The organism is Aliidiomarina maris (assembly GCF_003987335.1).
Taxonomy (GTDB): Bacteria; Pseudomonadota; Gammaproteobacteria; order Enterobacterales; family Alteromonadaceae; genus Aliidiomarina; species Aliidiomarina maris.
In genome coordinates this window covers 228,498-339,371 of the sequence record NZ_PIPK01000002.1, presented here as the reverse complement: position 1 = coordinate 339,371, position 110,874 = coordinate 228,498, and the positions used below count along the sequence as shown (strand labels likewise).

Here is a 110,874-nt window from a genome sequence, read left to right as displayed (position 1 = left end):
GAGCCTCGTTGTTTAAGGGCTTTGTTGTATTCAGACCAGTTTTTAACTCGGTATTTTGCTTTGCTCATTGCGGTGTCTAGTATCAGCGTGGTTTGGCGATCTGATCAACGCTAACTGAGAAAGTTCCGCTATTTATTCAACAAGGCCTCTTTAATAAAGTACCGGTCCACTTTTACAAAGTCAGGGCGAATTTCAGCCCAAAGCTTAAAGCTCGAGTGTCCGGCGCCTAAATCGTCAATCGCGAATCGATAGCCAATAGTGCGCAACTTTAATATCTGTTGTTTTAATGCATTGGTGTCGGCAACGGGGTGATGCTCAGAAAGCTCTAATACGATGGGCGCCTTGGCTTCAGCTTTAAGCGCTTCAAAAGTCCCGAATGTCGAAGGCAATGCCAAAATATTAGGGTCAATGTTAATAAATAATAAGCCAGCAAAATGACGCGTGTCGAAAGCGGTGAGTGCGCTTTGGGCACAGTGAAGCTCAAGGTTATGGCGTAGATCCGGTGACGCTGCGGCTGCAAATAATGCGTCAGGGCGCTCTAGTTCGTGTCCCTTAGGCCCGCGAATGAGTCCCTCATAACCAATCAGAGCCGAGCGATACGTATCAACAATGGGTTGTAACGCGCTCTTAAGTTGGCGTGTTTGAATAAGCTGCTGCAACGACATCACGATGAACCCCAAAAATTTGGTCGTAGTGTATACCGATTTGATGACACTTTTTTGAATAGCGAGGCTTCGGGGCGCACGACAAAGTGCCATAAAAACTTCATAAAAGTGTCACAGGCCTGAATGCCCGCGGCGGCTACATTAGTCGCTGATAAAGCGGGAGGTACCATGAAGTTTTTTCCCAAAGAATTAAGCTGGCTGGCATTCAATCAGCGAGTGTTACAAGAAGCTGGCGATAAAAATGTGCCCGTGGTCGAGCGCATGCGTTTTCTTGGTATTTTTTCCAATAACATGGATGAGTTTTTTCGTGTCCGCGTAGCCGATGTGCGGCGCCGCATATTCTTTGCCCAAACTACTGCCGAGCATTCTGAGGCAGAGCAATTGATGGCCGCGATTCAGCAGCAAGTGATTAGCCTTCAAGCGCAGTTTGAGCAGATTTATTTAGACGTATTAAAAGCGTTATTGCGCAAAAATATTCGTGTTATTGATGAGCAGCAGGCGAGCGCCGAAGAGAAACGTTGGCTGACGACCTTCTTTGAGGAAAAAATTAAGCGTTATATAGTGCCGTTGTTAATTGGTCAGTCGACCAACTTAATCAAAGCGATTAATGAGGACGCGACTTATTTGTGCGTCGAGATAGTGTATCAAGGCGAACTTACTTACGCGGCGATCGAAGTACCCACCGAAGAACTTCCTCGCTTTATCAAGTTACCGTTTAAAAGTTCCAATCGTAATAAACGCATTATCTTACTCGATAACGTGATTTGCTTGTGTCTGGAAACCTTATTCCGTGGCATTGTGCCATTTGACAACCTGCAAGCATTCTCGTTTAAATTAACCCGTGATGCGGATTACAGGCTGCCCCATGACATCGACCAAAGCTTGTTGGAGCAAATGGAAGAAGGCATTCGCCAGCGCTTCGACGCTGAGCCTGTACGCTTAGTGTATGACCGCAGTATGCCGCGGCGGATGCTGTATTTTCTGCACGATAAACTGCATCTCACCAGTCATGACTCTTTGGTTGCAGGCGGGCGTTACCGCAATACGCGTGATTTCGTGACCTTCGAAAACTGGGGGCATCGGTCAATGGTAAACCCGAAGCTGACGCCTTTAGATCTGCCAACTTTAGTCCAACAAGCCAGTATGTTTGAGGCCTTACAACGCAACGATGCTTTGTTGTATTTTCCTTACCACAAGTTTGCTCACATCACTGAGTTGGTGCGCCAAGCCTCGTATGACCCGCAGGTACAGAGCATTCAGATGTGTATCTACCGTGTTGCACCGCATTCGCGCATCGTGCATTCACTGATTGAAGCGGTCAATAATGGCAAAAAAGTGACGGTCATGGTGGAGTTGCAGGCGCGCTTTGACGAAGAAGCCAACATTGAGTGGGCCAAGCGTATGACTCAGGAAGGTATTCGCGTGATTTTCGGTATCAAAGGGCTGAAAGTACATGCCAAGCTGATCCTAATTAAGCGCAAAGAAGGCGACTTGGTGCGCCAGTACGCGCATATTGGCACTGGTAACCTAAATGAAAAAACCGCGCAGATATACACAGACTTTAGCTTATTGACCGCGGATGAAGATATTTGTAGCGATGTAGATAAGGTATTTCAGTACCTCGAAGCCCCTTACCGCCGATTTAATTTCTCCCATATTTGGCTGTCACCGGTCACCACGCGTAGTAAATTTAATCGCTTACTCGCCCACGAAATCCGAACTGCACGTGAGGGACAGCCAGCCCGGGTGCTGCTGAAGGTCAATAATTTGGTCGACGAACCACTTATTGAACATTTATATAAAGCGTCTCAGGCCGGGGTGCACATACGCATTATTGTGCGCGGCATGTGCCAACTGCGTGCTGGCGTCACCGGCATGAGCGATAATATTGAAGTGATCAGTATTGTGGACCGATTCTTGGAACATCCCAGAGTGTTTTGTTTCCACAACGGTGGCGCGAATGACGTGTATATTTCATCGGCCGATTTAATGACTCGTAATTTAGACGAGCGGGTCGAGCTCACTTGCCCAATTTTAGGCCCTGAGTTGAAGCAACAGGTGATTGATATTCTTGAGTTACAATGGCGGGATAATACCAAGGCGCGGGTTATCGATAGTGAACAGAGAAACCTGTATCGCAAGCGCGGAAACAAGAAGAAATTTCGCGCACAAACTGCGATTTATGATTATTTGAAGGCTGAGCATACCAAAGCGAAGCAGCGAATGCAGCAGCACTTGGAGAGCCAAGGGGACAGCGATGAAAAGTGAACAATTTGCAGCCTTGGACTTAGGTTCCAATAGTTTTCATCTTGTGACTGCGCGGGTGATTGACAGCCACCTGCAGCCGCTCTTAAGGTTTAAACAGCAGGTGCAGTTAGGCAAAGGCCTGAATCGTAAACGCAACCTGACCAAAGATGCGATGCAGCGAGGCTTAGATGCCTTGGCGCAATGTGCGCAGCGCCTCGAGGGCTTCTTGCCTGAGCATGTCTATGTGGTGGCGACGCACACCTTGCGGGAGGCTCAGAATGCGGACGTGTTTTTAACCCGTGCTGCAGCGGTATTACCCTTCCCAATCAATATCATTTCTGGACACGAAGAAGCGCGATTAATTTATAAAGGTGTCGCCCAAACCAGCCCTTTCAATGGACCGCGCTTGGTTTTTGATATTGGTGGCGGCTCTACCGAGGTCATCACGGGGCACGAATTTGAGCCAGCGTCACTCAGCTCCTTGTCGATGGGGTCGGTGAGCTTTACCGAGCGCTTTTTTCACGACGGAAAGGTAACCGAGAAGCGCTTTCAACGTGCCTTGGTCGAAGCAAGAAGCCAACTCGAACCGATTGCTAAGCGTGTGCGTAAGTTTTCAGCGACCCAAGTGATTGGCACGTCAGGTATGGTCAAATCGATTGTGAAATGGGTGTCTCAGCGCGATCAAACACCTGCTGGCCAGCTCAGTTTAGAGCAAGCCCTGCAATGTAAGGCTGAACTGTTACAATTTGAGCAGCTAAGTGATTTCCATGCGGATGGTATTGAGGATGAGCGTAAACCGATTTTGCCTGCAGGTTTGGCGATTGTGATTGCGCTCATGCAGGAATTTGGCATTCAAACCCTAGAAACCCATGATTCAGCCCTGCGTGAAGGTGTGCTTTATGAGCTTACGGAGCGAGTAATTGAGCATCAGGATGTGCGCCAGCGCACTGTTGACGCGATGGCGGCTCGTTATCGAATCGATAATGAACACGCACAGTTAGTCGCGGACACGGGTCACCACATGCTGCGTGATCTGCAAAATGCGTGGGGACTACAAGACAATGCTTGGGCTCAGCGCTTGCAATGGGCAGCAACCTTGCATGAAGTGGGTCTGCATATCAATTCAAGCGGCGTACATCGCCATTCCCATTATATTCTGCAACATGCTGACATGCCGGGTTTTAGCGACGAGGAGCAGCAGGTTTTGGCTAGTGTTGTAGGTCAATGCCGTAAGAAAGTGAAACTTGAACGTCTACCTGCATTGCATTTGTTTAAAACAGTTGACGTGCAACATCTGATAGCAATTTTGCGCTTAGCCGTGTTGTTTAATACCGACAGGCAGCCTTCTCAATTATTGCAAAGCGTGCGTGCGCAGGGTGACTTCGTATTACTTATTTTAACTCAAGCGGGATGGGATAACCCGATGCTAGTCAGCGACCTTGAAAAAGAAATCAAGCAGCAACAACGGCTTGGGATTCAATTGCGATTGGCGCCTATGAGTGAGAATTTGTCAGGAAGTTAAGCGGAAAGCCCAAGGCTGTGACAGGTAGCTATAGCAATAAACTTTTAATTATATCAGAGCTGAAAAATAAAAATTTTGACTATAATCAAACGAATGTTAATATAAAGGAGGGGGTGTTTTCGGTAAGGGCTTAATAAATGACAATTTTAAAACGCGTGGGCATTTGGCTATGTGGCTCAATTGCTGCACTGGCGGTTATCGGTATTGCCTTTACAACACTGCAAGTAAGACAAGACATACACCGAGTAGTAGACGAAGAAGTTAAGCGTACACATGCTACTGTGCGGGACATGCTTAATATTACCGACCGATTAATGCGGGACCAAGTTGAGCGCAGCTTAGCCACATTAAATCACCTTATTGATAGCCAGGGTGGGTTATCTGTTGGGTCTATGGTAAACGTTGGTCAACACCAGTTGAGTGACCTTGTTTTAGCCGGCCGAGGCCTCGCCAATAGCACTGCACTTGTCGACACACATGCGCAGCTTCAAGAGGGTACAGCAACCGTATTTTCGCGCCATGGTGACCAATTTACTCGAATAACAAGCAATGTTGTGAATGCACAAGGCCAGCGGGCCATCGGCACCCAGCTAGATGCGTCGACATCGGCATACCAAAGCGTAATGCGTGGTGAAACCTACGTAGGCCAAGTCAATATTCTAGGGCGTTCCTTTATTACCGCGTATGAGCCTATCTTAGAAGGTGGCGAGGTGATTGGTATTCTTTATGTCGGATACCCTGCTGATTTCGACGAGCTAGCCGCTTACATCTCACAAGCACGAATTTTTGAAAACGGCTTTGTTGCATTACGAGATGACCGCGGTGTGGTGCGTATGCGATCTGGCCACACCGACAGCCAAACAGTAGAAAACTTACTAGCTGATCCAGACGGCTGGGATATTACAAGCACACCTTTCAGTCGTTGGAACTACACAATTCTATCTGGGGTGAATCAGCAAGATATTGCTCGCATGATTGGCGCAGAAGCAATCAAAAGCGGTCTGACGATACTCGGTTTGGGTGTCCTGATAGCTGCCCTAGTACTTTGGTTAATGCAGCGGGTTGTTATGACGCGGGTACACACCATGAACGCGATGATTAGAGCCATTGTTGAGGAAGAAGGTGATTTGACCCAACGGGTTGAAGTGCAAAATAATGATGAGCTGGGGTCGATGGGGCGGCAGTTTAATCTTTTACTTGAACGCGTGCGATTAACGATTGCCGCGGTGGCTGATTTAAGCCAGCGCTCAAGCCAGGAGTCCGAGCGATTAAAGCAAATTGCCCAGTTATCTGACTCGCTGGCTGGTGAGCAAGCGGAAGAAGTTGAAAGTATTGCGGCCGCAGTGCATCAAATGGCAGCCACGGCACGGAGCGTGGCAGACAGTACAAGTGCTGCAGAGTCATCCGCATTAGAAATAAGCCAACAGGTCGATGCAATGCAGACGATGATTGAACGCTTACAGACGCAGCAACAAGGCTTTATGGCCGCTTCGGAACGTGCCCACGACGAGCTAAATACATTGACCAAGGCATCTGACGACATCGCGAAAGTGATGGAAGTGATTCACGCAGTAGCGGAGCAAACGAACCTGCTAGCACTAAACGCTGCTATTGAAGCGGCACGCGCAGGTGAAGCTGGACGCGGATTTGCCGTGGTCGCTGACGAGGTACGTTCACTTGCCTCACGCACACAGCAATCGACTCAAGACATTGCAGCGCTGCTACAGCGCTTACAAGATGGTGTCGAAGCGGTTGGGCGTGTCATTATTGAACAGGCTGAACAATCTAAGAAAAGCCATGATGCGGTTGAACAGGTGTCAGGCATGGGTGATAAAGTGAGTCAGGCAGTGCAAAATATCACGAGCCAAAATGCTCAAGTGCGAGTGCCGCTGAGGAGCAGCACGCTGTTTCTGGTGACGTCAGTGAACGTTTAGAGAGCTTGAAAGGGCAGAGTGGCCAAGTCGCCGAGCAGGCCGAGCAAACAGCTGATGCGAGCGCCGTGTTAAACGAACTGACCCAGCAAGTTGACCATCAGGTTCAGCAGTATAAGGTGTAAGCTAAACGGCTGTTAAGCGCTCTCACGACGGGCGGCAAAGGTGGAATGGCGCTGCACCAATTTAGGTTGAAACGACGAGACTAACGGTTCGCCCGGCTTTTGGTATACGTGAGCAAGCACCCAGCGCGCGGCCATGGCGCCGATCTCGGCAATTGGGTAATCGATAGTGGTGAGTTTTGGGAAAGTGTAGTGCGAAAAGTTGGTGTTATCGAAGCCTACAATCGATAACTGTTCAGGCACTGAAATGCCTAGATCATGTGCGGCGGTTAATGCGCCGGCAGCCATTTCATCGTTGGCACACACTAATGCGCTAATAGGGATACGTTGCTCGATAAAATACTGTAACCCTGCAACGCCGCTGGTTTCTTGGAAGTCCCCTTCAAAAAATGCGTGTTGGTTTTCTTTGACGCCGAAGTCCATCAAGGCCTGTTGGTGACCTGCGTAGCGTTCCTTAGCATCTTGTTTCCACATGGGGCCCGAAATATAGCCAATATTGCGATGCCCTAACGCCAGTAAATGCTCACTCGCAAGGAAGCCTCCTAAACGGTTATCCAGCGTAATGCAGCGCTCGCTAATCGCCGCGACACGACGGTTAATCAGTGCAAATTGACATTCACTTTCGGCCAACGCCACTAGGTAATCGTCGGATACCGACTCAACGTGCAATATCAACGCATCGCAGTGACGGCTTTGCAGGAACTCGATGCTATCGCGCTCCAACTCGGCGTCACTATGGCCCGCTGCGATAATCACGTGCTTACCTGCGGCACGAAATAAGCTTTCAATTCGGCTCAGGAGTGCGCCGTAAAACGGACCGATTAATTCAGGCACTAAGATGCCGACGCTATTACTACGGTTACTGGCAAGTGACTGCGCAATGGTGTTCGGGCGATAGCCCAACTCGCGCATGGCCGCCTCAACCTTGTCTTTGGTTGACTGGCGAACTTTGGCCGTACCATTGACGACTCGTGACACCGTGGCGAGTGAAACGCCGGCAAGCTCTGAAACTTCGTAAATGGTGGCCATGTCGCGGTGCAATTCTCCAATGCGCGTCATTATAGGCAGGCCAATTCATTTGGCCTACGGGTTATAGTTTAAAATAATAACTGGTTAGGAGCCGCGCTCTGCCAATTCGGTGGAAATAGTTTCCACTTTGTCTTGGGTCAGGGTATAGCGACGCATTAACCAAGCTACCATGACTGAGCATAGCGCGGGTAGCAAGGTAAATGCGACCAAAATACCGAATTGGGTATGTTCTGTTTGATTGACGTCAGGCACATAGTTAAACCATGCCAGCCACCAACCGGCGATAGCGCCACCAATGGCAATGCCTATCTTGATGAAAAACACCACGGACGAGTACACCAAACCGGTGGTGCGAATACCGGATTGCTGCTGACCATAATCCACCACATCGGCAATTTTAGCCCATAGCATTGGCGTTGCCATTTGCAAAAAGAAGCACCAGCCGAAGTAAACCACTGTGGCAAGTAACCACTGCTCAGGGGCAATAAAAAAGGCCACCGCTGACAATGCCGCGGCAATCAGTTGTAACGCTCGGTACGCCACGACTTTATCAAGCTTACGGGTAGCCCAAGTCGCGCAGGCGCAGCCTAGAATATTGCCAATCATACCGATAGAAATAAATTGCGTGACTAAGTCAGCGCGCTCTAAATAGTAAGTGACATAGTAGATAGTCAGCATGTTCTTAATTGTCATACCGGCGACTAACACGACTGCGACTTTGGCTAAGGTACGCATGGCTTGGTTAGCCCAAAGGATTTTCAAACCTTGATGTATTGCGACGCCTTGCTCGGGTGGCGGTACACGTTCTTTGGTGCCAGCGAAACATAGTAAAAACAGGATAACCCCGAGCACGCTCATGGCGGCGATGGTGAGCTGGTAACCCAACTGGGGGTTGCCGTCACCCAGTATTCGCACCAAGGGCAATGTGGTTAAAGTGACGATTAAGCCACCTAACATACCAAAAACAAAGCGATACCCTTGAATCGATACACGTTCACGCGGGTTGCTGGTTAGCGCTGCGCCAAGTGCTGAATAAGGGATATTAATCGCGGTGTAAGCGAGCATCAGAAGGGTGTATGTGACGTAGGCATAAATAACTTTGCCGCGTTCGGACAAATCTGGAGTGGTAAACGCTAACACGCTACACACTGCGAAGGGTATCACCAGCCAAATTAAGTAGGGGCGGAACTGGCCAAATCGGGTGCGGGTTTTATCGGCCAGCAAGCCCATGAGCGGGTCAGTAATGGCATCAAGTAAGCGCACCAATAAAAACATAGTGCCGACGGCCGCGGCAGAGATACCGAAAATATTGGTGTAATAGAACGCCAAAAACAGCATCACGGTTTGGAAGATTAAATTACTCGCAGTGTCGCCCAAACCGTAGGCTATTTTTTCTCGCCGCGAAATCATAGTGCGTCGACGGCCTCGAGTTGTTCGGCACGCTGCAACCAAAAGTCACGCAGCGCTTTCGCGCTGTCTTTCAAAACCCGCTGTTGGGTGGTGTAATCCACATGCACAATACCAAAACGTTTAGTATAGCCTTCCGCCCATTCGAAATTATCGAGTAAACTCCAAGCAAAGTAGCCCTGCATATCGACGCCTGCCTCGATGCATTGATGTACGGCCATTAGATGGCCTTGATAATACGCAATTCGCTCAGCATCGTGAACCTTTCCTTGTTGCAAGGTATCGACAAACGCAGCGCCATTTTCAGAAATAGTGATAGGCGGAAGGTTGTCGAAGGTCTGATTCAAGTCGGTAAGAATTTCGACTAAGCCTTGGGGGTATATTTCCCAACCCATGGTGGTTAATGGTTGTTGGGTGGGTGGCACGTCGGAAAACCAGCCATTTTTGGCCTTAAATACGGTACGGGTGTAATAGTTTACCCCAAGAAAATCAATCGGGCGTGCAATGATGTCCATATCGCCTGGCTGCACCACCGGCATGTCAGCGGGTGCTAAAGGCGTCACCAGTTGTGGATAACTACCTTGTAGTAACGGCTGCAAATACCACAAATTATGGTATTGGTGCGCCAGCAACGCAGCTTGCTGGTCTTCCGGCGCATCGCTGGCTGCATGGCATGGGCTAAAATTAAGGACGATGCCATGCTTGGCATGTGGTGCTAATGCACGCATGCGGGGTAATGCACTACCGTGCGCCAGTAGTAAATGGTGTGCAGCTTGTCGACCTTGCGAACGGTTGCGATGACCTGGCGCGTGAATGCCTGCTTCGTAGCTCAAATATGCGCTGCAAAATGGTTCATTTAAGGTCGCGTAGCTGGTGACTTTGTCGCCTAGCGCGCCGACCACAACTTCCGCATAACGCACGAAGTGGTCAACGATATCACGTGATAACCAGCCACCGAGATCATCTAAGTATTGGGGTAAGTCCCAGTGGTAGAGGGTGACATGGGCTTCGATATTGTTTGCCCGCAGGGCATCGACTAAATCCACATAAAATTGCAGACCAGCTTTGTTGACACTGCCATCACGGTTGATCACCCGCCCCCAGGCAATAGAAAAGCGGTAGGCATCGACGCCCAAGTGGCTAATTAAGTCCACATCCTGACGCCAAAGTTTGACATGTTCGCAAGCGTTTAACCCGTTCGAACCGTCTTTAATCTTGCCTTCAGTGGCACAAAAGGTGTCCCAAATGCTGGCTTCCCGGCTGTCTGCCGCACCTTCAATTTGGAACGATGAGGTCGCGACACCAAAGGTAAACTCGCGGGTGAGGAGTTTGGAACTAGATGGAATCGCAATTTTAGCCATTTGATATCTCACGTTAAGCCGGTTTTATGCCAATTGCCGCCTACAGCCAAGTTCATAATTAAATGAAACTTTTGGTCGAAAGGCGCGGCGCTATACACGACTTCTTGTTCGCCAGTGACTTGATTAAATAGTTCAGCGAACCAGCCACGGTGGCGTAAGCCAACGACTTCGCCACGGCTATTCGTGCGTACGCGTGATTGCTGCTGAGTTTGGTACAGGAAGTCGTTTACATACCAGCGAATTTCACCTTCTTGCCATTCAATAGCGTAGGTATTGAATTCATCCGCTGGGTTGACACCGTTCGGTAAGGTATAGCTTTTGCCCGACTCAGAGTTGTCAGGCCATACGCGACCGTAATGCAAGGTGCCAAATACGCGTGTTTCTGGGTTGCCTTCTTCGTCTAACGTACCTAAATTAACCGCTTCAACAATATCGATTTCACCTGAGCGCGGCCAGCCGCCATACACTGAATCAGTCGGCATCATCCAAACCGCAGGCCAAGCACCTTGACCGGCAGGTAACTTGGCACGTACTTCAATACGACCATAGCGAAAATCGGCTTTGTTTTTAGAATTCAGCCGTGCAGACGTGTAAGGCTGGCGTGCATCGTCTTCGGCAGGAAGGGCGACAATGTGTAGCATATTGTCTTCGACAAATGCGTTGTCCGGGCTGTCGGTATAACACTGTTGCTCGTTATTCCCACCGCCTAAACAATCAACTTCGAACGTCCATTTATTCGGGTCGATATAGCCGTTATCAAACTCATCGCTCCAGACTAAACGCCAGTCACTCACCGGTTGCGTTGGGTCGACAGCGGAAAAATCTGAGTTGGTTTTTACGTCATCACTGTTACAGCCTGTGAGTCCGAGCGCCAATAGGAGCCCAGCAATGGGGCTCCATTTTAATCGTCTGTTATACATAGCTGAGTTCCTAGTTGTTATTTGTACTTGTTACTTTTATGTCAATGTAAGCGCTTTCATTAACAAGAACAAGTATTTTTTAACAAACCAGACCTCAGCTGACCCTAAGTCTATGTATTATTTGATTTACAAACTGGCCAAGTAGCGCGCATTGTCGAGCATGCGGTGGCTGAAGCCCCACTCATTATCATACCAGGCCATGACTTTAACTAATTTGCCGTTAACACGAGTCTGACTGCTATCAAAAATGGCGGAATGAGGATTGTGATTAAAATCAATCGACACCAGTGGCAGCGTGTTCACACTTAATACACCCTGCAATTCAGCACTTTGTGCAGCATCTGCAATCAACTGGTTGATCTCTTCAACACTGGTGTCGCGTTTGGCAATAAACGACAAATCCACCAAAGACACATTCTGTGTTGGTACGCGCACAGCCAAGCCATCGAAGCGCCCTTGTAAGGCGGGAATCACTTGCCCGACGGCAGCTGCAGCACCGGTTTTAGAGGGAATCATAGAGCTTGCCGCCGCACGCGCGCGGCGAGGGTCGCTATGGTAAGCATCCAGCAAGTTTTGATCGTTGGTGTAGGCGTGTACTGTGGTCATCAGGCCTGACTCAATGCCAACCTGGTCTTCGAGTACCGCCGCAATAGGCGCTAAACAATTTGTCGTGCACGATGCATTTGAGATAATTTGCATCTCACTGTTCAGAATTTGGTGGTTTACACCGTACACCACGGTTGCACAGGCGTTCACGGCTGGCGCTGAAATTAAAACTTGCTTAGCACCTGCTTCAATATGCGCAATTGCTTTACTGCTATGGGTAAATAGCCCAGTGCATTCAAATACTAAATCAACTTGTAAGTCTGTCCATGGCAGCTTCGCTGGGTCACGTTCAGCAAGCAAAGCTATTTGAGTGTCATCAACATGTAACTGACCGTCTTTATAACTGACGTCTGCATCGAAGGTGCCGTGGACGGAGTCATACTTGAGTAAATGCGCGTGAATCGCGCCTTCACCTAAGTCGTTGATAGCGACAATTTCGATGTCGCCACTAAGCTGGCGCTCGTGCCAAGCGCGAAGAATGTTTTTACCGATACGACCGAAGCCGTTAATTGCTACTCGAATTGCCATGTTGATCACCTTGTTAGTGCTTTTATTCATTCATAACTTATGAAATAAAATTACACCGGAAGGCAATTAGATCAAGATTTTTCGTAAATTTTGTAATTTAGCAACAAAAGTTATTGGCTGTCGGGTTCGAAGCGAGAATCTCGTAAGCTGGCTTTTATCGCGCGTAATTTTTCTTGGATTTGTGGGCCGCGCTGCAATGTGTAACCCGTAATCAAAAGGTCAATCAGTACAAGTTGCGCAATGCGTGACGCCATTGGCATGTACACGTCTGTGTCTTCAGGCACATGGGTGGCGAGTACAATGTCACAGGTTGCAGCAAGCGGACTGCCGGCAGCGGTGATACCAATCACCAACGCACCTTCGCTGCGAGCCAGCGCAGCCACTTCGCAAAGCGCTTTAGTGCGGCCGGTATGGCTAAAGCAAACAATAACATCGTTGGTGTTGGCGTTCAGCGCTATCATTCGTTGCATCAGGATGTCGTCTGACAACATCACTGGCGTGTCGAAGCGGAGAAATTTGTTATGGGCGTCGTGGGCCACCGATGCCGAAGCGCCAAGTCCAAAGAAAGACACCTTATGCGCACTGAGTAGCGCTTCAGTGGCGGCTGCCAGCTGAGTGTAATCGAGTTGCTCACGGCTGGTGTTCAGTGCGGCCATGGTCGAATCGAAAATTTTACTACTGTAATCTTGAATACTATCGTTTTGATCAACGTGCCGGTTCACGTAGGGTGCGCCGGTAACCAGGCTTTGCGCGAGTAATAGTTTGAAGTCGGGGTAGCCCTTGGCACCTAAGCGACGGGAAAAACGATTCACTGTAGGTTCACTGACATCGGCTTGCTGAGCGAGTTGAGCGATACTGCGATGAATGGCTTGTTCAGGCGCATGCAAAATAACATCCGCAACTTTACGCTCCGATTTACTGAGCTTTGCGTAACTATGTTGAATATCGGCGAGCAGGTTCATCGGCAAGGTTCCTAAAGAATTTTATGTAATTTAATTACATTTGTTGGATTTATCCAGTGTTCGCTGATAGGATTCTAAACGATTTGTTGTAAAATTACATAATCACGAGGCATTTGATGAATACAGCGGCAGTTTGTAGTGACCTAATATTATTTGGAACCGCGGGCGATTTAGCTCGGCGCAAACTGATCCCTGCGCTTTATCAGCTTGAAAAAGCGGGTCTTTTACATAAAGGAACGCGAATTATCGGCGTCGCTCGTGAGTCCAAAACGGCTCAGGAATATACGGATTGGGTGTACGCCCAGCTAGAAAAGTTTGTAACAAAAGAACAAATTGACGCCGATGTATGGCAGCGGTTTGCAAATAAATTACACTATTGCGCTATGGACCTCGGTGACTGCGATAGTTATCAGCAACTACGCCAAGTTATCGACAGCGACGCAGATGACGCTGAGCGTGCCACGATTAGCTATTTTGCCACTCCGCCTGCGCTGTTTGCTGCCATTTGCGAAGGCTTAGCGTCAGTTGCGCTGAATCATGAGAGCGCGCGCGTGGTGCTTGAAAAACCCCTTGGTCACGACCTAGCGTCATCGCAGGCCATCAACCAAAAAGTCGCAGAGTACTTCAGTGAATCCCAGATCTATCGAATTGACCACTACCTCGGTAAGGAAACGGTACTCAACTTATTAGCGCTGCGTTTTGCCAATTCGCTTTTTACCGACCAATGGTCACATGACCGTATTGATAACATTCAAATTACCGCAGCTGAGCAAGTTGGCGTAGAAGGACGCTGGGGTTACTACGATGACGCTGGACAATTGCGTGACATGGTCCAAAACCATTTGCTGCAGGTGTTAGCCTTGATTGCGATGGAGCCGCCGACGCGTTTAGATGCGCAGAGTATTCGTGACGAAAAGCTCAAAGTACTGCGCTCTTTACGCCCGATTGACGCCGACAACGTGGCGGATGACTCGGTACGCGGCCAATACACCGACGGCTTTAGCGGTGACACCAAAGTCCCAGGTTATTTAAAAGAAGAGGGCGCTGCGGCCCAAAGCACTACGGAAACCTTTGTGGCGCTCAAAGCGCACATTGATAACTGGCGTTGGTCAGGCGTGCCGTTCTATCTGCGTACAGGCAAGCGAATGCCGCAAAAGCGCACCGAAGTTGTGATTACCTTCAAGCCCCAACCACACAACATATTTCACGAAACTATCGGTCAGTTACCCCCGAACCGGCTGATTATCCGCTTGCAGCCTGACGAAGGGGTGGAAATTGAAATGATGAATAAGGTGCCGGGTTTAGGTCAGCGCATGCAGCTACAACCAGCCACTTTGAATCTTAGTTTCTTTAAGGCATTTGAGAACAAACGCATTGCCGATGCTTACGAGCGTCTGTTGCTCGAGGCCATTCAAGGCAATCAGTACCTATTTGTTCATCGCGACGAAGTGGAATGCGCATGGCGATGGATTGACGGCATTCGTGAAGCTTGGGAAAACAGTGGCGAGGCGCCACGTGGGTATCAGGCAGGCACTTGGGGGCCAGCGGCATCGGTCACTATGTTGGCACAAGACGGTAGAGAATGGGACGACGAGATATGAGCGCTGAAGTCATTCATTTCGACGACGAAGAGCGCCTGGTTGCGCAATTTAGTCAGCAAATAGAGCAGCAACTAGAAGCCGCGATCCGTGCACGCGGGCAGGCGTACTTGGTGGTGTCTGGTGGCCGTACGCCGCTTAAGCTATTTGACCGCCTAAGCCAAAGCACGCTGGCGTGGGATAAAGTGACCGTGTTACTCGCTGATGAGCGCTGGGTTAGTGCCGATCATGCGGACAGTAATGAGGCGATGGTGCGACAACACTTATTGGTCGCTAATGCACGCCAAGCGTCGTTTATCAGTATGCTAGGCGATATGCAGAATATCAGCGATGATGTCGACTCGTTCAATGCAAAAGCAGCCAATTTACCGACGTTTGATGTGGTGATTCTAGGTATGGGCGACGATGCCCACACCGCATCCTTGTTTCCTTGTAGTACGCAATTGACGGACGGCTTGCAAAGTTCGCTGCCTGCATTGGCGGTCACGCCCAACACAGCACCGCATCAGCGCATCAGTTTAACCCGCGCACGACTCCTGAATAGTCGCCAATTGTATCTGCAGTTAAAAGGCAATGCTAAGCGCCAAGTGCTGCAACATGTGCTTGAGCAAGGTCCGCGCGATAGCTTGCCGATTAGTTATTTCATTCATCAGTCTGACGTACCTATGCAGGTGCTGTTGGCTGACGCATAAAGGTTTGGAGTTGTCCATGCACCCTGTCATTGAACGCGTAACTCAGCGCATTGAAAGCTGCAGCCAAGCATTACGCGCGGCGTACTTACAACAAGTGGAGACTGCGCGCCAAGCAGGCCCTCACCGCGGTGCCTTGTCATGTGGCAACCTAGCTCATGGCTTTGCTGCCTGCGGTAGCAGCGACAAGCAACAGTTGCGCAGTTTGACCCAAGCCAACGTCGGTGTCGTCACAGCATATAACGACATGTTGTCGGCCCATCAGCCATACCATGACTATCCGCAAAAAATTAAACAGTGGGTACGTGAAGTGGGGAGCACGGCGCAGGTAGCCGGCGGTGTACCCGCGATGTGTGACGGCGTGACCCAAGGTCAACCGGGCATGGAATTGAGCCTATTCAGTCGTGACGTGATAGCGATGGCGACTGCAGTGAGCTTGTCGCACAACATGTTTGATAGCACGCTGATGCTGGGTATTTGCGACAAAATTGTACCTGGCTTACTGGTAGGCGCGCTAAGTTTCGGCCATTTGCCTTGTATTTTCGTGCCTGCAGGGCCGATGCCTTCCGGCATTACCAACAAAGAAAAAGCGCGAGTGCGCGAGCTGTATGCCGAAGGCAAAGTCAGTCAAACAGAATTATTAGACGCCGAAGCGGCGTCGTATCATAGCCCTGGCACCTGTACCTTTTACGGTACAGCTAATTCCAATCAATTGGTGCTGGAGCTAATGGGGTTGCAGTTGCCTGGTGCGTCATTTGTCAATCCGAGCTCACCTCTGCGGGATGAGTTAACTCGGGTTGCGGCGCAACAGGCAACTCGCATCACTGATTTAGGCACGGACTATACGCCGATTAGCAAAATCGTAGATGCGAAGAGTATTGTGAACGGTATCGTTGGTTTAATTGCCACGGGTGGGTCGACCAACCACACCATGCATCTTATTGCGGTCGCACGCGCGGCGGGCTTTATCGTCGATTGGGACGACTTTGCTGAACTATCCAGCGTGACGCCGCTGGTAGCACGTGTGTACCCGAATGGCGAAGCCGACATTAACCACTTCCAGCGCGCTGGTGGCATGGCATTCTTAACCTATACCCTACTTGAGGCAGGCTTAGTACATGAAGACGTGCACACCGTTGCTGGCTTTGGCTTATCGCGGTATACCAAGCGCCCTGAACTGATCGACGGCAAAGTGAGTTGGCAACAAGGCCCACAAGCGTCTCATGACGAGACGGTATTACGTAGTGCCAGTGCGCCATTTAGCCCACACGGTGGGTTATCGGTATTGAGCGGTAACTTAGGTCGAGCGGTGATGAAAACATCAGCGATACCAGAAGGTGTTGAAGACATTACGGCACCGGCGATTGTATTTTCAAGCCAGCACCAACTTGATGCTGCGTTTAAAGCCGGCGAGCTTGACCGCGATTGCGTGGTAGTCGTGCGATTCCAGGGGCCACAAGCGATTGGTATGCCAGAGCTGCATAAATTGACGCCACCGTTGAGTATTTTACAAAAGCGTGGCTTTAAGGTCGCGTTGGTCACAGACGGGCGTATGTCGGGTGCCTCAGGCGCTGTCCCCGCTGCTATTCACGTCACCCCTGAAGCGGTTGACGGCGGCTTGCTTAGCAAAGTGGAGCCAGGCGATTTAATTCGGGTCGGCGTACACAGCGGCGAGCTATCGCTGTTAGTAGATGAAGCAACTTTAGCTCAGCGCCAAGGGGCGCAAGCCGACCTAGCTAGTAGTCATGTAGGCATGGGGCGTGAGCTATTTGGTGGCATGCGCTCACAAGCAAGTGGTGCCGAACAAGGTGCCTGCGTGTTGTTCCCCGCATTGTCGCCGGAGGTGACCCGTGGTCAATAGTACACCATCCGAATCGTCCACGATGACACTCGAAGGTTTTGCGGTGGTGGCTGACATTGGCGGCACCAATGCACGTTTTTGCCGGATTAACTTAGCCACCTTCGAATTAGACCGCATTCAGGTGTTTGCCTGCGCCGATTATCCCACCCTGTCGGCAGTGATGGAGGCGTACCGTGATGAGCAAGACGTTGCCCTTGAGCACGTTGCCATTGCGATTGCATGCCCGGTGGAATCTGATGATGTGGATATGACCAATCACCATTGGCGGTTCTCTATTCGCGGTTTGCGTAAAGCGATGGGGCTGAAAACCTTTATTGTGCTCAATGATTTTGCCGCAGCGGCGATGTCGTTAGTGACATTAGAGCCCCATGAGATGAAGCAAATTGGTGGCGGCAAAGCTAAAACTCATGGGCCGAAAGCCGTGGTTGGCGCTGGCACTGGTTTGGGCGTGGGGCATTTAATTACTTTACCCGATGGCAGTGTAATGCCATTGCCAGGCGAGGGCGGCCACGTTGATTGGGCGCCGACCAACGAAAAAGAATGGGCTGTATTTCGCTTTATGGCTAACCGCTTTGGTCGCGTCTCGGCAGAGCGGGTGCTGTCTGGGCCTGGTCTGGAAACTTTATACCTCGCTTTAGCTGATTATCACGGACGCAATGTCGCACCGATCACAGCGGCACAAATCGGTCAACGTGCGTTGGCCGGTATCGACACGTTAGCGGTTGAAACTGTGAACCAATTCTTCGCAAGTTTAGGCAGCTTCGCTGGCAACCTTGCACTCACCGCAAATACCACCGGCGGTGTGTACATTGCTGGTGGGGTTGTGCCGAAATTAATGGGCTTGATGGCGACCTCGAATTTTCGTGCTCGATTTGAGCACAAAGGCCGCTTTTGCAAAGTATGTGAGGCGATTCCATGCTTTGTGATTACCGCTGAGCACGCGGGTTTACGTGGCGTTGGTCAATACTTAAAACAAACCTTGGCACAATCAGAGCAGCGGATTGCTGACAACGATTAACCATAGTCAATAAGGAGATCTTGATGCGTCAAGGTGTAGATATTTTAGCATTAGGGCCCGTAGTGCCAGTCATTGTGATTGATGACCTTGAGCAAGCATTGCCTTTGGCGCGTGCGTTGTTAGCCGCTGATGTAAAGGTCTTAGAAGTTACACTAAGAACGCCCGTTGCATTGGATGCTATTCGACTATTAGCCCAAGAATTACCAGACGCTGTTGTCGGCGCTGGCACGGTGGCGAACGCGGAGCAACTGCAGCAGGTCATTGATGCTGGCGCGCAGTTTGCGATTAGTCCAGGCATCACCGCCGACCTATTGCGAGCCGGTCAACAGGCTCCTCTCCCTTTAATACCCGGAGTTGGCAGTGTGTCGGAATTGATGCAAGCATTAGAAGCTGGTTATAGCGCATTGAAGTTCTTCCCAGCAGAGGCGGCTGGTGGTATCCCTATGCTTAAAGCCATGGCCGGACCTTTTCCACAGGTGAAGTTTTGTCCAACAGGTGGCATTGGCGCGCACAACTATCACGACTATCTTGCGCTTACTAACGTGAGTTGCGTTGGCGGGTCCTGGATAGTGCCAACGGCGGCAGTTAACGCCAATGACTGGGGCGCAGTGACCGAAGTTGCCCGCCAAGCGGTCGCCAACGCCAAGCGCTAAACACATAAAGAGATTGCGGCGTCACCAGAAAAGCCTTATTGTTATACTATAACACTTTAGCTTTGGAGTGACGCATGCCGACTTCACAACTTCCTGTAACTGTTTTATCTGGCTTTTTGGGCGCGGGTAAAACTACCTTACTCAAGCATTTACTGACTAATCGTGACAACCTCAAGATTGCCCTCATCGTCAATGATATGAGCGAGCTGAACATTGACGCCGACAGCTTAAAACAAGATGTCGAGCTGCGCCGCGCCGATGAAAAGTTGATAGAGCTCAGCAACGGCTGTATCTGCTGCACCTTGCGTGAAGACCTGCTGACTGAAGTATCCGAATTAGCCAATAGCGGTCGCTACGACTATTTAATTATCGAAAGTACCGGTATTTCTGAACCACTACCGGTGGCAGAAACCTTCACATTTGAGGACGAACAAGGCCAAAGTTTGTCGCATGTGGCGCGCTTAGACACCATGGTGACTCTAGTGGATGTGGCAAATTTCTTACACGACTTTGAGCAAGCGGATGCTTTGCAGGATCGCGGTGAGCACTTAGGTGAGGATGATCAGCGCAGTGTGTCTGATTTACTGGTCGATCAAATTGAATTTGCCGATGTAATTGTAATCACCAAAGCTGACTTAGTCGCACCCGCCCACTTGCAACGTGTTAAAGGCGTGGTGCAAAGCTTGAACCCTAGGGCTATAATTCATACCAGCGAACATGGCAAGCTAAACCCCCAGCACATTATTAATACTGGGTTGTTTAACTTTGAGCGCGCCGCCCAAGCGCCGGGTTGGTTACGTGAACTGCGCGGCGAGCACACCCCAGAAACCGAAGAATATGGCATTAGCAGCTTTGTCTATCGCGCTCGACGCCCCTTTAACCCTGAAAAATTTTATCAATTTCTGCATCAAGAATGGCCGTCAGGTCGCCTGATTCGTTCAAAGGGCTTTTTCTGGTTAGCCAGCAGGCCGCACCATGCCCACGAATGGCACCAGGCTGGCGGTATCGCGCGCTATGGCTTAGCCGGCTACTTCTGGCAAGCGATACCAGCGAAAGACTGGCCGAAAGACGAGGAAAGTCTGCAGTATATTCATGAAAAGTGGCAAGAGCCCTTTGGTGATATGCGCCAAGAGCTGGTGTTTATTGGTCAGGGTATCGACCAAGCTGATATCTGCGCCCAACTCGACGCGTGTCTGTTAACTGATGAGCAACTGGCCGCAGGCGTTCCCTACTGGGTGACAATGGCTAACCCATTTACAGATGCGTACGCCCAAGACGCTTAAATTTTGCGTATACTAAGCCTTTTTTCGCGCCGGAAACCTGAATTCCGACGTAAGAATTGAATACATTTGCAGTGAGATACCATGCAGTTAAGTGCGATTACCCTGACCATTTTGTTAAACCAAGCAGCTATCCAACAAGCTGCTATTGAGCAAACACCTGATGCATCGAATCAAACGGTAGAACGCATTGAAGTGCGTGCCTCGGGCTTAGGCCGCGACGTGATTGAAATGGCGGGGCCAGTCACCGTGCTCAGTGGCGACGAACTGACCCTGCGGGGCGAATCCAGCATCGGCGAAACGCTAAAATTTGAGCCTGGCGTACATGGCAATTATTTTGGACCCGTAGCATCAAGCCCGGTGATACGGGGTTTGGACGGTGCGCGTGTGCAGGTGGTGCATAACGGTATGGGTACGGGAGACGTTTCACGTGAAGGCCCTGACCATACGATTACCGCAGACGCACTCACAGCACAACAAATCGAAATCTTACGCGGACCAGCGACCTTACTGTACGGCAGTGGTGCCATTGGTGGTGTGATAAATGTAGTCGACAACCGGATTCCTCGCAGTGTCCAAGCTTGGCCCGAAACCGTGGTTCAAGCGCGCTATAACACCGCAGCAGGTGAGCGCGCGCTGAGCTTTGCTCACGACAGTAGTATGAATTCATGGGCGGTACATGCTGATGGCTACCTGCGCGATAGTAATGATTACCGCGTGCCAAACTATACCAACGAAGAAGGTGCGAGTAGCTCACGCTTAAATAACTCATGGTCAGAGCATACCAATTTTAATCTCGGCACTAGTTACGTGGCCGAGCGCGGTTTTGTTGGGGTAAGTTATGGGTATATTGCCAGTGAATATGGCTTACCTGAAGGGCCAGCTCTTGAACCTGACGACGACGGCGAGTTTATCAACCTGAACCAGCGTCGCGTCGCACTTGCTGCAGAATACCGCCCAATCTTGCCAATATGGGAGCGGGTCAACGCGGATATTGCATACACCGATTATGACCATGCTGAGATTGATGATGGCGTCCCCGAAACCGAGTTTACCAGCCGGGCCATTGAGTTACGCACCAGTGGTACGTACGTGCTGCCACAAGGCTGGCGCGGTATTATTGGGTATCACGGCTTTAGCCGCGATTACCAAGCCCTTGGCGAAGAAGCGTTTACCCCAAACACAGACACTGATAGTCACGCAGTTTTCTGGTTACAAGAGCGCCAGTTCGGTGCGGTGAAAGGTGAAATTGGTGCGCGATATGAGCGTTTAACCCAACGCGCTGAGGCAGTGACCGATGCGCTGGGCGTGCGCGACATTGATGACCCGTTTAACTTATTCAGTTGGTCGTTAGGAGCGGTGTACCAGTTAAGTCCTAGCCACCAGTTGACCGCATCGTTCAGTCGCGCCGAGCGTGCGCCTGCAGCGAACGAACTGTATGCCAATGGTGTCCACATTGGCACCCGCTCGTATGAAATTGGCACTGCCTATCGAGTGAATAGTGACGGTCAGATTATTAGTGATGCGAGCCTATCTAAGATTGAGCGCGCGAATAACCTCGACCTAGGTGTACGTGGTCAGTACGCTGATTTTAGCTACCAAGTGAATCTTTTTTATAATCAAATCGAGGATTTTGCTTATTTGCGTAACCTTGGCTTCGAATTGCAGGGCTTACCCGCATATCAGTATACCCAGCAAGATGTCACCTTACATGGCGCTGAAGCCTCGTTAACTTGGCGGTTCAGCGCTAATCAGCAAGTGCAGTTGATGGGGGACGTAATTCGGGCGCGTATTGACCGAGTCGACAGCGGCGAGCGCAATTTGCCGCGTATTCCTCCGCATCGCTTGGGTGCGGAATATCGCTACACTGCACAGCAGTGGGTAGCGACTCTCGGTGTGCACCAATTTGCAAGCCAACAGCGAGTGGCCGAGAATGAAACCCCAACCAGCAGCTATCATTTAGTTGAAGCCAGTGTACAGTATGATTTCCAATGGCTTGGTAGCGACATGATGTGGTTTGCAAAGCTGCATAATGCCAGCAACCAACTGGCCTTCGTACATAGCTCATTTATTAAAGAAGACGCACCTTTGCCGGGTCGGAACTTGACCTTAGGTATTCAGGCACGCTTTTAGTCGGTTGTAGGTAGGTTTAATGACACTTTCAATCTTACGTCACCCACAGGCGGATATGGCGTCCGAATTACGCCATTTGGCCCGCGACGCTGAGCGCTATGGTGACAATAAGGACTATTATGGCCAAGGTGGCTTAATTACCGACTTCGAACGTGATATCGCGACCATGTTTGGTAAGCCCGCGGCCCTGATGTTGCCAAGCGGCACCGTGGCTCAGCCGATGGCGCTTAAAATTTATAGTCAGCAGCGACAAGGGCAGGCAGTGCTGTTGCACCCAAGCTCACACTTGTTGTTGCACGAAGCTATGGGCTTTGAGGCGTTATGGGGGCTAACAGGTATTCACGTGGGTGACGCCGAGCGTGTGCTTACCAGCGCTGATCTCAAAGCCGTTGAGCCGCAACAATTGCAGCATGCGGTTGCGCTGGTGATTGAATTACCTATGCGTGAGATTGGTGGTCAGCTGCCCAGTTGGCAAGATTTACAAGCCCAGGTAGCGTGGGCACGGCAGCATGGTCTGGCCGTGCATATCGACGGTGCGCGCTTATGGCAATGTCCAAGTTATTACCAGCGTGACCTTGCGCAAATTGCTGCGCTCGCTGATTCGGTGTACGTCAGTTTATATAAAGATATAGGCGGTATCGCTGGAGCGGTGCTATTAGGTGAGAATGACTTTATCGCGCAGGCAAAGTTATGGAGTCGCCGGGCGGGCGCTAATTTAATTAGTTTGTACCCCTATATTCTTGCCGCACAGCGCGGCTTAAAGGATAACTTACCGTATCTGCCGGCAGCGGTAGCATACGCCCGCGAACTCGCTAACGCGCTGGCAACCATTGATGGTGTAAAGATCAATCCAAACCAAGTCCAATGCACCATGTTTCACCTTCACATTGCTGCCACGGTGCAGCAGGTGGAAAGCGTTCGCGAGTGTTATATAGCAAGCCAAGATATTGAAGTCTTACCTCGTCCTAGGGCTACAGTGAACGGGCATAGCGTGTGCGAAATAACCGTCGGGCGCAACGCACTGAGCAAACCAGTTGAGTTTTGGCTCGCGCACATGCGCGCATGTTTGGCACGCCTTGGTTAAGAAACAGTTGTTAGCTCGGTTGACTTGTCTTTTATTTTTTCACGGCTACTATAACCGTCTAAATTCGAGCCAGCACTTTGCCGTGCCACGGCGGTTTAAACGATTGCAATGGACGACCTTATGAGCACACAACCAGATATTATTTTATCGTCCTACGATGTCGCCAACATCGAGAAATGGATAGAAAAATCATCGCTACCCGTAGCGATTACCGACGGCCTTGAAACTGAATTAGCACGCGCAACCATCGTGAAGCACATTGACTTGCCACATGACCGCGTTGCCATGGGCAGTCAGGTGACGTTTAATTTGGAAGAGGCAAACAAAACCTTTACCAAAACCTTGTGCTTCCCTGACGAACAGGCGAAGTACGATGACGCGATTTCAATTTTTGCGCCAGTCGGCAGTGCTTTAATCGGTTTAGCCGTAGGGCAAACCATTGAGTGGCCGGGTCAGCGGGGTCCGCAGCATGTAACCATTACTGATGTGCGCCACCGCCAGTATGCGTCAGCTTAAGCTGACGCATGTTTACTAGTTAATATTTGGCAGCAGTACAGAAAATTCAGTTCCTTTGGCGCTACTCGTAAATTCAATTGAACCACCCATGCGCTCTGTAATTTCTTTACAGATAGCTAAGCCTAAGCCGCTGCCTCCTTGCTCTCGTGTATTACCCGCGCTGGCCTGAGCAAATTTCTCGAATACTCGTGGCTGAAATTCAATAGGAATGCCTGAGCCTTGGTCTGTTACCCGAATACGCACGCAGGAGCCCTCTAGGCTTGCATGAATAGTTACGTCTGCTGACTTGGGTGAAAACTTCACCGCATTGGAGAGTAGATTCGTCATTACTTGCTCGAAGCGCTGCGTGTCGATGCGTACTTGCAAGGAATCTTGGCATTCAGCCAGCACCAAGCCAACACCATGGCGCTGCGCAAAGGGCTTTTTCAGGTAACTGCCCAGCAGCGCCGCCAAGCAATAACTCTAATGAGCCTTTAATCGACGTAATCGGCGTTCGTAGTTCATGGCTCACCGTAGAAACGAACTGGTTTTTTAACTCGTCGTTGTGCTTGCGCTCGGATATGTCTTCAATAATCGACCAAATCAATTTACGGCCGTTGTTATCAAGTACAGTGACACCCTGCATCAGTACTGGGTAGTTAGAGCCATCGACGCGCTTAAATTGATGCTCGAAGGGGCCATATCTGTCGGTAGCTTTGCGTAAATAGCTGCTGTCCGACGGTCGTTTTGTCTTCGTTGATTAAATCTAGCAAACCCATTGCCATAAATGTGTCGCGTGAATAGCCCGTGGGCGTTAATAACGCAGGGTTAAAGTCAATGAATGCACCAGTTTCAAAGTCACTTAGCGCGATGCCTACGGGGGCTAACTCAAAGAGACCCCGCAATCTACTCTCGCTTCGTTCCAACGTATCGTGTTGCGCCTTCAATTCTAACGTGGTGGCGACCCACTTCGCCAACAGGCGGATAAATTGCTTTTCGGTTTCCTTAAACGGCTCTTCCTGGGGCTGCTGGGCACTAAAACATAGGGTTCCGAATATCCCTCCGTTAACCCGAATAGGGACACCGATATAGGTTGGCGGGCAGAATGTTAACTGACTTGACTGTTGCCCATATGGTGACTTTGATAGGTCGTGCACTGCAACTAAACCTTGTTGTTCAAGTGCTTGGGCACAGAGCGTGAGATGGGTATTAATCAAGGAACCTGCAGCAAGCTTATTGTGTGGCACACCATGTACGCTTACTACGGGGTAATGGTCGCCGCTCACTTGGCTAACTAGTCCTTGCTCAAGGCTCAAATAATCAACGGCGGTCGCCAAGGCGGCCTTGATTCGATCCGTCGGGCTTACTTGAGAAATGGCGGAAATATTATTCAGCGCGCGAAACGCCGAGAGCTGGCGCTCGAGCTCAAGCTTATTGTTTTATCCTCGCTGACTCTTGGCTATTGCGATATAGGCGATGCATGAGCACAAGCGCGTTCAGAATCACCCCTAGGACAATAATAGTGAACGTTACCAGCACAATACCCCACACCAGCTGATTGGTGTCTCGACCGACCACCACTGCAGAGAAGACCCCCGTATCCACAAAGACGGAGGCGTGCATGGCAATGTAATGCATGCCGCTAATCGCAACACCCATGACACAGGCAGCGATCATCGCGGCCATACCGATGTAGTGCATGGCACCAATACCGGCACCGACCAACACGCCGCCAATCAATAGGCGCGGCTTGGTGATACTGGGTCTGGCCAACAAGTTAAGCGCGCAGTAAGCAGCCAGTAAACTTGGCAGCATAGATAGAGCGGTTAACCCCAAATGGTAATACACCGGGATAGGTAGCTGAAATGCCAGCATACCGATAAAGTGCATCGCCCAAAGCGCCCGAGCCAAGTACTTAACGGTAGGTGATGATGCCCATGAAGAAGCGTGAGCTCAGTGACGTCGTATACAAAAAATTGCTGAAAGATTTTATCCATGTTGCTACCTGCAAACTATCCCTAAGTGTACGACTATCCATTGCGGCACAGCAAAATTCGCAGTGGTGGAAGGGCCTTTTTATTATTACTATCGTCTACTTTTTGCACATTCTAAGCAATAGTAAAGCGCTTATTTAAACCGCGGTCAAGCATGCAAAATGCTAGGTAAAAAATATTTAAACTCATGCATTTTTGAGTTCGCTATGGTTACAATATGCGCACGCATTTAAAACACAGGGTTTGTGAATATGAAAGTCGCGATGAAGTCATTGCTAGCGGGTATCGTCGTTTTGGTAATTATAGTTTTAATTGTTACTAATCAATCACCTAATCGACCAAGCACAAATGCATCGCAGGTTTCATTAGAGGCCCCAGGAGGGAGCAGTATGCAGCAGCTATTCGAACAGCAACAGGCCACTTACGAGAGTCGCCAACAGGCTTTAGCCGAACTTAGTGATGCCAAATTACGTGACCTGTTATTGAACGAGGTACGCAACGCCTACTTTTCTACTATCAACACCTTTCATTTATATGGCCAGCCTGGTGATATGGAGTTTAGTTTGCCACGCGTGTACAGACTATCCGATTACCCAGACGTAGCATCCATGCAGCAGGCATTTGTTAACAGTATTCAGGCTTTTAACACCCATGTTAACCCTCTATGTACGCGTCGTACTGGTAACCAGGGCATGCAGATCCAGCAGGGGTTTCGCCTGCCAATACGTCACCGCGTTGATTATAAAAGTATAGAACTTGCGAACGGTGAAGTACTCACCTTGCCGAATACGAATCGTCGTGAAACCGAAGCTGAACGCGTGGTTTTGGCTGGCGATACCTATTGTTTCCTCGCCCAGGATGAAGACGCTGCGCCGCGGGCCGTGCGCTTACAGGGTGAATTCAAAGCCCTGTTGCCCGATGACGTTATCACCTTCCAATTTACTGCCGATGATGTTGGTAAAACCTTCGAGCAGGACGGCGTGCAAGTCGTATTAGAGGCGTTTAGCGCCACCTCATTCGCGTTGAAAATTGAAACCGACGAAGGCAGCACGATTGAATGGCTTGACCAGGATATCGTCACCGATGCCCAAGACAGCCAAGGTCATTATTTAGCCCATGTGCAAAGCGAGCGCGAACCACTTTATGTGTATGAACGCATCAATACGTTGTTAGATGATTTATTTCAACGCATAGCCAACAACGATTTGGATTATGACACCGCGCTAGCTGAGCTAGAAGCGCTCGATAGCGAGCTTGCGGCCACACGCGGCGATGCGCATTTCGTTGCCAGTAGCTTTAACGGCCCCGTTGCGCAGGGGCAAGTGACGCTATTTGTCTACCATGAAGATAGCCATATCGTTGAGCAAACGTTAGATATTCCAGTGCATAATATGCCGACCGCACGCCGGGCCGATGCCGGTTTAGCACAGCTGCCCGAGATTGAACCCACTGCGCCAGTCTATTCAGGGCAGCTTGCGGTGCGCGCTGATCGCACCGAACTTGAAGTGGATGAATTAGCCGACGCGGTGCAAGTGGCACGTTATTTAATGCCAAGTGACGATACCGACGCCGAGCTTGATTACCCAGGACAGGTTGCTTGGTATTACCCGCCGGTGCAAAGTGATGTGCTGATTGACCGTCGCAACCGTATGTGGCTACCGACCATGGCGTTTTTCGAGTTTTTCGATGCAGACGGCAATTTAGTTAGAGATCGTGAGCATGGTAACTTGCACGCTGAAAAAATAGCCTTTGATCTGAACCCGAAATCGGTGCAGTCGATTCATATGGTGGGGCGTTTAAACTATGACCCCGAGCGCTTTACCGGCGTGCCTGTCAGAATGACAGCGAAGGTTCATATGGCTGTGGCCGGTAATATGACCAAACAAGCTTATGCCATAGACGAATTACCCGCAGGCATGCGCTTTGAGGGCAACCGATTGATCATAGATTACTCGGAGTTTGAACCCGTGGAATCGAACTCGTCGCCTAACTTGCGCCGCAATCATGTCTTTGCGCGTGACGAGCAAGGGTATCTTGCAGAGATGACATTCTACAGTTTGCAGGGCCCCGGGCAATCCAGTGTCGACGTGTATTATTTTTACGGCCAGCCTTCGAATATCGAAATCTGGTACCTAGGTGAGTTGGAAATGCCAGCAACTTACCCGATTGATGTGCGCCTTGATTAACTGTACCTCTTAACTGTACTTATGCGAGCGCTTTAAAACGCTGAATTAAAGCCTGATTAAGGCTGTCCTTGCGGCTCACCATGTACCATTGGCCGGGCAGGGGAAAGTCTTTCACATCCAGCACACATAGTGGGTCACTGCCGTGATCTACTATGTGCTCAGACACCACCGCGATACCCAGGCCGGTGGCGACACTGAGGCGAATGGCCTCGTTGCTTTCTATCTGTACGCGGTGTTCGAGTTGAATACCACGGCCAGCTAACCAGCTGTCAAATACCATACGCGTTGCAGAGCCTTGCTCGCGCAATAAAAAGCGTTCTTGGCGCAAGCGGTTGAAGTCGACCTGACGCTGTTTGCATGCCCAATGGTCGGGAGGTGCAATCAGCACAAGCTGGTTGCGCATAAACGCTTGCGCGTCGGCCTCAGAGTCCGTTGGCGGGTGGCTAAAAATATACACATCATGCTTATTCTGGCGATAGCGCTGCAAGGTAGCTTCACGATTACCAATGCTTAGGTCCACTTCAACGTCGGGGTAATGCTGGTTAAAACGCGCGACTATCTGCGGCAATACATATTGTGCAGTGTTAACCAATGCAATTTTCAATACCCCACTGGTGCCTGCTTTAACCCCGGATATTTGCTGCTGCAAACCAAGCATACGCGCGTTGACGTCCATTGCAGCTTGATACAGATACTCGCCAGCAGGGGTGGGTAGCATGTAGCGGCCTTCCTGAATCAGCAAGGTGACCCCAAAAAGCGCTTCGAGCTTGCGGATTTGCGCGGATACTGTGGGTTGGGTTAGGTGCAATTGACGCGCTGCGGCCGAAATACTCTTATGCTCGACCACGTTAATAAAGACTTGTAACAAGCGGAAATTAAGGTGGCGCAACATACGTTAACCCATAGATAAATGTCTATATGTATAGCTACAAATATTGATTTTTAACTAAGTTGTCAAGCCCGCATAATGGCGCACCTGAACGCTAACCCAACCAAACAAGGTTCTGTATGCCAGATATCGTCGTCGCATTTTTTGTTCTAGGTCTGATTGCCGGTATTGTGAAATCTGATTTAAAAGTGCCCGGCCAAATATACGAAACCCTGACTATCTTACTGATGCTAAGTATCGGTATTAAAGGTGGCTTAGCACTCTATGCTGAAGCCGATTCGGTGATTTGGTCGCACTTATTCAGCATTATGTTGCTAGGCTTACTAATACCGATTGCGTTGCTACCGCTCCTGCAATATGTGGTGGGCTTGAAGCAAGTCGACGCCATCAGCTTGGCTGCGCATTATGGGTCGGTGAGTGCAGGGACCTTTGCGGTCGCTTGGGCGTTAGCCAATAGCTTCCAGTTACCGATTGCCGCTGATGCGACATTGTACTTAGTCATTCTCGAACTCCCTGCGATTATTCTGATGCTAGCGTATTATCACTGGCGCAATGGTAAAAACGGCAGCGGCGCACGTATGTCGGCAATTTGGCACGAGGCATTTACCAGCCGCGGGGTTATTTTGCTGATGGGTGGGGTGGTGATCGGCTGGATATATGGACCACAAGGGCTAGGCTCAATTGAAACCTTGGTCAGTAATGGGTTCACGATTTTGCTGGCGCTATTTTTACTCGAAATGGGCCTAACGACCGCACGTATTTGTCGGCCATTTCCATGGGCGCAATGGAAATTAATTGTGTTCGCTGCGGCTATCCCGATGTTACTGATTTGGCCTGGACTATTATTAGGCTTTTACCTAGGCTTACCAGTTGGCAGTATTCTAATTTTGGCTGCCTTAAGTGGAAGCGCGTCTTATATTGCAGCCCCCGCTGCCATTCGCGCAGCAATTCCTGACGCGGACATTGCCAAAGCGATGTTAGCGGCATTAGGGGTAACCTTCCCACTGAACGTGATTGTGTATATTCCGCTACTGGCGAGCCAATTGGCACAGGTTTAAACTTATGGGTAAGGGGTGGGCAGTATGTTAGAGCGAGCTTTTAATAGCAGTCGATTTTTGGTGTTTATTATCGTCGCCATGTCGATGCTGTCGGCTCTTATGCTGTATTTAAGTACGGTGGTCGTGGTGTGGAATCTAGTGTTGGATCTTTTCACGCGCCCAATTGGTAGTGCTGATGAGGGTAAGCGGTTGGCAGTGGGCTTACTTAAAGTGCTCGATATCTTACTGATTGCATTAACATTTCAAATTATCGCCATTTCTCTATTCAGACTATTTATCAAGCGTGATAACATACCGAAATCGAACTTTATTAAAGTACTGCGAATTAATGACTTTCATGATCTTAAAGTGACCCTGCTCCATGTCACCATCGTGATTCTTGCCATCTTATTTCTCGAGCATGCGGTTGAAGTTGGCGCCTCTCTTGATACGTTATATTTTGGTTTAGCTATCGCCGTAGTCATTGCGGCTATCGTATATGCAACTAAGCAGATGCACGATAAATGATAAAGTGTCCTGCACGCGGATAGAGGAGGAAGACGAATTGAGCGACACGCAAAAACAAGCGGTGGTATACCGCATGAAGATGGCCAAACATCAGTGCCCGTTTGGCCTAAAAACAGTGGACATTCTGAAACGTCACGGTTACCAAGTTGAAGATCAGCCTTTAACCACGCGTGAGCAAGTGGACGCATTTAAGGCTGAACATCACGTGAACACCACGCCACAGACTTTTATTAATGGTCAGCGCATTGGTGGCTACGAAGCCGTGCGCCAGTACATTGGCCGGCCATTGCGCGACCCAAATACCACGACGTACCGGCCGGTGGCGGTATTGTTTAGCCTAACCGCGCTGAGTGCTATCGCGCTTAGCCTGGGTTTCTATGGTAGCGCAGGTTTATCAATCCAAACTGTGGAGTGGTTCATTGCACTGTCCATGGTTGTGCTGGCGCTATTAAAGCTGCAGGACGTCGAGAGTTTCTCCAATATGTTCGTCAATTATGACGTATTGGCGCGTCGCTGGGTGCCTTACAGCTACGTGTACCCCTACGCTGAGGGTTTGGCCGGTATTTTGATGCTCGGCGGGTTACTCAACTGGGTTTCAATTCCGATTGCGCTATTTATCGGCACAATTGGCGCATTTTCGGTATTCAAAGCTGTGTATATCGACAAACGTGAACTTAAATGTGCGTGTGTCGGGGGCTCTAGTAAAGTTCCGCTAGGCTTTGTGTCATTGACCGAAAACCTGATGATGATGGCGATGGCCGTGTGGATGTGGGCCGCACATGGTTGGTGGTGACCACAGGCCAAAAAATGGATATGCTGCGGTTTAAGATAATGAAAACAGGAAGGCCATGATGCCTTTTAAACAACTTAATCGCGCACTTAAACGTCGTAAAGCGGCTTACAAACGCCATGTCTACGCATTACCACAACGCGGATATCGCGCACGTTTAGCCCGAATTCCTTGGGGCGTGCGACTAGCTGTACTGCTGGGTTTGTTCGCTGCGGCAGGGAGCTTGGGTTGGATGCCTGCGCACTTCATCGCGTCCACCGGTTTTCTGTGGGCCGCGTTGGTGTTCCCAGATCACCTTTTTATCGCCCAAGAGCAGACTGACAAAGTACGTAATATGCCAGCGATGCTGCACATTGAAATGCGTCAAGGTACGCGCGTCTTGCGAGTTGGTATGGAAGAAGCGCCCATTGCTAAGCTCGGCCGAATCGCCGTTGGCCAACGTGACGACAACTGGGCATACCTTCACTTTATTGATACCCATCGCATTGTCAGCCCGCTTCTATTCCCAGTCGAGCAAATCCCTTCAGTACGCCAGTGGTTAGCGGAGCATATGCCCGAAATTCTTCAGGTTGAGTAACCCATAATGATGCATTGCGTGCGTTGCTCTGGAGCTTGGTGTGCAGGTACACTGGTTGCAAAGCGAGCTAAAGATATAGCAAGAGGAAAAGATACATGGATCCAGTAGCGCACGCGTTCAGCGGCTCAGCCATAGCGGCAGCGGGCTTACGCCGAGTGACACCATTGGCGACCGCAGCCTTGGTGATTGGCGCTGTGATACCCGATATCGACGGTGTCATTATGCTGGATGAATACGCGGCGCTTGCACATCGCCGCGGTTTGACCCATGGCATCGCCGCTGTATTCGTCTTTCCATTGTTGGTGACATGCTTATTATTACTCTGGGATAAGTGGGTGCGACGGCCCCGAAATCCTGCAGCTGAACCCGCTCAAGCTGTTCAGTTGTTTTTGTTCACTGCACTTGGGGTTGTATTACACCTCTTTTTTGATTGGCTGAATAACTATGGTGTAAGGCTACTGATGCCTTTCGACGACCGTTGGTTTTACGGCGACGCTATGTTCATCATTGACCCATGGCTGTGGCTGATGCTCGGCGGTGTTACATTCGTCACTTGGTCTGCACGGCGGCTGACGCTGGTGGCTTGGACGGTGCTGGCTATCTTGCTGTCGTTACCTATGTTTCTGAGCGAATTGGTCGCCCCCACCGCACGCGTGTTATGGCTGCTTGTGCTCTTCACACTGGTATTGATACGTTGGCGTTGGCCTTTGCAGCAAATGAGCGCACGACGCACTGCCACTGTTTCGCGCGTGGTACTCATTGTCACTGCCGCCTACATCGGTTTGAATATTGCCAGCTCCGCAGCAGCACGCATGCAAGTCCATGCTATCGCCACGGCGCAAGGTATTGCGGTAACCGACGTCATGGTTGGCCCGGTGGCAGTGAACCCTCTGCGCGGCACGGTGATAGTGCAAACCGATGACGCTTACTTGACTGGCCAATGGAACTGGCTAAGTAGTCCGCGATTGGAACTGGAACCGTCGGAATTACCTAGTTTAATCCAAGACCCACGCACCCAAAGCGCTGCTAACACCTCAGAAGCGCAGAATTTTCTGCGCTGGTCACGTTACCCATACGCACTCATTGAGTCTGCAAATGATGGCGGCTACACGGTGAAATTTCACGATGTTCGGTTTGCCGATTTTGACGATGCTATCAGTGGACCCAAAGTTGAATTAGACCGTAACTTTGAGGTACTCAGCGTTGATTAAGGGACAATCTGGTTAAATGACATGCGGTGAAGGCCAGTCTGAAGTAGAATACGCGCTCTTATCATTATTGAGTTGCACATATATACATGAATTTTTCTGAACTCGGACTTTGCCCTGAAATTCTCGCCGCCCTTGAACGTCAAGGTTATACCCAGCCAACCCCTATTCAACAACGAGCGATTCCCGAGGTGTTAGCCGGTAAAGACTTGATGGCTGCGGCGCAAACAGGCACCGGTAAAACCGCAGGTTTTACCCTTCCGATTTTAGAAATGCTAAAAGCTAACGAGCGCGCTAAGCCAAACACAGCACGAGTGTTAATTTTGACCCCGACGCGTGAGCTGGCGGCGCAGGTAGGCGAAAGTGTCGCTACTTACGGTGCGAACTTACCCCTGAATTACGCGGTGGTGTTTGGCGGGGTAAAAATTAATCCGCAAATGATGAAGCTGCGCAAAGGCGTCGACATTCTAGTTGCAACGCCAGGGCGTTTGCTCGATTTGTATCAACAAAATGCCGTGCGTTTTCCAAAGCTTGAAATGCTGGTGCTTGATGAAGCCGACCGCATGCTCGACATGGGCTTTATCCACGATATTAAGAAAATTATTAAGCTGTTGCCAGAAAAGCGCCAGACCCTGATGTTTTCGGCGACGTTCTCCGATGATATCCGCAAACTCGCCAAAGGCTTAGTCAACGACCCCGTTGAAGTGTCCGTTGCCGCAGCCAATACCACTGCCGAAAGAATTGAGCAGATCATGTATCCGGCGCAAAAAAGCCAAAAGCCGCGCATGTTGATGCAGATCCTGCGCAACCTGAATATTCCGCAAGTGATTGTTTTTTCGCGTACAAAGCATGGTGCGAATCGGTTGGTGAAGCAGCTTGATGGCGATGGATTTCTAGCCGCCGCAATTCATGGCAATAAGAGCCAGGGCGCTCGCACCAAAGCCTTAGCGGACTTCAAAGCGGGTAAGGTGCAAGTCTTGGTGGCGACAGATATCGCAGCACGCGGCATTGATATTGATAAATTACCTTATGTCATTAACTATGACTTGCCTCAGGTGGCAGAAGACTACGTACACCGTATTGGGCGCACAGGTCGAGCAGGCCAAGTCGGACATGCCATCTCGTTGGTGATGGACGAAGAATTTAAAACTCTGAAAGCGATAGAAAAAATGATTGGCCAGCCAATTGAATCGCGCCAACTTGAAGGCTTTGACAAGGTTGAGTTGACGGGCACGACACCAGCACCGACGCGAGGCCAAAGACCGCCACGTAAGCCTGCCGGTAAGCCAACTGCAAAAGCCGATGGTAAGCCCGCGAATAAACCCTCGCGTCGCAGCCGAGGCCAGCGTTCAGGCCCGAAATCCACTTCACGCTAAACCGCGTAATCAATGCATATTGATTAGCGTGAGAGGTAAATGCGTGCAGCATATCAAGGGTATTATTTTCGATTTGGACGGCACGTTGGTGTCGTCGTCGTTAGACTTCAACGCTATTCGCCGTGATATTGGGTGCCCACCACAGCAAGATATTCTGGATTACTTAGCCGCGCTTCCCGCTAACGAGCGGGAGCAGGCTCAAGCGCTAGTATTTCAGCATGAACTTGACGATGCGCACAGTAGTGATTGGATGCCGAACGCGCAGTCATTTATTCACCAGTGTGCGCTTGCCAAGATACCAATGGCCATAGTGACTCGCAATTCAGCGCAGCCAACGCACATTAAGGTGACCCGCAACGGGATTCCGATTAGCCATGTCGTCACCCGTGAACAATCCAAACCAAAACCTGACCCTAGCGCATTATTGGCGATTGCACAGCAATTTGACTTGCCGAGCGATGCCATCATGATGGTGGGTGATTATAAATACGACCTTCAAGCGGGTCGCAATGCAGGCATGGCAACATGTTTGATTAATTACCAACAGCTACCTGACTATGTGCATCTAGCTGACTATAGGTTCGAGCATTTTGGTTTGCTAAGCGACGCCATGTTCAATGCAAGCACGGCACGCTTTTAACGCATTATTTAGTTACCAACACTAAAAAATTTGCCCATTCGCAGGTAGCATAGGAGCGAATATCCAATCGAGCTGAGTCAAAAGGACGTGCCATGATACTCGACATATTTTTCGGTACTGTGATTGTTATCCCAATGGCGATCGGCATGCTGGGTTATCCTTGGGCAGTATGGAAATGGCTTGATCAGCGCTACTTGAACCGCCGTGGTATCGGTATCTGGCCGCAAGTTGGTGCCGTATTGGTGGCATTGGTACCCTTTGTCATCACTCTCGCATTATTTGGCCTGCTGACGAGCGTACTCGAAATCGGCCCTTCGTCTGCAGACTGGCAGCGCGTGCGCGAAGCACACCCCAGAGGCATTCCTCCACAAGCGTTTCCCATGGCCTTCGGTATGTTGCTTGGGTTATTCGCGTTTGCGCGCTACGCCGACAAGCTCACTCGACACTTGCCTTTATTTAACCAGCTCGACAACTCTAAGCCTGCGAGTCAGGCGCTGCGCACTCAGCCAGATCAGCTACACCCGCTAGAGAGCTACGCCAAAACTATGTTCCTTGGCCCGCGTGCGCGCTATCAAGGGGCCGTCGCTTTGCAACAAATTCCAGCGTTTGCGGCATCGCCGAAACACGTACAAGCCCAGTTTTATCAACAGTTTCTTGACTCGCAGCTGCTTATTATCGTCAAGCGCACAACTAACCTTGCCCAATTGCGGCCAAGAGATATCAAATACGTCACAGGCACTGCCTTTGCCGCTGAAGATGAAGACTGCCTACGCTCGTTTCGCAGTGAAGCGCGTGCACCTTTGGTGCGCCTGACCGGACGGCAGCTGCTAACTTATTTGAGCGATGAGGCTGAGCTACTAATTCAGCAGCCCGAACTGATGCTATTGCTACAGCCAAGTGATTTGAATACCGCGCGGCGCGTGATGGAGGGTAGTCATGTTGACTGAGGATGTGCTCGCTGTGAATGAACATCTGCTGCGCTGTGTCGAATTGGCTGAAGAGGCCCTTGCCGCAGGTGATGCGCCGTTTGGCTCAGTACTTGTCGATGCGCAAGGCAAACGGCTTCGTGAAGACGGCAATCGGGTCAATTCCCGCGATAAAACCTAACTACCTCGCATGCAAGCGTTACATCAACAATATATTCGCCAGCGGTCGGCGCGTTGATTCAAGCTAGTGCACCAATGTATTGTTAACTGCTTTTAAGCGAACACCTGATGCCAGTCAGTCCAGACGGGTTCAAGGCCATGTTTGTCTAGCACTGTTGCCATATCCCTCGCATTGCGCGGGTCGCTGGTTGCAAACTGCTCCAATGCAATGGTTTGATCAGCATAGCCTCCTGGTTGCGTTCTCGACCCTGCGCTCATATGCGTAATGCCCAATAACATGAGATGGTCGCGCAAAGCTGCGGGCTCCCGCGTTGATAAACTGATTTCAAGGTTTGGTTCAAAAAGACGAAACGCGCAAATCAATTGAGTAAGCGTGCGGTCATTCACAAGGTGCTGACTTTCAATCCCTCCAGCGCAAGGGCGTAAACGCGGAAATGCGAGGGCGAAACGCGTGCGCCAGTATGTGCGTTGTAAGTAGCGCAAATGTCGGGCACAGGCGAGTGCATCGGCACGCCAATCAGCCAGACCCAGTAACACGCCTAAACCGATCTTATCGACACCCGCAGCACAAGCACGATCCGGTGTTTGCAATCGCCATGACATATCCGTTTTTTTACCGCGGATATGATGGCGAGCATAGGCCTCAGGTTGATAGGTTTCCTGATACACGTAGACCGCTGCTAAGCCATAGCGGCGTAATTCAGCATAATCAGCTTGGCTAAGGGGTTGAACTTCCAGAGCGATATGCGAAAAGTAGCGCTTCACGACCGTCAATGCTTGGCGAAAGTAGGGCATCCCAACCTGGCGTTCGTGTTCCCCAGCGACGAGTAAAATAGCATCGAACCCAAGGGTTTTAAGTGCCTGACACTCCGCTTCGAGCGCTTGCATGGAAAGTGTAGTGCGTCGAATACGATTGCTCATAGAAAACCCACAATAGGTGCAATCGTTGGCACACAGGTTTGACAGGTAAAGCGGGATAAATAAGCGCATTGTATGGCCGAATCGCTGACGCGTGAGCGTCGCAGCGGCTTGTGCCATCAGTTCAAGGTGCGGTTGCGCCTGCTCACTTAGTAGCACGTTGAGATCTTGCACTGTCATGACAAAACCAGGTTTGCCCGCATGTTGAATGAGATCAGGTATATCAGTCATCAGCGCTCCAAAAATGAAGTCAACGGGCTGGTCGCACGCGCTTGGAGAGCAGGCGATGAAATCCTTCCTTCTCGCGCAAGCATGGCGGCGTCACAAGTGAGGCGAAATGCTCGCGCCATCGCGATAGGATCGCTTGCGCAAGCAATCGCGGTATTCACCAATACGGCATCGGCGCCAAGTTCAAAAGCTTCCGCTGCATGGCTGGGTGCGCCGATGCCGGCGTCGACAATGACGGGCACTGTGCACTGTTCAATAATAATGCGTAAAAAGTCGCGAGTTTGCAGGCCTTGGTTAGAGCCAATTGGCGACCCTAGCGGCATGACCGCATGACAACCAACTTCCTGCAGGCGTAAACATAAGGTTGGGTCAGCGGAGCAATAGGGCAGCACCACAAAGCCTAATTGCACTAATTCCTCCGCTGCTTTAAGTGTCTCGATGGGGTCGGGTAGCAAATACCTAGGGTCGGGGTGTATCTCGAGTTTCACCCAGTGCGTGCCGAGCAGATCACGCCCAATTTTTGCTGCTAACACGGCGTCCTGCGCGGTTTTAGCGCCCGATGTATTCGGTAAAAGCTGCACGTTGAGCTGACGCAGCTCGGACAGTGTGCGATCGGGTGTCTGACCTTGTTCGATTCTTTTTAGCGCCAAGGTAACAAGCTGGCTGCCGCTGGCGCCAATTGCGTCGCGCATCAGCGTTGGACTGGCAAACTTGCCACTGCCAGTGAGTAACCGCGATTGAAAAAGAGTATCTGCGATGCTGAGCATGCTTAACCTCCCGCGACAGCGACAAACACCGAAAACGAGGCGTTTGCAGTTAACGCGTATGTAGCCCATTGCGACCTTGGAATCACCGTATTGTCAGCGGCCACAGCGATGTCATTAATATCAACACCGCTACCTTGGGCAAATACATTGAGGACGCTATCAAGCGTATCATGGCTGGTGCAGTGGATTGGTCTTTGATTAATTAGAATTTGCATTTCAAACTCCGGAATTAGGTATTGATGAATCGTCGCTGGATGCGTTGCTGTGGCTTACATGGCCGCAAACCGAGCAAGATGGATCAGGCTGAATGCGCAACAATTGATGCTCACCAAGTGTGCTATCAAGCCGCCATAGTTGGCTCCAAGGCACGTTCGGGTCACCCAATAAAATGCGCAGAGCCAACGCGGCTTGATAACATCCAGCCATGCCAACCATTGGGCCGAGAACGCCCTCACTTTGGCAATTACCCGCTCGCTGGCTATCTATCGGATATAAGCATCGGTAGCACCCATGGTTACCGTGCGGTCCGCACAAGCTTGGCTGAAAAGCCGCGGCTTGGGCATGAAGCCCAATCGCCGCAGCACTCACCAGCGCGACACCTGCATCCATCGCGTACGCATTAACTAACTGACGCGTAGTCATATTGTCACTACAGTCCAGTACAAGGTCTGCGCCGCTCATCAAGCGGCACAGGTTGCTGTTGTCCGCATACTCAGGTATCGCTTCGACCTGTGCAGCCGGTTGTAATGCTTTAAGTTGCGCGGCCATCACCCGAACCTTCTGCTGGCCAATATGCGCCGGACTATAAAGCCATTGCCGAGGTAGGTTACTTACACTCACAATGTCATCGTCGCATAGCCTTAAGTAGCCGACACCCGCGCCCACAAGGTAGGGCGCAACCACGGTCGCCAGGCCGCCGGCCCCGATGACAACGACCCTTGCTTTGGCTAAAGTTTTTATTCCGAGCTCTCCACATAGAGGCAACATAATTTGCCGGCTATAGCGTAGAAAATCATGATCAGATAACACGGTTGAATGCCTCCACAGTGGTGGCAAGCTGGTCACTCTCGCAATCGCCAACAGCTCGCACTACTGCTAGGCTACCAACGCCACAGTTAGCGACCTCTGTCGCGTTATCGAGATTGATACCGCCAATCGCAACCGTTGGTACATTGGCTGAGATTTGCACATAGTGACGGAGTCGCTTTAACCCCTGAGGACGGCTTTTCATCACCTTGGTTGGGGTCGGGAATACATGCCCGAGAGCGATATACGAAGGGCGTAAGCGCAGCGCGTTCAATAATTCGAAATAGCCATGGGTGGATACCCCTAAGCGCACGCCGGCTTGTTGAAGTGCGGCCAAATCGGCTTGTTGTAAGTCTTCTTGGCCTAAATGGACGCCATAAGCATGGTATTTTAAAGCAAGTGCCCAGTGGTCATTAATGAACACTCTAGCTTGATATTGGTTGCCAAGCTGTGTGGCTTGCAAAACAGCCGCTTCAATATCAACATCAGCTTGATGCTTAATGCGTAGCTGCAATGTGGTTACCCCCAACTCCAGCAAGCTGCGCAGCCGCTCAACGTTGTCCACCACTGGATACAAACCAAGTTGTTGGGTCTCTACAGGGGCAAAGGCTTGCTGAGCTATTGACGGCGTATCGCCAATGAGAGGCCAGAGGGTTTGAAGCGATGGAAAGTAGCGAGCAGGAGTGGGCAATTGCGTATGCGCGACGGGGCCAGGCCCGCTTCCAACTGCCTTCGCTTTTACCAAGCCAGCAGCGATGTAAGCGTTGGCTTGCACTATGGCATCTTCAATCGGGTCCCCGAGAGCCATGGCTGCAGCAATAGCTGATGCCATGCTACAACCGGTGCCATGAGTGTGGGCTGTGCACACTCGCGGCTGCTGAAGGCAAAAGGCTAAATCCTGACTGATAAAATAATCACATGCTTGCTCACCCTGCCAATGTGCATGCCCCCCTTTGACCAACACAGCGTTAGCACCTAGCTGAATAAGGAAACGAGCGCCTTCCAGCAAACTCGTGTCGCTATCAATCGGGTGTCCGCAAAGTAATTCAAGCTCCGCGATATTCGGTGTCACCAAGGTAGCCAGAGGTAGCAGATGCTGCAGCGTAGCTTGCAGCGCATGATGCTCGGTTAGGCGACTACCGCTGGCGCTTATCGCCACTGGGTCAATGATCAGTGGCGTTGGTTGTAAGCTCTGTTGGTAAAACAGCGCGAAGTGAGTGATTTGCTCCACCGTTGGCAGCATGCCGACTTTAATAGCTTGAGGGGGTAAGTCCTCCAAAAGAGCGCTTAGCTGGGCTTTGAACATCGTCAGCGAAGTCGCTTCAATATGGCTAACCGTCAGCGAGTTCTGCGCGGTAATTGCAGTGATAACACTACATGGATACGCACCAAACGCCCGTATCGCAGCGATATCTGCCTGAATACCGGCACCGCCGCCCGAATCGGAGCCAGCAATAGTCCAGCAAATAGAGCGTTTAGATATCATACCTGCGCCTCTTTGATCGCAATTCGGGAAGCCATAGCTGCTTGCTCGCGTACCTCCTGACTTATTCGCATTGAGCAAAACTTAGGGCCGCACATGGAGCAAAAATGTGCGCTCTTATTGGAATCCTGCGGCAAGGTTTGATCGTGGTATGCACGGGCAGTAAAAGGGTCAAGCGCCAGGTTAAATTGGTCTTCCCAGCGAAACTCAAAACGAGCTTTCGACAACGCGTCATCCCGCACTTGTGCCCCGGGATGCCCTTTGGCTAGATCTGCTGCATGCGCTGCAATCTTGTAGGCAATGAGCCCTTGGCGAACGTCTTCTTTGTCTGGCAAACCGAGGTGCTCTTTGGGTGTGACATAGCACAACATGGCACACCCGAACCAACCTATCATGGCTGCACCAATACCTGATGTGATGTGGTCGTAACCGGGGGCGAAGTCCGTGGTAAGTGGCCCCAAGGTATAAAATGGTGCCTCATGGCAGTGCTTAAGTTGCTCGTCCATATTGGCTTTAATCTTATCCATCGGCACATGGCCGGGCCCTTCAATCATCACCTGAACATCATACTCCCAAGCGATTTTGGTCAATTCACCCAGGGTGCGAAGCTCAGCAAACTGCGCCTCGTCATTGGCATCTGCAATCGAGCCAGGGCGGAGACCATCACCTAATGACAAAGATATGTCATAGCGTGCGCAAAGCTCGCATATTTGCCGAAAGTGGGTGTATAGGAAGTTTTCCTTTTGATGGCTCATGCACCACTTAGCCATAATAGAGCCACCACGCGACACAATGCCAGTCACGCGTTGAGCCGTCATTGGCACGAAGTCACGCAATACCCCAGCGTGAATGGTGAAGTAATCGACGCCTTGCTCTGCTTGCTCAATTAGCGTTTGCTGAAACATTTCCCAACTCAGGTTTTCGGCTATCCCGTTTACTTTTTCCAACGCTTGATAAAGGGGTACGGTTCCTACCGGTACTGGGCTATTGCGTAAAATCCATTCCCGCGTGGTATGAATATCTCGTCCCGTTGATAAATCCATAATAGTATCGGCACCCCAGCGCACCGCCCAAACCAACTTTTCGACTTCTTCTTCCACCGATGAAGTGACTGCTGAGTTACCAATATTGGCATTCACTTTGACTAAAAACTTGCGTCCGATAATCATCGGCTCAGCTTCAGGGTGGTTCTTATTCGACGGTAAAATTGCGCGGCCCGCCGCGATTTCATCGCGCACACATTCAGGACTAATGTGTGTGCCTCCCATGCTTTCACGCAAAGCTACAAATTCCATCTCGGGGGTAATGACCCCGCGTCGCGCGTAATAGAGCTGGGTTGGGGTGGGGTCTGCTGCACGCTCGTTTATCCATGGGCGGCGCAGTGGTGGCAAACCTTGTTGTACGTCAATATGCGCTACACTATCGCCATAAGGGCCTGAAGTATCATATAGGTTCACAGGTAGATTGGGCGTGCGCACAGGTGATTCCGGCGTGCCCGACATAGTGTCAGATAACGCCACCTGGCGCATAGAAACACGAATATCATCGCGTGATCCGGTTAAATAAATACGGCTGGACGCCGGGTAAAAATGGCCCGATAGTTCTTCAATAAAGCGCTGAGCCTGCTGCCGACGTTCACGGTTATTACGTGGTGGGGTGTCGCATACAGCACGGATAGATTGGCGTGAAAATAACGGATTGTGTTCAGAAGTTGACATAGCAAATACCTAAATGTAGATAAAATTTGCTTGTCAGGAGTGTGTTAAAAGCAACAAAACAGGCCTAATTTACCTTTATACGAACCAGGTATGGCCTGATGCAACTTGTTCCCTTCGCAGGTATTAGCCTGATCAGGTTCAACGGATCCCGCGTGAACGGTCTCAGCCCCTAGGGGCACTCCGACAAGATGAATATATAAAGCTTACGCTCTTTTTTATGTTGGCGTAAATTTGACAGAATTGCCAGTGGTGCGGGCGAGATTTTTTCTCGCACCGTGTTAACACTTGCACGCGCTAATCACTCACTTCTGGCGACAAAGTGATGTGTATGTGCGCATCGGTGGATGAAGACTCAACTTGCCAATTGATGGGCGCGTAAATTTTAGATTCACCAAATTTGAGGTCTAATTCGCCCATGGCATTTAAATCATCCAAAGTGGTGATTGGCGTGTGACTCCAAACCTGAAAGCGAAACTTACTGATATCAAACAGCAGAGGCGCGCTACGAATATCGGCTGTTATTTGCGGAATATCCAATTGAAACATAGCCGCTTCGGGTAAGAAAATCACGGATGGTGAAAGCTGGTGAAAGCCGGCCTGACCCGCAGAAAAATGAGTGTGGAAACCAGCCGTTTCCTCGTTTATCTGGATAGGGACATGAATATCTAGCCGATAGGGGTGCGAAGCTTTAATGTCAGCAAGCGTGACAGCCTTAGATTGAGACGCCTGCGCGCGGGTTAAGTAACTGGAGAAGTCATATTGGGTGAGTACGTGATTAAACTTTTCAAGTGCTGCGTCCGGGGCGACTGAAAACACTTCAAGTGCGAGCTCATAGGGCGTTTTACCTTGCTCCATCTCATGGCGCCAGTCGGTATCAGGCGCGGCGAATTCATCCATCAGGCTAATCAATGTTGCTCCAGTCGCATAGGCTAAACGGCGCACGTGCGCGGCTATATCGACCTCAGCGGGGAGGCTATCAAACAAATAGCTTAACTGTGCGCGATAATCCTGCCCATAGGTGCCTTGCAGCCCCACCCACTCCGCCGAGCCTTCAATACGTTCGATGTCACCAAGGTAACTAGCTACTTGTGGGGCAAGTAGCTGATTCAAGGCCACGCGCACAATTAACCAATCATGAATGTGCTCAAGCTCGCGGCTGGCATGTGCTTGTTTTGCAAGTGCGAGCTGTAACGTTAGCAAAGCACGGGTTGGGGCTTCATTCAGTTGCGCGGGGTCGAGGAATTGACTGCGCTCTACGTCGGCAAATGCGCTACGTTGATAACCATGGAAAGCTTCATGTATTAAGGTCTCGCGGGCGTCTAGCTCGTCAGAGTTAACGCCGCCTAGCATGGCGGCGGTTGCGACTTGATCATTGGGCAGCGGATAATTAATGTAAAAATGAAAGTCGGTAATATTCGGGAGTCGTTCCGCGTAGTAATAGTAGTGGTCGGAGAGCTTCTGATAGTCAGGAAGTGGTTCATTGTGTGTAAACAGTACGGCTTCGCCATCAAGGTTATAAACAATAAACGGCGTAGTTTCGTCCCAAAATTTGGGCCATACACTTGCAATACGCGGGTGTAGCGCCTGTGTCGTGGTCGCGAAGTGCAGCAAATCTTGTTGGGTATCAGTACATGAAACAGCTGAATAGCCCGATGAAGATGCCACCAGTGTGGCGAGAAGTAGTGAAGTTTTGGCAAGCATGAGATTCCCTTTTTGCTGCAAACGTCCTTAATGGATAAATTTTGACCTTTGAACAGCCACTTTACTGAGCACTGTGATTGTATGCAAAAGATTTGTGCTGCGTTTAACTACATGGTGGTTTAACACATTATTAACTAAACTCTGGGCACTGCATGGGGTCGTATAGTTAACCGATGCGAATAATATTGAGAGAGGGGTTGGATATGAAAACAGCTTTAGCCATGACTACTTGTCTTAGTTTAGGTCTTTCTGCAAGCGCGCTTGCAAGTGACAACAACCATGTTGACGTGTCATTAAATTTTCAGGAATGGGACGTGCCTTTTGAAGGTCCACGAGCTCGTGACCCTTGGGTGGTCAGTAGCGATGAGATTTGGTACGTGGGTCAGCGTAGTGATTACGTAGGTATTTTCACCCCGTCGACAGGCGAGTTTAAGAAGATTGACTTACCTGAAGGTGCAGCGCCCCACACGGTGGTCGTCAACGAGCGCGGCGGCTGGTATGCGGGCAACCGCGCGGCGCATATCGGCCATGTGGACCGTGAAACCCATGAAATAACTCAAATTCCATTACCAGGTGACGGCCCGCGTGATGTTCACACCTTTGATTTCACCAGCGACGGCAACCTTTGGTTTACCGTGCAAGGTGGTGCCCAAGTGGGTCATTTTGACACCCAAAGTTACGAATTTACTGTGTATGACGCAAGCTCTGAACGTGCCCGTCCGTACGGTGTTATTGTGCACGACGACCAGCCATGGTTTGTATTCTTTGGCACCAATCAAATCGCTACCGTAGTTGACGGTGAGCTCAAGGAAATTGATTTACCACGTGAATCTACTCGTCCGCGTCGCTTAGCAGTTACCGACGACGGTATGGTGTATTACGGTGATTACGCAGACGGTTACATTGGGCGTTATAACCCAAATAACGGTGAGATTACCGAGTGGCGTGCGCCATCTGAGGCTAATTCACGTCCGTATGCCATGACCAGCGATGATGAAGGCCGCGTCTGGTTTGTTGAAACCGGCGTGCAGCCTAACCGTTTTGTCGCGTTTGACCCAGCGACTGAACAATTTAGTCAGCCATTTGAGGTGCCGACTGAAGGTGGCAGCGTTCGTCATATGGTGGTAGATAGTGACACCCATTCCATTTGGTTTGGTACCGATAACAACACCATTGGACAAGCAACTATCTCTGACTAGGCAATCAGCTAGATCAGGTCAACATTGCTACGCAAGTGGGAGGCGCGTCAGCTTCTCGCTTGCGTGCAATGAGTTTCAATAGGTCAATATACATGTTGAATGTAAAACCCAAAGCGCGAGTGGCCTTAGGCCTCGCAATCTTTTATCTCGCGGCAGCCTTACCGGCCTTGGCCTTCCCTGAGGGCGCCGAACCCAAGCTGACCGGCGGTCAGGGCTTCGATGATTGTTCGAGCTGCCATTTTGCTGGCCCAGACAAGCGTGAAACCAGTGGCATAGAGTTACACGGTTTAGCTGAACAAATGGTGCCTGGTGCGTGGTATCAACTAACACTGGAGGTGACCGACCCAGAGCAGCAAGTCGGCGGCTTTCAGCTAGCCTTTCGCGATCTTGCCACTGGCGAGTCAGTAGGTGAGTTTGACATGGGTGATGGTCAACTCATCCTGCCACATGACAATGTCAATTTTCTTGGGCATAGTAAGCCACAGCGAGCAGAGCAGGTTGACGGCGACAAGGTAACACGCTGGCAGTTTGTGTGGCGCGCGGGTGATGCAGAGTCTCTTGAACTATCGGTCGCCGCAGTCGCCGCCGACGGTGATGACTCATCCCTTGGTGATAACGTGTATACCTATAGTCGTGTATGGGGTGCGGATTAGGTTGCAGCGGTTTACTGCGCTGCGCGCTTCAGGCTGCGGTTTTGTAAAAGTATCTCGCTGATATACTTTGAATCATGTTTGCGTGCATACTCGACCGCTTTTTCGGACGCATGTAACGCCGATGTGTGGTTATCGCTCATTCTATAAGCTGTGGCTAAGCTATCCCATAAGATTTCTGAGTACGGAAATTGCTCGGTTCCGGCTTCTAATATTTCGACTCCCCAACTGAGCTGGCCTTCATAAGTTGCTTTGAGTCCATACACATTGTACTGATGAACTGACATAGGTACTTGATATCCGGACGCTTCGGCGTATTCACTGTAAAATGTTTCAAGTTGCTCGAGGGATTTGATGTCAACTTCTGGCACTGCGTTGAACCCCTGAAACACCGATCTAAGCCCCACCACATTACCTATTAATGGTGTAGAGTCGTGAGTTTCATTATCAAATCGTCGAAGTTCCCATCTCAGATTGCTTGCTTGCGCGTTCGCTAGTAAATACTCAAGTCTTTCAAAACCTTCTTCCATTTCGTCAGGCTCAGTCGCCATACTCGCGAACCAACTCACCGAATTTGGCGAGTCAGGAGTCGGGTGTATGTCTGACAGTATCGCGAAATCATCCCACCATAGACTTGGGCTTATTGAAATCGCCGCTTGTATATCCTGCTCATGGTGTAGAGCAAGGTAGGCCGAGTACAAGCCGGAAAGGGAATGGCCTGTGACCGTGGTGTGAGGTGCAATGCGGTAGTCTTCACGCAGCTGAGGCAGTAGCTCCGCAACAATAAACTGAGTGTAACGAGCCGCGCCGCCAGAGCGACCAGCGAACTGCTCTAATTCTGTATGCGTGAAGTTGAGCAAGCGGTTGTTAGCACTTATTCCGACCACGATAAGCTCAGGAATTTCCGCAAAGGTGCTCATAAACTCAATGTTACCCGCGATATGATTGAACTGCGTTGAACCATCCATCACAAGCAGTATTGGGTAATGAAAGGTGGCTGAATGCGGGTAGCTTTCAGGCAAGGCAACTCGAATCGTTATATCTTCGTCGAGTATTTCAGAAGCGAACTGAAATGAAGTGCTATTCGCAAACGCACTCGAAAGCTGGAAAGCGGCGAGCGTACATACTGCTGCAATGACTTTAAAACAACGATTCACGTTGAATTCCTTTTTGGTTTTCTTTGGAAAGGTCTTATGAGCACTCAGAACTTATTAGACAAACTACCGAGCTTAGTAACTGCTTAAGTAAGACGATTTGTCACATGTTCAGTATTGAGTGAGTCAGATATTGTTACTACACTTCCTGAAATAATGAAAGGAATTGGTACATGAAAGCCTCTTAAAGCATTTGATGGCGAGCCCGAGATGGTTCGAGACTTGGCCTCGGTCTGCGTTGGTCAACGCTTATATTCGCCGTGCAGTTTCCGCGCATATCTGCGCATTCCTTCGAAAATTGGTTCAGCAATATAGCTTGGGAAATCAGAGGGTAGATCAGCAGTAACTTTCTGTATGACGCCTTCTGTTAGCGCAGCCATTTCGTCCAGTATTTCATGCATGGACTCTTCGCTAAAGCCTACTTCCCTTGCGGTTTGCACAAAGTGTTTACGACGGATCATACGGCACTCATATTTTCTGCCTTTGCTACCTCTGAGTGACATGGCCAGTTTAAGGTCTTTTTCGTGCAACCCCTTTTTACTTAAAGCTGGAAAAGCTGACAAAATGTCGTATAGCGGCGTGAGACTATATTGATTTTCTTGCTTGATAAAAATTGAAAAGTTCTTCGCGTGACCGTCGGTTGCGCCTAATAGCCAAAACAGAACTTGTGCACGCATGAAGATGTAGCGGTCCTTTGCCGGATTGCTTGCGCCTAAAAGCTCATTCATGATTGTTAGGATTGTTGGGCCACCATCGGATTCATATTTTCTGGCTGCAGAGGTACCTGTGACCTGACAAAAATCTTCTTGTGGTAGCCGCATAATCCAAGTGCCGTCGGAGCTGAGTTTTCGGTCAAAGCGTTTCACTGCGAGTGCTTTCATATTGTCAGGGGCGATGATGTCGCACTCAGCCGCTTCAAATCCATATGCTGCGGCAATTTTTAAACACAAGTATTCATTTTCTACACTGTGAGTCATGTCAATCACGCGGTCGTGAGACTTAATTTCGCCAATGGGCAATTTGATAATATGAGTGGTTGGTGTTGCACCAAGAGGTAGATGCCACTCCCCGTGGTGAAACAGTAAAGCTGTTTTCTCTTGCGCACCGGCGAGCGAGATACGAAAGTCAGCGGTATCTTCTACCATCCCTAATGGCGCTTTGGAGTGATATCCCTGTAGTATTTTTGCGACGCTTTGCTCGCTAAGAGGGGTAGCTTCAATACGCTTAACATCAGGTGCTTGCGAGCCGTGCGGGATGAGCTGAATAGCCCCGACGCAATCACGCCCGATTTCGGCCAGGATATCAAATGGCTCAGTTGATTTTGCGCGAAAGCGAGCGACAATGCGTTCACGAATGTCACGATTATCTGGGATGAGGTTGTCAAAGTAATTGTAGACTTCAGGCCCTGAGTAAGCCGCGGCGCGAAGTGGCAATGATAAAGATATACTCCGTCGCCCCGGGGACTCAAGCCACAGATTGTCATAACTGAAATGATTAGCACCGCTCCGCGCTTGAGTATACTCGCCAACTTTGGTTCCATTCATATATAGATCAAGCTTCTTCATTCGCTACCACCCTTCATTCCATTCAGTAGAGCCTGCTGAGGGGGCTTCGCTTCGGGGCGCGATGTCAATTTTTAGGTTAAGGGCTGCCATAATTCTAAAAACAGTGTCTAATTTACAGGTTTCAGGTTTGTTCTCGAAGTTTGAAACAGTTGCCACCCGAATACCGACAAGCTCCGCAACATCAGCCTGGGTTAGGCTTTGTTTAGTGCGGTATTCTTTAACAAAGGTACTGAGCTGCTCAGGCCGTGTGATGTTCATAATTCGACTGCTCCAAAGTGTGATGCTTACTTACTAAGCATTCAAATACGCTGAAGCGTATTTATCTGAAGTATACGCTATAGAGTAAAAATTAAATGTATACGCTGTAGAGTAAATTGTCAATTTTTACGCCGCAGCGTAAGCTGAAATTTCGCTTTGCTATTCATCGGTATCATGAAGCGTAATGAGTGGATGGGCAGGAGTGTCAAGTCAAGCCCGCCAACCTGCCTTACATGTAGAAGTTGTGCACCGTCGAGGTGTACGCTAGGGCAGTCGGTTTGCAGCACCAGGCTGGGAGTTCGTCGTGGCTTGGCGCATGTTATTATCGGCGGTACGCCCTGACCAGGATTTGAAATGGCAGCGTGGCTAAAGGATGCAAATAGCCGCTCAGGGCCACAAATGCTGATATCTGGGGCGTTGCCAAGGTCGTGGGGGCGGTTTCGAAAATTAACGTTCGCAAAAAAGATATCAGCATTGGTCTGCAACGACATCAGGCTGCTACGCGGTGTCGTTCCAAGGTGGCATAAATGCCAAAGTTCATCACAATCAATCACCAGCAATTCTCCCTTAACCGCCTGCTTAAGCGTCAGAGCATGCTTTGCAGTGTCCCGCCGAGAAAATGGAATCTGGAAGGAGATTGCTTTGAAAGCCTTTGATGGCGCGCCCGAGAGGATTCGAACCTCTGGCCTCTGCCTCCGGAGGGCAGCGCTCTATCCAGCTGAGCTACGGGCGCTTATTTCAATTTTTGACTTCTACTCTCAACGCCGATTTGCCGTCGGACCTTTACCTCCGGAGGGCAGTCACGGGTTCGGTGGTAAATCGTTAAAGCTAGGCGTGGTAAGGGCTTAAGCGGTGTTGTGACTTTTTGTTGGGCGTCGAAATCGACACTTTTGAGACCGTTTAATGACAAAATTGGTCACAGAAAACCGACTCCGAAATTTCAATTTTTGACCTTTGCCTCGCGACAAAAAATTCTGAACCTTCCGAAAAACCTGAGTTTTTAGGTGGAAAAAATTCCACCTTTTTGACTTGGTTTTAGGCCAGAAGGAACAGGAAGTATTTAGTGGAATGACAATCTATCTAAATCATCGATAGGCTTTTGGGTTTGAAATTTAATAAAAATTAGCACCATTAGTACTGACATAATTGAAAATATAAACTAACCTGTAGTTTGAAATGATTAACAGGTTAGTACCATGAGTGCGGATATATCATCAAAATTAAACCGGCTGCTGAGCTCCCAACCATTGGGCGTCGTGCTCTGTTCATCTTGGCTTGTTGAAAATGGCTACAGCCTGAATTTGCAGCAACGCTATAAAAAAAGCCAGTGGTTTGACAGCATCGGGGCTGGTGCATTAATACGCTATGGCGACCACGTGGATTACCTCGGCGGGGTGTACGCCATGCAAACTCAGCTCGGCTTATCGTTACATCCTGGTGGGAAGACAGCCCTAGGGTTGCAAGGCAAGGCGCATTATTTAGAGCTTTCCCCAAAGCACGTGCAGCTATTTGGCGCTCACGGCGAGCATGTGCCTCTTTGGTTTAAAAAACAAGATTGGAGCGTTAACGTCAAGTGCACGCTTTCTAGCTTTTTGCCGGCGGAAATCGGTTTAACCGAAATACCGCATAAACAGTTCACGGTTAAAGTATCAGAGCCGGCGCGAGCCATCATGGAGTGTCTGTATCTTGCACCCAAATCACAATCGTTACTGGAAGCTTATGAGCTCATGGAGGGCCTCAATAACTTGCGGCCCGCATCCGTACAAAAGTTATTAGAAGCCTGCAATTCAATAAAAGTAAAACGCTTATTTTTATATCTGGCCGAAAAAGCGAAGCACGATTGGATGAAGTATCTTGATTTAGGAAGAGTAAACCTAGGCTCGGGTAAGCGTGCGATAGCAGCGAGCGGTGTTTACATCCCGAAATATCAAATCACTGTACCAAAAGAACTGGAGTCAATGGAATGAACGAAGCTTATAAAAGGCAGGTAAAGCTGCTACTCGATGTGTTGCCGGAAATCGCGAAAGAGGATTGCTTTGCGATGCATGGCGGTACAGCCATCAATTTATTTTTGCAGGACATGCCAAGGCTTTCTGTAGATATTGATTTGACTTATGTTGGGTTAGAAGTGCGCGCGGAAGCACTCGCAGCAATCAATGCTGCGCTACTGCGAATAGAAGATCGTGTTGATAAGTTGCGAGCAACGATTAGGGTTCAGCACAAGCCGAATGTGTGTAAGCTTCAAATGAGTGAGTATGGCGTTCAAATAAAAGTTGAAGTGAATATGGTTGGGCGCGGCTTAATTGGTCCTACAAAAAAGCTGCCACTTTGTTCAGCAGCACAAGAGCAATACAACGTGTTCTGTGCGATGCCAGTGGTGCCATTGGGTCAGCTTTACGGTGGGAAAATCTGCGCAGCGTTGGATAGACAGCACCCGCGAGACCTTTTTGACACGAAACTATTGTTGGAAAACATAGGGTTTACTGATGAAATCAAACGGGGTTTCTTATTCGCACTGATTAGTAGCAATCGACCAACACATGAAATGCTTGCCCCCAACTTACTTGACCAAAGGGCAGCTTTTGAAAACCAGTTTGAAGGCATGAGTAATGTTGTATTTACTTATGCTGATTTTGAAGCGACACGAGTCAAGCTAATAGAGACTGTAACTCGGAGTTTGAACGAGGCGGATAAGCAATTTCTGCTTAGTTTTAACGGCTTAGAACCGGACTGGTCTGTTTATGATTATCATCAATTTCCATCGGTAAAATGGAAGTTGATGAATTTGGCGAAGTTTAAAAAAGAGAGCCTAGAGGTTTATCAACTACAGATGGAAAAGCTTGCCGCCTTGTTAGTGAGTTGAGCATTCTATTTATGACTGCTCCGATTTTTCGGGGGGATTACATCAGCGAATACTGGGAAAGGTAACAGTAGTAACAAGGTAAGTCTTCGGAGCATGTTCTTCCTTAAATAATTCAATGACCCAGCGCAACTGACTGACTCCATGAAGTTTACTGACACAGTTCCGCGAACTTCCCATTTAACAGCGTTTTTAAGTCGCTCGGGCTCAGCTCCAGATCGACCCCTCGGCGACCGGCGCTAACAAAGATTGAAGTATGGCGATCCGCCGATATATCAATGACCGTTCTCAGGCGTTTCTTTTGACCTAGTGGGCTGACCCCGCCCAGAACATATCCTGTCGAGCGTTCTACATCAGATTTTGTAGCCATCAGAGCACGTTTAGCGCCAAGCGCTTTTGCCGCAAGTTTGAGGCTAAGCCTGGATAGCACGGGAATAATGGCGACAGCCAATTCGCTGTCATCAAGACACACCACCAGGGTTTTAAATACCTGCTCTGCAGGCGCACCCAGTTTCTCTGCCGCTTCAGCACCATAAGACGACACCGACGCATCATGAACGTACTCATGCACTGTGTGCCCTATTTGATGTTTTTTAGCTATATTAATTGCAGGAGTCATTATTGTGCGCTCACCTAAAATCCAATGTCATTTGCAGCTCTAAAAATACTGGATTAACTATAAACCGGTGGCCAGTTTTTCTTGACCTACAACGACATTACAAGATTATTCAGATTAGAGCAAATATTAGCCAGCTCAGAGCGTCATTACGGAAATGGAGAGTAAAGGTCAAAAATTCACACTGCAAAAATCCGACCTAAAAATTCTGCCACAGATTTGCCACATATCTGCCACATGCATTTTTTAGGTGAGTTTTAGCGAATTTAGGCAAAGGTCATGGGTGATTTGAGGATGACCTCAACTCATAAAAAGAAAAGTAATGGAATTTGCAGGGGAAATGCTTTGAAAGCCTTTGATGGCGCGCCCGAGAGGATTCGAACCTCTGGCCTCTGCCTCCGGAGGGCAGCGCTCTATCCAGCTGAGCTACGGGCGCATTATGTGGTGCGTGTTTGGTGTTGCGGGCTTGGAACGTCACAAGCGGGCGAGATTGTAGGTAATTTGCGGTCGCATGTCTAGCGCAGCGTTGGTAAATGCTGCTATTTTAGTGCTTTGAATGGCATAGGGAATGGCACGCTGATGAAAGCAATTTGGACGGTTTTGGTCACGGGTGGCTTACTGGCTCTCGCACCTGCGGCGCACGCGCAGAAGTTTGCGATAGGCTTTGGTGGCGGGAATTCAATTGGCAGTAATAGTTTCGTTGATTCGAGTTACCTGAATATCTGGGCGGGCACGTATGACGGCCGTGGTGCAATATCAGGCTGGTACGCGTCGGGCAATATTGGCTCATCGTACTGGCGCAACGACGGTTATTATCAGTTCGACGAATTTGGCCGCCCTGAAGCGCGACGAGTGCGTTATCAGTCTGAGTTTTGGGTGTTTAGCACGGGCCCAACGTATACGGTGAACCGTTATGTTACCTTGTTTGGAGGGCCTGGTTTGGCGCACCGCAATAGTAGGCGCGACTTAGGCAGTGAGACCAAGATTAACTTCAATGCAGGGGTTAAATTCCATATTGGTCGCCAGTCATCGATCATGCTTCAGGGCGATTCAGCCCAGCAAGGCCTTGCGCTGTCTGTTGGGTATCGTGTGTTTTAAAAAAGCCCCTTGCGCAGAGCGCGAGGGGCCAATAGGGAGAATAGTCTGGGCTAAGCCTCACGCTTAGAATGCGTAGGTCACACCCACGGTAAAGCCATCTAAATCACCCATGCGCAGCTGTCCAGTTGCGGCTAAGTTACGCGTTAGGTAGATACGAGTACCTGCGCTGTAAGAAGTCAGGCTTTCGCGGTCAAAGTCGATGTAGCTGACTTCGCCGTTAAGCTCCATGCGCGGTAATACCATGGCACGTACGCCAGCGAATGCGCCCCAATCGGTGGTGCTTTCATCACCAATCTGCCACTCACCATCTGAACCTAAACCATAATTGGTTTTGATATATGCGACCTGTGGGCCGACATACGCAGAGACGCGCTGATCTTGGCCGAAGATAAAGCCGACCCGACCAGTGGCGATATCTAAGTCAGTGCTACCCAGACCAGTCACGCTGCCAGATACTTCGCTGTAGCTACCAGACACAAACATGTATTGGCCTAAACGGGCTGATAATTCGGCTTCGAAACCGTCAAAGGTGGTGTCGGCTTCGTCCCTTTCCACATATTTTGCTTCAACATATGAAAACGATGGCGTCTCGCTCGGAGAGACTTGTGCCAGCGCTGCTTGGCTTCCAAGCCCGAGGGTGAGCGCCGCTAACGTCGAAAGTACCATTGGTTTAGTTTTCATCATGTAACTCCTTCGTTTTGGATGTGCCTTAAGTGTTGCTGAAAACTGGGCAGTCGCAAGTCAGGAAAGGGTTTAGAAGTGTAAAAGTGGCGTTAAGGGCGTAAAGCCAGCCTTAGTTTTATTGGGGCTGGCTAAATTTCGCACCAATTTTTTAAGTAATTTGATGGGCTGTAAAGGAACTTTCTGCAGGTTCAACATGCTCTACTGCCGCCCGAGCGGGTTGGTCTTGGGTTTCAATATGGGTGTCTTGTAAGCGCAGCATGCCGGCTAGAATAAGTAAAAAGCCGATCACTGCCACTAGCCCATGGCCCCAAACAATCGCTGGTGGGATTAAGATTTCCTTGCGGTGGAAATTGAAATACATCCACAAACCAAAGAGTGCGGCCAAGGTGAGTAATACCACACCAATATTGGCCAGCATCGGATAGCCAACGAACAGGCTGCCATACAATAAAATACCAAAGCCGACTAAAGCGAAGCTGCCGTGCCACCATACTAGTACTGGTGGCGGGTTGACGTCCTTGCCAAAGCGAGCAAAGGCCAGCATGACCCCGAGAATAATGGCCATTAAAAATAATATACACGCAAGCCCAAGCATCAGGGCGGGAGTTACAGTGGGAGTCATAGACTTCTCCTGGTTAATTGTTCACCAGTAAATCTAGACTGCTTTTAGCTGCTTGTCACATTTAATCAACACTTTAGATTGAATTAAAAGTGTACGCTACCGCCTAGCATGAACCCGTCCCAGTCGCCCAATTGTGCGCGCGCTTCAAGGGCAAAGCGATTGGAAACATAAGCACGGAAGCCAACCTGGTATTGCAAAAAGTAGCTGCTGTTGGCGTGGCTCAAATTGCTATAACTGATTTCGCCCTGAAGTTCGACTCGTGGGGTCAGCATATAGCGAGCGCCTGCGAATGCGCCGAAGCCAGTTTCGCTATCGGTATTTGAGCTGGTTGGCACCTCAAAACTTAGGTAATGCACTTGCGGGCCGATATAACTGACAAAGCGGTCTTGCTGGTGGGCAATATAGCCTAAACGCGCGTAGGTGATGTCCCAATCCAGATTGCCATGGCCAGCGATGCGCGGGCCTTCGACCTGGGCATAACTTCCGCTCAAAAGCCATTGGTCACGCAAGCGTCCGGATACTTCGAAGCTGATACCATCAAAGTCGACTTGATTGTCAGCTTGAAGCTCTTGGTAATGCACGCCAAAGTAATTGAGTGACGGCGAGGCCGCTAAGCTTGGAAAGCTAGCAAAAGCGGTAACAAGGCCACCTACAGTAACCCATTGAATCAGTGAGCTATGGTTTTTCATGATCTGCTCCGAGTATGGTTCAGCGACAGTGGCTGATATACGTGTAGCCTGTACATTTATTTACATTTTTGCAAGAACGCTGGCTAGAAATGGACGTCAATTTACATTATGTTGCGTAGAGGGGGCGACTTTAAAGCAGTGCAAAAACGCTAGCTTGCTTTTTAAGTCATTGATAAAAATTGAATAATAAATAAGCCAAGGTCAATTATGACGCTTTCGGCACTACCCGCATATCAGGACAGAGTGACTGTGTTGCGTGTTTTTGCGCGCTTTTTTTCAGTGCTATTCATTATTGCAGCACTGGCAATTGCAGCCTACACGTGGCAACGGACCGTCAGTGACTCGCGCCAACAATTAGCGCATACCAGCCAACTCATGGCGCAAGGTATGCGTAGCCATTTGCGTACCTTTGAATTGGTATTACGCGGCATGGCAGAAGAACTCTCCTATCGCGATGTTTTTAATGACCCCGAGTCTGGCGACCGCTTCTTGGCGCGCGCGCAGGAAACCGATATGGGCTTGGTTGGCTACGGCTTACTTGACGTAGAAGGTAATTTTGTCGCTGCCAGCACGCGTGAATTGCGCGCCCCTTTGTTCAACGTGCAGCGCCATGGGGTAACCGGCGATAGCTTTCAGCAAGTCATTGAGCATGAGCGCTTTAAAGTCGGTCAACCTTACTTTTTTGAACCTGTGGGACAGTGGCTAATTCCGTTCCGGGTTCCTGTCTACGACACATCGGGCGATGTGCTCATGGGGGTGTTGACTGCGGGTAACCAAATCGATGGAGGCACTGCGAGCTGGGCGCGGATGCCAACTTCGAACCGGTTTGCGTTGAGTGTGGTGCGCGACGATGGTCACTTAGCGTACGTGCAACCGCTGCCTGAATCCGCTAATGCCTTACACGACATTTTTAGCCACCCAGTAAACCGGGAAATTCGTGATGTGCTCAATCTTGACGGTGGGTTTATCCGCATCAATAGCGGCCCGCTGGGGTCGTTAAAGCCTCACTACGCTTGGATAGAAAACGTGGAAGAGTACGCCCTCACGGTCATGGCATCTAAACCGTTAAGTCAGGTGGTGGGGCAGTGGGCGCAAAATTTAGTAACCCCTCTATTGTTATGGTTATTGTTCGGGGCGGCGACTGTAATCGGTTACATACGCGCTAAGAGATTGCTAAATAAAGCCAACCTTGAAATTCATACTCAGCGCACGGCATTACAGCACTCAATTGCGCAGTATCATGAATTAACCCGGCTAATACCCATTGGCGTGTTTCAGTTTAAGCTTAGTCGCGAGCATGGCCATCAAATGACGTACACCAGTGAGCGCTTTCGCGATATTTTAGGTTTAAAACAGCCGCTTCCCGCCTCTACCTCACTGGCTCAGTATGTATATCAACAATTGCACCCTGAAGATGCCGCTAGCTTTTACCAACAGCAAGATAACGCAACGCGCAATGTTCGCGAATTTTACTGGGAAGGTCGCTTGTTGCAAGAGGGTACGGAGCGTTGGGTCAGTGTGCATTCGGTGCCCGGTGAATTAAGTGCTGAGGAGGGGCAGCTATGGAATGGTGTGGTCGCAGATATTACCGAACGCAAGCGCGCAGAAGCGCAAATTAATTTGCTGGCCTACTATGACGCACTAACGCAATTACCGAACCGTAGGTTATTGCGCCAACGGCTGGATAAAACCGTTAAGCAAGCGATGCTAAAGCATGAATTTGCAGCGGTTTTATTTATCGATGTGGATAAATTCAAGCAATTGAATGATAGTTACGGACATGCGGAAGGTGACCGTATGCTGCGTGAAGTGGGTCAGCGTTTAGAGAATTTAGTGCGTGATCACGACACGGTGGCGCGTTTAGGCGGCGATGAGTTTGTGGTGTTACTTACTAAGCTGGCGCCTCAAGAAGATAAGGCTGCTGCGCAAGTTGAAGTGGTGCTGCAAAAGATTGAACGCTTGTTAAATGAACCGTTTCAAGTAGGACAACAAGCGGCGCACATTACTTTAAGCACGGGTATTACCTTGATTGATGGCCGCGAGGGCGACATCGACGTGATTTTGCAACAAGCTGACCAGGCGATGTATCGAGCCAAAGAGGCGGGGCGGAACACCCAATGTTTTTATGACGCCCATATTCAACAAATCATCAGCGAACAGCTCGAAATACAGCAAGAACTGCGTGCTGCTATTGGTACTGATCAGCTATTGCTGCATTACCAACCGAAAGTGGATGCGGAAGGCGAAATTGCTGGCTTAGAGGCATTAATTCGCTGGCAACACCCGAGCAAAGGTTTAATTAGCCCCGGTGTGTTTATTCCTATTGCAGAACAAAGTGACGACATTGTGCGCCTTGGTGATGCAATCTTAGCGCAGGCGTGCAAACAGCTGGTGGCGTGGCAGCACCATCCGCTGCGACAGCATTGGACTATTTCGGTGAATGTCAGTGTGCGTCAGCTGCGGGCCATCGATTTTGCTGAAAAGGTATTAATTACCTTAGCCGAGACTGGCGCAAAGCCGCAGCAGTTGATTCTTGAAATTACCGAGTCAATGCTGATGATAGATATAGAGCAAGTGATAGAAAAAATGGCACGCTTAAAACGTGCTGGGGTTAGATTCTCGTTGGATGATTTTGGTACTGGTTATTCGTCGTTAGGCTATTTAAACCGCCTGCCTATTGATGAGCTTAAAATAGATCAGAGCTTTGTGCGCGATATGGATACCGACGAGCATCATCAAATTCTAATTAAAACGATTTTGTCCCTTGGGCATACCTTGTCATTGCGCATTGTTGCCGAAGGTGTGGAAACTGACGCGCAAGCGAAGCGCTTGCGCCAGTTGGGCTGTGATTTATTTCAAGGCTTCCATTTCTATCGCCCAATGCCAGTTGAAGCACTGCCGGAGAGCAACCGTTAAGCTGTCTTTCAATCGCATAATCTATGCTGATTAACCTGTGTGAACTTGTTATTAAACCGTAAAACCAGCATGCTAGTGCTTTCGTTCACAACAAGGGTTTTACCATGAAATTAAGCCGTAGTTTTATGCTTGGTGCCGCATTGGCCCTAGCTTCCACCCCTGCATTAGCAAATTCTTACCTAAATACCAATGTTGCCTTTACTCAGCAGGCTGAAATGTCGCAAGCAGATACCATTGTTATTTTGGTGCCAGCAGATACCCAAACCTTGGATATTCCTGGCCTAGCGCGCAATACCCGTGAGCAGCTTGAACGTGCGATTCAAGTGAACGACTTTAAAGCTGGTTCAGGTGCCTTGCTTGAAGTTGTCGCGCCAGTCGGTAGTGACGCAAGCCGGATTGTGTTGTTGGGCGTTGGCGAATTAGACACGGCTACACGTGTTCAAAACGAGCGCGCGGGCGCAGCGTTAATTACTGCGTTAAACAGCGCAAAAGCAGAAAACGTGGTGTTTGCGACACAGTTGATCAACTCAGCTGCTAACCCGTCGCTAAAAGTCGCGCAAATCGCCCACGGCATGGACTTACGCGGCTACCATTTTGACCGTTACAAGTCAGATGCAGAACCGCGTCAAACTATGAACTTGACCTGGACTGCGACTGAACAAGCAGAGGGTGAGTACAACCGTTTGTTAGCGTTGGCGGAAGGTGTGTTTTTAGCCCGTGAACTGGTTGATTCGCCAGCGCGTGACATGGGCCCACGTGCATTCATTGAGCGTGTACGTGAATTGGAAGATATGGGCGTTGAATTAACCGTTTTGAGCCCTGAGCAAGTTGAAGAAATGGGCATGGGCGCGATGCTTAGCGTTGGACTTGGTAGTAAAGACGGCTCGTGGATGTTAGCGATGCAATGGCGCGGCAGCGATGAGCAGCCTCTAGCGTTGGTCGGTAAAGGCAATACTTTCGATACTGGTGGCGTCAATGTGAAAAGTGCCTCCGGTATGCGCACCATGAAGGGCGATATGGCTGGAGGTGCGGCAGTAGTCGGTGCAATTAGAACCCTCGCGCAACAGAATTCGTCGCGTCATGTAGTTGGCGTAGTGCCATTGACCATGAATATGATCAATGAGAATTCCTCAGTACCAGGTGATATTTTCACCGCAGGTAATGGCAAAACTATCGAAATCAATAACACCGATGCCGAAGGCCGCATGGGCTTAGCAGATGGATTATGGTACGCAGAAACACAATTTAACCCGCGTGCAATTGTTGATATTGCAACGCTAACTGGTGCTAAAGTCGGTGCAGTGGGCACTGCGTATTCAGCTATTTTCTCTGATGATGAGCGCATGATAGAAACTTTGCGTGTAGCAGGCGATAACACTGGCGAGCTGGTGTGGCAATTACCTATGCACGAAAGCTACATGACCACAATTCGCAGCAATATTGCAGATTTAATCAACGGTGGTTCTCCGGGCGCGTCTGCAGGTGCGATGTTCTTGCGTGAGTTCGTTGAAGACACCCCTTGGGCGCATGTGGATATGGCAGGCAACGGTTTAGTACAGTCGGCTAGCGGTATTCATCCCGTGGGCGCAACAGGCTATGGCGTGCGCTTATTGGTTGAGTGGGTCAATGTATACAGCCAAGGTGAGTAACAGAGTAGTAAACGAGTAAAAGAAAAGCCCCGCCAGGCTCTCTCATTCCCGGCGGGGCTTATATTCCTACTCTCTGACTTTAAGCATAGCTTAGGATTGCTTATGCTCAAGGCTCTTTGCAGTATCTTTAATGCTAATACTGCGTGCTTTTTCAGCTTCTGGAATTTCTTTGACCAAATGGATATTCAATAGTCCATTGCGAAGCTCTGCGTCGGTCACTTCCACATGCTCGGCTAGGTTGAACTTGCGTTCAAATGCACGCGCTGCAATGCCTTGGTACAAGTACTTACGGCCTTTGTCGTCTTCGGTTTTACGACCACGCACGGTAAGCACACCGCGTTCGACCTGAATGTCCAGCTCACTTTGTTCGAAGCCTGCAACGGCAATCGTAATGCCATAGCGGTTTTCACCTAGTGCTTCGATGTTGTAGGGCGGGTAGCCGCCAGAACTGGTGTCGCTGCGCAAGGCGCTGTCTAACATAGATGCTAAACGGTCAAAGCCGATGCTGCTGCGGTATAACGGAGTTAAATCGATATTGTTCATAGGTCTATCCTCTTTTGAGCGATATAAATCATATTTCACCTGGTGTGGGTTCAGCGCTCTCTCAGAGACCCGCCGCCCACGCTTAAGAATTAGGGGCGGGGAAAATTGTTTTCAAGCCCAGCACGCAAAAAAATTATGTTAGGCTGCAGATCTGGGTGGCAAAGATTTGGGCCCGGCACCGTTTGAAATGGTGCTCGCGGGCTTAGGTGCCTGCACCACGATGACCCCGCGCATGTATGCAAATCATAAGGGCTGGCCATTGAGTAAGGTCAGTGTCGATTTGCAGCATATTGCCAAGGGTGCAAGCGACGGTAAAAGTGATAAATTCGTGCGTCGGATTACGCTAGCTGGCGAGCTGAGCGACGAACAGCGCGAACGGTTACTTGAAATTGCGAATAAGTGCCCTGTGCACAAAGCGTTGACTGGCAACCTCGAGATTGAATCCGAGTTGCTGTAAGTCATTTATTGAATGGAAGTTGATATGTCTTATTTACCTTGTGTCGAAACGATTACCCGCGAACCAATCAATGCAGCAGTGATTTGGCTGCATGGTTTGGGCGCGGATGGCAATGATTTTGCTGGCATTGTGCCACATCTAGCGCAGCCAGAAGGAGTCAATATTCGTTATGTATTTCCTCATGCACCGCGATTAGCTGTCACCATTAACGGTGGTATGCAAATGCCGGCTTGGTATGACATTCTCGAGATGAGCTTAGATCGTAAGGTCGATACCGACCAGTTGCGTGCGTCAGCAGATGCGGTGATTGCCTTGATTGAGCGTGAAATAGAGCGTGGTATTTCCCCGGAACGTATTGTTTTAGCCGGTTTTTCTCAAGGCGGTGCAGTGGCCTACGAAGCAGCATTAAGTTACCAGAAACGCTTGGCAGGCGTGATGTGCCTGTCGACTTATTTGGCCACCCGAGAAACCATACGCTTAAGTGCAGAACAAAAGCCGACACCATTTTTAATTCACCATGGCTCAGCAGACCCTGTGGTGCCGGTACAACTGGGTGAACAGGCACGTGATTGGCTCACGCAACGCGACTACGCGGTAGAGTACAAAGCGTATCCAATGCAGCACCAAGTTTGCCCGCAGCAAATTGCCGATATCCGTGATTGGCTGACCAGTGTGTTGCCGCCCATCACGCAATCATAAGGAGTACCCGATGTACGCTTGGTTATCAAAACCTGCGCTTATGGGCGCCACCTGTGTCAGCTTGGCATGCTTTAGCATGTCCAGCGCGCAGGCTTCGACGTTCAGCGCTGAAGATATTTTTAATTTAGAACACGCATCAGCCATTCAAATATCACCCTCAGGTGACCACGTGGTCTACGTGCGTAATAGTAACGACGTAATGCGCGACAATACCCAACGCAGCTTATGGATGCTTAACACCCAAAGTGGCGAGCATTACCCATTGTATGCGGATGATGCCAGTTACACCCAGCCGGTCTGGTCTCCAAGTGGCGATCGGTTAGCCTTTGTGAGTAGTCAAAGTGGGCGTAATCAGATACATATTCATTGGGTTGAACATGACCGCAGTGCTCGAATTTCGAGTGTTGACGCCGCGCCATCCGGATTAAGTTGGGCACCGAATGGTGAGCAATTGGCGTTCAGTATGGAAGTTAAAGCACCAACCAGCGATTTTGCCCGCAGTGTGTACCGTCCGACGCCGCCAGCAGGGGCAAGTTGGGCAGAGCGTCCGCAGATATTTGAACGGGCGCAATATCAGCAAGACGGTCGTGGTTTAATGGAATCGGCACATCGGCATATTTTTATTGTGGCTGCTGACGGTGGTACCGCACGCCAAGTGACCAAAGGTAATTTCAATCATGGTGGTCAGTTAGCGTGGACGCCGGACAGTGAACACATTGTGTTTGCCGCCAACCGGAGTGACAACTTTGAATTTGAAAGCCGTCAAAACGAGCTCTATAAAGTCAGCTTGCAGGGTGACATTGAGCAGTTAACCGATGAACCAGGTACCAAACGCGACCCAGTATTCTCACCTGACGGGCGTCGTTTAGCGTATACACATGGCACTGCTGACAATGTGCCTTACGCAAACAGTAAGTTACGCGTAATGGATTGGTCGTCACGGCGCTCTAACGAATTGCTGACCGACTTTGATCGCTCCGTGACGTCGCCGTACTGGCAGGGTAACGATGCGTTGGTGATCAGTTATGAAGACCGCGGCGCGACTAAGCTAGCCCGTGTGACCTTACGTGGTCGCATGCAAGATTTGGTCACCGATGTGTCGGGCATGCCTTCGGGTCGCCCCTACAACAACGGCATGTTTAGCATGAACACGCGTGGCGATATTGCTTACACCCGTGGGCATGCGACTCGCTCTGGCGATGTAGGATTTAAACGTCATAACCGCGATGCGGTTTACCTGACCAATCTGAATGCCGATGTATTAGGGCAACGGGAGTTGGGTGAGGTGCATGAATTTACCTACCGCTCGCAAACCGACGATGCCGAAATTCATGCTTGGTACATTACCCCGCCAGGTTTTGACCCTAGCCAATCGTATCCGCTAATCATTGAAATTCACGGTGGCCCACACCTCAACTATGGCCCGCATTTTAGCGCTGAATTACAACGCTACGCAGCCGAAGGTTATGTGGTGGTGTACAACAACTATCGCGGCAGTACCTCGTATGGTGAAGATTTCGCCATGCTGCTGGATAACAAGTATGCGTCCGTTGATGACTTTGGTGACCATATGTCAGCAGTCGATGCGATGATTGAAAAAGGCTTCATTGACGAGCGTAATTTATTCATTGCGGGCGGGTCAGCTGGTGGTATCGCGACTACCTATGCAATTGGCTTAACTGACCGCTTTAATGCCGCTGCGGCGACTAACCCGGTGATTAACTGGGTGTCTAAAGTACTCACTGCAGACAGCTATATTGGCCAGATCCAGAATCAGTTCCCAGGTAACCCATGGGAAGAGCACGAGCATTACTGGGAGCGTTCGCCATTGTCTTTAGTGGGCAACGTAACCACGCCGACTTTGTTGTTTACCGGCACTGACGATCGCCGCACGCCGATTAGTGATACGGAGCAGTACTATCAAGCGCTGCAATTGCTAGGTGTTGAGACCGCGATGGTGCGGGTGCCCGGTGCTTCACATGGCGTGTCAGCACGGCCATCGAATATGATTGCTAAAGTTGAGCACGCGCTGGCGTGGTTTAAGCGCTACCATGTAGATAGCGCGGACGCTGATTAAATTAACTTCGCGATGAGCGAATAAAAGGCCGGGCAGGGCGCTGTTCGGTCTTTTTTATTTCCTCAACGAAGGCAACGCTCCCTTCTTGCGCCACCACACGCACGCGTTTGCCATGGGTGATTAAGCGTGCGTTGTGCGCATGGGCTGGCCACACCTCATTGCCAAGTTGCACCAAGCCTTCAGGGTTCAGGTTCTCTACCACCTTACCTTCAATCCCAACAACATCACGATCACTGGGTTTCTGGGTACGCCAGCGAGCGCGCGCCATCACCAATACTACAAAGGCGACACTCGCCAATGCGACGAAGGTAACACTTAAAATAATGCTCATAGGTAACTCCATGCCGGGAATTTGGCTATCGAACAGCATCAATGAACCGGCGGTTAGCGCCACGACGCCACCCACCCCTATAACCCCGAAACTGGGTACAAAGAGTTCGACCAGCAACATCAAAGCGCCCACCACAATCAGTAGCAAGCCAACGGTGCTAATCGGTAAAATTTGTAATGAAAAGGCAGCTAGCAACAAAGACACGACACCGGTAATGCCTGGGAACAAAGTGCCTGGCGACATTAACTCGAAAATAATGCCATAAATACCCACCAGAAGGAGTAAGTAAGCAACTTGCGGGTTGGTTAAAAAACCGAGAATGCGGTTACGTGTATCAGGTGCATAGCTGATTTGCGCTAAACCTTCTGTTTCGAGTGAAACCTCAGTGTCGCCCAATAAAACCGAGCGCCCATGCAGCGATGACACAAGGTCATTTATATTACTGACCATGAGTTCAACCACATTCTGATCAACTGCCTCGCGCGCAGTGAGGGTCGCTGCATCACGCACTGCTTGCTCTGCCCAATCGGCATTGCGCCCGTAACGCTCAGCTAGGTTACGAATCGTTGCGATCGCATCATTGGTGATTTTTCGCTCCATTGCGGTGCTGTCGTCACGTTCCCGCGACGAACGTTCTGTGTCATCAGGCACTGGTGAATTGGCTGATTCTTCCTGTACGCGTGCTGCCGAGCCTTGCAGCTGCACTGGTGTCGCAGCGCCTATTTGTGACGTTGGGTGCATCGCTGCGACATGGCTGGCGTAGACAATAAAGGTACCGGCACTGGCTGCGCGCGCGTTCTCGGGACTAACGAAAGTTACTATGGGAATATCGCTTTGCAGAAACAGGCGCACAATATCGCGGGTACTGCTGAGTAGACCACCTGGCGTATCAAGTTCCAAAATCGCTACTTGTGCGCCGTCGGTCTGGGCGCGCTCTAAGGAGCGCTGGAGGTAATCGGTGGTGGCGGGGCCAATCGCATCTTGCACGCTTAGTACCGCAATATGCGGGTTGGTTGCGCGCAGTTGCTGTGTGGCCAATATAACCACGCTGAGGCCAATCAGCAGTGCATAGACTGCAAACCGAATTGCTTTAGATGAAACTTGTCCCATACGCTAATGACCCCAATTGATGGTGCTTGGCAATACTTTGGCCAATGTCTGCAAACGTTGCACGGCGGCCAATGTTTTTGCTTTCAATGCCTGGGCCAAAACATAGCACAGGTACAAACTCGCGCGTATGGTCGCTACCAGGAAAGCTGGGGTCGCAACCATGGTCGGCGGTAATAAACACAACATCACCAGGCTTTAGCAACGCCTCAAGTTCAGGCAGGCGCTGGTCGAAGGCGTTCAGCGCTGCAGCATAACCTTGAATGTCGCGGCGATGACCATAGTGACTATCAAAATCGACAAAATTGGGGAAGATTAAGCTGTTGTCAGGGGCGCTACGAATAGCCTCAAGCGTGGCTGAAAACAGGGCGTCATTGCCAGTCGCTTTCACCGTTTGGGTAATGCCTTGGTGGGCATAGATATCAGCAATCTTACCAATGCTAATCACCTCGCCACCGGCCTGTTTCAGGATATCAAGCACTGTGGGCGCGGGCGGTAAAACGGAGTAATCGCGACGATTCCCCGTGCGTGTGAAGCTTGCGCTGTCGCTACCGGTAAATGGGCGCGCGATAACTCGGCCCACATTCATGCCAAGCTCATCGAGTAACTGCCGTGCATCTTCACATAAGGCTAACAGCTTCGTTAAGCCGAATGTTTCCTCATGTGCGGCAATTTGCAAAACGCTGTCGGCGGAGGTGTACACAATTGGTTTACCACTACTGCAATGCTGTTCACCCAGCTCGGCAATAATAGTGGTGCCCGACGCATGGCATTCGCCGAGGACACCCGGTAATTGGTTGCGCGTTATCAGGGCATCAATAAAATCAGCGGGGAAACATGGCTTGGTATCGGGAAAGTAATGCCAGTCAAAAAGCACTGGCACACCCGCTAATTCCCAATGCCCACTAGGCGTGTCTTTGCCGCGGCTAATTTCGGCGGCATAGCCATATAAACCTTGGTAAGGTCCGGTGTAGTTTAAGCCCCGGGGGCGTTCACCACTGGCCTCGGTGGCAAGCGCGCCTAAACCGAGACGTTCTAAATTAGGCAAGGTAAGCTCAGCATGGCGGGCAATACTGCCCAAGGTATTCGCACCTGTGTCGCCAAAGGTTGCAGCGTCTTCGCTGGCGCCAACACCAAATGAATCCATCATTAAGATGATACTTCTAGCCATGCTGAAAGCTCCTTATCTGTGGTCAACGATTAGTCTATCTGTGGTCAACGATTAGTCTATCGTAATCGAATCGGCCTGCTCAGGGCTAATACTTTGGTATACGACAGGCTGCGCCGCTGGTTCATTTTCACCAGTACTGACACAGGCACGTAACTGCGCCGCTGCGCGCTCGGCTGCTTGCTCACTGCGCGCGTGAATCATGGCGAGTGGTTCACCTTTAGCAACTTTCTGACCTAACATCGGCAGGTCAGTCAGGCCTACGGCGTGGTCAACCGGGTCGGCTGGGTTGGTGCGCCCGCCACCTAATTCAACCACTACTAAACCGAGCTCACGGGTGGCCATATGGTCGATAAACCCTGAGTGGTCGGCATACACGGGTACCACAACAGGCGCGGCTGGCATGCTGGCCATCGGGTTGTCGATAAAGTTCGCTGGGCCACCTAGTGCATGCACCATTTGATCGAATTTCTCGGCTGCTTGGCCGTTATCCAGTACTTTGTTGAGCTTGGCAAAAGCATCTTGCTCGTCTTTGGCTAAACCGGTCAGGGTCAGCATTTGCCCGCACAATGCCATGGTGACTTCATGCAAACGTGGGTTGCGGTGCTTACCGGTTAAATAATTCACCGCTTCAAGCATTTCTACTGCATTACCGGCGGTGCTACCCAAAGGTTGGTTCATGTCAGTAATCGTTGCTGAAGTGCGCACGCCCGCTTGGTTGGCGACCTTAACAATGCTCTCAGCCAGGCCTGTGGCATCGTTGAGTGACGACATAAAGGCGCCATTGCCAGATTTGACGTCCATGGCTAGGGCATCAAGGCCAGCAGCGAGCTTTTTAGATAGAATCGAGGCCGTAATCAGCGGCATCGAGTCGACGGTGGCTGTGACGTCACGAATGCCATAGAAGCGCTTGTCGGCTGGCGCTAGATCGCCAGTTTGGCCAATAATCGCGACACCGGTTTGCTTAACCACTTTGCGTAAAGTTTGTAAGTCAGGGCTGGTGTTATAGCCTTGAATACTTTCAAATTTATCTAACGTACCACCGGTGTGGCCTAAGCCACGTCCAGAAATCATCGGCACGTAGCCACCGCATGCAGCGACCATAGGGCCGAGCATTAAGCTGACCATGTCACTGACGCCACCTGTTGAGTGCTTGTCGACAACCGGACCGTCTAAATTCAAGTCGCTCCAATCCATGACGCTACCTGATTGCATCATATTGCGGGTGAGCGCCACCCGCTCTTGCAAGCACATACCATTAAAATATACCGCCATGGCGAAGGCTGCGACTTGCCCTTCGGTCACTGATCCTGTGGTAATGCCTTTGACGAAAAATGCGATTTGCTCATCGCTTAACGTTTTACCGTCGCGCTTGGCACGAATAATTTCTTGTGGAAGCATTAATAGCCCTCCTTGCTAGCTGAATTTGAAGCTGAATCGGAAGCTTCCTGAATGTTTAATACTTGGCGTAACGTCGCCAGCAATGAGCTGGCGCCAAAGCGGAAATAGCTTGGGCTGAGCTTGTCATCACCCACGGTGTTTCGCACCAGCTCGAAATACTGTGCTACATCGGCGATGCTTTTAACCCCGCCAGCTGGCTTAAAACCAACAGCACGTGGCTGTGCCTGGATGCGCTCAAGCATGGTGCGCGCTGCTTCTGGGGTGGCGTTAACGGCGACTTTGCCCGTCGACGTTTTGATAAAGTCAGCGCCTGCAGCGATGGCGATATCACTTGCTTTTGCAATCATAGCTGCGCTTTTCAACTCGCCAGTTTCCAGAATCACTTTTAGCTGGGCGCTCGTGCCACACGCCTGCTTACAGGCGGTGACTAAGTTCGCCACAATGCGTTCGTCACCGTTCAGCAGTGCTTGGTAGGGTAATACTACGTCGACTTCATCGGCGCCGTAGGCTACGCAAGCCTTGGTGTCTTTGACTGCGCTATCGATATCGCTGCGGCCATGGGGGAAGTTCGCCACGGTTGCGATGCGCACATCGTACAACCCAAGTTCGTCTAATACACCACGCGCGAACGGAATAAAACGTGGGTAAATACAAATGGCAGCAACCCGATAGCGATGACCGTCGGCGTCAATGCTTTGCGCTTGCTCACATAAAGCGCGAATCGATGCCTCGGTATCGGTGTCGTTGAGGCTGGTTAAATCAAGCAAACTGAGGGCTAGCGCTGCGGTTTGCTGGTCATCTGTTAACTGAGCGCTTGGCGGTTGCTTCGCTACGGTCATCGTAATTCCTTACCCTTGCTGGGTCGCCGGAGGCGTGTCTAAATGCTCTGGCCCGAATGAGAACGGGAGAAGCTCTTCTAATCGCATGCTTTTGCGGACTTGCTCAGGATTGCAAATATGCACCATGGTGTCGGCATCGGCAAATTCACGAATACGTTGGCGACAGCCGCCACACGGGGTTACTAAACCTTCGCCAGTGCCCATCACGTAAATGTCGCGGATACGTCGTTGACCAGCCATCACCATGGCCGCGATGGCGCCTGCTTCAGCGCATGTACCTTCTGGGTAGGACGCATTTTCAACATTGCAGGCACTAAATGTCTGGCCTTGATCGCTTACAATCACGGCGCCAACTTTAAAGCCGGAATAGGGCGAATAACTTTGCTGCATAGCGGCGCGAGCGGCGGCAAGGCAAGGTTCATGAATCGCTGAGTTAGATGCTTGTTTAGGCACAGCTAACAACCTGTCAGTAGCAAAAAGGGCAGCTAGTCTACCGAACTTTTTCAATTGCGGCTAACCATCTCTGGTGAATTTTTTGCTGTTGGTCGTGGTTTAGTTCACAGTTAAACTCACCATCTATTTTATGTAGCTGTTGGATGTCTTTGATTGAATTGAAAATACCCACCTGCAAGGCGGCTAAAAACGCGGCGCCAAATGCCGTGGCTTCGCTATACGCGGCGCGTTCAACGGGGTGCCCAGTAAGGTCACTTAATGCCTGCATAAACCAATTATTCGCAGTCATACCGCCATCTACGCGGAGTTTTTTGATTGCTTGGCCGTCTTCAGCCATCGCGGTCAGTAAATCATGGCTTTGTAGCGCCACGCTTTTTAGCGCGGCTGCGGCAAGTTGCTTGCGCCCGGTGTCTCTGGTCATGCCAAAAATGGCAGCTCGCGCATCGGGCTCCCAGTAGGGCGCTCCGAGGCCAGTGAACGCTGGAATCAGCATTTCATGCTGACTGTAGGGCACGCCTTCGGCAAGCGCTTCACTTTCATCGGCATTGTCGAGAATTCCAAGGCTGTCACGCAGCCATTGAATAATCGCGCCGGCCATAAAGATACTACCTTCCAGCGCGTAAGTTGGCTTGCCGTCAAGTTGGTAAGCTAAGGTAGTTAATAAACGGTGATTTGAAAGAATGGCTTCGTCGCCCGTGTTCAGTAGAGCAAAGCAGCCCGTGCCGTAGGTACTTTTTAGCATCCCAGGGCTGACACAGGCCTGGCCTACTAACGCGCCTTGCTGGTCACCGACCATGGCCACCACAGGAACCTTGTCACCTAATAGGGTCGTGCAGCCAAACTCGGCGGTGTTGTCGCGAATCTCCGGCAACATGGCGGCTGGCACGTTAAATAGCGCTAGCAGTTCAGGATCCCATTCGCGTTGGGCTAAGTTCATCAGCAGCGTGCGTGATGCATTGCTGGCATCCGTGGCGTGTACTGCGCCTTCGGTGAGACGCCAAAGCAAGTAGGTCTCGACAGTGCCAAAGCACAGCTCGCCAGCCTCAGCACGCGCGCGTGCGCCGTCAACATGGTCGAGAATCCAACTAATTTTGGTGGCGGAAAAGTAAGGGTCTAATAATAATCCGGTCCGCTCGTTTACCAGCGTTTGGTGTCCAGCTTCGCGCAGTTTGCGGCATTCGGCAGCGGTGCGACGATCTTGCCATACAATCGCTCGGTAGATGGCTTCACCGCTTTGCTTGTCCCATACAACGGTGGTTTCACGTTGGTTGGTGATACCAATGCCAGCTAAATCAGCCGCGGTGAGTTCGGCTTGCTGCAGAGCCTCTTCGCAGCTACTTAAGGTGGTTTGCCATAAGTCTTCGGGATCATGCTCAACCCAGCCGTTTTCGGGAAAATGCTGCTTAAATTCATGCGCAGCACTGGCAATCGGCTTAAGCTTTGGGGTCTCACCACTCTGCGCGAGGTAGATAATTGCGCGGCTCGAAGTAGTGCCTTGGTCAATCGCTAGTATGTATGACGGGTTGGATGCTTTCACCATGTTGGAACAATTCGCCTATTGGGGTGGGTTTGCCGATACCATAGCCTTGCGCATAGTCGACGCCAAGTCCAGCAAGTTGCTCTGAAATATCGCTGTTCTCGACAAATTCAGCGACAGTCTTCAGTTGCATCGCGCGTGCAACGTTACAAATGGCTAAAACGATCTTCTCGTCAATGGTATTGCTGGCTAAGTCGCGAATAAAGACGCCGTCGATTTTGATTTCGTCGAAGTGGAACTGGCGTAAATACTCAAACGAAGCCAAGCCAGTACCGAAGTCGTCCAGTGCAATACGGCAGCCTAATGTACGAACATCCAACATAAACTGAGTCGCTTGTGATTTGCTGGTAATCGCCTCGGTTTCGGTAATCTCAAAGGTAATTTTTGCGGCAGGTATGCGATATTGTTCAAGTTGCGAACCAATATAACTGGCAAGCTCAGGGTCTGAAAGTGATGCCCCCGATAAGTTAATTGCGCACTTACTTACCCGTTGCAAGCGCTGACGCTGATTGGCTAGAAAAGCAAACGTGTGTCGTATCACCCAGCGGTCGAGTTCCGGCATCAGGCCAAAAGCTTCGGCAGCCGGCATAAATTGGGCAGGGGTTAATAACTGACCCATTTCATCACGCAGGCGAATGAGCACCTCAAAGGCAATATCCTGCGGCTGGGTTTGATCTAAGGCGCGGATCTCCTGGGCAAAGAGTTCAAGCTCGTCGTTCTCAATAGCTTCTTTGAGCAGCCCGAAGTGATTCAGTTTGGTGTAGTGTTCAGCAGCAACCTTTTTCGGGTTGTCGACCCAATGTATTTTAAGTGAATGCTGTTTGGCGTAGTTGGCGGCTTGCGCCGCGACACTGACGTATTGTTGCGGACTATATAATTTGCCATCGACTGCTGTTACGCCAATAGCGATACGTAAATTGGTGCGCATACCCGCTTCATCCACAGGTCGAGAAAGGCGCTGATGAAGCTCTTCTACGGAAGCGTAGGCTTGTTCAGGGCTGATGTCTTGCAACAGCACCGCAAAGCGCCCTTCACTCAGACGGGCGATAACGGCATTGTCGAATGCAAATTGCTGCAATTGTTGAGTTAGCACGCTTTCCACCGTGGCGGAGCCGTCTAACGCGAGCAATTCTTTGATAATTTGTATATCCAGTAGGCTGATATACGCCAAAAAGTGGGAGCGACCGCGTTTGTTTTCGAGCAGGTCAGCGATGTCAGCGTACAAACCACGGTCGTTGGCGAGGCCAGTGCGATAATCTTGATAAGCTTGGCGTTTAAAGCGCTCAAGCAACAAGTGGCGCTGGTGGTTGATGCTGGCGACGAGCTGCGCCATCACAGCCAAAATTCCTACCTGCAGCAGCACGCGTAGCACGCCGGTAATATCTTCAACCTCAGGTAAGCCTCCCCACTGATAAATTGAGAATACAACGAATAACGCTGCGAATTGAGGGATGACTAAATCCAGTGATGGTGGGCTTGCTTCGGCCGCAAACCAACAAACCAGAGGGAACAACGCAAAAGCAAAAATGGGGGCGTAGCGTACATCGCCAAGTTGACCGAGAACGATTGACAGGCTAATCGCGGTCATTGCCAGCGCTAACCAAATCAGTACGCGTCGTTTGGCGAAGTCATTGGCTAAACTTTCGAGAGTGAATTGTGGGCGTCGAAGAATAAAGAAGAAAATAGGGGCGAATAAAATCACCCCAAGGGCTTCGAGTAACCAATAAACTAGCCATACGTCTTGCCACTGGAATGCGGCAGCTTCCGGAAAAGCAAAGTAATAGCCTGCGGCCCCGATCAGCGACGACACGCCACTGCCTACCACTGCGCCTTTAAAGTATAGATTTGGCAAATAATGTAGCGGCGACAGGGCACCACGGCCACCAATGGTTTTCTTGCCGCGTTCAATTAAAACCAGTGCCACAACGCTACCAATCGCTAAGCCTATTGCACCGGCAAAGCCCATAACCCAAGGTTCTGCCATTAGCACCCAAGACCAAAATAGCATGGTCGGTACCAAGACCCAGAGCGCGCGCTTACCGAATGCTAGCAGGGCGCCGAGGAAAATGCCGGACGCGGGCCATAATGCAGAAAATGACACATCGGGCAGGGTTAATAAGCGCGAGGCGGCGGAAAGGCCGAGTGTCAATGCGACCAGCAGCGCCCACTGCCATAGGGGCACTTGAGCGATGGGGCGGCGATGCAAAGCTTTTGCTGAAGTCGCAGACATAGATACCTGTTAAAGACAAAAAAGGCAGGAAATACCCTGCCAGCTTTGTATAAACGTTCGGCATTACCGAAAGGTTTAGCTGCTCTGTAAAAATTTGCAAGTTTGTGCGTTAATTCCTTAAGCGCTGGGCTTAAGCAAGCTGTTGCACGTTGGCTTGTTCGCGATCGACAAATGCTTGTGCTTCGGCACGGCTACAAGTAAGCCAATTCACATGACCAACTTTGCGTCCCGGCCGCGCATCTTTGCCATACCAATGTGGGTCTGCGTCACTCGGCCACAGGTGGCTGGGGATACTCGGTACGCCGATAACATTCAGCATCACAGTTGGGCGCGGGGTTAAACTGGCAGGAAACGGTGTCGCAGTGAGAGCCCGAATATGCAGGTCAAACTGATCACAGCTACTGCCGGTCATACTCCAATGACCTGAATTGTGAACGCGCGGTGCAATTTCGTTGATCAGTAAGCGGGCTTGGGAGCCTTCACCGACGACAAAAAACTCAATCGCCAAGGTGCCAACATAGTGCAGCGCCTCGGTGATTTGCACAAATGCGTGCTCAGCTTGGCTTTGCAAGTGCTCGGGTAATTCGCTTAAGAGCGCAAAGGTATGGCTTAAAATGCCTTCGCGATGAATATTTTCTACCAGCGGCAAGCAACAGGTATGCCCAACTTGGTTACGCGCTCCCACAATAGATACTTCGCAGTTAAAATCTATCATGTGCTCAGCAATGCCAGGCTGCGCACCCGCCTCGTGGAAGCGAAAGTTGGTAGCCTCATTCGGCTTGTAGCGCCACTGGCTACGTCCGTCATAACCGCCCTGAGCGGCTTTGACAACCCAAGCTTGGTCACTGTCGCTCAAGCCCGATTCAAGCTCTGCTTGGTGGCTAAATGCAAACCATGGTGAGGTAGCGAGGCCTAAATCATCACACAATTGTTTCTCTAACTGACGGTCAGTCAATTTCAAGATTTCACTTGGTGGTGACAAAAACTTGTCTGCGCAAATATCGACGTGGGCGGGTTGTAATTGTTCGTGTTCCCAACTGACCACGTCAGCCCATGCTGTGGCAGATTCAATCGTCATATCTAAGGCCTGGTAGCTAGCGACTGGCATCACTTGGTCGGTTTTAGTGTCGACCAATAAGCAGGCATGGCCGTAATGGATAGCCGCACGCCCCAACATTTGCCCCAGTTGACCATTACCTAGAATGAGAATATTCACGCCTACAACTCCAAGTTTGAATTTTGCATCACTTTATCGCGCTGCTGGGCGCGAAATTGCTTAACGGCGTCAGCGACACTGGCTTCAGTGGTGCCGATGACTTGGGCCGCAAGGAGACCTGCGTTCGCGGCACCGGCTTCGCCAATGGCTAAGGTACCCACCGCGACGCCTTTCGGCATTTGCACAATTGAAAGTAGGCTATCAAGCCCTTTTAGCGTGCGGCTCTGCACTGGCACCCCAAATACTGGCAAGTGTGTAAATGCTGCCAGCATACCCGGCAGGTGCGCGGCGCCACCGGCACCGGCAATCACCACACGGACATCGCCTTGTTCGGCTTCGCGCATGCTGGCTTCTAGCAAGTCAGGCGTGCGGTGGGCTGAAACTACACGAGCTTCCCAGCTTACGCCCAAGTCTTCCAGCATAGAGGCTGCATTACGCATGGTTGGCCAATCAGATTGTGAGCCCATTAAAATCAGTACAGAAGCCATCATTCACACCTATCGGGTTACTTTTCACAGAGTTCGAAAAGCGCTGGATTTTAGCAGAAATATTGCACAAGCGCACCGCTTAATCGGCTTTCGCGTCCTTGGCAAATTTGTCCACCCATAGCGAAATCGCACCGTCACCGGTGACATTACACGCGGTGCCCAAACTATCCTGCGCCATATATAGCGCTATCATCAAGGCAACGGCGGCTTCGCCGAAGCCAAGCATACTGGTTAACAAACCAAGCGCTGACATCACTGCACCACCGGGCACCCCTGGCGCGGCCAACATCACCACACCGAGCATCAAAATAAATGGTAATACCTCGGTAAAGGCAGGAATGCTAAGCCCTTCACGCATCGCCATGACGGCAATCGCGCAGGTGGTAATGGTAATAATAGACCCTGACAAATGGGTGGTGGCACATAACGGAATGGTAAAGTCGGCGATACGCTTACTCACGCCATTCGAGCGCGTGGCTTGCAATGTCACTGGAATCGTTGCCGCGCTGGACATGGTGCCAAGTGCAGTGAAATAAGCCGGCAGCATATTCTTGAGTAGTGCGATAGGCGATTGCCCGGTGGCAAGGCCAGTCACGACAAACATAATCGTCAGCCACAGCCAATGCATCGCGACCGCAAGCAGTAAGATAACACCAAAGGTTTGTAAGGTGCTGAACACAGTGCCAGACAATGCTAAGTCGGCAAAGACCCCTGCAATATAGATTGGTAGCAACGGAATAATCACTTTGGTGAGCAATTTTTCAATGATATCGCGGCCTTCGTCTGCTGCCTGGTGCAGCATTTTTGCGCGCAATGCCGTCATACCTAAACCAAAAATAAATGCAGCAGCGAGGGCTGACATCACCCCGAATAAGGGGGGAATTTCTAAGGTCAAAAACGGGAGTACGTTATGGCTACCGACTTCGCCGCTGGCGCCGCCCACAGCACTTAAGCCCGGCACGATTGCGGCGGTAATAAAGTAGGCGATGGTGCCAGCAATCACCGTTGAGCCATACGCAATAGCCAACGTACGACCCAGCAGATTGGCAGAGTTTTGCGGTAAGTTGGCAATGCCGCTGGTGATAAAAAAGAAAATAAGTAGCGGAATGGTAAAGGTTAGTAATTCGCTGAATAAACCTTGGAAGGTGAGCAAAATACGGTTGATCCACTCAGGTGCAAATAACCCGATTAAGACCCCGCCCGCGATACCCGCGATTAGTTTTAGAATGAGTTTCATAGCTAGGCTGCAAAGGATAAGTAATATAGGCGCGCAAGCTTAGCATAGCTGCCAGCTGTGCAATAGCCGACCAGTCGGTCATTCCAGCTCAAGTTCCAACTGTTTCGCCGAATCGGGGTCAGGCAGGGTGACGCTTATACCAATTAAGCGCACGCCACGGCCTTTACGGCGGTCCCAAGCCTCACGTAGTAGTGCATAAAAAATAGACGGTGAAATGCGGTTACTTGCGCGTGACACCGTTGTTTGTTGAAAGTCGTTGAACTTGAGCTTAACGGTTTGGGTCTTGATTTTTGCGTCTTGCCAGCGGCTTACCTTTAAGCGGCGTTTTAACGAAGGCAATAGTTCGCGCTCGGTGAATTGCTCAACGGCGCGTAATGATTGCAAATCCTGGCGCAAGGTTTCTTCCGTACCAACGCTTTTGCGTACACTGGTGGTGACCACCTGTCGCGGGTCGATGCCCTGGCAGCGTTGATGCAAAATATAGCCAGCTTTATCACCTAGTAAGGCTTGTAATTGACCTAACTCACTAAGTTGCACATCTGCACCAAGGTGCAAGCCAGCATGTTGTAAGCGGGCCAAACTTTTCGGCCCAATACCAGGAATTTTCTGCAGCGGTAATTGCGCAATATAAGCATAAACTTGAGCGGGCTCGACCACAAACTGGCCGTCCGGCTTGCGCTCTTCAGACGCGATTTTTGCCACCATTTTCTGATTTGAAATACCCGCTGAAGCAGGTGTTCCCATTTGACGCAGCTCAGCGCGGATCATCTCAACGGTACGCGATGCACTGCCTTGGCAAAGTGTGTTGTCGGTAAGGTCAAGATAGAATTCGTCAATCGAGGCTGGTTCCATATGCGGAGTAATACTTAATAGGCGCTGCTGGATGCGCAGCGATGTTTCTTTGTAAGCGGCCATATCAGGTTTTACAAAGATTAACTGCGGGCATAGCTTACGTGCCTGATGACCAGGCATTGCGCTGCGCACACCAAATTTGCGCGCCAGATAATTCGCCGTAGCGACCACCCCACGCTCGCCGCCACCGCCCACCGCAAAGGGGACATCGGCTAAATTTGGGTCGCGCAGCACTTCGACCGAGGCGAAAAACGCATCTAGATCAAGTAAAGCTATTTTACGGTTTGAATCGCTCATACGCCTAGTTTAACACAGTGATCTTTTTGCTATGCTAGCGGTATTATGAAAAGTAGCAGGGCGTTGCTATTTAACCTCTGCTAAATTGTGGCTATAATCGGGGCAGATGATTTTAAATTAGCGGCATCATCGCACGTGTCCGTTGACGCTCAAAGCTGTGCCGCAGATGGGTAACCCAGGAGTACACTGTGAAAGTATCTACATTATTAAACTGGAAAGCGGTTGTTGCGTTAGTAGCGGGTGCTGTCTTAGCGGGCGGCGTTGCTGTGGCATCAGACTCTTCAAGCATTGCTGATCGTATCAAGCCTTCAGGCCAGGTACGCTTAGCTAGCGAAGCAGGCCAGCAATCTGCGTCTGCGGCTCAATCTGGCGGTACTCGCTCAGGTGAGGCTGTTTACAACCAGGCATGTGCTGCATGTCACGCAGGTGGTGTACTAGGCGCGCCACGTAAAGGTAATGCAGGTGATTGGGAAGATCGTTTACCTCAAGGCATGGCAGTATTACTAGAGCATTCAATCAATGGCTTTAATGCGATGCCACCACGCGGTGGTTGTGGTAACTGTAGCGACGAAGAAATCGAAGCTGCTATTGAGCACATGATTGCGGGTTTATAAGTCAAACCTCATACAAAAAAACGGCCTTTAGAGGCCGTTTTTTATGCTTTTAAAACTATATATTACATTAAATCAACAACATCACTTGTTTTGTTAGAAGCTATGGCGTCTATTAGCGTTTTCGTGTATGTTAATTTGTACTAATAATTTTATAACAAATACAATTGATGCCAAGCGTTGACATAATTGAGAGCCAACAAGACACTTTTGCGCGTCAGCAAAAAGTGATTGAACGCCTCAAGTTTCTCACCCACAAGTACCGCCAAGCAGAGGTGGTTCAAAAGGCGCTGTTCAGAATTTCTGAACTTGCGGCGTCTGTGCGTGACATGAATCAATTGTACGCTTCGGTCCACAGCATTATCGGCGAGCTGATGGCCGCCAATAACTTCTATATTTGCCTCTACGATGCCGACAGTGACACGGTTGAATTTCCGTACTTCGTCGACGAATACGACAGCATCGATATAGTATGTCGGATGCCCGCTGAAAAACTTAAGCGCGGTATGACCGGATATGTACTGCGCACAGGTGAGCCTCAGCTCCTGACCAAAGAAAGATTCCGTGAGCTCGAAGACAGCGGTGAGATCGATATGATGGGGTCCATTGGCATCGATTGGCTTGGTGTGCCGCTTTTATCTGGCGAACAGGTCATTGGCGCTATGGTGGTGCAGAGCTACAAAGAAACTGTGCGTTACAGTGAACACGACCTTGAGCTTTTAATGTTCGTGTCGCAACACGTGGTCAACTCCCTTGACCGCTTCCGTCAACGTGCATTGATGCAGGCCGAGATCAAGCGCCAAACTGCTGAACTACGCATCACCAACGAAGACTTGTTGAAAGAAATTACGGTACGTGAAAAGGCCGAATTACAAACCTCTGTGCTATTTGCTATATCGGAGCTGACCAATAGCTCAGAGGACATGCATAGCTTTTACAGTGCCTTGCACCGGCAAATTAAAAAGTTAGTACAAGCCGACAACTTTTATGTCGCACTGCTGACTGAGAATGGGCAGCAGGTCTACTTTCCTTACTATGTCGATGAAAACGATCATCAAGCCAAGCAGCGCCGTTTACGCAAAGGCATGACGGAGTACGTTTTACGCCATGGTAAGGCTATTATGATTGACCATCATGAGCGTGAACGCCTGCTAGCGCGCGGTGATATTGTCAGTAGCGGTGATTTGGGTGCGATGCCGCGCCAATGGTTAGGCTCACCGCTGATGCTTAACGGTGATGTGTTTGGTGTTCTCGCAGTGCAAATTTATGACGACGAGCAAACCTACAACCGCGACGATCTTGAGCTTTTAAATTTCGTATCACAACACGTTGCGGTGGCTATTGAGCGTCGACGCTCGGCGGAAAAGTTAGCGCGCGCCAATATATTCCTGGAAAAGCGCATTGCCGAACGTACCGAGGAATTGGTTGAAGAAATTGAGCGGCGCAAAAAAATTGAGGAACGCCTGTATTACGATGCGCACCATGATAACTTGACTGGCCTACCGAACCGGGCAATGTTCACCGAGCGCGTGAGCGCAGCCATTAGCCGGCAGGCGAAACAAAAATCACGCTTTGCGGTGCTGTTTATCGACTTAGACCGTTTCAAAAATATTAATGACACTTTGGGTCACTCAGCAGGCGACCAGTTTTTGCTTGAGGTGAGCCAGCGCTTGCGCGCTGCAGTCCAGCAATCCGATTTAATCGCGCGCATTGGTGGTGACGAGTTCGTCATCTTGATAGATAAGTTACGCGATATCGAGCAAGCAAAGCATGTCGCTGAAACGATTATCGAAGCGATGCGCGAACCATTCTGTTTGGACGACCAAGAGCATTTTTCCGGCGCCAGTATCGGTATTGCAGTCAGCCGACCCAACAAAGAAAGCGTCGATCGTTTATTACGCGACGCTGATGCCGCCATGTATGAAGCGAAGAACGGTGGACGCGGTCAATATGTGATATTTGACGAAACCATACGCCATGGTTTAGTTGCGGCGGTATCGAAAGAATCCGCGTTGCGAAGCGCTCAGCTGCACAAAGATTTTAAGCTCTGGTACCAGCCTATTTATAATCTCGACAGCAATGCGCTGGAAGGTCATGAATTGCTGCTACGTTGGAAGCGAGGTGATGAGTTACTTTCACCCAGTAGCTTTATTGAATCAGCGGAGCATTCAGGTGCCATTGTACGTATCGATTTATGGGTCATCGCCCGCTGTCAGCAATTGTTGCATGAGCTCCCAGCGGACGTGGACGAAACCTTAGCGGCAGATATTTCCGCGCAACGCTGTCGTATACATTTCAACTTATCGACGCAGCACTTGCTTAGTTACCGGTACTTAAAGCAGCTAGAAGAGTCTTTGGCTGCCCTCTCGGTGCCAGCACATAATATTGTGCTCGAATTTGATGAGCAGAGCCTGTTGCGTTGTGACGGCAAACGCATTTTGGCTGGTTTACGCCGCTTACATGACGCGGGTTTTAAACTGGCGTTGGATGATTTTGGGCGTGGTTCTGGGCCACTGCAGTTTATTTACAATTTCCCCTTTGATTTCATTAAATTAGATCGCCGCTTCGTGAGCCAAACAGCGAACAAAGCACGCGCTCGCGCTATGGTTCGGCATGTAGTGACCTTATGTGAGGAGCTTTCTATCCAGTTGATTGCAGAAGGTATTGAGTCAAAAGTGTTACTCAAGCAATTACGCGGTTTAGGGGTGCATCACGGGCAGGGAAATTTGTTAAGCGAACCGGCGTGCATTGAAGTCAATGTCACCAAGCGCGACGTCCAAGGTAAGGCCGGCTAACTGCCTTTTAGTCGATTACGTAACGCTGCGATATTACTTGCAGTGCGTTGTTTTTTCTCATCTAACGACAGCTTGGGCTGTTGGTCCTCCCACTGCACATCGTCTTGGGGTAACTCAAACAAAAAGCGGCTGGGCTCGGGGCGAATAACTTCGCCATACTGACGTCGTTCACGCGCTAACGTAAATACTAAACGCTGTTGGGCGCGGGTAATACCCACATAGGCCAAACGACGTTCTTCCTCGATATTATGCTCATCAATACTAGACTGGTGCGGTAGCAGCCCTTCTTCCATACCGACCATAAACACATAGGGAAACTCGAGTCCTTTGGACGCATGTAGAGTCATCAACTGAACTTGATCGCCTTCCTCGTCGTCTTCCTGGCGCGATAGCATGTCGCGCAACATCAACTTACTCACGGCTTGCTGCAGGCTTAGCGGTTCGTTATCGACGGCTTCGTCTTCGTCACTGAGCATGTCACTGACCCAGCGATACAGTTCATTGACGTTTTTCATCCGCATTTCAGCCGCGGCTGGGCTTGGGCTGGTTTCAAATAACCACGCTTCGTACTGAATAAACTGAATCAGATCGCGAATTGCTTGCACGCTTTCGACACCCGGCTCTGCTGCTTTGCGCGCGGTGCGCTCGATTAAGCCAACAAAGCTTTCCACCGCATGGTAAGCCGGTGCGCTTAGCAAGGTTTTTAAACCGTGAATTTGGCAAGCTGCGAACATAGACACGTGTTCTTGATTCGCCAGTTGGCCAATTTTCTCCAGGTTTTGCGGGCCGATACCGCGGCGTGGCAAGTTGATAATGCGCAGGAATGCGTTGTCATCGTCGGGGTTCACCAAGAGCCTTAAATAGGCCATGATGTCTTTAATTTCGGCGCGGGCAAAGAACGACTGACCGCCGGTCATTTTGTAAGGAATGCGGTTATTCATCAGCGCTTTCTCAAACAGCCGCGCCTGATGGTTACCGCGGTACAATATCGCGTAATCACCATAACGTGTGCGCGATAAAAACCGTTCACGAACAATTTCAGCAACCACGCGCTCGGCTTCGTTCTCTTCATTACGACCAAAAATAACGCGCAAAGGGTCGCCATACCCCATGTCAGAAAACAGCCGCTTTTCAAATACATGGGGGTTGTTATCAATCAAGATGTTGGCGCACTTTAGAATCCGTTCCATAGAGCGATAGTTTTGCTCTAATTTAACCACTTGCAGGCTAGGAAAATCAGTTTGTAGTAGCGCTAAGTTTTTCGGCTGGGCGCCGCGCCAGGAGTAAATACTTTGGTCATCGTCGCCTACAACGGTAAAGCGCGCGCGCGCGCCCACCAGCAACTTCACCAACTGATATTGGCTGGTGTTGGTGTCTTGGTATTCATCCACCAGCAAATAGCGAATACGCTTTTGCCAGCGCTCGCGCACGGCGGCTTGACTGCGTAATAATAGCGTCGGTAGCAAGATAAGGTCGTCGAAGTCGAGAGCGTTATAAGCTTTCAAGTGGCGCTGATAAGCTTCGTACACTTGCGCGAATATGACGTCGTCGCCTTCGGCCTTACTTAGCACGGCATCCGGTGACAACATGTCGTTTTTCCAGTTGCTAATTTTGCTAACCGCAAGTTTAAGCCATGCTTTATCAACTTCGAAATCTTCGTCCGTCAACGCCTTAAGCAGTGCGAGTGAATCTTGGTCATCAAATAAAGAGAAGCCAGGCTTAATGCCAAGGGCTTTGGTTTCACGTCGAATAATGTCCAACCCAAGGGTATGAAAGGTGGATACGCGCAAGCCACGACAGGCTTGGCGACCGAGGGTTTGATGAATACGCTCTTTCATTTCGCGAGCGGCTTTATTGGTAAAGGTCACCGCGGCGATGTCTTTGGCTTTGTAGTCACAGCGACGGATCAAATAGGCAATTTTTTCCGTAATCACTCGTGTCTTACCACTGCCAGCACCCGCCAGGACCAATAAAGGACCAGCGATATATTCAACGGCTTGTTGCTGACGTGGATTAAGTTTCATGATTGACCTCTGTGTAATCGCAGGAGTTTATCGCATTTGGCGTGCTATAGTTAAGGTATCTGGAGTAAAACCAAGGTAATCCGATGATAGACACTAAAAAAATCGAGCAGTTGGCGAAGCAAATTACTGACAGCATCCCACCTGGCGTACGTGACATGGCTGACAACATCGAAGGCCGCGTGAAACAAACATTGCAACAGCAACTGAGTAAGCTGGATGTGGTAAGCCGCGAAGAATTTGAGGTCCAGCAGCAGATGCTATTGCGCTTACGTCAGCGCATTGAAGTGTTAGAGAAGCAATCTCAAGCCTCCGAGCCCGCCAAAGTAGATGTGGACGCCGGTGACGCTGCGACCAAGCCAAGTGAGTAAGTAACCGAATGCGGCGGCGTCGAGCGTGTCCAGAATGTGACTTAGTGGTCACGCTACCGCCGTTGCACGCAGGTGAAGCAGCGTCATGCCCGCGTTGCGACCATGAATTAGCCTACCGCCCTAAAGCGCCAGCGGAGCGCGTGCTGGCTTATAGTGTCAGCGCGGTGATTATGCTCATGCTGACGCTGTTATTCCCATTTATGCAATTTAGTTTAGGTGCGAGCCAAACTGAAATTGTCCTGCTGGATACCGCCACTGCGTTTCGAGCAACCCAGTGGCCCGCATTAGCAGTGGTCATTATTGCCACCATTGTCATCTTACCTGGTATGTATCTGCTCGCTGTCACCTACGTGTATGCCGGTATTGCGTCGCGCCGCTATTTGCCCGGTAGTATTTGGCTAGCGCGGGCGTTAAGCCATATCAAGCCGTGGTTAATGACCGACGTGTTCTTGGTGGGCGTGTTGGTCAGCTTAGTCAAGCTATTAAGCATGGCATCAATTAGTTTAGGCCCGTCATTTTGGGCGTTCTGCGCTTATGTGGTGTGTATGGTCAAAGCGGTGTCGAATGTTGATTCCGACTGGATGTGGTTTGCATTAAAGGGGGAGCCCAAAACGCCGTACGTGGCGGTAAGCGGAACCGACGCGTGGTCACAAGGGTTGGTCGGCTGCCGTACCTGTGGATTACTTAATCGCATTGAGCAGGGCCATTGTCGGCGTTGCGCGCGGCGTATTCGAGTGCCCGGTCGGCACAGCATCGAACATACCTGGGGCTTATTGATTGCAGCCAGCATCTTATACGTTCCAGCTAACCTGTATCCGATGATGCGCACCCAGAGCTTAATTGGGGTCACGGAGTCGACGATCTTGGGTGGGGTGTGGCAAATGGTTGAATTGGGCTCCTACTTTGTCGCGGCGGTGATTTTTTTCGCCAGTATTGTGATTCCAGTCGCTAAGATCATTGTCTTGGCCTGGTTATGCTTGGTGGTGCAACGAGCCCGTGCTGGTGCCGACCCCATGACACAGCAACAACGCATGCGTTGGTATCGAATAGTCGAATTTATTGGCCGATGGTCTATGATTGATGTCTTTGTTGTCGCCATTATGGTGGCCTTGATTCAAGCTGGCGTGATTTTGTCTATTCAACCAGGCCCTGCTGCACTTGCTTTTGCTGCAGTGGTTATTTTAACCATGCTGGCTGCGATGGCATTTGACCCTAAGGCATTGTGGCAGCCCCATCGGGTCGCCCAGTTAGAAGAGGAAAGGATGCATGAGCAATCCCATTGATGACACCCTTGACCAAACGTTTGGCAAAGCCAGACGGGGTCGGGCGCGGCGTATTTCATCGATATGGTTGGTACCAGCGGTTGCATTGGCGATTGGCATTTGGATGGCCTACGACACCTTAAGCCAGCGTGGTGCATTGGTACATCTGACTATGCTGAATGCCGAAGGTGTTGAAGCCGGCAAAACTATGGTCAAAGTCAAAGAAGTGGCGGTGGGACGGGTTGAAAGTGTGTCCTTGACGGATGACTTTACCCAAGCTCGTGCGGCGATACGTATGTTCGATGGTACCGACAATATGCTCACTGAAGATGCGCAGTTTTGGGTGGTTAAGCCGCGAGTAGGGCGTGATGGTGTCAGTGGGTTAGGTACCATTTTATCAGGTGCGTATATTGAACTTGAACCCGGAATCGGTGAACCTGGGCAGCGCCACTTTGAAACGTTAGCGCAACCCCCAGTGATGCGACGTGGCGAAGCGGGCGTAAGTGTGCGCTTACACAGTGACCATGGTAATCAATTAAACCCAGGCGACCCAGTCACGTTTCGCGGCTATACCGTGGGTCGTATTCAATCAGCGGAATTTAATATCGACAACCAGCGCAATGAATTTCGCGTGTTTATACAGCAACCCTTTTCAGATTTAGTGTCTGACCGGGTGCGTTTTTGGCAAAGTTCAGGGGTGTCATTTCAACTCGGCGCTGATGGTGTACGCATTGACATGGGCTCATTAGAATCGATCTTAGTCGGCGGTATTACCTTTGACTTTCTTAACGAAGGGCCAGCGGGCGAGCGCGTAGCCCAAGATACTGAGTTCACCTTGTACCGCGACCGCGAGTCGGCTCAGCAGGAAGGTTTTACCCAATACGCCGATTACATCATGCTGGTGGAGCAAAGCGTACGTGGTTTGAGTGTGGGCGCGCCGATTGAGTTTCGGGGCATTCGCATTGGCACTGTATTGCAAGTGCCATACACCGGCGGTGAGGGCCTTGGGCAGCGGCTGATGCAGCAAGAAGTGCCGGTGCTGATTCGGATTGAGCCTGAACGTTTAGGTCCAAGCTTTGGTGATTTAGACATGCAAAATTGGCAGCAGCAAATGCAGCGGGCTTTTGCGCGTGGGCTACGCGCACAGTTGCAATCGGGCAATATTATCACGGGCGCGCAGTTCATTGATTTGGTGTTTAGCGATGCACCATTGCAACTGGCAGAACATGACTATGATTACCCGCTGTTTCCGATGCTTTCTGGTGGCAGCGGCTCGCTGGAGAGCCGAATTGCCGCGCTCGTAGATAATCTGAACCAGATTGATTTCGGCGCGATTGGTGAGCAAGCTGAGCGCTCACTGACTGCATCGGAGCAAACGCTTCAGGCTGTCGAGCAGTTGAGTACTTCATTGCAGGCGCTCATGTCGCAGCCGGAAATGCAGCAATTACCAGCGCGTTTGCAAGGCACCTTAGACGAGCTTGAGCGCTTATTATCAGGGTATTCTACTGATGCACCGGCATACAATGACGCCACCCGCGCTATTCAAAGCTTAGAGCGCATTTTAAGTGACTTAGAGCCATTTGCTGAGTCATTAGGTGAGCAGCCTAGTTCGATACTATTTAAGCGCGCGCCAGCCGCAGACCCACAGCCACGACGGGAGCAACGATAATGATACGACGATGGACCTTTGCTGCGCTTGGCGCTTTGTTGCTCACTTTAGCGGCATGCTCAAGTACGCCGCAGGTACAGCAATACTTATTGAGTGCGCCTGAACTTAGCGCAATCAGTACAAGCGAACCGAATGCGTCTGGGGCTAAAATTGTGATTGGCCAAGTGGAAGTGGCGGCATTTTTAAGCGGTCAGAGTATTGTGACCATGCAGGACGGTCATCAGCTCCATCAAGCCCATTACCATCGCTGGGCAGAGCCTTTACCCAGACAGCTTCAGCGCCAGCTTCGGCTTGGCCTCGCCGCTCAATTACCCAACCATAGTTGGTTGTCTATTCATGGTAGCGCGCATTTACGTAGTCTGGATTATCGTCTCGATATCGTGGTCGATGAATTTCACTTGAACTCGCGACAGCAAGCGGTTGTCGGTGGCCAATGGCAGTTGCGTGACGCCAACCAAGGGTATGTGGCGCATGGCCAGTTTCATCAGTATCAAGGTTTGAGTGCCGATGGCTACCCAGCGCTTGTCGAAGCACTGAATCAAGCTTGGCAGCAAAGCTTAGTTGAGATTGCCGAGCAACTTACGCACAATGGCACGCTACAACTTTAGTCCTTTCAAGGCATCAGCATGCTGCGCAGCTCTCTAAGCACCACATGGCAGTTTTTTCTTGCTATCGCCGGCGTCGGCTTGGCGCTGGTGGTGCTGTCTATGCTTGGGCTGCGTTTCTATTTTACCTACAACTTTAACGCCTATTTAGCCGCCCAAGAGCAGCAGCGTTTACAAGAGCTAGCAGTGTTGGTGGCAGATTTTTACGATGTGCAAAGGTTACGCGACGAGAACTTTCAGTTTCAGCAGCTCGATGATATTCAGCGCGGCGGTGCAAGACGCTTATTGGCCGGGCTAACGGCTGCGCAGTGGCGCAGTGACGCGCGTTCCGCCAGAGAAGAGCGAGCTCCTTTAAGCGGCCCTGCCAGCCGTTTTAACTTTCGTGATATTAGTTTGTATGACATTGATGGCACACGGGTTAGCGGGCGCGACTTACGCACGAGTGAGCAAAGTGTTATTGAGGTGCCTATTCTGGCGGGCGACCCCGTGCGTCAGGTGGGTTATTTAGTCAGCTTGCGGCCTGAAGGCCCGATGCAGCCCATCGACAGCGTTTTTCAACAACAACAGCTAAGCGCTATAGCGATAGCCGCAGGCTTGGCTATTTTGGCTGCTGCGATAGCTGCGGGCTGGCTGGCGCGACGTTTGCGTCAGCGCGTAAACGTGTTAACTCAGGCAACACGCAGCTTAGCGCGTGGTCAGTATGATGTGCGTTTGCCCGCCACGGGGCGTGACGACTTGGCTCAGTTAAGTACTGACATTAACCGTCTTGCCAGCTCATTGCAGTCAGCGACTCAGCAACGCCGTGACTTTATGGCCGATGTCGCCCACGAGCTACGCACACCTTTGACCATTTTACAGGCCGAATTAGAAGCCATCGAAGACGGCATCCGCAGTCTAGATGCGCAGCAGATGGGCTTGTTACAGGGGCAAGTCAGGCAACTCACTCAACTGGTTGATGATGTACATACATTGGCGCAAGCCGATATCGGCTCATTGACTTACCGCTGGCAGGACTTGGATATGAGTGAATGGCTGCAACGTATGTGGCCAAGCCTTGCACACCAAGCGGAGGCAATCCCAGGTATCGAAGTCAGTTTGCACGCGCCATCACAGCCTGCTTGGGTACAAGCCGACCCTGAGCGTTTAGCGCAGTTGCTACAAAACCTGTGGTCGAATTCGTTATGTTACACCGATGCGCCGGGGCAAATTTCACTGCGTTTAGAGATTGCGCCCAGCCAAGTCGTATTAGTGCTTGAAGACAGTGCGCCTGGCGTGCCTGAGCATGCGTTGTCGCGTATTTTCGAGCGTTTATATCGGGTCGATTCGTCACGTAATCGGGCCAAGGGCGGTTCGGGTCTTGGCCTTACCCTGGTACAACGCATTGCCCACGCCCATGGCGGCGACGTCATTGCCAGACCGAGTCAGCTGGGTGGGCTACGTGTCGAGGTAACGCTAAGTACGCAGGGCCGGGGTGCGCTAGATAGTTTAACGGGAGCCGAGCATGCCTGATGCAGCCTCAATTTTGGTAGTAGAAGATGAAGCCGATATTCAAGGCTTGCTGCGCGACTACTTGCAGCATGCTGGCATGCAGGTCACCCTTGAAAGTGACGGGGCAGCGGCGCTTGAGCGACTGAAAGCGGCGGGCGCGAATGATTTTGACGTGGTGATCTTAGACATTATGCTGCCTAGCTTAGATGGGCTGGCAGTGTGTCAGCAGCTGCGTGAATTCTCCCACGTGCCAGTGATTTTCCTGACTGCCCGCCACGATGAAATTGACCGGTTACTTGGGCTGCGCTTGGGCGCCGACGATTATATTTGTAAGCCGTTTAGCCCCCGCGAAGTGGTCGCCCGGGTTGAAGCCATTGTACGTCGGCATCGCTGGCAACAGGGCGCGACTGCACAGCCGAATACCGGCTTACAGCTCGATACGGACTCGTATACCGCGCGTTTAAATGGGCAACCTATTGACTTAACACCAGTGGAATTCAGACTATTAGACACGTTACAGAAGCAGCCAGGGCGAGTGTTTCGCCGCGACCAGTTGGTGCAGGCGGCGTATGATGATTACCGGGTTGTGTCAGACAGAACCATTGATAGCCACATTAAGAACTTACGCATCAAGCTACAGCAGGTTGCGCCTGAGCTGCAGCTGCTCCATTCTGTGTATGGCGTTGGTTACCGTTTTGAATGGCCAACACCTCCATAATTTATCCACATTTGGCGCATACTCACTGCACATTGTGGGCATATATTTAGCCTTGTAAGTTCACACATAGAGTTAGCAAGGTGGAAAAGTTATGAAAACATCAATCAAGCAAGTAGCAAGCATGTCATTAATGGCGTTATTAGTTGTTGCCGGTAGCGCGAGTGCCAGCCAAGGGTATGAGCGTGGTGAGGGTAAACGTGGTGAGTTTAAGCGCGGCGATGGTCCACGTGTAGAGCGCTTAACAGAAGCTGAGCGTGAAAACCGCCGTCACCAGTGGTTCGCTAATTTAGACACCAATAATGACGGCTATATCAGCGAGGAAGAGTTTGTGGCCGCAGCGGTTGCGCGCGCAGAAGAGCGTTCGCGAGCAGCATTCGCACAACTTGACCAGCACAATAAAGGTGAGTTATCGGCGCAAGATTTTGCTGAATTAGGCGAGCAGCGCCGCGCAGAGCACGCCGCTATGCGAGCAGAGCGCCGTGAACAAATCCGCGAGCACGGCGATGCAATTCGTGCCCACGTACGTGAACAGCGCCAGCAAGCACGCGCTGAACGCAGCGAGGGTGAGAGCCCACGTCAGCGTGGCGAGCGTCGCCAGCGAAGCCAGGACTAAGTACTTGGCCGCGGCTAAGCCTACATCCAACGACCTTTAAAGTCAGTACTACGCTGCAACAGTTGCTGTTGCAGCGTTTTTATTTGTGCATAGGGCAACCACGCAATAGTTTCGCGTCCTGCTGCACTATAAACATGCAATTTGGCACTACCCCACAGCCGCAGCCAAGGCCCTTGCTGCAATGTAACCTGCTGAATCTTCACGCTGGGGATAAAGCGTTGCTGTTGTCCGAACAAACCATGGCGTGTCGCGAGCCAATAGTCGCCCAGGAAGAACGCGCGCTTTCTCCACATCTGCCATTGAATTGGCACGCCCGCGATAGCGCTGATCGTCAGTGCATACCCAATTGCTGTCCAGGAAAACTGACTGATTAAAGCCACAGCGAGGGTAATGAAGAGTGTGGTCATCAGCCATGGCAGCAGCGTGCTTGCCCAATGGAAACCCTGCCATGTCGGGGTTTCCAATTGCAGCTCAGTCGCCAATTGTTGCTGGCGCTCGGCATTCAGCACAGGCACAAAAAACACTTTGTCGGTTTGCTGTTGTTGCCGGCCTTGCCCCGATTGGTTAATGCGCAGACTAAAACGGCGTAACCACAGCGCAATAAAACCTTGTTGCAGTACAACACGTTGTAATCGCACGTATTGAAAGCTGCGGCTGGTCACCGAAATTAACCCCATTTTGGCATGGTAACGGGACCCTTGGGCAGTTAACTGATATCCGTAGAAGCGGATAATCGCCAGTAATACGGACAATCCGACCACTATAGCCAAGCTTAAAAGTGCGATAATGGCGATAGTCAGCCATAGCGACTCGTCGGCCTGAAAGCGTTCTAGTGAGTCAAGCAAGGGGTTTAAGTACGGCATGACATAATCGTCGACCACATTGGCTTGACCCAACGGATACGCCAGAATCGGTAATAACAGCAATACTGGGTTATAAATCAATCCATAGCGCGCGACTTCGGTAACCGGCAGGCTAAAGATATGGCGGGTAGACGCTTGCGCGGTGTGCTGTTGTGCTTCGAGTCCTTCGCTCACGTCGGTGTCAATCGCGGTTTCGGCCAGCATCTTTTCTTTCATACGGTATGCAGCGGGCGTACTCAGGCCGGCAATTTGCACTTCTTTGCTGTCTGATCCTGCGCTTTCAACGCCCAATATCGCTAGCTTGAACGGGCGGAAGTACCAAGGTTCACGTACATCAGCTTGTTGAATGCGGGCAAAGTCTAAGGTCAGTTGCTTGCGCCAGATAATGCCCTCGCGCACATGCAGGCTGTGCTCATTTAAGGCATAGCGAAAAAACCACCAGCTCAACACCGTAAACACAAGCAAAAAGGTTGGCACCACAATAGCCACGCCGAGCAAAATAAGCCCGCGTAGCTCGGCACCGGCAGTGAAAAACACGACCAACAGGGGCCATAAATTACTGAGCTGACTGATAGCGACCCGAATTGAGCGGGCAAAAAAGTAGATCAGCGCTATCCACGCGACGCGTTGTAAATTCATGCTTGCGGCTCTGCCATATGTTCGGTTTCCTCAGCGGCCCGCGCTGCGACTTGATCCAGCAACTGATCGCGCAAGCGCTCTGCGAGTGCTAAGGGAAGGCCGGGAATCGCCAAGTCGGAACCGCTGCCACCTGCGGTATAAATGACTAACTGGCTCAAGCCTAAGGTGCGCGCTATCATGCCTTGGGCAATCTCAACGTGCTGAATGCGACTCACAGGCACTGCTACTTGGCGGCGCCACAGTGCACCAGTGCGGTAATGCACATCAAGTTCACGGGCATCGTAGCCCGTGAACTGATAGCGTCTAGGTGCCCAGAGCAATACCATCAAAAGCCAGATCAGTGTCACTACCACCGCCAAACTAATCCCAATCCAGCGCCAATCCACAGGGGCAAAATAGGTGTAAAAAAGCGCAAGCCCAATGATTAAAACAAGTTGTAGCGATATTTCCACACGTAACTGACGAATGTACTTACGGTCAACCTGACGGTAATTAACCGCCAGCGTGGCTGAAGTCGGTGAAGATTCTGGAGTGAGCATAACGTTCCCTATAGACAACCTAAGTGGCTGCGCACAATTAGCTTTTACCGCAGTGTACGGGGTTTGACAGATTGCAGCAATCGTCGCAATGCATTGGTAAAACAGCGGTATCTGGCGCAAGATTTAGGTAAATAAAAGATACGCAGCTAGCAGACTGTCACAATTTAGTCATAATCAAGCGCTAGTCTGGTGATACATAAAAAGACCAAAACAGAAGGAAACAATATGGTGAAACTAAAACCTAGTGTGAAAACCGCACTAGTACTACTGATAGGCTATGCGGCGCACCAAGGTAACCCGCAATATGAGTTGAATATCGGCGCCAGCCCACAAGGTACTGAAGCCACGCAACGCGTGATAGAACGACCACGCTACAGCCTACCGTTTAACTCACAATACAATAGCCAAGATGCGTTTGCGCGATGGGCATCAGCCTACCAAGCGCGACTTAACCAAGGGGAGCTAACCGCAGAGCGTTAACTCCCTTTTTTATTGCCCGTCACTTTATATGTCACTTTTATTGATTGCAACCAACACAATTACCACATATTGTTAACATATAGCTACGTACCTTGATCCTTTTTATGTTATGACTTAGGAGTTTCTATGAAGGCTGCCGTGTGTTCTGTGTTCTGTGTTTTGCTATTTGTTAGTTTTACATCTCACGCTTCTGACACTTTTACATTTTGCGATAGCTGTACTTCGGCACAAATGTCAGCGATTGCTATTGAGAATGCAGGAGAGTTGCACCGATCACGACACTACGTTCATAACGTAGGTACTGGTGAATTAAGGTATTTTCTTATTAGGAATGATGTCGAGCATCAGAGAAGAGAAGTTACGGTGCTTCAGGCGTCCGATGCAGTTAAGTCCGCTCTAAGAAACTTTATCCTTCAGGTTGAGCGGTATAATACCTCTGTTAAACAACTGTCACCAGTTAATCCTAATAATACTTTTCAGATTCAGCAGCAAAATGTAAATCAATGTAAAAGTGGTAACTACGTAAATGTTTATGATGTTATCTCGTCCTCTGAAACGCGCAAGAATTTGTATGACCAACATGCCGATGTGTTTCCTCTTGCTCACAATGTCGTAAATGGGTTAGCTGCGCTCTCAAATTTAACTGTGAATGTTGGGAATTTTAATTTGGGTATAAATTTACTGTTGCCGATTGAATATCATCTGCCGGGAGGAGGGCAAATAAAAGTTTATGCCAATCCTATTGCTGAAACATTTGAAGTCGTGCCAGGAACTGCAAGGGAGTGTGGAGGGCAATATATTCCATTGTCACGCGATGATTTAAATGGTCAAACATTAAGATTTAATTCGAGGGTTGCAGCTGACCAATTTAATATTTGGATGATGGGTTTTAATTCAAGCACACCCTCACTCCCGATTTGTAATCAAAACTTCTTTATCATGGCGTGTGGCAGGAACTCGCGTGGCGAAATCTCATGTCCAGCCACTTGTAAATACTAATAGCTACAGGATACTCATGGAAAACTTCGGCGGATTGGCATTAACAATATTTAGCGTTTTCTCGCTTCTTATTCATATAGTATTAGCATTCTCAGTGTTTTTGGAGGCGGAACGAACGCGTCGCACTTATCGTAAGCCTTTATATTTAATGGGCTCAACGTTATGGTTTTTTGTGATTTTAGGAACAGGCATGATCGGCGTATTTGTATTTTGGTTTATGCACCACTTTGCGCCTCGCGAGGAAACTCGTGGTAGTGCTCTTAAGCCTTAAAATGGTTTAAATCTACTTTACGCAATTACCCAATATCGCAACCCAGCCTAGAGCACTATGGTTAAAGCTTTATAACAGAGGCTGTGCGATGGGTTTAGCGGTGGTGTACACACGAGCGATGCTGGGCATGGAGGCGCCGCAGGTGCGTGTCGAGGTCAATGTGGGTAAGGGAATCGGTCACTTTCAAATCATTGGTATGCCGGAGACCACGGTGCGTGAGGCCAAAGACCGCGTGCGAACTGCGCTGATTAACTCTGGCTTTGAGTTTCCGGTCGGGCGAATTACCGTCAATTTATCGCCTGCGGAGCTGCCAAAGCAGGGCGCGCGCTATGATTTAGCGATAGCCCTAGGAGTGCTCATCGCCGGTGAAGTAGTTGCCATCGCCGCGATTGATGACATTGAGGTGTATGGCGAGCTAGGTTTAGCTGGTGAGCTCCGCGCTGTGCAGGGCACATTGCCGAGTTTACTGGCGTGCCAAGCTGCGGCACGGTTGGCGCTGATACCAAGTGCGAATGCACGTGAGGCAGGCTTACTGCGCGAAGCGATAGCCTATAGCTTTGAATCTCTGGCACAGCTCGTGCTGCATCTGACTGGTGAAGCACGGCGTGCCCTGATTGCCCCGGAGGACTTGCCGGTGCAAGCTCAGGTGCAAGCAGATATGCGTGAAGTACGGGGTCAGGCGCAGGCCAAGCGCGCATTGTTGTTAGCGGCAGCAGGCGGACATAATTTATTGTTTGTGGGCCCACCGGGCACAGGTAAAACCATGTTGGCGCAGCGCATGTTGAGTTTGCTGCCGCCGCTAGATGACGCCGATAGTATTGAAGTAGCGGCAATCCAGTCGCTCTCGCCGGAAGGGTTTGTAGCGCAGTCCTGGCGTCAGCGGCCACTGCGCAGCCCGCACCATTCATGTTCAGCCGCGGCCCTTGTGGGGGGCGGATCTATCCCCAAACCAGGTGAAATTACCCTTGCGCACAAAGGCGTACTGTTTTTAGATGAACTCGCTGAAATACCTCGTCATACCTTAGATTCGCTGCGTGAACCGCTGGAGTCTGGCATGGTGCATATAAGTCGTGCCCAGCAGCGCGCTAGCTTTCCGGCGCAGTTTCAATTGATTTGTGCATTAAACCCATCACCCTGTGGGTCGTTTGACGGCGATTTAAGTTCGGCGCGCGCGACGCCGGATCAAATCATTAAGTATCTCAGTAAGATATCTGGCCCTTTTCTTGACCGTATCGATATTCAGGTCGAAGTGCCGCGTCAACCTGACATCCTGCGCCCATCGCAAAGTCACAACACCGATCAGCAAGAAGCCGACAGCGCAAGCTTGCGCGCGTTGGTTGAGGCCGCTCAAGCGACCCAGTTGCAGCGCCAAGGCTGCCTTAATCAGCACGTGCAAGGGCCGCAGGTGCTTGCGCACTGTCAGTTAAGCACCGACGACCATGACTTTTTAGTCACTGCGATTGAAAAGTTGAATCTATCGCACCGTGCATATCATCGCGTGCTGCGCTTGGCGCGCACCATTGCTGATATAGAGCAGCAGCCCAAGGTACAGCGTATCCACCTAAGTGAAGCATTAAGCTATCGCGCATTGGATAACCTGCTTAATCAGTTGCAGCGTCTCTAGCACCTGCTTTTAAAGGGTAGGCATGCAGCGGATACCTTTGTTATGCTGGCGCGCAGAGAAACCAATCAATTGAGGTAGCGTGTGAACCAACAACAATCGACGATGGACACTCAACATAGCCCTGGTCAGCGTCTTATGTGGATGACGTTAGCTATGGTGGCGTTGAGTGTGCCACTTTGGTATGAAATTGTAGCGCAGCCGGGGCAGGCGGTATTTGCCTGGCGTTGGACAGAGCATCAAGCGCTGGTCGAAAGCATTGTCAGTGTATTGCATCTGGTGATTGTGGTGGCGGGGGTGTGGATGCTGAAGCGAGCAGTCGGCGATATGCCGCAATGGCCGTTGATCCGCATTGGCGCCTGGATATGGGCTGCACTCGTGGGTGTGTTCGCCTTATTTAGTGTGGCGATGTTTAATATCGGCGAAAATCGCGTGCTAGATAGCGTGCAGGGCGAAGGTTACCGAGTCAACTTTGTATATATTGCTGGCACCTCGGATGAAAACCAGCAAATCAGCGCTGTGATCAGTTGTAACCATACGTTGCTGTATAAAAATATTCTGTATATGGACCGCTTGGCTGGGGTTAACGGTGTGCGTCTTGAACAGGGCACCGACACGCTAGCGGTTACATACCTAGATGGAGATAGCATTGTACAGCAGGAAAGCTACTCGCTGAGCGACTTCTTTCAACGCTGTCGTGCTAGTCGTTAACTATTACTTTCTGCGCTGATGGTTAATAAATTGTAAATTAAAAAATTATTGTTTACACCAATGCAACAAACGGTTAGCTTAATTTCGGGCTAGCCGTATTGGGTTACTTTGGTTTTTTTCTGCATTTTCTGATAATTACCGCGATAAATTACTTCCTCTTTTGCCCGCTGTAAACCGCGGCTCATCTATGAGCCACTCCTTAATTCAACAGAATATAAGTAGGATTTATGAAAAAAGTTATAACTCTTAAGCTGAGTTTACTCTCTGTTGCGTTGGCCAGCACCTCAAGTATTGCAGGGGCAAGCCAGGGTGAGTTAGTGCAAACGGAAGTTGCACGTCCAGCTCCTCCAAGTGTCGTGCGTCAAGCACAGGGAAATAGTCAAGGTAACGGCGGTCAAGGTGCCGGCGGGCTAGACATTCGATTGTCTAATCAAGGCCCAGAATTGAGCTTTATTGTGAAATTCAAAGACGACAAAGACCCGATGGCCATGGCGCGAGTGCAAGGGAACCCGAGCGAGCGCGGTACCCTGATGCAGGCGAAAGCGATGGAAATCTCGCAATCAACGGGCTTAGATTTAGCCTATGAACGCAGTATGGGCTTGCCGAACACCCACGTGTTCCGTGTCGGTCAAATTGGTGACGTCACTGCGCAGTGGCATCCGCGAGGCAGTCGCAATCGGCGCGGGGTTGTTGAAGAGACCATTGAGCAGTTAATGGCCGATCCCAATATTGAGTACGTTGAAGAAAACATGTTGCATCAACCGATGCAAACTCCGAATGACCCAAATTACAACCAACAATGGCATTACTATGAGCCTGTGGGAGGCGCCAATTTGCCTGCGGCTTGGGCTCAGGGCATGACTGGACAAGGGGTTGTAGTGGCGGTGCTTGATACCGGCTACCGACCGCATGTTGATTTAGCCGCGAATTTATTGCCAGGCTACGACATGATCTCCGACCCGTTTATTGCCAATGATGGCAATGGGCGTGATAGCGACGCACGCGACCCGGGTGATTGGGTGTCTGCAGGCGCATGTGGTGGCGGCTTCCCAGCTCAAAACCAAAATTCAAGTTGGCATGGAACCCATGTTGCAGGCACCATCGCGGCAGTCACTAACAATGGTACTGGTGTTGCTGGCGCAGCCTACGACGCAAAAGTTGTGCCTGTACGTGTGCTTGGACGTTGCGGCGGCACCACGGCAGATATCGCGGACGGCATTTTGTGGGCAGCTGGTGGCAGCGTACCGGGTGTACCGAGCAACCCGAACCCAGCGGATGTCATTAACATGAGTTTAGGCGGGCAAGGCAGCTGTCAAAATACGACTCAGCAAGCGATTAATGTTGCACGCAATAATGGCAGTGTGGTCGTGGTGGCGTCTGGTAACAGTAACGCCAACGCGAATAACTTCACCCCGGGTAACTGTAGTGGTGTGATTAATGTTGCCTCTACAAACCGCAGTGGTGGGCGTGCGTATTACTCCAACTTCGGCTCGTCAGTCACTGTAGCGGCACCAGGTGGTGCACAGAACTTTGCGAACGACCCTGAGGGTGTGTTGTCGACATTTAACAGTGGCACCACCACCCCAGCCAACGATAGCTATCGCTTTAGCCAAGGTACTTCAATGGCCGCACCTCACGTGGCAGGTGTCGCTGCATTGGTTAAACAAGCATTGCCCAATGCGACCCCAGACCAAGTAGCAAGTATTTTGGTTAACTCAAGCCGCAGCTTCCCATCTGCTTGTAGCGGTTGTGGTGCAGGTATCGTGGATGCGGGTGCCGCAATCAGCTTAGCCTTAGGCAACAACGGCGGCGATAATGGCGGAAACCCAGGTACTGGCGGTGGTGGTAGCGTGGATAACTTGTCTGCGGCAACGGGGCAGTGGAACCGTTTCACCATTAATGTACCCGCTGGCATGAGCACCTTTACCGTGCGCATTACCGGTGGCACAGGGGACGCTGATTTATATGTGCGTCGCGGTAGTCAGCCGACCCTGCAAACATGGGAGTGCCGCCCATATCGCGCGGGTAACGAAGAGTTATGTACGATTAATAACCCGCAAAGTGGCACGTGGCATTTAGGTGTGCATGCGTATCAAGCTTATTCAGGCGTACGCTTAGAGGCCAACTATCAGCCTTAATATAGACAGCGTTAACTTGCGCTAATAATAAAACGCCGTGGTGGAAACATCGCGGCGTTTTTTATCGGTTCAAGTTAAAACCCAACCCTCGGGTTAGTCGCGATACTGGTAGTTGTCTTCCCAGCCCCAAGGTGCGGGTGGGGTCTCGACGGTTTGGCTTAAATCCACATCGACTTGAAACTCACGATCGTCACGCACTAAGCGATAACGCAAAGTGTTCTGGTCTGGAAATTTAACCCACCAGGTATTACCGATAGACGCTGTGGCGCCTAGCTCAGCAAATAATTGCTTGCTGTATTCGTCAGCGGGGAACGATTGCGAATACGGGGTACCTGGGCTAAACGTTTCACCACCATACATAGTCATCGGGTCATGGCTGCCGTCACGCTCACGGTGGTCGTGCTTCAGCTCTAAGCCATTCTCGGTGCGGCTAATAATCCAGGTGCGAGAGTGGTCGTCACCTACGTGAAGTGGAATGCGAATGCGCTGATCCGAGCATTCTTTGACTTCAATGACGATATCCGCAGCAATCCAGTCGGCGTCTAAAGCTTCGTCCCCAATGGTGACTGCGCCCGCGTAGCTGTTGCCACAATGGGCTAGCAAGGTGTCAAAAAATACATCTTGCGGATCAGGATCAGCGGAGGTACAAGCGCTTAAAACAAGGCCGGTGGCTGCTGCTACGGCAGACAGTTTAATCGTGCGGCCGAAGCCTGAACTCTGGGGCATGGACATTCCTTACTGTGGCTACTAAAAGGCATTGATTATAAAAAGTGATGAATCACGGCATCAATGCATGATCTAATCTACCCTGATACTAACAAAGGATACAAGCCGCTGCCAAACCCGCGCCATTGATATACCTCATAAGTAAATATTATAGCGCGCAAAAAGCGGGTGAGCGCTAATTGCATAGATACTCGCTGGTAGCTTTAGTATCATGACGCCCTACATCTGACGATTGGAAAAAAGTGACTATGAAAATATACGCGAACGCGCTGGAAATGGTCGGTAACACGCCGATGCTACGAGTCAGTAACTTAGACACTGGCCCCTGCGAGCTTTACTTGAAGCTTGAAATTCAAAATCCGGGGCTTTCCATCAAAGATCGCATTGCTGTGAGCATGATTGCCGCGGCTGAGCAAGAAGGCAAGTTGAAGCCCGGTGACACCATTGTCGAAGCGACTGCGGGTAATACCGGCTTGGGCTTAGCATTGGTTGCTATGCAAAAAGGGTACAAATTAGTCATTGTGTTGCCTGACAAAATGAGCCGCGAGAAGTTATATAACTTGCGTGCTATGGGCGCTGAAGTCATCGGTACACGCTCAGACGTTAACAAAGGCCATCCTGAGTATTATCAAGATATGGCCCAACGCATTGCTGAAGAGCGCGGTGCATTCTATGTGAATCAGTTCGCAAACCAAGCGAACGTGAAAGCACACTACACCACCACAGGGCCTGAAATTTGGCAGCAAATGGAAGGGCGTTTAGATGCGTTCGTGTGCGGTGTGGGTTCAGGCGGCACCTTAAGTGGTGTTGGCGCTTATTTGCGCGAGCAAAATGCAGCGGTTGATTTAGTGCTGGCGGACCCTGAGGGGTCAATTTTGGCGCCACTGGTCAATGAAGGCAAAGAAGTCGAGCCAGGCAGCTGGTTAATTGAAGGTATCGGTGAAGATTTTATTCCCGACACGTGCAACATTGAGTTGGCCAATAAAGCCTACGCAATTAGCGACAAAGAGTCGCTCTACACCGCGCGCGATATTCTCAAGCACGAAGGCATCCTGGTCGGCTCTTCAAGCGGCACGCTTATCGCAGCCGCGCTGAAGTATTGCCGTGAGCAAACCGAAGCCAAACGCGTCGTGACCTTAGCCTGTGACACGGGCAGTCGTTATTTATCCAAGCTATTCAATGATGAATGGCTGGCACAACAAGATTTAGATTAAGAGGTGAAGCATGCAAGATAAAAAGTCGTTAGCCTTCGCAACCCGCACTATTCATGGTGGTCAAGCCCCTGATCCGACGACAGGTGCAGTGATGCCACCGATCGTGACGAGTTCGACCTACTTGCAGGAAAGCCCTGGTGTGCATAAGGGCTTTGAGTACTCGCGTTCGCACAACCCAACGCGGTTTGCCTATGAGCGCGCAGTCGCCAATTTAGAGGGCGGCACCCAAGGTTTGGCGTTTGCCTCTGGTATGGCAGCAACATCGACCATTCTTGAGTTGCTGGACAGCGGCGACCATGTGGTGGCGATGGACGACCTGTACGGCGGCAGTTTCCGCTTATTTGATAAAGTGCGCGAGCGCTCCGCCGGTCTTGAGTTTTCGTATGTGGACTTAGCCGACTTAGACCAAGTCAAAGGCGCTTTCAACGCCAAAACCCGTATGGTTTGGATTGAAACTCCAAGCAACCCGATGTTGAAACTGGTGGATATCGCTGCCGTCGTTGAGTTGGCAAAAGCACATAACCCAGACATGATTGTGGTGGTGGATAATACCTTTGCGACCCCATACAACCAGCGCCCTATCGAACTAGGTGCTGATATTGTGATGCACTCAGCGACCAAATATATTAACGGTCACTCAGACATGGTCGGTGGTATTGCGGTCGTTGGCGACAATGCAGATCTTGCTGAGCGCATGGTGTTTTTGCAAAACGCAGTCGGCGCAGTCGCAGGGCCTTTTGACAGCTACCTGGCGCTGCGTGGGGTGAAAACCTTGGCGCTGCGTATGCAGCAACACAACCAAAGCGGTTTAGCGATTGCCAAATGGCTGGAGCAGCACCCACGGGTGAAGAAAGTTATCCACCCAGGGCTTGAAAGTCATCCGCAGCACGCACTAGCGGCTAAGCAGATGCAAGGCTTCGGCGGTATGATTTCAATCTTGCTTGATGGTGATATTGAAAGCGCGCGGCGTTTCCTTGAAGCGGTGGAAATTTTCGCCTTGGCCGAGAGCTTAGGCGGTGTTGAAAGCTTGATTGAACACCCTGCAATTATGACCCATGCGTCAATTCCAGCAGAGAACCGTGAGAAGTTAGGTATTCACGATAACTTTGTGCGTATTTCTGTCGGTATTGAAGACACCGATGACTTAATTGCGGACTTGAACCAAGCCTTAGCGGTGATGTAAGGTTCCTAACCAGACAAAAGCGCTGCCATCCAGGTGGCGCTTTTTAGTATTCAGTTTGAATAAGTAAGGTGGATGAATGCAAGCTAACCAAGCCCACATAGCGCCGTTCCATTTAGCGATTCCGGTGGATGATTTGGCTAAAGCGCGAGCCTTTTATGGTGACCTGTTGGGTTGCGAGCAAGGTCGCAGTGACAGTCAGTGGATTGACTGGAATTTCTTTGGTCATCAGTTGGTCACCCATGTGGCACCAGAGCGTATCTTACCGCCTGCACGTAACGCAGTTGACGGCCACGCGGTGCCAGTGCCGCATTTTGGTGTGGTACTTGATATGCCGACTTGGCAAGCGCTGGCTGATACGTTGAAGGCAGCAGGCATAGACTTTGTGATTGAGCCGCACATTCGTTTCGCGGGCAAACCGGGTGAGCAGGCAACCATGTTTTTCTATGACCCTGCTGGCAATGCGCTCGAGTTTAAGGCCTTTGCGGATATTGGTAATTTATTTGCGGTGTAGCGTCAGGCTTTCGCGCTAAACATCACGACGTCGCTCATTGCCGCCATCGTTAAGCACGAGTGGGCGGGGGCGATGACTAACATGTCGCCGAGTTTGGTGCGTGCAATCAGCTCGGCAGGCATGCGCACTTTGCCATGCTCTTGCGACAGGCTATGCACGTAAGCACCAGCGACTGGTTCGGGGTACCAACCCGCTGCACTGCTTCGCATCACTTGACCATAACAAGGGCGTCCATCGAAGCGCTCTGAACTAAGTAAGTAGTCTTTACTAAAGTGTACCGCACCTGCATGCACCACTACCTCGTTGCGTTCAGGATAACGGGCGATGACAGGGCAGGCTAGGGTAAGGGCGATATCGTCCCAATCACACGCACCGATATGCTGTTGCTGCAAATCATAAAACACATAGTTGCCCGGGCGTATTTCATCGACCCCAGGAAAGCTCGACATGCGACTGCAGGTTGGGGTGTCACCTGCTGAAACGAATAGTTGCGCTTGGGCTGGCGCGGCAATTGTCTGGCGCACGTGGCTCAAACGCTCAAGGCTTTGCTGGTGCACCGCGGCAATGGCGTCGTCACCGCTGGCTTGATAGCTGTTCCCGGCGTGCAACATCAAACCCACCCGGCGCACATGGCGCAGTGCCAGTGCCGCATTGGCTAAGTCGCTGATGCGATTGCCCTGTCGCCAATCAATCCCAGTGCGGCCATACCCAGCATCCACTTCAATGACAATATCAATTGGGTGACTCAAGGTTTGAAGTGCCAGCAGCGCATCCTCATGCTCAATTGCCAAGGTTAAGTGGCATTCTCCAGCTAATCGGTTGATGGCTGCAAGCTCGCGCGGGTTGATGGGTATCGCCAGCATAATATTGCGCCAGCCGGCACGTTCGAATTGCTGTGCCATTTTTAATGAGGATACCGCAATTTGATGAGTGCCAGAGTCACGAAACCAGCGTCCAATGTCGACGGATTGATGGGTTTTAAAGTGCGGCCGTAAGATAACGCCTGCGGCTACCGCCTTGTCTTGCATGCGCTGGATGTTGCGTTTGGCTCGGTCGCTATCAATTAACACGGTGGCAGAGGTAATGTGTGGCCAGCAAAGTGGGTTCATGAATGCTCCAAACGGTCGACGGACCAAGGCAAGCGGGTGAGGTCAACGTTGCCGCCACTTAAAATCAGGCCGATGCGCTGCCCTTTAAATTGTTCGCTATGTTTGAGTACTGCGGCCAACACTGTGGCGGAGGAAGGCTCTACAACGAGTTTAAGTTCGTGCCATATCAGTTGCATCGCTGCAACTACTTGGCTGTCGCTGACGCAGATGATCTCGTCGACGTAGCGTTGGATGACATCAAATGTATGACCACCGAGGTTAGTTAATAAGCCATCGCAAATACTGCTGGGCGGGTGGGCAGGTTGGATTGCACCGCGTTGCATCGACATCCAAGCGTCATTTGCCAGCTCGGGTTCTGCCGCACACATGCGAATGCTTTGGCTGTGTGCCACCATCGCGCTCCCACTCAATAAGCCGCCACCACCGACAGGGGTGATCAAGGTATCCAAATCGGCTACTTCTTTAACTAACTCTAAAGCAGCGGTGCCCTGACCTGCGATAATATGCGGGTGATTGTAGGGTGGAATAAAGCTCGATGCGGGATGCAATTGCTGAAATCTCGCGATCGCTTCCTCGCGCGCTGCCATGCCCGGCGAAATTTCTACGATGTGCGCGCCGTAGCGAGCAATGTTCGCTTTTTTACTGGCTGGCGCATTGTCGGGGACTGCCACAGTGACAGGCACGTTGAGAATTTGCCCCGCGCACGCCAACGCTGCACCATGATTGCCCGATGAAACGGTGTACACACCGGCTTGGCGCTGAGATTTGGTGAGTTGCAGTAGTGCATGGCATGCGCCACGGAATTTAAATGCACCCGTGCGCTGCAGGTTCTCGCATTTAAACCACAACGAGGCGCCGGTTAACTGGTTGAGTATGGGGTTACTTAACACCGGCGTATGCACAATATAGGGCTCTATCAGTTGCTGGGCCTGATGGATTGTATCGAGCTCCAGGGCTTCGTTACCTGCTGTTTGCTGCCATGTCATGCGAACAAAAATTTCCCATTCTCAGTTGGTGAATAACTGACTTCAGAGTACACTATGACACATATTTAACGCCACCCCGAGCCTGCTAATGAATATGGACATTATTACCGCCACCATTACGCTACTGTTAATTATGAACCCGCTGGGGAACTTGCCAATTTTTCTCTCGGTGTTACGTCATGTTGATGCCAAGCGTCGACGTAAAGTATTGATGCGCGAGCTGTTATTCGCACTCGGGTTCATGTTGCTGTTTTTATGGCTGGGTAGCAGCTTGCTGAGCTCATTGGGTTTACGCCAAGAGTCGGTATCGATCGCCGGTGGTATCATTCTTTTCATTATTGCACTGCGACTTATTTTCCCGCAGCCAGGTGGCGTGCTTGGATTACCTGCCGGGGACGAACCTTTTATCGTGCCGTTGGCAATTCCACTGATTTCCGGGCCTTCGTTGCTGGCAGCTCTTATCCTGTTCGCTAACCAAGCCCCTGACCGCATGATAGATTGGACCATAGCCAGTGTCATTGCATGGGCGATTACCGCCACCGTATTGATGTTCAGTAACGTATTTCTTCGCGCTTTGGGTCAGCGCGGGCTGAACGCCATCGAACGCTTGATGGGGATGATCTTGGTGATGATTTCAGTGCAAATGTTCTTAGACGGTATCATGGCGTACCTTGATCAAGCCTAAAGCGAGGTAAGCATGGCTAAACATACAACGTTCCAGCAAATTCGAGATTTACCTTTTACCCACCAAGCGTTGTTGGCGTGTTATTTGAGTGCACGAATGAAGCCGAACTACGACATTTTTCACGTCGCGACAGGCTTTGGTGACCCCAAAGTGCTGCAAGGCGTTCTTGATGTGGTGTGGCACTGGCTTGGACATGCGGGCAAAGCTGGTTTTTCCCGTTGGCAGGAAAAAGTCGATGAAGTGACACCCAGTGAGCACACCCATGACATGTTAGGGGTGTTTCCAGCGATGGAAGCCTGTGTCGCGATTAGTACCTTGCTACAAGGGCTGATTGATAAAGATCCGAAGCCGTTGCTGGATGTCGCTAAAGTGTCCCAAGGCAGCGTGGCGCATTTTATCGAATTGACCGAAGGCGCTGACCTTGAACCTGAGGCCCGCGCGCAATTATTACGCGAGCACGACTTAGCCTTGTATGAAATTGAAGTGCAACAAGCCATGGTGAGCTTTTTGGCGGAGCATGCCGACGTTGATGCCGCACTCGTCAAAGCGGTGCGCGAGCAAGTTCAATTAGAAGGTATGAGCCACTTAGGTTTTAGTATTCCTGAATTACCCGCTGATACGGCGGAATAAGCGGAACGTCACTTGGCCGGCTTGCTTTTCACGGTGTAATTGCCAATCAGCAGGCCACTGCGCCACTTGGTCTTGGGGCCCCGCCTCGAGATAAATCCACCCATTGGGTTTCACCACCTCAGCTTGTGTAAGCGCAGCTACCACCTTATTTAGCCAGTCCTGACCAAAAGGTGGGTCAAGAAAAACTAGGTCGATGCTGTGTTTAGGTTGGCCTTGAATAGCGGCTAACGCGCCTTGCTCGTTCACTGTGGCATTGGCGTGTAAATGCTGAATGTTGCTATGCAGTTGGCGCACAGCCGGTGCCCAGGTTTCTGCAAACTGCACCTGCGCTGCACCGCGTGACAAAGCCTCAAAACCAAGTCCTCCGCTACCTGCAAATAAGTCTAAAACTTGCGCGTCAGCGAGCTCGAACTGCAGCCAATTGAATAACGTCTCTTTGACGCGGTCGGTGGTTGGACGCAAGCCTTGGGCGTCAACCACTTTGAGTTTACGACCACGCCACTGACCGCCGATAATTCGGATCTGGCCATCGGCCTTGGGGGTTTGGCGCGACGAAGTGGTGCGGCGTTTTGAATGCATAGCAAAGTTACCTAATGACTTATCATTTCGCGCAATTGTACCGAAATGGACGCTAGCGTGGCCACTTTTCCGGCATGCGTGTTAGAATTAACAGCAATTTTATCGGTTAATTAGGTTGTAGCGTCGTTATGGCAAAGAAAGGCTCCATTTTTTCATCTTGGTTTGGCAAAAAAGACAAGCACGCAGACCAGCAGCAAGAGTCGCAGCAAGACCAGCCGCAGAAGTCATCGCAGCAAGAGGTTCCCAGCCCACAACCAGCGCGACCAGCAGATGCGACTGAAGATGCCGCACTTGCCATGGCGGAGTCGGCTGCACGTGGAGCAAAGCCGACTAAAACCGTCGCGCCAAAGCCCGCGGTTGAGCCTGAACCTGCTGCGGAGCCAAAACCAGCGCCGCAAGCCACACCAGCGCCGCAACCAGTCCAAGTCAGTGTGCCAGTGGCAAATTCCGCAACTGCCGAGCGCCCAGTTAAGAAAGGTTTGTGGTCTCGCTTGCGCGATGGTTTGCGCAAAACCTCGTCCAATATTGGCGAGGGGTTAGCCAATTTATTTGTTGGTAAAGAAATTGATGAAGAGCTGTTCGAAGATTTAGAAACGCAGCTCCTGATGGCGGATGTCGGCGTAGAAACCACGCGTAAAATCATTAATGAATTGACCGCCCATGCGTCGCGCAAGGACCTGAAAGATGCGGAGCGCTTGTATGAGCGCTTAAAAGAATACCTTGAAGAAATTATCGAGCCAGTGAGCAAGCCATTGGTAGTGAAGGCCAACAATGGGCCGATGGTGATTCTGATGGTTGGGGTGAATGGCGTTGGTAAAACCACCACCATAGGCAAGTTAGCTCAGCAGTTTCAGCGCGAAGGCAAGTCAGTGATGTTGGCGGCCGGCGATACCTTCCGTGCCGCAGCGGTTGAGCAGCTGCAAATTTGGGGTGAGCGCAATAATATTCCTGTGATTGCTCAGCATACAGGTGCAGACAGTGCCTCGGTCATTTTCGATGCGGTCAGCGCTGCTAAAGCACGTGGCGTTGACGTGTTGATAGCCGATACGGCGGGTCGCTTACAGAATAAAGCCAACCTGATGGAAGAATTGAAGAAAATTGTGCGCGTGATGAAGAAAGTTGACCCTGAAGCACCGCATGAGATCTTATTGACCTTAGATGCAGGCACAGGTCAGAATGCCATCAGCCAAGCCAACTTGTTTAACCAAGCGGTGGGCGTGACAGGCTTAGTCATGACCAAACTTGATGGCACCGCAAAAGGCGGGGTTATTTTTGCCCTTGCTGACCAATTTGCTATACCTATTCGCTATATTGGTGTGGGTGAACAATTGGACGACCTACGTGGTTTTGAAGCAAAAGAGTTCATTCAGGCCTTGTTTGAGCAAACCAAGTAATCGATAGCCACGCAGGCACGTCGGAGGCGACACGAAGTCATGATTAAATTTGAGCAGGTCAGCAAAACCTATCCGGGTGGCTTCCAAGCACTTAATCAGGTCAACTTTCATCTGCGCGCAGGTGAGCTTGCCTTCTTAACCGGCCATTCAGGCGCGGGCAAGAGCACCTTGTTGCGCTTGATTGCGTTGATGGAACGGCCAACCGTTGGGCGGGTGATGATTAACGGGCATGACCTGCGCAAAATTAAGCGCGGGCAAATTCCGTATGTACGTCGTGACATCGGCATGATTTTCCAAGACCACCGCTTACTCATGGACAAAACCGTGTTCGATAATGTGGCGTTACCATTATTAATCGAAGGTTACACCCACAAGGAAGCGGCAAAGCGGGTTAGTGCCAGCTTGGAAAAAGTCGGCCTCGGGGGGAAAGAGCGGCATTATCCAATTATGTTATCGGGTGGTGAACAGCAGCGGGTCGGCATTGCGCGTGCTATCGTCAACAAGCCGCCTTTGTTGCTAGCCGACGAACCAACCGGAAACCTAGACCCTAAGCTTTCGATGGACATTATGCGCTTATTCGAGTCCTTTAATAGTGTTGGTATTTCGGTGTTGATAGCGAGCCATGATTTGGGTTTGATTGCGCGCATGCGTTATCGCACGCTGACTTTAAAAGAAGGGCGTATGATAGACGACGGCTTGGCCCACCACGAAGCCGATGCGAACCAGTTCGGGGGTGGTGCATGAGCCTGCTGTTTCGTAGCAAAAAGCCAGAGCAGGGCGCGAAAGTAGCGCAAATTACGGGTGTGCGGCGTTTTATCATGTTTATTGTCAGTAACATTCAACAGGCTGTAGGCAGCTTGGGTGAACTGTGGCGCACGCCGTTTGCTTCGTTGATGACGATTGCGGTGCTAGGCCTCAGCCTGACTTTGCCCGCAACCTTATACGTGGTGGTTAAAAATAGCCAAGCGATTGGCGCACAATGGGATAACCCTGCCGAAATTACAGTATTCTTAGACAAGCAAATGAGTCCGCAGCAAGTGCAAACCTTTGCACGTCGGGTTGAACTGATGGACGCAGTAGCCAGTGTGCAGCATATTTCCCGCGACGAGGCGCTACGCGAGTTTCGTGAGTATTCGGGCTTTGGCAGTGCCATTGATTACCTGGATAGCAACCCATTGCCTGACGTGTTGATCGTCACCCCAGTGCGCGAATACAGCGCTTCTAATCGGGCTAGTCAATTGCAACGTGAATTGGCGGGCGAAAGCGGGGTCACCGAAGCCAAGCTTGACCAAGACTGGATTGAGCGTTTACATGCGCTAATTCGTTTAATCGAAGACGCGTTAGGTGCGTTGGCCTTGTTGCTCTGCGTGGCCGTCGTGTTGATTGTCGGTAACACCATACGGCTTGGTATTTTGAATCGGCGCGATGAAATTCGCGTTATGAAGCTAGTCGGAGCCACTGACGGCTACATTCAACGGCCGTTTTTATACACGGGGGCGTGGTACGGCATTATCGGTGGTCTGATTGCTTGGTGTGCAACCTTCGTACTGATTTGGTGGATTCGTGCGGCGGTATTGCGCGTCACTGAGCTCTACGACAGTCAGTTCCGTTTGCAAGGTTTGAGCTTTAACGAGCTACTGGTGCTGTGGGCGATTGCGATTAGTTTAGGGCTTCTTGGCTCGTGGATTGCGGTGCGTCGACATGTGGCCGCTATCGAACCGCGCTAACTAGCGATTAAGCACGGCCGCCAGATGTCACAAAAGCGTCATCCGCTGATGTTAGTCTCTGTGCACAATTGGTTACAATCACCGAATAATAGGGGCTTGAGATCCTTGTCGGCTTTGCTAAGATAGAGTTCATTAGGGAACTTTTAGCTAGTTTAATAGTCCATTTATTCAGCATAATCGTTGTAAACCATCATGCTTGTCGCCTGATTTGCCAATTCCCCGTAGGTTATGTCATACGCAGGCAATCAGAGTCGACACATCGGAAGCGTAAATGCGAGGTAGTACATGAGCAATAACGTCAATTCAATGGCCTTAATGGTTCCACGCACAGGTAGCTTGGAATCTTATATTTCGTCAGTGAACAGCATTCCAATGCTGAGCGCAGAGGAAGAGAAGTCATTGGCGGAACGTCTGCAAAACGAAGGCGATTTAGCGGCTGCTAAGCAGCTGATCATGTCGCACCTGCGTTTTGTCGTGCACATTGCGCGTGGTTACTCAGGTTATGGGTTACAGCAGGCGGATTTGATTCAGGAAGGCAACATCGGCTTGATGAAAGCGGTTAAGCGCTTTGACCCGACTGTTGGCGTGCGCCTGGTATCTTTTGCGGTGCACTGGATTAAAGCAGAAATTCATGAGTTCGTATTGCGCAATTGGCGCATCGTTAAGGTTGCAACTACCAAAGCTCAGCGTAAGTTATTCTTCAACTTGCGCAAAGCGAAGAAGCGTCTTGGCTGGTTTAACCGCGCCGAAGTCGATACGGTGGCACAAGAGCTTGGCGTTACCAGTGCAGAAGTGATGGAAATGGAGTCGCGTATGAGCGCCCATGATCCTGCCTTTGACTTAAGTGCTGATGACGACGATAGCCGTGAAGGCAGCGCATTTGCACCTGCGCAGTACTTAGAAGATAAGAGCCTCGATGTCGCAACTCAAGTTGAGCAAGATAACTGGGATGCACATTCAAACCGTCGTCTTACCATGGCGCTTGAAGCGCTAGACGAGCGTAGTCAGCATATTGTACGTTCGCGCTGGTTGGATGACAGCAAAGTGACTTTGCAAGATTTGGCTGAAGAATATCAAGTGTCAGCAGAGCGTATTCGTCAGCTCGAGCAGAACGCAATGAAAAAGCTGCGCTCTGCCATGTTGTAATTTTGGAATGTCGTTTAGGGTGCGGTGCGTGTTGCATCGCACCATCCATTTCTAGCCCGATACCGGGCATGCCAGATGGCAAACCCGCCAATACTCGCTGCGTGCAGCTAGACGCCAATAACCTTTGCCAATTGTTTGGCCATCCATCCAGACCTCAAGTATGTGCTGACTTTAGTGCCCAAGACTACGTGTGTGGGGACAACCGCGAGCAGGCGTTGATTCTACTGACGGACCTTGAAGCGGCTACGGGTTAGCGGCGAATATAAGTTACGGGGTCAACGGGGTTACCTTGATGACGAATTTCAAAGTACAAACCAGGACGTGATTGACCGCCACTTTGCCCTGTGAGTGCAATCGTGTCACCACGGCGTACTGCTTCACCCACACTGCGAGACAGCGACTGGTTATAGCCGTACAGGCTCATATAGCCTTCACCATGGTCGATAACCATCACCAAACCAAACCCACGTAACCAGTCAGCGAACAACACACGCCCATCTGCAATGGCTTGTACAGGCTGTTCGGCGTTCGCGTTCAACACCACACCTTTCCAGACCACTTGGCCACTGCGTTGCTGTCCAAAAGCATGGCGAATTGATGCATTCACCGGCCAGCTTAATTGCCCGCGTAAATTACGTAAGCCCGCCAACTGAATTTGCTGCTCGGCCAAGACAGTTTCTAGTGCTGCCAATAGCTCAGTCAGCTCTTGTTCATTTTGCAGCATGCTGGTCAAGGCCTGCTCGTCTGTGCGCTGTGCGTCACGTAATTGCGCTGCAATTTGTTCCTGTTCTTGCTGCGACTGGCGTAACTGGTCACGCTGCTGCTCTTGCTCACGAATGCGCTGCTGCAAACTATCGCGCTGGCTCGCTAAGCGCTGCTCGACGGCTTCGAGCTCACGCTCAGTGGCTCTAAGCGCTTCAATTTGGACCATACGCGCTTGGTTAACGTAGCGATAGTAGGTCAAGATACGCTCGATACGGCCCGGGTCCTGCTGGTTTAGCAGTATCTGAATAAAGTCGTGACCACCAGAGCGATAGGCGCTTTCAATCTGATCTTCGAGTAATTTTGCTTGCTCGGCTAGCGACACCTTTAAGTCGTTTTGCTCCGCTTCAAGCTCAGTAATACGCTGTTGGTTGGCTTCTAATTGGGTGCGGCTTTCACCGATAGCCTGGGTGCGAGCGGCGACCTGGGTCTCAATGTCGCGCAATTCTCGTTCCACCCGCGACATCCGTTGCTGGCGTCTTTGTACGGCATCGCGGCGGGAACGGATTTCGTTTTGTATCGACTCCAATTGGCTCTGAGCCCGCTCGCGTTCACGTTGCGCATCGACCTCTTGCGACAGCGCTGGCGCGCTGGCAGAAGCAAGTAAGGCGACTAATAGCGTGCGGGCTAAGA

102 protein-coding genes, 2 tRNA genes, 1 pseudogene and 1 riboswitch (1 of these 106 cut by a window edge) are annotated in these 110,874 nt (G+C 50.5%); of the genes and pseudogenes, 57 read left to right on the top strand and 48 right to left on the bottom strand.

The window, feature by feature from the left end:
- Positions 1–128: 128 nt before the first annotated feature.
- Positions 129–665: an EAL domain-containing protein gene (locus CWE07_RS04205; RefSeq protein ID WP_157983214.1), complete on the bottom strand. Its 537-nt coding sequence runs from the start codon at positions 663–665 to the stop codon at positions 129–131.
- A 168-nt stretch (positions 666–833) separates the two neighbouring features.
- Between CWE07_RS04205 and ppk1 the strand changes: the two genes are divergently transcribed.
- From ppk1 to CWE07_RS04190, 3 genes are all read left to right on the top strand, one after another.
- Positions 834–2,933 carry a polyphosphate kinase 1 gene (gene ppk1 / locus CWE07_RS04200; protein ID WP_111568872.1) on the top strand — a complete coding sequence of 700 codons (2,100 nt, stop codon included), beginning with the start codon at positions 834–836 and terminating at the stop codon, positions 2,931–2,933.
- Complete coding sequence (locus CWE07_RS04195) at positions 2,923–4,434, top strand: Ppx/GppA phosphatase family protein (RefSeq protein ID WP_111568639.1); 1,512 nt, start codon at positions 2,923–2,925, stop codon at positions 4,432–4,434. The genes ppk1 and CWE07_RS04195 overlap by 11 nt, the downstream gene beginning before the upstream one ends.
- Before the next feature lie 137 nt (positions 4,435–4,571).
- On the top strand, positions 4,572–6,368 hold the full coding sequence (locus CWE07_RS04190; RefSeq protein ID WP_111568640.1) for a methyl-accepting chemotaxis protein: 1,797 nt from the start codon (positions 4,572–4,574) through the stop codon (positions 6,366–6,368).
- A 134-nt stretch (positions 6,369–6,502) separates the two neighbouring features.
- On the opposite strand, the gene CWE07_RS04185 is transcribed toward CWE07_RS04190, so the two are convergent.
- From CWE07_RS04185 to hexR, 6 genes and pseudogenes are all read right to left on the bottom strand, one after another.
- The gene (locus CWE07_RS04185; protein WP_111568873.1) at positions 6,503–7,516 is read right to left on the bottom strand and encodes a LacI family DNA-binding transcriptional regulator; all 1,014 of its coding nucleotides are present in this window, start codon (positions 7,514–7,516) and stop codon (positions 6,503–6,505) included.
- Positions 7,517–7,600: 84 nt separating this feature from the next.
- Complete coding sequence (locus tag CWE07_RS04180; RefSeq protein WP_111568641.1) at positions 7,601–8,926, bottom strand: glycoside-pentoside-hexuronide (GPH):cation symporter; 1,326 nt, start codon at positions 8,924–8,926, stop codon at positions 7,601–7,603.
- Positions 8,923–10,284, bottom strand: coding sequence for a GH1 family beta-glucosidase (locus CWE07_RS04175; RefSeq protein ID WP_111568642.1), 1,362 nt, complete (start codon positions 10,282–10,284; stop codon positions 8,923–8,925). The genes CWE07_RS04180 and CWE07_RS04175 overlap by 4 nt, the downstream gene beginning before the upstream one ends.
- A gap of 29 nt (positions 10,285–10,313) precedes the next feature.
- A pseudogene (locus CWE07_RS04170) lies at positions 10,314–11,204 on the bottom strand (glycoside hydrolase family 16 protein); the annotation flags it as partial.
- Positions 11,205–11,330: 126 nt separating this feature from the next.
- The gene (gap, locus tag CWE07_RS04165; RefSeq protein ID WP_111568644.1) at positions 11,331–12,338 is read right to left on the bottom strand and encodes a type I glyceraldehyde-3-phosphate dehydrogenase; all 1,008 of its coding nucleotides are present in this window, start codon (positions 12,336–12,338) and stop codon (positions 11,331–11,333) included.
- A gap of 110 nt (positions 12,339–12,448) precedes the next feature.
- Positions 12,449–13,300 (bottom strand): transcriptional regulator HexR, encoded by an 852-nt coding sequence (gene hexR / locus CWE07_RS04160; protein ID WP_111568645.1) that lies wholly within the window; start codon positions 13,298–13,300, stop codon positions 12,449–12,451.
- A 116-nt stretch (positions 13,301–13,416) separates the two neighbouring features.
- Here hexR and zwf point away from each other — a divergent pair, with 116 nt between their 5' ends.
- From zwf to CWE07_RS04115, 9 genes are all read left to right on the top strand, one after another.
- Complete coding sequence (zwf, locus tag CWE07_RS04155) at positions 13,417–14,901, top strand: glucose-6-phosphate dehydrogenase (RefSeq protein WP_111568646.1); 1,485 nt, start codon at positions 13,417–13,419, stop codon at positions 14,899–14,901.
- On the top strand, positions 14,898–15,590 hold the full coding sequence (gene pgl / locus CWE07_RS04150) for a 6-phosphogluconolactonase (protein WP_111568647.1): 693 nt from the start codon (positions 14,898–14,900) through the stop codon (positions 15,588–15,590). Before zwf ends, pgl begins: the two co-directional genes overlap by 4 nt.
- A 16-nt stretch (positions 15,591–15,606) precedes the next feature.
- Positions 15,607–17,448, top strand: a complete 1,842-nt coding sequence (gene edd / locus CWE07_RS04145; RefSeq protein ID WP_111568648.1) for a phosphogluconate dehydratase — start codon at positions 15,607–15,609, stop codon at positions 17,446–17,448.
- Entirely contained in the window at positions 17,438–18,466 is a 1,029-nt protein-coding gene (gene glk, locus CWE07_RS04140) for a glucokinase (protein ID WP_241974043.1), read from the top strand. The genes edd and glk overlap by 11 nt, the downstream gene beginning before the upstream one ends.
- A 23-nt stretch (positions 18,467–18,489) precedes the next feature.
- Positions 18,490–19,119 carry a bifunctional 4-hydroxy-2-oxoglutarate aldolase/2-dehydro-3-deoxy-phosphogluconate aldolase gene (locus CWE07_RS04135; protein ID WP_111568649.1) on the top strand — a complete coding sequence of 210 codons (630 nt, stop codon included), beginning with the start codon at positions 18,490–18,492 and terminating at the stop codon, positions 19,117–19,119.
- A 74-nt stretch (positions 19,120–19,193) separates the two neighbouring features.
- Positions 19,194–20,402 carry a zinc metallochaperone GTPase ZigA gene (gene zigA, locus CWE07_RS04130; protein ID WP_111568650.1) on the top strand — a complete coding sequence of 403 codons (1,209 nt, stop codon included), beginning with the start codon at positions 19,194–19,196 and terminating at the stop codon, positions 20,400–20,402.
- 81 nt (positions 20,403–20,483) lie between these two features.
- A complete protein-coding gene (locus CWE07_RS04125) occupies positions 20,484–22,532 on the top strand; it encodes a TonB-dependent receptor (RefSeq protein WP_111568651.1) in 2,049 nt (682 codons plus the stop codon).
- 19 nt (positions 22,533–22,551) lie between these two features.
- Complete coding sequence (locus tag CWE07_RS04120; protein WP_111568652.1) at positions 22,552–23,616, top strand: threonine aldolase family protein; 1,065 nt, start codon at positions 22,552–22,554, stop codon at positions 23,614–23,616.
- Between the two features lie 120 nt (positions 23,617–23,736).
- On the top strand, positions 23,737–24,132 hold the full coding sequence (locus tag CWE07_RS04115) for a GreA/GreB family elongation factor (protein WP_111568653.1): 396 nt from the start codon (positions 23,737–23,739) through the stop codon (positions 24,130–24,132).
- A 15-nt stretch (positions 24,133–24,147) separates the two neighbouring features.
- Here CWE07_RS04115 and CWE07_RS04110 read toward each other — a convergent pair whose 3' ends face one another.
- From CWE07_RS04110 to CWE07_RS04095, 4 genes are read right to left on the bottom strand one after another with little or no spacing between them, the layout of a single operon-like run.
- Positions 24,148–24,522, bottom strand: a complete 375-nt coding sequence (locus CWE07_RS04110; protein WP_126818976.1) for a sensor histidine kinase — start codon at positions 24,520–24,522, stop codon at positions 24,148–24,150.
- A complete protein-coding gene (locus tag CWE07_RS04105) occupies positions 24,512–24,757 on the bottom strand; it encodes a histidine kinase dimerization/phospho-acceptor domain-containing protein (RefSeq protein WP_111568655.1) in 246 nt (81 codons plus the stop codon). The genes CWE07_RS04110 and CWE07_RS04105 overlap by 11 nt, the downstream gene beginning before the upstream one ends.
- 31 nt (positions 24,758–24,788) lie before the next feature.
- Positions 24,789–25,487 carry a GAF domain-containing protein gene (locus CWE07_RS04100; RefSeq protein WP_338067861.1) on the bottom strand — a complete coding sequence of 233 codons (699 nt, stop codon included), beginning with the start codon at positions 25,485–25,487 and terminating at the stop codon, positions 24,789–24,791.
- Between the two features lie 55 nt (positions 25,488–25,542).
- Entirely contained in the window at positions 25,543–26,001 is a 459-nt protein-coding gene (locus CWE07_RS04095; protein WP_111568657.1) for an MHYT domain-containing protein, read from the bottom strand.
- 493 nt (positions 26,002–26,494) lie between these two features.
- Here CWE07_RS04095 and CWE07_RS04090 point away from each other — a divergent pair, with 493 nt between their 5' ends.
- A complete protein-coding gene (locus tag CWE07_RS04090) occupies positions 26,495–28,291 on the top strand; it encodes a hypothetical protein (RefSeq protein WP_111568659.1) in 1,797 nt (598 codons plus the stop codon).
- Positions 28,292–28,310: 19 nt separating this feature from the next.
- Here the strand turns inward: CWE07_RS04090 and CWE07_RS04085 are convergent, their stop codons facing one another.
- Positions 28,311–29,183 (bottom strand): LysR family transcriptional regulator, encoded by an 873-nt coding sequence (locus CWE07_RS04085; RefSeq protein WP_111568660.1) that lies wholly within the window; start codon positions 29,181–29,183, stop codon positions 28,311–28,313.
- Positions 29,184–29,299: 116 nt separating this feature from the next.
- Here CWE07_RS04085 and CWE07_RS04080 point away from each other — a divergent pair, with 116 nt between their 5' ends.
- The 9 genes from CWE07_RS04080 to CWE07_RS04040 all read left to right on the top strand — a co-directional run bounded on the left by CWE07_RS04080 (position 29,300) and on the right by CWE07_RS04040 (position 36,443).
- On the top strand, positions 29,300–30,238 hold the full coding sequence (locus tag CWE07_RS04080) for a sodium-dependent bicarbonate transport family permease (protein ID WP_111568661.1): 939 nt from the start codon (positions 29,300–29,302) through the stop codon (positions 30,236–30,238).
- Positions 30,239–30,262: 24 nt separating this feature from the next.
- Positions 30,263–30,745, top strand: coding sequence for a YqhA family protein (locus CWE07_RS04075; protein WP_111568662.1), 483 nt, complete (start codon positions 30,263–30,265; stop codon positions 30,743–30,745).
- Between the two features lie 37 nt (positions 30,746–30,782).
- On the top strand, positions 30,783–31,538 hold the full coding sequence (locus CWE07_RS04070; RefSeq protein ID WP_241974041.1) for a MauE/DoxX family redox-associated membrane protein: 756 nt from the start codon (positions 30,783–30,785) through the stop codon (positions 31,536–31,538).
- Between the two features lie 55 nt (positions 31,539–31,593).
- Positions 31,594–32,112: a hypothetical protein gene (locus CWE07_RS04065; RefSeq protein ID WP_111568664.1), complete on the top strand. Its 519-nt coding sequence runs from the start codon at positions 31,594–31,596 to the stop codon at positions 32,110–32,112.
- Positions 32,113–32,207: 95 nt separating this feature from the next.
- On the top strand, positions 32,208–33,323 hold the full coding sequence (locus CWE07_RS04060; protein WP_111568665.1) for a metal-dependent hydrolase: 1,116 nt from the start codon (positions 32,208–32,210) through the stop codon (positions 33,321–33,323).
- Between the two features lie 86 nt (positions 33,324–33,409).
- Positions 33,410–34,696, top strand: coding sequence for a DEAD/DEAH box helicase (locus CWE07_RS04055; protein ID WP_111568666.1), 1,287 nt, complete (start codon positions 33,410–33,412; stop codon positions 34,694–34,696).
- Between the two features lie 43 nt (positions 34,697–34,739).
- Entirely contained in the window at positions 34,740–35,336 is a 597-nt protein-coding gene (locus CWE07_RS04050) for an HAD family hydrolase (protein WP_157983213.1), read from the top strand.
- Positions 35,337–35,428: 92 nt separating this feature from the next.
- Positions 35,429–36,283, top strand: a complete 855-nt coding sequence (locus tag CWE07_RS04045; protein WP_111568668.1) for a hypothetical protein — start codon at positions 35,429–35,431, stop codon at positions 36,281–36,283.
- Entirely contained in the window at positions 36,273–36,443 is a 171-nt protein-coding gene (locus CWE07_RS04040; RefSeq protein WP_198679878.1) for a cytidine/deoxycytidylate deaminase family protein, read from the top strand. The genes CWE07_RS04045 and CWE07_RS04040 overlap by 11 nt, the downstream gene beginning before the upstream one ends.
- A gap of 92 nt (positions 36,444–36,535) precedes the next feature.
- On the opposite strand, the gene thiH is transcribed toward CWE07_RS04040, so the two are convergent.
- The 7 genes from thiH to CWE07_RS04005 form a co-directional block, all read right to left on the bottom strand.
- The gene (thiH, locus tag CWE07_RS04035) at positions 36,536–37,591 is read right to left on the bottom strand and encodes a 2-iminoacetate synthase ThiH (RefSeq protein WP_111568669.1); all 1,056 of its coding nucleotides are present in this window, start codon (positions 37,589–37,591) and stop codon (positions 36,536–36,538) included.
- Positions 37,591–38,355 carry a thiazole synthase gene (locus tag CWE07_RS04030; RefSeq protein ID WP_111568670.1) on the bottom strand — a complete coding sequence of 255 codons (765 nt, stop codon included), beginning with the start codon at positions 38,353–38,355 and terminating at the stop codon, positions 37,591–37,593. Before CWE07_RS04030 ends, thiH begins: the two co-directional genes overlap by 1 nt.
- 2 nt (positions 38,356–38,357) lie before the next feature.
- Positions 38,358–38,570 carry a sulfur carrier protein ThiS gene (gene thiS, locus CWE07_RS04025; protein WP_111568671.1) on the bottom strand — a complete coding sequence of 71 codons (213 nt, stop codon included), beginning with the start codon at positions 38,568–38,570 and terminating at the stop codon, positions 38,358–38,360.
- Position 38,571: 1 nt separating this feature from the next.
- Positions 38,572–39,384 (bottom strand): HesA/MoeB/ThiF family protein, encoded by an 813-nt coding sequence (locus tag CWE07_RS04020; protein ID WP_111568672.1) that lies wholly within the window; start codon positions 39,382–39,384, stop codon positions 38,572–38,574.
- Complete coding sequence (gene thiE / locus CWE07_RS04015) at positions 39,374–40,867, bottom strand: thiamine phosphate synthase (RefSeq protein ID WP_111568673.1); 1,494 nt, start codon at positions 40,865–40,867, stop codon at positions 39,374–39,376. Before thiE ends, CWE07_RS04020 begins: the two co-directional genes overlap by 11 nt.
- Positions 40,864–42,582, bottom strand: coding sequence for a phosphomethylpyrimidine synthase ThiC (thiC, locus tag CWE07_RS04010; protein ID WP_111568674.1), 1,719 nt, complete (start codon positions 42,580–42,582; stop codon positions 40,864–40,866). The genes thiE and thiC overlap by 4 nt, the downstream gene beginning before the upstream one ends.
- 92 nt (positions 42,583–42,674) lie before the next feature.
- A riboswitch (TPP riboswitch) is annotated at positions 42,675–42,775 on the bottom strand.
- 101 nt (positions 42,776–42,876) lie between these two features.
- Complete coding sequence (locus CWE07_RS04005) at positions 42,877–44,283, bottom strand: hypothetical protein (protein WP_111568675.1); 1,407 nt, start codon at positions 44,281–44,283, stop codon at positions 42,877–42,879.
- Between the two features lie 203 nt (positions 44,284–44,486).
- Between CWE07_RS04005 and CWE07_RS04000 the strand changes: the two genes are divergently transcribed.
- Positions 44,487–45,482: a Vgb family protein gene (locus CWE07_RS04000; RefSeq protein WP_111568676.1), complete on the top strand. Its 996-nt coding sequence runs from the start codon at positions 44,487–44,489 to the stop codon at positions 45,480–45,482.
- Between the two features lie 92 nt (positions 45,483–45,574).
- Positions 45,575–46,135: a choice-of-anchor V domain-containing protein gene (locus CWE07_RS03995; protein ID WP_111568677.1), complete on the top strand. Its 561-nt coding sequence runs from the start codon at positions 45,575–45,577 to the stop codon at positions 46,133–46,135.
- Positions 46,136–46,146: 11 nt separating this feature from the next.
- On the opposite strand, the gene CWE07_RS03990 is transcribed toward CWE07_RS03995, so the two are convergent.
- From CWE07_RS03990 to CWE07_RS03975, 4 genes are all read right to left on the bottom strand, one after another.
- On the bottom strand, positions 46,147–47,289 hold the full coding sequence (locus CWE07_RS03990; protein ID WP_241974039.1) for an alpha/beta hydrolase: 1,143 nt from the start codon (positions 47,287–47,289) through the stop codon (positions 46,147–46,149).
- Positions 47,290–47,528: 239 nt separating this feature from the next.
- A complete protein-coding gene (locus CWE07_RS03985) occupies positions 47,529–48,851 on the bottom strand; it encodes a type II toxin-antitoxin system HipA family toxin (RefSeq protein WP_111568678.1) in 1,323 nt (440 codons plus the stop codon).
- A gap of 3 nt (positions 48,852–48,854) precedes the next feature.
- The gene (locus CWE07_RS03980; protein WP_111568679.1) at positions 48,855–49,109 is read right to left on the bottom strand and encodes a helix-turn-helix domain-containing protein; all 255 of its coding nucleotides are present in this window, start codon (positions 49,107–49,109) and stop codon (positions 48,855–48,857) included.
- A 656-nt stretch (positions 49,110–49,765) separates the two neighbouring features.
- Positions 49,766–49,842 (bottom strand) — tRNA-Arg (locus CWE07_RS03975).
- Positions 49,843–50,305: 463 nt separating this feature from the next.
- Between CWE07_RS03975 and CWE07_RS03970 the strand changes: the two genes are divergently transcribed.
- Both CWE07_RS03970 and CWE07_RS03965 read left to right on the top strand, forming a co-directional pair.
- Complete coding sequence (locus CWE07_RS03970) at positions 50,306–51,076, top strand: type IV toxin-antitoxin system AbiEi family antitoxin (RefSeq protein WP_111568681.1); 771 nt, start codon at positions 50,306–50,308, stop codon at positions 51,074–51,076.
- Positions 51,073–51,972, top strand: a complete 900-nt coding sequence (locus CWE07_RS03965) for a nucleotidyl transferase AbiEii/AbiGii toxin family protein (RefSeq protein WP_111568682.1) — start codon at positions 51,073–51,075, stop codon at positions 51,970–51,972. The genes CWE07_RS03970 and CWE07_RS03965 overlap by 4 nt, the downstream gene beginning before the upstream one ends.
- Before the next feature lie 148 nt (positions 51,973–52,120).
- Here the strand turns inward: CWE07_RS03965 and ybaK are convergent, their stop codons facing one another.
- On the bottom strand, positions 52,121–52,588 hold the full coding sequence (gene ybaK / locus CWE07_RS03960; protein WP_034732384.1) for a Cys-tRNA(Pro) deacylase: 468 nt from the start codon (positions 52,586–52,588) through the stop codon (positions 52,121–52,123).
- A gap of 356 nt (positions 52,589–52,944) precedes the next feature.
- Positions 52,945–53,021: transfer RNA gene (locus CWE07_RS03955), tRNA-Arg, on the bottom strand.
- A gap of 143 nt (positions 53,022–53,164) precedes the next feature.
- On the opposite strand from CWE07_RS03955, the gene CWE07_RS03950 reads away from it, so the two are divergent.
- Positions 53,165–53,683, top strand: coding sequence for a hypothetical protein (locus tag CWE07_RS03950; RefSeq protein ID WP_111568683.1), 519 nt, complete (start codon positions 53,165–53,167; stop codon positions 53,681–53,683).
- Between the two features lie 63 nt (positions 53,684–53,746).
- On the opposite strand, the gene CWE07_RS03945 is transcribed toward CWE07_RS03950, so the two are convergent.
- The 3 genes from CWE07_RS03945 to CWE07_RS03935 form a co-directional block, all read right to left on the bottom strand.
- Positions 53,747–54,367: an outer membrane beta-barrel protein gene (locus CWE07_RS03945; RefSeq protein WP_111568684.1), complete on the bottom strand. Its 621-nt coding sequence runs from the start codon at positions 54,365–54,367 to the stop codon at positions 53,747–53,749.
- A 148-nt stretch (positions 54,368–54,515) separates the two neighbouring features.
- Positions 54,516–54,989: a hypothetical protein gene (locus tag CWE07_RS03940; protein WP_126818975.1), complete on the bottom strand. Its 474-nt coding sequence runs from the start codon at positions 54,987–54,989 to the stop codon at positions 54,516–54,518.
- Between the two features lie 83 nt (positions 54,990–55,072).
- Positions 55,073–55,678 (bottom strand): outer membrane beta-barrel protein, encoded by a 606-nt coding sequence (locus tag CWE07_RS03935; protein WP_111568686.1) that lies wholly within the window; start codon positions 55,676–55,678, stop codon positions 55,073–55,075.
- Between the two features lie 207 nt (positions 55,679–55,885).
- Between CWE07_RS03935 and CWE07_RS03930 the strand changes: the two genes are divergently transcribed.
- Both CWE07_RS03930 and CWE07_RS03925 read left to right on the top strand, forming a co-directional pair.
- Positions 55,886–58,594, top strand: a complete 2,709-nt coding sequence (locus CWE07_RS03930; RefSeq protein ID WP_111568687.1) for a bifunctional diguanylate cyclase/phosphodiesterase — start codon at positions 55,886–55,888, stop codon at positions 58,592–58,594.
- A gap of 104 nt (positions 58,595–58,698) precedes the next feature.
- Positions 58,699–60,243, top strand: a complete 1,545-nt coding sequence (locus CWE07_RS03925; protein ID WP_111568688.1) for a leucyl aminopeptidase family protein — start codon at positions 58,699–58,701, stop codon at positions 60,241–60,243.
- Between the two features lie 90 nt (positions 60,244–60,333).
- On the opposite strand, the gene CWE07_RS03920 is transcribed toward CWE07_RS03925, so the two are convergent.
- Positions 60,334–60,786: an Hsp20 family protein gene (locus CWE07_RS03920; RefSeq protein ID WP_111568689.1), complete on the bottom strand. Its 453-nt coding sequence runs from the start codon at positions 60,784–60,786 to the stop codon at positions 60,334–60,336.
- Between the two features lie 166 nt (positions 60,787–60,952).
- Here CWE07_RS03920 and CWE07_RS03915 point away from each other — a divergent pair, with 166 nt between their 5' ends.
- From CWE07_RS03915 to CWE07_RS03905, 3 genes are read left to right on the top strand one after another with little or no spacing between them, the layout of a single operon-like run.
- Positions 60,953–61,243 (top strand): OsmC family protein, encoded by a 291-nt coding sequence (locus tag CWE07_RS03915; protein WP_241974037.1) that lies wholly within the window; start codon positions 60,953–60,955, stop codon positions 61,241–61,243.
- A 24-nt stretch (positions 61,244–61,267) separates the two neighbouring features.
- Positions 61,268–61,942 carry an alpha/beta hydrolase gene (locus CWE07_RS03910; RefSeq protein ID WP_111568690.1) on the top strand — a complete coding sequence of 225 codons (675 nt, stop codon included), beginning with the start codon at positions 61,268–61,270 and terminating at the stop codon, positions 61,940–61,942.
- Positions 61,943–61,952: 10 nt separating this feature from the next.
- The gene (locus CWE07_RS03905; RefSeq protein WP_111568691.1) at positions 61,953–64,019 is read left to right on the top strand and encodes a S9 family peptidase; all 2,067 of its coding nucleotides are present in this window, start codon (positions 61,953–61,955) and stop codon (positions 64,017–64,019) included.
- Position 64,020: 1 nt separating this feature from the next.
- On the opposite strand, the gene CWE07_RS03900 is transcribed toward CWE07_RS03905, so the two are convergent.
- The 11 genes from CWE07_RS03900 to dinB form a co-directional block, all read right to left on the bottom strand.
- Positions 64,021–65,460, bottom strand: a complete 1,440-nt coding sequence (locus CWE07_RS03900; RefSeq protein WP_111568692.1) for an NfeD family protein — start codon at positions 65,458–65,460, stop codon at positions 64,021–64,023.
- Positions 65,441–66,628 carry a phosphopentomutase gene (locus CWE07_RS03895; protein ID WP_111568693.1) on the bottom strand — a complete coding sequence of 396 codons (1,188 nt, stop codon included), beginning with the start codon at positions 66,626–66,628 and terminating at the stop codon, positions 65,441–65,443. The genes CWE07_RS03900 and CWE07_RS03895 overlap by 20 nt, the downstream gene beginning before the upstream one ends.
- Positions 66,629–66,679: 51 nt before the next feature.
- On the bottom strand, positions 66,680–68,026 hold the full coding sequence (gene deoA, locus CWE07_RS03890) for a thymidine phosphorylase (RefSeq protein WP_111568694.1): 1,347 nt from the start codon (positions 68,024–68,026) through the stop codon (positions 66,680–66,682).
- Complete coding sequence (gene deoC / locus CWE07_RS03885; RefSeq protein ID WP_111568695.1) at positions 68,026–68,865, bottom strand: deoxyribose-phosphate aldolase; 840 nt, start codon at positions 68,863–68,865, stop codon at positions 68,026–68,028. Before deoC ends, deoA begins: the two co-directional genes overlap by 1 nt.
- Positions 68,866–68,874: 9 nt before the next feature.
- Positions 68,875–69,318 (bottom strand): cytidine deaminase, encoded by a 444-nt coding sequence (cdd, locus tag CWE07_RS03880; RefSeq protein WP_241974035.1) that lies wholly within the window; start codon positions 69,316–69,318, stop codon positions 68,875–68,877.
- A 37-nt stretch (positions 69,319–69,355) separates the two neighbouring features.
- The gene (gene glpK, locus CWE07_RS03875) at positions 69,356–70,858 is read right to left on the bottom strand and encodes a glycerol kinase GlpK (RefSeq protein ID WP_111568696.1); all 1,503 of its coding nucleotides are present in this window, start codon (positions 70,856–70,858) and stop codon (positions 69,356–69,358) included.
- Positions 70,818–73,085 carry a sensor domain-containing phosphodiesterase gene (locus tag CWE07_RS03870; RefSeq protein WP_111568697.1) on the bottom strand — a complete coding sequence of 756 codons (2,268 nt, stop codon included), beginning with the start codon at positions 73,083–73,085 and terminating at the stop codon, positions 70,818–70,820. The genes glpK and CWE07_RS03870 overlap by 41 nt, the downstream gene beginning before the upstream one ends.
- A 130-nt stretch (positions 73,086–73,215) precedes the next feature.
- Positions 73,216–74,301: an ATP-grasp domain-containing protein gene (locus tag CWE07_RS03865; RefSeq protein WP_111568698.1), complete on the bottom strand. Its 1,086-nt coding sequence runs from the start codon at positions 74,299–74,301 to the stop codon at positions 73,216–73,218.
- Positions 74,302–74,303: 2 nt separating this feature from the next.
- Positions 74,304–74,789: a 5-(carboxyamino)imidazole ribonucleotide mutase gene (gene purE, locus CWE07_RS03860; RefSeq protein ID WP_111568699.1), complete on the bottom strand. Its 486-nt coding sequence runs from the start codon at positions 74,787–74,789 to the stop codon at positions 74,304–74,306.
- Between the two features lie 79 nt (positions 74,790–74,868).
- Entirely contained in the window at positions 74,869–76,026 is a 1,158-nt protein-coding gene (locus CWE07_RS03855; RefSeq protein ID WP_111568700.1) for a dicarboxylate/amino acid:cation symporter, read from the bottom strand.
- 78 nt (positions 76,027–76,104) lie between these two features.
- Complete coding sequence (dinB, locus tag CWE07_RS03850) at positions 76,105–77,175, bottom strand: DNA polymerase IV (protein ID WP_111568701.1); 1,071 nt, start codon at positions 77,173–77,175, stop codon at positions 76,105–76,107.
- 188 nt (positions 77,176–77,363) lie between these two features.
- Here dinB and CWE07_RS03845 point away from each other — a divergent pair, with 188 nt between their 5' ends.
- Together CWE07_RS03845 and CWE07_RS03840 are read left to right on the top strand one after the other, a co-directional pair.
- Positions 77,364–77,789 (top strand): c-type cytochrome, encoded by a 426-nt coding sequence (locus CWE07_RS03845; protein ID WP_111568702.1) that lies wholly within the window; start codon positions 77,364–77,366, stop codon positions 77,787–77,789.
- 167 nt (positions 77,790–77,956) lie between these two features.
- Positions 77,957–80,581 (top strand): EAL domain-containing protein, encoded by a 2,625-nt coding sequence (locus CWE07_RS03840; protein WP_111568703.1) that lies wholly within the window; start codon positions 77,957–77,959, stop codon positions 80,579–80,581.
- On the opposite strand, the gene rep is transcribed toward CWE07_RS03840, so the two are convergent.
- Positions 80,578–82,605, bottom strand: a complete 2,028-nt coding sequence (gene rep, locus CWE07_RS03835; RefSeq protein WP_111568704.1) for a DNA helicase Rep — start codon at positions 82,603–82,605, stop codon at positions 80,578–80,580. The two genes, CWE07_RS03840 and rep, sit on opposite strands and share 4 nt — an antisense overlap.
- A gap of 83 nt (positions 82,606–82,688) precedes the next feature.
- Here rep and ubiK point away from each other — a divergent pair, with 83 nt between their 5' ends.
- From ubiK to CWE07_RS03800, 7 genes are all read left to right on the top strand, one after another.
- Positions 82,689–82,973: a ubiquinone biosynthesis accessory factor UbiK gene (gene ubiK / locus CWE07_RS03830; RefSeq protein ID WP_181452251.1), complete on the top strand. Its 285-nt coding sequence runs from the start codon at positions 82,689–82,691 to the stop codon at positions 82,971–82,973.
- An 8-nt stretch (positions 82,974–82,981) separates the two neighbouring features.
- Positions 82,982–84,256, top strand: a complete 1,275-nt coding sequence (locus tag CWE07_RS03825) for a paraquat-inducible protein A (RefSeq protein WP_111568705.1) — start codon at positions 82,982–82,984, stop codon at positions 84,254–84,256.
- Positions 84,240–85,904 carry an intermembrane transport protein PqiB gene (gene pqiB, locus CWE07_RS03820; RefSeq protein WP_111568706.1) on the top strand — a complete coding sequence of 555 codons (1,665 nt, stop codon included), beginning with the start codon at positions 84,240–84,242 and terminating at the stop codon, positions 85,902–85,904. Before CWE07_RS03825 ends, pqiB begins: the two co-directional genes overlap by 17 nt.
- The gene (locus tag CWE07_RS03815) at positions 85,904–86,512 is read left to right on the top strand and encodes a PqiC family protein (protein WP_111568707.1); all 609 of its coding nucleotides are present in this window, start codon (positions 85,904–85,906) and stop codon (positions 86,510–86,512) included. Before pqiB ends, CWE07_RS03815 begins: the two co-directional genes overlap by 1 nt.
- Before the next feature lie 18 nt (positions 86,513–86,530).
- Positions 86,531–88,018, top strand: coding sequence for an ATP-binding protein (locus tag CWE07_RS03810; protein ID WP_111568708.1), 1,488 nt, complete (start codon positions 86,531–86,533; stop codon positions 88,016–88,018).
- On the top strand, positions 88,011–88,715 hold the full coding sequence (locus CWE07_RS03805) for a response regulator (RefSeq protein ID WP_111568709.1): 705 nt from the start codon (positions 88,011–88,013) through the stop codon (positions 88,713–88,715). The genes CWE07_RS03810 and CWE07_RS03805 overlap by 8 nt, the downstream gene beginning before the upstream one ends.
- A 91-nt stretch (positions 88,716–88,806) precedes the next feature.
- Positions 88,807–89,328, top strand: a complete 522-nt coding sequence (locus CWE07_RS03800) for an EF-hand domain-containing protein (protein ID WP_111568710.1) — start codon at positions 88,807–88,809, stop codon at positions 89,326–89,328.
- A 20-nt stretch (positions 89,329–89,348) separates the two neighbouring features.
- Here the strand turns inward: CWE07_RS03800 and CWE07_RS03795 are convergent, their stop codons facing one another.
- Both CWE07_RS03795 and CWE07_RS03790 read right to left on the bottom strand, forming a co-directional pair.
- Positions 89,349–90,830 carry a PH domain-containing protein gene (locus tag CWE07_RS03795; RefSeq protein WP_111568711.1) on the bottom strand — a complete coding sequence of 494 codons (1,482 nt, stop codon included), beginning with the start codon at positions 90,828–90,830 and terminating at the stop codon, positions 89,349–89,351.
- The gene (locus tag CWE07_RS03790) at positions 90,827–91,369 is read right to left on the bottom strand and encodes a PH domain-containing protein (protein WP_111568712.1); all 543 of its coding nucleotides are present in this window, start codon (positions 91,367–91,369) and stop codon (positions 90,827–90,829) included. Before CWE07_RS03790 ends, CWE07_RS03795 begins: the two co-directional genes overlap by 4 nt.
- 225 nt (positions 91,370–91,594) lie before the next feature.
- On the opposite strand from CWE07_RS03790, the gene CWE07_RS03785 reads away from it, so the two are divergent.
- The 6 genes from CWE07_RS03785 to CWE07_RS03760 all read left to right on the top strand — a co-directional run bounded on the left by CWE07_RS03785 (position 91,595) and on the right by CWE07_RS03760 (position 97,589).
- Positions 91,595–91,849 carry a hypothetical protein gene (locus CWE07_RS03785; RefSeq protein WP_111568713.1) on the top strand — a complete coding sequence of 85 codons (255 nt, stop codon included), beginning with the start codon at positions 91,595–91,597 and terminating at the stop codon, positions 91,847–91,849.
- Between the two features lie 126 nt (positions 91,850–91,975).
- On the top strand, positions 91,976–92,848 hold the full coding sequence (locus CWE07_RS03780) for a hypothetical protein (protein ID WP_111568714.1): 873 nt from the start codon (positions 91,976–91,978) through the stop codon (positions 92,846–92,848).
- 16 nt (positions 92,849–92,864) lie between these two features.
- Complete coding sequence (locus tag CWE07_RS03775) at positions 92,865–93,119, top strand: hypothetical protein (protein WP_111568715.1); 255 nt, start codon at positions 92,865–92,867, stop codon at positions 93,117–93,119.
- An 88-nt stretch (positions 93,120–93,207) separates the two neighbouring features.
- On the top strand, positions 93,208–94,743 hold the full coding sequence (locus CWE07_RS03770; protein WP_111568716.1) for a YifB family Mg chelatase-like AAA ATPase: 1,536 nt from the start codon (positions 93,208–93,210) through the stop codon (positions 94,741–94,743).
- Between the two features lie 81 nt (positions 94,744–94,824).
- Positions 94,825–95,451, top strand: a complete 627-nt coding sequence (locus CWE07_RS03765) for a hypothetical protein (RefSeq protein ID WP_126818973.1) — start codon at positions 94,825–94,827, stop codon at positions 95,449–95,451.
- A 227-nt stretch (positions 95,452–95,678) separates the two neighbouring features.
- Complete coding sequence (locus CWE07_RS03760) at positions 95,679–97,589, top strand: S8 family peptidase (RefSeq protein WP_111568718.1); 1,911 nt, start codon at positions 95,679–95,681, stop codon at positions 97,587–97,589.
- 93 nt (positions 97,590–97,682) lie between these two features.
- On the opposite strand, the gene CWE07_RS03755 is transcribed toward CWE07_RS03760, so the two are convergent.
- Complete coding sequence (locus CWE07_RS03755; RefSeq protein ID WP_241974033.1) at positions 97,683–98,315, bottom strand: hypothetical protein; 633 nt, start codon at positions 98,313–98,315, stop codon at positions 97,683–97,685.
- 248 nt (positions 98,316–98,563) lie between these two features.
- Here CWE07_RS03755 and CWE07_RS03750 point away from each other — a divergent pair, with 248 nt between their 5' ends.
- The 3 genes from CWE07_RS03750 (at position 98,564) to CWE07_RS03740 (ending at position 101,223) form a co-directional block, all read left to right on the top strand.
- Positions 98,564–99,529: a PLP-dependent cysteine synthase family protein gene (locus tag CWE07_RS03750; RefSeq protein WP_111568719.1), complete on the top strand. Its 966-nt coding sequence runs from the start codon at positions 98,564–98,566 to the stop codon at positions 99,527–99,529.
- A gap of 10 nt (positions 99,530–99,539) precedes the next feature.
- Positions 99,540–100,712, top strand: coding sequence for a cystathionine gamma-synthase (locus CWE07_RS03745; protein WP_111568720.1), 1,173 nt, complete (start codon positions 99,540–99,542; stop codon positions 100,710–100,712).
- Positions 100,713–100,788: 76 nt separating this feature from the next.
- Positions 100,789–101,223, top strand: coding sequence for a VOC family protein (locus CWE07_RS03740; protein ID WP_111568721.1), 435 nt, complete (start codon positions 100,789–100,791; stop codon positions 101,221–101,223).
- Between the two features lie 2 nt (positions 101,224–101,225).
- Here the strand turns inward: CWE07_RS03740 and CWE07_RS03735 are convergent, their stop codons facing one another.
- Positions 101,226–102,332, bottom strand: a complete 1,107-nt coding sequence (locus tag CWE07_RS03735) for an alanine racemase (protein WP_111568722.1) — start codon at positions 102,330–102,332, stop codon at positions 101,226–101,228.
- A complete protein-coding gene (locus CWE07_RS03730) occupies positions 102,329–103,318 on the bottom strand; it encodes a pyridoxal-phosphate dependent enzyme (RefSeq protein WP_111568723.1) in 990 nt (329 codons plus the stop codon). Before CWE07_RS03730 ends, CWE07_RS03735 begins: the two co-directional genes overlap by 4 nt.
- 94 nt (positions 103,319–103,412) lie before the next feature.
- Between CWE07_RS03730 and CWE07_RS03725 the strand changes: the two genes are divergently transcribed.
- Both CWE07_RS03725 and CWE07_RS03720 read left to right on the top strand, forming a co-directional pair.
- Entirely contained in the window at positions 103,413–104,003 is a 591-nt protein-coding gene (locus CWE07_RS03725; protein ID WP_111568880.1) for a YhgN family NAAT transporter, read from the top strand.
- Between the two features lie 12 nt (positions 104,004–104,015).
- Complete coding sequence (locus CWE07_RS03720) at positions 104,016–104,633, top strand: YjaG family protein (RefSeq protein WP_111568724.1); 618 nt, start codon at positions 104,016–104,018, stop codon at positions 104,631–104,633.
- Here the strand turns inward: CWE07_RS03720 and rsmD are convergent.
- A complete protein-coding gene (rsmD, locus tag CWE07_RS03715) occupies positions 104,610–105,212 on the bottom strand; it encodes a 16S rRNA (guanine(966)-N(2))-methyltransferase RsmD (protein ID WP_111568725.1) in 603 nt (200 codons plus the stop codon). The genes CWE07_RS03720 and rsmD overlap by 24 nt on opposite strands.
- A 128-nt stretch (positions 105,213–105,340) precedes the next feature.
- Between rsmD and ftsY the strand changes: the two genes are divergently transcribed.
- From ftsY to CWE07_RS03690, 5 genes are all read left to right on the top strand, one after another.
- The gene (gene ftsY / locus CWE07_RS03710) at positions 105,341–106,606 is read left to right on the top strand and encodes a signal recognition particle-docking protein FtsY (protein WP_111568726.1); all 1,266 of its coding nucleotides are present in this window, start codon (positions 105,341–105,343) and stop codon (positions 106,604–106,606) included.
- 39 nt (positions 106,607–106,645) lie between these two features.
- Complete coding sequence (gene ftsE, locus CWE07_RS03705; RefSeq protein ID WP_111568727.1) at positions 106,646–107,350, top strand: cell division ATP-binding protein FtsE; 705 nt, start codon at positions 106,646–106,648, stop codon at positions 107,348–107,350.
- Positions 107,347–108,333: a permease-like cell division protein FtsX gene (gene ftsX / locus CWE07_RS03700; RefSeq protein WP_111568728.1), complete on the top strand. Its 987-nt coding sequence runs from the start codon at positions 107,347–107,349 to the stop codon at positions 108,331–108,333. The genes ftsE and ftsX overlap by 4 nt, the downstream gene beginning before the upstream one ends.
- Before the next feature lie 285 nt (positions 108,334–108,618).
- Entirely contained in the window at positions 108,619–109,479 is an 861-nt protein-coding gene (gene rpoH, locus CWE07_RS03695) for an RNA polymerase sigma factor RpoH (protein WP_111568729.1), read from the top strand.
- Between the two features lie 2 nt (positions 109,480–109,481).
- On the top strand, positions 109,482–109,733 hold the full coding sequence (locus tag CWE07_RS03690) for a YkgJ family cysteine cluster protein (RefSeq protein WP_111568730.1): 252 nt from the start codon (positions 109,482–109,484) through the stop codon (positions 109,731–109,733).
- Here CWE07_RS03690 and CWE07_RS03685 read toward each other — a convergent pair.
- On the bottom strand, positions 109,730–110,874 hold the 3' portion of the coding sequence (locus CWE07_RS03685) for a murein hydrolase activator EnvC family protein (protein WP_111568731.1). It continues 7 nt past the right edge of the window; 1,145 of the gene's 1,152 nt are visible here — the last part of the coding sequence; the start codon falls outside the window, past its right edge — the gene reads right to left on this strand; its stop codon occupies positions 109,730–109,732. The genes CWE07_RS03690 and CWE07_RS03685 overlap by 4 nt on opposite strands.

Bases quoted from the DNA above. Each gene is read 5' to 3' on its own strand.
- CWE07_RS04205 (WP_157983214.1), bottom strand. From the start codon at position 665: ATGTCGTTGCAGCAGCTTATTCAAACACGCCAACTTAAGAGCGCGTTA.
- ppk1 (WP_111568872.1), top strand. From the start codon at position 834: ATGAAGTTTTTTCCCAAAGAATTAAGCTGGCTGGCATTCAATCAGCGA.
- CWE07_RS04195 (WP_111568639.1), top strand. From the start codon at position 2,923: ATGAAAAGTGAACAATTTGCAGCCTTGGACTTAGGTTCCAATAGTTTT.
- CWE07_RS04190 (WP_111568640.1), top strand. From the start codon at position 4,572: ATGACAATTTTAAAACGCGTGGGCATTTGGCTATGTGGCTCAATTGCT.
- CWE07_RS04185 (WP_111568873.1), bottom strand. From the start codon at position 7,516: ATGGCCACCATTTACGAAGTTTCAGAGCTTGCCGGCGTTTCACTCGCC.
- CWE07_RS04180 (WP_111568641.1), bottom strand. From the start codon at position 8,926: ATGATTTCGCGGCGAGAAAAAATAGCCTACGGTTTGGGCGACACTGCG.
- CWE07_RS04175 (WP_111568642.1), bottom strand. From the start codon at position 10,284: ATGGCTAAAATTGCGATTCCATCTAGTTCCAAACTCCTCACCCGCGAG.
- gap (WP_111568644.1), bottom strand. From the start codon at position 12,338: ATGGCAATTCGAGTAGCAATTAACGGCTTCGGTCGTATCGGTAAAAAC.
- hexR (WP_111568645.1), bottom strand. From the start codon at position 13,300: ATGAACCTGCTCGCCGATATTCAACATAGTTACGCAAAGCTCAGTAAA.
- zwf (WP_111568646.1), top strand. From the start codon at position 13,417: ATGAATACAGCGGCAGTTTGTAGTGACCTAATATTATTTGGAACCGCG.
- pgl (WP_111568647.1), top strand. From the start codon at position 14,898: ATGAGCGCTGAAGTCATTCATTTCGACGACGAAGAGCGCCTGGTTGCG.
- edd (WP_111568648.1), top strand. From the start codon at position 15,607: ATGCACCCTGTCATTGAACGCGTAACTCAGCGCATTGAAAGCTGCAGC.
- CWE07_RS04135 (WP_111568649.1), top strand. From the start codon at position 18,490: ATGCGTCAAGGTGTAGATATTTTAGCATTAGGGCCCGTAGTGCCAGTC.
- zigA (WP_111568650.1), top strand. From the start codon at position 19,194: ATGCCGACTTCACAACTTCCTGTAACTGTTTTATCTGGCTTTTTGGGC.
- CWE07_RS04125 (WP_111568651.1), top strand. From the start codon at position 20,484: ATGCAGTTAAGTGCGATTACCCTGACCATTTTGTTAAACCAAGCAGCT.
- CWE07_RS04120 (WP_111568652.1), top strand. From the start codon at position 22,552: ATGACACTTTCAATCTTACGTCACCCACAGGCGGATATGGCGTCCGAA.
- CWE07_RS04115 (WP_111568653.1), top strand. From the start codon at position 23,737: ATGAGCACACAACCAGATATTATTTTATCGTCCTACGATGTCGCCAAC.
- CWE07_RS04105 (WP_111568655.1), bottom strand. From the start codon at position 24,757: ATGCAGGGTGTCACTGTACTTGATAACAACGGCCGTAAATTGATTTGG.
- CWE07_RS04095 (WP_111568657.1), bottom strand. From the start codon at position 26,001: ATGCACTTTATCGGTATGCTGGCATTTCAGCTACCTATCCCGGTGTAT.
- CWE07_RS04090 (WP_111568659.1), top strand. From the start codon at position 26,495: ATGCAGCAGCTATTCGAACAGCAACAGGCCACTTACGAGAGTCGCCAA.
- CWE07_RS04085 (WP_111568660.1), bottom strand. From the start codon at position 29,183: ATGTTGCGCCACCTTAATTTCCGCTTGTTACAAGTCTTTATTAACGTG.
- CWE07_RS04080 (WP_111568661.1), top strand. From the start codon at position 29,300: ATGCCAGATATCGTCGTCGCATTTTTTGTTCTAGGTCTGATTGCCGGT.
- CWE07_RS04075 (WP_111568662.1), top strand. From the start codon at position 30,263: ATGTTAGAGCGAGCTTTTAATAGCAGTCGATTTTTGGTGTTTATTATC.
- CWE07_RS04065 (WP_111568664.1), top strand. From the start codon at position 31,594: ATGATGCCTTTTAAACAACTTAATCGCGCACTTAAACGTCGTAAAGCG.
- CWE07_RS04060 (WP_111568665.1), top strand. From the start codon at position 32,208: ATGGATCCAGTAGCGCACGCGTTCAGCGGCTCAGCCATAGCGGCAGCG.
- CWE07_RS04055 (WP_111568666.1), top strand. From the start codon at position 33,410: ATGAATTTTTCTGAACTCGGACTTTGCCCTGAAATTCTCGCCGCCCTT.
- CWE07_RS04045 (WP_111568668.1), top strand. From the start codon at position 35,429: ATGATACTCGACATATTTTTCGGTACTGTGATTGTTATCCCAATGGCG.
- CWE07_RS04040 (WP_198679878.1), top strand. From the start codon at position 36,273: ATGTTGACTGAGGATGTGCTCGCTGTGAATGAACATCTGCTGCGCTGT.
- thiH (WP_111568669.1), bottom strand. From the start codon at position 37,591: ATGACTGATATACCTGATCTCATTCAACATGCGGGCAAACCTGGTTTT.
- CWE07_RS04030 (WP_111568670.1), bottom strand. From the start codon at position 38,355: ATGCTCAGCATCGCAGATACTCTTTTTCAATCGCGGTTACTCACTGGC.
- thiS (WP_111568671.1), bottom strand. From the start codon at position 38,570: ATGCAAATTCTAATTAATCAAAGACCAATCCACTGCACCAGCCATGAT.
- thiE (WP_111568673.1), bottom strand. From the start codon at position 40,867: ATGATATCTAAACGCTCTATTTGCTGGACTATTGCTGGCTCCGATTCG.
- thiC (WP_111568674.1), bottom strand. From the start codon at position 42,582: ATGTCAACTTCTGAACACAATCCGTTATTTTCACGCCAATCTATCCGT.
- CWE07_RS04005 (WP_111568675.1), bottom strand. From the start codon at position 44,283: ATGCTTGCCAAAACTTCACTACTTCTCGCCACACTGGTGGCATCTTCA.
- CWE07_RS04000 (WP_111568676.1), top strand. From the start codon at position 44,487: ATGAAAACAGCTTTAGCCATGACTACTTGTCTTAGTTTAGGTCTTTCT.
- CWE07_RS03995 (WP_111568677.1), top strand. From the start codon at position 45,575: ATGTTGAATGTAAAACCCAAAGCGCGAGTGGCCTTAGGCCTCGCAATC.
- CWE07_RS03985 (WP_111568678.1), bottom strand. From the start codon at position 48,851: ATGAAGAAGCTTGATCTATATATGAATGGAACCAAAGTTGGCGAGTAT.
- CWE07_RS03980 (WP_111568679.1), bottom strand. From the start codon at position 49,109: ATGAACATCACACGGCCTGAGCAGCTCAGTACCTTTGTTAAAGAATAC.
- CWE07_RS03970 (WP_111568681.1), top strand. From the start codon at position 50,306: ATGAGTGCGGATATATCATCAAAATTAAACCGGCTGCTGAGCTCCCAA.
- CWE07_RS03965 (WP_111568682.1), top strand. From the start codon at position 51,073: ATGAACGAAGCTTATAAAAGGCAGGTAAAGCTGCTACTCGATGTGTTG.
- ybaK (WP_034732384.1), bottom strand. From the start codon at position 52,588: ATGACTCCTGCAATTAATATAGCTAAAAAACATCAAATAGGGCACACA.
- CWE07_RS03950 (WP_111568683.1), top strand. From the start codon at position 53,165: ATGAAAGCAATTTGGACGGTTTTGGTCACGGGTGGCTTACTGGCTCTC.
- CWE07_RS03945 (WP_111568684.1), bottom strand. From the start codon at position 54,367: ATGATGAAAACTAAACCAATGGTACTTTCGACGTTAGCGGCGCTCACC.
- CWE07_RS03940 (WP_126818975.1), bottom strand. From the start codon at position 54,989: ATGACTCCCACTGTAACTCCCGCCCTGATGCTTGGGCTTGCGTGTATA.
- CWE07_RS03935 (WP_111568686.1), bottom strand. From the start codon at position 55,678: ATGAAAAACCATAGCTCACTGATTCAATGGGTTACTGTAGGTGGCCTT.
- CWE07_RS03930 (WP_111568687.1), top strand. From the start codon at position 55,886: ATGACGCTTTCGGCACTACCCGCATATCAGGACAGAGTGACTGTGTTG.
- CWE07_RS03925 (WP_111568688.1), top strand. From the start codon at position 58,699: ATGAAATTAAGCCGTAGTTTTATGCTTGGTGCCGCATTGGCCCTAGCT.
- CWE07_RS03920 (WP_111568689.1), bottom strand. From the start codon at position 60,786: ATGAACAATATCGATTTAACTCCGTTATACCGCAGCAGCATCGGCTTT.
- CWE07_RS03910 (WP_111568690.1), top strand. From the start codon at position 61,268: ATGTCTTATTTACCTTGTGTCGAAACGATTACCCGCGAACCAATCAAT.
- CWE07_RS03905 (WP_111568691.1), top strand. From the start codon at position 61,953: ATGTACGCTTGGTTATCAAAACCTGCGCTTATGGGCGCCACCTGTGTC.
- CWE07_RS03900 (WP_111568692.1), bottom strand. From the start codon at position 65,460: ATGGGACAAGTTTCATCTAAAGCAATTCGGTTTGCAGTCTATGCACTG.
- CWE07_RS03895 (WP_111568693.1), bottom strand. From the start codon at position 66,628: ATGGCTAGAAGTATCATCTTAATGATGGATTCATTTGGTGTTGGCGCC.
- deoA (WP_111568694.1), bottom strand. From the start codon at position 68,026: ATGCTTCCACAAGAAATTATTCGTGCCAAGCGCGACGGTAAAACGTTA.
- deoC (WP_111568695.1), bottom strand. From the start codon at position 68,865: ATGACCGTAGCGAAGCAACCGCCAAGCGCTCAGTTAACAGATGACCAG.
- glpK (WP_111568696.1), bottom strand. From the start codon at position 70,858: ATGGTGAAAGCATCCAACCCGTCATACATACTAGCGATTGACCAAGGC.
- CWE07_RS03870 (WP_111568697.1), bottom strand. From the start codon at position 73,085: ATGTCTGCGACTTCAGCAAAAGCTTTGCATCGCCGCCCCATCGCTCAA.
- purE (WP_111568699.1), bottom strand. From the start codon at position 74,789: ATGGCTTCTGTACTGATTTTAATGGGCTCACAATCTGATTGGCCAACC.
- CWE07_RS03855 (WP_111568700.1), bottom strand. From the start codon at position 76,026: ATGAAACTCATTCTAAAACTAATCGCGGGTATCGCGGGCGGGGTCTTA.
- dinB (WP_111568701.1), bottom strand. From the start codon at position 77,175: ATGAGCGATTCAAACCGTAAAATAGCTTTACTTGATCTAGATGCGTTT.
- CWE07_RS03840 (WP_111568703.1), top strand. From the start codon at position 77,957: ATGCCAAGCGTTGACATAATTGAGAGCCAACAAGACACTTTTGCGCGT.
- rep (WP_111568704.1), bottom strand. From the start codon at position 82,605: ATGAAACTTAATCCACGTCAGCAACAAGCCGTTGAATATATCGCTGGT.
- ubiK (WP_181452251.1), top strand. From the start codon at position 82,689: ATGATAGACACTAAAAAAATCGAGCAGTTGGCGAAGCAAATTACTGAC.
- CWE07_RS03825 (WP_111568705.1), top strand. From the start codon at position 82,982: ATGCGGCGGCGTCGAGCGTGTCCAGAATGTGACTTAGTGGTCACGCTA.
- pqiB (WP_111568706.1), top strand. From the start codon at position 84,240: ATGAGCAATCCCATTGATGACACCCTTGACCAAACGTTTGGCAAAGCC.
- CWE07_RS03815 (WP_111568707.1), top strand. From the start codon at position 85,904: ATGATACGACGATGGACCTTTGCTGCGCTTGGCGCTTTGTTGCTCACT.
- CWE07_RS03810 (WP_111568708.1), top strand. From the start codon at position 86,531: ATGCTGCGCAGCTCTCTAAGCACCACATGGCAGTTTTTTCTTGCTATC.
- CWE07_RS03805 (WP_111568709.1), top strand. From the start codon at position 88,011: ATGCCTGATGCAGCCTCAATTTTGGTAGTAGAAGATGAAGCCGATATT.
- CWE07_RS03800 (WP_111568710.1), top strand. From the start codon at position 88,807: ATGAAAACATCAATCAAGCAAGTAGCAAGCATGTCATTAATGGCGTTA.
- CWE07_RS03795 (WP_111568711.1), bottom strand. From the start codon at position 90,830: ATGAATTTACAACGCGTCGCGTGGATAGCGCTGATCTACTTTTTTGCC.
- CWE07_RS03790 (WP_111568712.1), bottom strand. From the start codon at position 91,369: ATGCTCACTCCAGAATCTTCACCGACTTCAGCCACGCTGGCGGTTAAT.
- CWE07_RS03785 (WP_111568713.1), top strand. From the start codon at position 91,595: ATGGTGAAACTAAAACCTAGTGTGAAAACCGCACTAGTACTACTGATA.
- CWE07_RS03780 (WP_111568714.1), top strand. From the start codon at position 91,976: ATGAAGGCTGCCGTGTGTTCTGTGTTCTGTGTTTTGCTATTTGTTAGT.
- CWE07_RS03775 (WP_111568715.1), top strand. From the start codon at position 92,865: ATGGAAAACTTCGGCGGATTGGCATTAACAATATTTAGCGTTTTCTCG.
- CWE07_RS03770 (WP_111568716.1), top strand. From the start codon at position 93,208: ATGGGTTTAGCGGTGGTGTACACACGAGCGATGCTGGGCATGGAGGCG.
- CWE07_RS03760 (WP_111568718.1), top strand. From the start codon at position 95,679: ATGAAAAAAGTTATAACTCTTAAGCTGAGTTTACTCTCTGTTGCGTTG.
- CWE07_RS03755 (WP_241974033.1), bottom strand. From the start codon at position 98,315: ATGCCCCAGAGTTCAGGCTTCGGCCGCACGATTAAACTGTCTGCCGTA.
- CWE07_RS03750 (WP_111568719.1), top strand. From the start codon at position 98,564: ATGAAAATATACGCGAACGCGCTGGAAATGGTCGGTAACACGCCGATG.
- CWE07_RS03745 (WP_111568720.1), top strand. From the start codon at position 99,540: ATGCAAGATAAAAAGTCGTTAGCCTTCGCAACCCGCACTATTCATGGT.
- CWE07_RS03740 (WP_111568721.1), top strand. From the start codon at position 100,789: ATGCAAGCTAACCAAGCCCACATAGCGCCGTTCCATTTAGCGATTCCG.
- CWE07_RS03735 (WP_111568722.1), bottom strand. From the start codon at position 102,332: ATGAACCCACTTTGCTGGCCACACATTACCTCTGCCACCGTGTTAATT.
- CWE07_RS03730 (WP_111568723.1), bottom strand. From the start codon at position 103,318: ATGACATGGCAGCAAACAGCAGGTAACGAAGCCCTGGAGCTCGATACA.
- CWE07_RS03725 (WP_111568880.1), top strand. From the start codon at position 103,413: ATGGACATTATTACCGCCACCATTACGCTACTGTTAATTATGAACCCG.
- CWE07_RS03720 (WP_111568724.1), top strand. From the start codon at position 104,016: ATGGCTAAACATACAACGTTCCAGCAAATTCGAGATTTACCTTTTACC.
- rsmD (WP_111568725.1), bottom strand. From the start codon at position 105,212: ATGCATTCAAAACGCCGCACCACTTCGTCGCGCCAAACCCCCAAGGCC.
- ftsY (WP_111568726.1), top strand. From the start codon at position 105,341: ATGGCAAAGAAAGGCTCCATTTTTTCATCTTGGTTTGGCAAAAAAGAC.
- ftsE (WP_111568727.1), top strand. From the start codon at position 106,646: ATGATTAAATTTGAGCAGGTCAGCAAAACCTATCCGGGTGGCTTCCAA.
- ftsX (WP_111568728.1), top strand. From the start codon at position 107,347: ATGAGCCTGCTGTTTCGTAGCAAAAAGCCAGAGCAGGGCGCGAAAGTA.
- rpoH (WP_111568729.1), top strand. From the start codon at position 108,619: ATGAGCAATAACGTCAATTCAATGGCCTTAATGGTTCCACGCACAGGT.